Source organism: Cryobacterium luteum (genome assembly GCF_900110125.1).
Taxonomy (GTDB): Bacteria; Actinomycetota; Actinomycetes; order Actinomycetales; family Microbacteriaceae; genus Cryobacterium; species Cryobacterium luteum.
Window position 1 is genome coordinate 55,880 of sequence record NZ_FOCN01000005.1, and the last position, 115,343, is coordinate 171,222.

The 115,343-nt window shown below is 66.2% G+C and carries 104 protein-coding genes and 1 tRNA gene (2 of these 105 running past the window's edge); 33 read left to right on the forward strand and 72 right to left on the reverse strand.

The window, feature by feature from the left end:
- The 5 genes from gatA to BMW72_RS07270 all read right to left on the reverse strand — a co-directional run.
- Positions 1-1,128: the 5' portion of an Asp-tRNA(Asn)/Glu-tRNA(Gln) amidotransferase subunit GatA gene (gene gatA / locus BMW72_RS07250; protein WP_092108789.1), read on the reverse strand. The gene continues 420 nt to the left of window position 1, outside the view; the window shows 1,128 of its 1,548 coding nt (coding positions 1-1,128); its start codon is at positions 1,126-1,128; the stop codon falls past the left edge of the window.
- Between the two features lie 2 nt (positions 1,129-1,130).
- Positions 1,131-1,427: an Asp-tRNA(Asn)/Glu-tRNA(Gln) amidotransferase subunit GatC gene (gene gatC, locus BMW72_RS07255; protein WP_092108792.1), complete on the reverse strand. Its 297-nt coding sequence runs from the start codon at positions 1,425-1,427 to the stop codon at positions 1,131-1,133.
- A 295-nt stretch (positions 1,428-1,722) separates the two neighbouring features.
- Positions 1,723-4,011 (reverse strand): NAD-dependent DNA ligase LigA, encoded by a 2,289-nt coding sequence (gene ligA / locus BMW72_RS07260; RefSeq protein ID WP_092108795.1) that lies wholly within the window; start codon positions 4,009-4,011, stop codon positions 1,723-1,725.
- Positions 4,004-5,182, reverse strand: a complete 1,179-nt coding sequence (gene mnmA, locus BMW72_RS07265) for a tRNA 2-thiouridine(34) synthase MnmA (RefSeq protein WP_194088171.1) — start codon at positions 5,180-5,182, stop codon at positions 4,004-4,006. The genes ligA and mnmA overlap by 8 nt, the downstream gene beginning before the upstream one ends.
- 37 nt (positions 5,183-5,219) lie before the next feature.
- Entirely contained in the window at positions 5,220-6,416 is a 1,197-nt protein-coding gene (locus BMW72_RS07270) for a cysteine desulfurase family protein (protein ID WP_092108800.1), read from the reverse strand.
- 85 nt (positions 6,417-6,501) lie between these two features.
- Here BMW72_RS07270 and glgX point away from each other — a divergent pair, with 85 nt between their 5' ends.
- Entirely contained in the window at positions 6,502-8,580 is a 2,079-nt protein-coding gene (glgX, locus tag BMW72_RS07275) for a glycogen debranching protein GlgX (RefSeq protein ID WP_092108803.1), read from the forward strand.
- 22 nt (positions 8,581-8,602) lie between these two features.
- Here the strand turns inward: glgX and glgP are convergent, their stop codons facing one another.
- Positions 8,603-11,170 carry an alpha-glucan family phosphorylase gene (glgP, locus tag BMW72_RS07280; protein WP_092108805.1) on the reverse strand — a complete coding sequence of 856 codons (2,568 nt, stop codon included), beginning with the start codon at positions 11,168-11,170 and terminating at the stop codon, positions 8,603-8,605.
- 246 nt (positions 11,171-11,416) lie between these two features.
- Between glgP and BMW72_RS07285 the strand changes: the two genes are divergently transcribed.
- Both BMW72_RS07285 and glgB read left to right on the forward strand, forming a co-directional pair.
- Entirely contained in the window at positions 11,417-13,375 is a 1,959-nt protein-coding gene (locus BMW72_RS07285) for an alpha-1,4-glucan--maltose-1-phosphate maltosyltransferase (RefSeq protein WP_244151238.1), read from the forward strand.
- Positions 13,372-15,696, forward strand: coding sequence for a 1,4-alpha-glucan branching protein GlgB (gene glgB / locus BMW72_RS07290; protein ID WP_092108810.1), 2,325 nt, complete (start codon positions 13,372-13,374; stop codon positions 15,694-15,696). Before BMW72_RS07285 ends, glgB begins: the two co-directional genes overlap by 4 nt.
- 78 nt (positions 15,697-15,774) lie before the next feature.
- On the opposite strand, the gene BMW72_RS07295 is transcribed toward glgB, so the two are convergent.
- Together BMW72_RS07295 and BMW72_RS07300 are read right to left on the reverse strand one after the other, a co-directional pair.
- Complete coding sequence (locus BMW72_RS07295) at positions 15,775-16,779, reverse strand: tetratricopeptide repeat protein (RefSeq protein ID WP_092108813.1); 1,005 nt, start codon at positions 16,777-16,779, stop codon at positions 15,775-15,777.
- Complete coding sequence (locus BMW72_RS07300) at positions 16,776-18,620, reverse strand: DUF8094 domain-containing protein (RefSeq protein ID WP_092108815.1); 1,845 nt, start codon at positions 18,618-18,620, stop codon at positions 16,776-16,778. The genes BMW72_RS07295 and BMW72_RS07300 overlap by 4 nt, the downstream gene beginning before the upstream one ends.
- Before the next feature lie 254 nt (positions 18,621-18,874).
- Between BMW72_RS07300 and BMW72_RS07305 the strand changes: the two genes are divergently transcribed.
- Together BMW72_RS07305 and BMW72_RS07310 are read left to right on the forward strand one after the other, a co-directional pair.
- Entirely contained in the window at positions 18,875-20,482 is a 1,608-nt protein-coding gene (locus tag BMW72_RS07305) for a coiled-coil domain-containing protein (RefSeq protein ID WP_092108818.1), read from the forward strand.
- A 23-nt stretch (positions 20,483-20,505) separates the two neighbouring features.
- Positions 20,506-21,555 (forward strand): AI-2E family transporter, encoded by a 1,050-nt coding sequence (locus BMW72_RS07310; protein WP_092108821.1) that lies wholly within the window; start codon positions 20,506-20,508, stop codon positions 21,553-21,555.
- 16 nt (positions 21,556-21,571) lie between these two features.
- Here BMW72_RS07310 and BMW72_RS07315 read toward each other — a convergent pair whose 3' ends face one another.
- From BMW72_RS07315 to rpsB, 9 genes are all read right to left on the reverse strand, one after another.
- Positions 21,572-22,312, reverse strand: a complete 741-nt coding sequence (locus tag BMW72_RS07315; protein ID WP_092108823.1) for an alpha/beta hydrolase — start codon at positions 22,310-22,312, stop codon at positions 21,572-21,574.
- Between the two features lie 22 nt (positions 22,313-22,334).
- A complete protein-coding gene (locus BMW72_RS07320; RefSeq protein ID WP_174843179.1) occupies positions 22,335-22,640 on the reverse strand; it encodes a hypothetical protein in 306 nt (101 codons plus the stop codon).
- A 47-nt stretch (positions 22,641-22,687) separates the two neighbouring features.
- Positions 22,688-23,350 carry an aggregation-promoting factor C-terminal-like domain-containing protein gene (locus BMW72_RS19230; RefSeq protein ID WP_241984025.1) on the reverse strand — a complete coding sequence of 221 codons (663 nt, stop codon included), beginning with the start codon at positions 23,348-23,350 and terminating at the stop codon, positions 22,688-22,690.
- Positions 23,351-23,404: 54 nt separating this feature from the next.
- Positions 23,405-24,148: a DivIVA domain-containing protein gene (locus BMW72_RS07330; RefSeq protein WP_092108826.1), complete on the reverse strand. Its 744-nt coding sequence runs from the start codon at positions 24,146-24,148 to the stop codon at positions 23,405-23,407.
- A 47-nt stretch (positions 24,149-24,195) separates the two neighbouring features.
- Complete coding sequence (locus BMW72_RS07335) at positions 24,196-25,209, reverse strand: phosphatidate cytidylyltransferase (RefSeq protein WP_092108829.1); 1,014 nt, start codon at positions 25,207-25,209, stop codon at positions 24,196-24,198.
- Positions 25,210-25,217: 8 nt separating this feature from the next.
- Complete coding sequence (gene frr, locus BMW72_RS07340; protein ID WP_092108831.1) at positions 25,218-25,772, reverse strand: ribosome recycling factor; 555 nt, start codon at positions 25,770-25,772, stop codon at positions 25,218-25,220.
- A gap of 30 nt (positions 25,773-25,802) precedes the next feature.
- The gene (pyrH, locus tag BMW72_RS07345) at positions 25,803-26,543 is read right to left on the reverse strand and encodes a UMP kinase (protein ID WP_092109129.1); all 741 of its coding nucleotides are present in this window, start codon (positions 26,541-26,543) and stop codon (positions 25,803-25,805) included.
- 148 nt (positions 26,544-26,691) lie between these two features.
- Positions 26,692-27,519, reverse strand: a complete 828-nt coding sequence (tsf, locus tag BMW72_RS07350; RefSeq protein ID WP_092108835.1) for a translation elongation factor Ts — start codon at positions 27,517-27,519, stop codon at positions 26,692-26,694.
- 10 nt (positions 27,520-27,529) lie between these two features.
- A complete protein-coding gene (gene rpsB / locus BMW72_RS07355; protein ID WP_092108837.1) occupies positions 27,530-28,468 on the reverse strand; it encodes a 30S ribosomal protein S2 in 939 nt (312 codons plus the stop codon).
- Positions 28,469-28,811: 343 nt separating this feature from the next.
- Here rpsB and BMW72_RS07360 point away from each other — a divergent pair, with 343 nt between their 5' ends.
- Positions 28,812-29,348, forward strand: coding sequence for a murein hydrolase activator EnvC family protein (locus BMW72_RS07360; RefSeq protein WP_092108840.1), 537 nt, complete (start codon positions 28,812-28,814; stop codon positions 29,346-29,348).
- Positions 29,349-29,388: 40 nt separating this feature from the next.
- Here the strand turns inward: BMW72_RS07360 and BMW72_RS07365 are convergent, their stop codons facing one another.
- From BMW72_RS07365 to BMW72_RS07385, 5 genes are all read right to left on the reverse strand, one after another.
- Positions 29,389-30,408, reverse strand: coding sequence for a tyrosine recombinase XerC (locus BMW72_RS07365; protein WP_255576186.1), 1,020 nt, complete (start codon positions 30,406-30,408; stop codon positions 29,389-29,391).
- A gap of 22 nt (positions 30,409-30,430) precedes the next feature.
- A complete protein-coding gene (locus tag BMW72_RS07370) occupies positions 30,431-31,333 on the reverse strand; it encodes a phosphodiesterase (RefSeq protein ID WP_092108846.1) in 903 nt (300 codons plus the stop codon).
- A gap of 61 nt (positions 31,334-31,394) precedes the next feature.
- A complete protein-coding gene (locus BMW72_RS07375; RefSeq protein WP_166787796.1) occupies positions 31,395-33,533 on the reverse strand; it encodes an MMPL family transporter in 2,139 nt (712 codons plus the stop codon).
- A 134-nt stretch (positions 33,534-33,667) separates the two neighbouring features.
- Positions 33,668-34,264, reverse strand: a complete 597-nt coding sequence (locus BMW72_RS07380) for a TetR/AcrR family transcriptional regulator (RefSeq protein ID WP_092108852.1) — start codon at positions 34,262-34,264, stop codon at positions 33,668-33,670.
- 98 nt (positions 34,265-34,362) lie between these two features.
- On the reverse strand, positions 34,363-35,685 hold the full coding sequence (locus BMW72_RS07385; protein WP_092108855.1) for a YVTN family beta-propeller repeat protein: 1,323 nt from the start codon (positions 35,683-35,685) through the stop codon (positions 34,363-34,365).
- Between the two features lie 116 nt (positions 35,686-35,801).
- On the opposite strand from BMW72_RS07385, the gene BMW72_RS07390 reads away from it, so the two are divergent.
- On the forward strand, positions 35,802-37,292 hold the full coding sequence (locus tag BMW72_RS07390; protein WP_092108858.1) for a pyridoxal phosphate-dependent decarboxylase family protein: 1,491 nt from the start codon (positions 35,802-35,804) through the stop codon (positions 37,290-37,292).
- 27 nt (positions 37,293-37,319) lie between these two features.
- On the opposite strand, the gene dprA is transcribed toward BMW72_RS07390, so the two are convergent.
- The 4 genes from dprA to BMW72_RS07410 form a co-directional block, all read right to left on the reverse strand.
- Positions 37,320-38,642 carry a DNA-processing protein DprA gene (gene dprA, locus BMW72_RS07395; protein ID WP_092108861.1) on the reverse strand — a complete coding sequence of 441 codons (1,323 nt, stop codon included), beginning with the start codon at positions 38,640-38,642 and terminating at the stop codon, positions 37,320-37,322.
- Entirely contained in the window at positions 38,639-40,174 is a 1,536-nt protein-coding gene (locus tag BMW72_RS07400) for a YifB family Mg chelatase-like AAA ATPase (protein ID WP_092108864.1), read from the reverse strand. Before BMW72_RS07400 ends, dprA begins: the two co-directional genes overlap by 4 nt.
- Positions 40,174-40,530 (reverse strand): YraN family protein, encoded by a 357-nt coding sequence (locus tag BMW72_RS07405; RefSeq protein WP_092108867.1) that lies wholly within the window; start codon positions 40,528-40,530, stop codon positions 40,174-40,176. Before BMW72_RS07405 ends, BMW72_RS07400 begins: the two co-directional genes overlap by 1 nt.
- 179 nt (positions 40,531-40,709) lie before the next feature.
- Positions 40,710-41,849: an alcohol dehydrogenase catalytic domain-containing protein gene (locus tag BMW72_RS07410; protein WP_092108870.1), complete on the reverse strand. Its 1,140-nt coding sequence runs from the start codon at positions 41,847-41,849 to the stop codon at positions 40,710-40,712.
- Between the two features lie 39 nt (positions 41,850-41,888).
- Here BMW72_RS07410 and BMW72_RS07415 point away from each other — a divergent pair, with 39 nt between their 5' ends.
- The gene (locus tag BMW72_RS07415) at positions 41,889-42,332 is read left to right on the forward strand and encodes a nitroreductase/quinone reductase family protein (RefSeq protein ID WP_092108873.1); all 444 of its coding nucleotides are present in this window, start codon (positions 41,889-41,891) and stop codon (positions 42,330-42,332) included.
- Between the two features lie 89 nt (positions 42,333-42,421).
- Here BMW72_RS07415 and BMW72_RS07420 read toward each other — a convergent pair whose 3' ends face one another.
- From BMW72_RS07420 to nirD, 9 genes are all read right to left on the reverse strand, one after another.
- Positions 42,422-43,897, reverse strand: coding sequence for a glyceraldehyde-3-phosphate dehydrogenase (locus BMW72_RS07420; RefSeq protein ID WP_092108876.1), 1,476 nt, complete (start codon positions 43,895-43,897; stop codon positions 42,422-42,424).
- Positions 43,898-43,959: 62 nt separating this feature from the next.
- Entirely contained in the window at positions 43,960-44,283 is a 324-nt protein-coding gene (locus BMW72_RS07425; protein ID WP_022886464.1) for a DUF2469 family protein, read from the reverse strand.
- Between the two features lie 12 nt (positions 44,284-44,295).
- Entirely contained in the window at positions 44,296-44,940 is a 645-nt protein-coding gene (locus tag BMW72_RS07430; RefSeq protein ID WP_092108879.1) for a ribonuclease HII, read from the reverse strand.
- A complete protein-coding gene (gene lepB, locus BMW72_RS07435) occupies positions 44,940-45,737 on the reverse strand; it encodes a signal peptidase I (protein ID WP_092108882.1) in 798 nt (265 codons plus the stop codon). The genes BMW72_RS07430 and lepB overlap by 1 nt, the downstream gene beginning before the upstream one ends.
- 79 nt (positions 45,738-45,816) lie before the next feature.
- A complete protein-coding gene (rplS, locus tag BMW72_RS07440; protein WP_092108884.1) occupies positions 45,817-46,158 on the reverse strand; it encodes a 50S ribosomal protein L19 in 342 nt (113 codons plus the stop codon).
- A gap of 172 nt (positions 46,159-46,330) precedes the next feature.
- Complete coding sequence (locus BMW72_RS07445; protein ID WP_092108887.1) at positions 46,331-46,873, reverse strand: hypothetical protein; 543 nt, start codon at positions 46,871-46,873, stop codon at positions 46,331-46,333.
- Positions 46,874-46,930: 57 nt separating this feature from the next.
- Positions 46,931-47,701, reverse strand: coding sequence for a tRNA (guanosine(37)-N1)-methyltransferase TrmD (gene trmD / locus BMW72_RS07450; RefSeq protein ID WP_092108890.1), 771 nt, complete (start codon positions 47,699-47,701; stop codon positions 46,931-46,933).
- Positions 47,702-47,710: 9 nt separating this feature from the next.
- Positions 47,711-48,493: a sirohydrochlorin chelatase gene (locus tag BMW72_RS07455; protein ID WP_092108893.1), complete on the reverse strand. Its 783-nt coding sequence runs from the start codon at positions 48,491-48,493 to the stop codon at positions 47,711-47,713.
- The gene (nirD, locus tag BMW72_RS07460; protein WP_370448760.1) at positions 48,490-48,879 is read right to left on the reverse strand and encodes a nitrite reductase small subunit NirD; all 390 of its coding nucleotides are present in this window, start codon (positions 48,877-48,879) and stop codon (positions 48,490-48,492) included. The genes BMW72_RS07455 and nirD overlap by 4 nt, the downstream gene beginning before the upstream one ends.
- A gap of 215 nt (positions 48,880-49,094) precedes the next feature.
- On the opposite strand from nirD, the gene nirB reads away from it, so the two are divergent.
- Genes nirB through BMW72_RS07475 form a run of 3 tightly spaced genes read left to right on the forward strand, consistent with a single transcriptional unit; the run spans position 49,095 to position 53,873 of the window.
- Positions 49,095-51,794 (forward strand): nitrite reductase large subunit NirB, encoded by a 2,700-nt coding sequence (gene nirB, locus BMW72_RS07465; protein ID WP_092109135.1) that lies wholly within the window; start codon positions 49,095-49,097, stop codon positions 51,792-51,794.
- A gap of 4 nt (positions 51,795-51,798) precedes the next feature.
- On the forward strand, positions 51,799-52,608 hold the full coding sequence (gene cobA / locus BMW72_RS07470; RefSeq protein WP_092108895.1) for a uroporphyrinogen-III C-methyltransferase: 810 nt from the start codon (positions 51,799-51,801) through the stop codon (positions 52,606-52,608).
- Positions 52,608-53,873, forward strand: coding sequence for a uroporphyrinogen-III synthase (locus tag BMW72_RS07475; RefSeq protein WP_241984026.1), 1,266 nt, complete (start codon positions 52,608-52,610; stop codon positions 53,871-53,873). Before cobA ends, BMW72_RS07475 begins: the two co-directional genes overlap by 1 nt.
- 76 nt (positions 53,874-53,949) lie before the next feature.
- On the opposite strand, the gene rimM is transcribed toward BMW72_RS07475, so the two are convergent.
- From rimM to rpsP, 3 genes are read right to left on the reverse strand one after another with little or no spacing between them, the layout of a single operon-like run.
- Positions 53,950-54,597 carry a ribosome maturation factor RimM gene (rimM, locus tag BMW72_RS07480; protein ID WP_241984027.1) on the reverse strand — a complete coding sequence of 216 codons (648 nt, stop codon included), beginning with the start codon at positions 54,595-54,597 and terminating at the stop codon, positions 53,950-53,952.
- A gap of 4 nt (positions 54,598-54,601) precedes the next feature.
- Positions 54,602-54,838 (reverse strand): RNA-binding protein, encoded by a 237-nt coding sequence (locus tag BMW72_RS07485; protein WP_092108900.1) that lies wholly within the window; start codon positions 54,836-54,838, stop codon positions 54,602-54,604.
- 3 nt (positions 54,839-54,841) lie between these two features.
- Positions 54,842-55,246 (reverse strand): 30S ribosomal protein S16, encoded by a 405-nt coding sequence (gene rpsP, locus BMW72_RS07490; protein WP_092108903.1) that lies wholly within the window; start codon positions 55,244-55,246, stop codon positions 54,842-54,844.
- A gap of 202 nt (positions 55,247-55,448) precedes the next feature.
- On the opposite strand from rpsP, the gene BMW72_RS07495 reads away from it, so the two are divergent.
- Positions 55,449-56,585: a glutamate--cysteine ligase gene (locus BMW72_RS07495; protein ID WP_092108906.1), complete on the forward strand. Its 1,137-nt coding sequence runs from the start codon at positions 55,449-55,451 to the stop codon at positions 56,583-56,585.
- A 37-nt stretch (positions 56,586-56,622) separates the two neighbouring features.
- Here the strand turns inward: BMW72_RS07495 and BMW72_RS07500 are convergent, their stop codons facing one another.
- The 3 genes from BMW72_RS07500 to BMW72_RS07510 form a co-directional block, all read right to left on the reverse strand.
- On the reverse strand, positions 56,623-57,411 hold the full coding sequence (locus BMW72_RS07500; protein WP_092108908.1) for an LLM class F420-dependent oxidoreductase: 789 nt from the start codon (positions 57,409-57,411) through the stop codon (positions 56,623-56,625).
- Positions 57,412-57,587: 176 nt separating this feature from the next.
- On the reverse strand, positions 57,588-59,177 hold the full coding sequence (gene ffh / locus BMW72_RS07505) for a signal recognition particle protein (protein ID WP_092108911.1): 1,590 nt from the start codon (positions 59,175-59,177) through the stop codon (positions 57,588-57,590).
- Positions 59,178-59,206: 29 nt separating this feature from the next.
- A complete protein-coding gene (locus BMW72_RS07510) occupies positions 59,207-59,833 on the reverse strand; it encodes a TetR/AcrR family transcriptional regulator (protein WP_092108913.1) in 627 nt (208 codons plus the stop codon).
- Between the two features lie 70 nt (positions 59,834-59,903).
- Between BMW72_RS07510 and BMW72_RS07515 the strand changes: the two genes are divergently transcribed.
- Positions 59,904-61,466 (forward strand): MFS transporter, encoded by a 1,563-nt coding sequence (locus BMW72_RS07515; protein ID WP_092108916.1) that lies wholly within the window; start codon positions 59,904-59,906, stop codon positions 61,464-61,466.
- A gap of 90 nt (positions 61,467-61,556) precedes the next feature.
- Here the strand turns inward: BMW72_RS07515 and BMW72_RS07520 are convergent, their stop codons facing one another.
- Together BMW72_RS07520 and ftsY are read right to left on the reverse strand one after the other, a co-directional pair.
- A complete protein-coding gene (locus BMW72_RS07520) occupies positions 61,557-62,060 on the reverse strand; it encodes a DUF2004 domain-containing protein (protein WP_092108919.1) in 504 nt (167 codons plus the stop codon).
- A 22-nt stretch (positions 62,061-62,082) separates the two neighbouring features.
- Positions 62,083-62,958: a signal recognition particle-docking protein FtsY gene (gene ftsY / locus BMW72_RS07525; protein ID WP_092108923.1), complete on the reverse strand. Its 876-nt coding sequence runs from the start codon at positions 62,956-62,958 to the stop codon at positions 62,083-62,085.
- Positions 62,959-63,254: 296 nt separating this feature from the next.
- Between ftsY and BMW72_RS07530 the strand changes: the two genes are divergently transcribed.
- From BMW72_RS07530 to fdxA, 9 genes are read left to right on the forward strand one after another with little or no spacing between them, the layout of a single operon-like run.
- A complete protein-coding gene (locus BMW72_RS07530; protein WP_092109141.1) occupies positions 63,255-64,994 on the forward strand; it encodes a nitrite/sulfite reductase in 1,740 nt (579 codons plus the stop codon).
- On the forward strand, positions 64,991-65,761 hold the full coding sequence (locus tag BMW72_RS07535) for a phosphoadenylyl-sulfate reductase (protein WP_092108926.1): 771 nt from the start codon (positions 64,991-64,993) through the stop codon (positions 65,759-65,761). Before BMW72_RS07530 ends, BMW72_RS07535 begins: the two co-directional genes overlap by 4 nt.
- Positions 65,758-66,666 carry a sulfate adenylyltransferase subunit CysD gene (gene cysD / locus BMW72_RS07540; protein WP_174721736.1) on the forward strand — a complete coding sequence of 303 codons (909 nt, stop codon included), beginning with the start codon at positions 65,758-65,760 and terminating at the stop codon, positions 66,664-66,666. The genes BMW72_RS07535 and cysD overlap by 4 nt, the downstream gene beginning before the upstream one ends.
- A complete protein-coding gene (locus BMW72_RS07545; RefSeq protein WP_092108931.1) occupies positions 66,666-67,727 on the forward strand; it encodes an ABC transporter substrate-binding protein in 1,062 nt (353 codons plus the stop codon). Before cysD ends, BMW72_RS07545 begins: the two co-directional genes overlap by 1 nt.
- Before the next feature lie 3 nt (positions 67,728-67,730).
- A complete protein-coding gene (locus BMW72_RS07550) occupies positions 67,731-69,143 on the forward strand; it encodes a sulfate adenylyltransferase subunit 1 (protein ID WP_092108934.1) in 1,413 nt (470 codons plus the stop codon).
- Positions 69,140-69,922: an ABC transporter ATP-binding protein gene (locus BMW72_RS07555; RefSeq protein WP_092108936.1), complete on the forward strand. Its 783-nt coding sequence runs from the start codon at positions 69,140-69,142 to the stop codon at positions 69,920-69,922. Before BMW72_RS07550 ends, BMW72_RS07555 begins: the two co-directional genes overlap by 4 nt.
- Positions 69,912-70,817, forward strand: a complete 906-nt coding sequence (locus BMW72_RS07560; protein WP_092108939.1) for an ABC transporter permease — start codon at positions 69,912-69,914, stop codon at positions 70,815-70,817. Before BMW72_RS07555 ends, BMW72_RS07560 begins: the two co-directional genes overlap by 11 nt.
- A 49-nt stretch (positions 70,818-70,866) precedes the next feature.
- Complete coding sequence (locus BMW72_RS07565) at positions 70,867-72,267, forward strand: FAD-dependent oxidoreductase (RefSeq protein WP_092108942.1); 1,401 nt, start codon at positions 70,867-70,869, stop codon at positions 72,265-72,267.
- Positions 72,264-72,581 carry a ferredoxin gene (gene fdxA / locus BMW72_RS07570; protein WP_092108944.1) on the forward strand — a complete coding sequence of 106 codons (318 nt, stop codon included), beginning with the start codon at positions 72,264-72,266 and terminating at the stop codon, positions 72,579-72,581. The genes BMW72_RS07565 and fdxA overlap by 4 nt, the downstream gene beginning before the upstream one ends.
- A 167-nt stretch (positions 72,582-72,748) precedes the next feature.
- Here fdxA and BMW72_RS07575 read toward each other — a convergent pair whose 3' ends face one another.
- Positions 72,749-76,480 (reverse strand): AAA family ATPase, encoded by a 3,732-nt coding sequence (locus BMW72_RS07575; RefSeq protein ID WP_092108947.1) that lies wholly within the window; start codon positions 76,478-76,480, stop codon positions 72,749-72,751.
- A 216-nt stretch (positions 76,481-76,696) separates the two neighbouring features.
- Here BMW72_RS07575 and BMW72_RS18685 point away from each other — a divergent pair, with 216 nt between their 5' ends.
- Together BMW72_RS18685 and BMW72_RS07580 are read left to right on the forward strand one after the other, a co-directional pair.
- On the forward strand, positions 76,697-76,927 hold the full coding sequence (locus BMW72_RS18685) for a hypothetical protein (RefSeq protein ID WP_166787797.1): 231 nt from the start codon (positions 76,697-76,699) through the stop codon (positions 76,925-76,927).
- Entirely contained in the window at positions 76,878-77,768 is an 891-nt protein-coding gene (locus tag BMW72_RS07580) for a GNAT family N-acetyltransferase (RefSeq protein ID WP_166787798.1), read from the forward strand. Before BMW72_RS18685 ends, BMW72_RS07580 begins: the two co-directional genes overlap by 50 nt.
- A 10-nt stretch (positions 77,769-77,778) precedes the next feature.
- On the opposite strand, the gene mutM is transcribed toward BMW72_RS07580, so the two are convergent.
- The 9 genes from mutM to BMW72_RS07625 form a co-directional block, all read right to left on the reverse strand.
- Positions 77,779-78,690: a bifunctional DNA-formamidopyrimidine glycosylase/DNA-(apurinic or apyrimidinic site) lyase gene (gene mutM, locus BMW72_RS07585; RefSeq protein ID WP_092108953.1), complete on the reverse strand. Its 912-nt coding sequence runs from the start codon at positions 78,688-78,690 to the stop codon at positions 77,779-77,781.
- Between the two features lie 10 nt (positions 78,691-78,700).
- Positions 78,701-79,393, reverse strand: coding sequence for a ribonuclease III (gene rnc, locus BMW72_RS07590; RefSeq protein ID WP_092108956.1), 693 nt, complete (start codon positions 79,391-79,393; stop codon positions 78,701-78,703).
- Positions 79,394-79,465: 72 nt separating this feature from the next.
- Positions 79,466-79,669 (reverse strand): 50S ribosomal protein L32, encoded by a 204-nt coding sequence (rpmF, locus tag BMW72_RS07595; RefSeq protein WP_092108959.1) that lies wholly within the window; start codon positions 79,667-79,669, stop codon positions 79,466-79,468.
- Positions 79,670-79,671: 2 nt separating this feature from the next.
- Entirely contained in the window at positions 79,672-80,259 is a 588-nt protein-coding gene (locus BMW72_RS07600) for a YceD family protein (RefSeq protein ID WP_241984028.1), read from the reverse strand.
- Positions 80,260-80,296: 37 nt separating this feature from the next.
- Positions 80,297-82,699 (reverse strand): transglutaminase TgpA family protein, encoded by a 2,403-nt coding sequence (locus tag BMW72_RS07605; RefSeq protein WP_092108962.1) that lies wholly within the window; start codon positions 82,697-82,699, stop codon positions 80,297-80,299.
- Positions 82,692-84,077 carry a DUF58 domain-containing protein gene (locus tag BMW72_RS07610; RefSeq protein ID WP_092108965.1) on the reverse strand — a complete coding sequence of 462 codons (1,386 nt, stop codon included), beginning with the start codon at positions 84,075-84,077 and terminating at the stop codon, positions 82,692-82,694. Before BMW72_RS07610 ends, BMW72_RS07605 begins: the two co-directional genes overlap by 8 nt.
- Before the next feature lie 2 nt (positions 84,078-84,079).
- Entirely contained in the window at positions 84,080-85,075 is a 996-nt protein-coding gene (locus BMW72_RS07615) for an AAA family ATPase (protein ID WP_174721738.1), read from the reverse strand.
- A 134-nt stretch (positions 85,076-85,209) separates the two neighbouring features.
- A complete protein-coding gene (gene coaD / locus BMW72_RS07620; protein WP_174721735.1) occupies positions 85,210-85,698 on the reverse strand; it encodes a pantetheine-phosphate adenylyltransferase in 489 nt (162 codons plus the stop codon).
- A 64-nt stretch (positions 85,699-85,762) separates the two neighbouring features.
- On the reverse strand, positions 85,763-88,012 hold the full coding sequence (locus BMW72_RS07625) for an ATP-dependent DNA helicase RecG (RefSeq protein WP_092108971.1): 2,250 nt from the start codon (positions 88,010-88,012) through the stop codon (positions 85,763-85,765).
- A gap of 50 nt (positions 88,013-88,062) precedes the next feature.
- Here BMW72_RS07625 and rsmD point away from each other — a divergent pair, with 50 nt between their 5' ends.
- Positions 88,063-88,638, forward strand: coding sequence for a 16S rRNA (guanine(966)-N(2))-methyltransferase RsmD (gene rsmD / locus BMW72_RS07630; RefSeq protein ID WP_092108974.1), 576 nt, complete (start codon positions 88,063-88,065; stop codon positions 88,636-88,638).
- Here the strand turns inward: rsmD and thiL are convergent.
- Positions 88,635-89,675: a thiamine-phosphate kinase gene (thiL, locus tag BMW72_RS07635; protein WP_092108977.1), complete on the reverse strand. Its 1,041-nt coding sequence runs from the start codon at positions 89,673-89,675 to the stop codon at positions 88,635-88,637. The two genes, rsmD and thiL, sit on opposite strands and share 4 nt — an antisense overlap.
- 24 nt (positions 89,676-89,699) lie before the next feature.
- Here thiL and BMW72_RS07640 point away from each other — a divergent pair, with 24 nt between their 5' ends.
- The gene (locus BMW72_RS07640; protein WP_092109150.1) at positions 89,700-90,224 is read left to right on the forward strand and encodes a DUF3515 family protein; all 525 of its coding nucleotides are present in this window, start codon (positions 89,700-89,702) and stop codon (positions 90,222-90,224) included.
- Between the two features lie 108 nt (positions 90,225-90,332).
- Here the strand turns inward: BMW72_RS07640 and BMW72_RS07645 are convergent, their stop codons facing one another.
- The 8 genes from BMW72_RS07645 to BMW72_RS07680 all read right to left on the reverse strand — a co-directional run bounded on the left by BMW72_RS07645 (position 90,333) and on the right by BMW72_RS07680 (position 98,850).
- Positions 90,333-91,430: a D-alanine--D-alanine ligase family protein gene (locus BMW72_RS07645; RefSeq protein ID WP_092108979.1), complete on the reverse strand. Its 1,098-nt coding sequence runs from the start codon at positions 91,428-91,430 to the stop codon at positions 90,333-90,335.
- Complete coding sequence (locus BMW72_RS07650; RefSeq protein ID WP_277871564.1) at positions 91,330-92,451, reverse strand: NAD(P)H-dependent glycerol-3-phosphate dehydrogenase; 1,122 nt, start codon at positions 92,449-92,451, stop codon at positions 91,330-91,332. The genes BMW72_RS07645 and BMW72_RS07650 overlap by 101 nt, the downstream gene beginning before the upstream one ends.
- 19 nt (positions 92,452-92,470) lie before the next feature.
- Positions 92,471-93,211 carry a lysophospholipid acyltransferase family protein gene (locus BMW72_RS07655; protein ID WP_241984037.1) on the reverse strand — a complete coding sequence of 247 codons (741 nt, stop codon included), beginning with the start codon at positions 93,209-93,211 and terminating at the stop codon, positions 92,471-92,473.
- A gap of 55 nt (positions 93,212-93,266) precedes the next feature.
- Positions 93,267-94,574, reverse strand: coding sequence for a UDP-N-acetylglucosamine 1-carboxyvinyltransferase (murA, locus tag BMW72_RS07660; RefSeq protein WP_241984038.1), 1,308 nt, complete (start codon positions 94,572-94,574; stop codon positions 93,267-93,269).
- Between the two features lie 179 nt (positions 94,575-94,753).
- Positions 94,754-95,368, reverse strand: coding sequence for a 3-isopropylmalate dehydratase small subunit (leuD, locus tag BMW72_RS07665; RefSeq protein WP_092108987.1), 615 nt, complete (start codon positions 95,366-95,368; stop codon positions 94,754-94,756).
- Position 95,369: 1 nt separating this feature from the next.
- Positions 95,370-96,830 carry a 3-isopropylmalate dehydratase large subunit gene (gene leuC / locus BMW72_RS07670; protein ID WP_092108990.1) on the reverse strand — a complete coding sequence of 487 codons (1,461 nt, stop codon included), beginning with the start codon at positions 96,828-96,830 and terminating at the stop codon, positions 95,370-95,372.
- 165 nt (positions 96,831-96,995) lie between these two features.
- Positions 96,996-97,787 (reverse strand): PP2C family protein-serine/threonine phosphatase, encoded by a 792-nt coding sequence (locus BMW72_RS07675; protein WP_092108993.1) that lies wholly within the window; start codon positions 97,785-97,787, stop codon positions 96,996-96,998.
- Positions 97,788-97,824: 37 nt separating this feature from the next.
- Entirely contained in the window at positions 97,825-98,850 is a 1,026-nt protein-coding gene (locus BMW72_RS07680; RefSeq protein ID WP_092108995.1) for a TerC family protein, read from the reverse strand.
- Between the two features lie 280 nt (positions 98,851-99,130).
- On the opposite strand from BMW72_RS07680, the gene BMW72_RS07685 reads away from it, so the two are divergent.
- Complete coding sequence (locus BMW72_RS07685) at positions 99,131-100,276, forward strand: methyltransferase (RefSeq protein ID WP_092108998.1); 1,146 nt, start codon at positions 99,131-99,133, stop codon at positions 100,274-100,276.
- A 45-nt stretch (positions 100,277-100,321) separates the two neighbouring features.
- On the opposite strand, the gene BMW72_RS07690 is transcribed toward BMW72_RS07685, so the two are convergent.
- A tRNA-Glu gene (locus BMW72_RS07690) sits at positions 100,322-100,394 on the reverse strand.
- 165 nt (positions 100,395-100,559) lie between these two features.
- Here BMW72_RS07690 and BMW72_RS07695 point away from each other — a divergent pair.
- The 4 genes from BMW72_RS07695 (at position 100,560) to BMW72_RS07710 (ending at position 104,080) form a co-directional block, all read left to right on the forward strand.
- Positions 100,560-101,210: an MBL fold metallo-hydrolase gene (locus BMW72_RS07695; RefSeq protein ID WP_092109000.1), complete on the forward strand. Its 651-nt coding sequence runs from the start codon at positions 100,560-100,562 to the stop codon at positions 101,208-101,210.
- A 122-nt stretch (positions 101,211-101,332) separates the two neighbouring features.
- A complete protein-coding gene (locus BMW72_RS07700; protein WP_092109003.1) occupies positions 101,333-102,067 on the forward strand; it encodes an ABC transporter ATP-binding protein in 735 nt (244 codons plus the stop codon).
- Entirely contained in the window at positions 102,064-103,356 is a 1,293-nt protein-coding gene (locus BMW72_RS07705; RefSeq protein WP_092109006.1) for an ABC transporter permease, read from the forward strand. Before BMW72_RS07700 ends, BMW72_RS07705 begins: the two co-directional genes overlap by 4 nt.
- Before the next feature lie 4 nt (positions 103,357-103,360).
- On the forward strand, positions 103,361-104,080 hold the full coding sequence (locus tag BMW72_RS07710; RefSeq protein ID WP_092109009.1) for a TetR/AcrR family transcriptional regulator: 720 nt from the start codon (positions 103,361-103,363) through the stop codon (positions 104,078-104,080).
- Here the strand turns inward: BMW72_RS07710 and BMW72_RS18690 are convergent.
- The 8 genes from BMW72_RS18690 to BMW72_RS07745 all read right to left on the reverse strand — a co-directional run bounded on the left by BMW72_RS18690 (position 104,077) and on the right by BMW72_RS07745 (position 111,781).
- Positions 104,077-104,223: a hypothetical protein gene (locus tag BMW72_RS18690; RefSeq protein ID WP_166787799.1), complete on the reverse strand. Its 147-nt coding sequence runs from the start codon at positions 104,221-104,223 to the stop codon at positions 104,077-104,079. The genes BMW72_RS07710 and BMW72_RS18690 overlap by 4 nt on opposite strands.
- Positions 104,220-104,558 carry a response regulator gene (locus tag BMW72_RS07715; protein WP_092109012.1) on the reverse strand — a complete coding sequence of 113 codons (339 nt, stop codon included), beginning with the start codon at positions 104,556-104,558 and terminating at the stop codon, positions 104,220-104,222. The genes BMW72_RS18690 and BMW72_RS07715 overlap by 4 nt, the downstream gene beginning before the upstream one ends.
- Positions 104,559-104,564: 6 nt before the next feature.
- Positions 104,565-107,354 carry a response regulator gene (locus tag BMW72_RS07720; RefSeq protein WP_134450436.1) on the reverse strand — a complete coding sequence of 930 codons (2,790 nt, stop codon included), beginning with the start codon at positions 107,352-107,354 and terminating at the stop codon, positions 104,565-104,567.
- Between the two features lie 306 nt (positions 107,355-107,660).
- Positions 107,661-108,074, reverse strand: a complete 414-nt coding sequence (locus tag BMW72_RS07725) for a dienelactone hydrolase family protein (protein WP_241984030.1) — start codon at positions 108,072-108,074, stop codon at positions 107,661-107,663.
- 188 nt (positions 108,075-108,262) lie between these two features.
- Positions 108,263-109,147, reverse strand: coding sequence for a hypothetical protein (locus BMW72_RS07730; protein WP_092109021.1), 885 nt, complete (start codon positions 109,145-109,147; stop codon positions 108,263-108,265).
- On the reverse strand, positions 109,147-109,821 hold the full coding sequence (locus tag BMW72_RS07735; RefSeq protein ID WP_134450437.1) for a hypothetical protein: 675 nt from the start codon (positions 109,819-109,821) through the stop codon (positions 109,147-109,149). Before BMW72_RS07735 ends, BMW72_RS07730 begins: the two co-directional genes overlap by 1 nt.
- 399 nt (positions 109,822-110,220) lie before the next feature.
- Complete coding sequence (locus BMW72_RS07740) at positions 110,221-110,784, reverse strand: dihydrofolate reductase family protein (protein ID WP_092109026.1); 564 nt, start codon at positions 110,782-110,784, stop codon at positions 110,221-110,223.
- 70 nt (positions 110,785-110,854) lie between these two features.
- Complete coding sequence (locus BMW72_RS07745) at positions 110,855-111,781, reverse strand: Lrp/AsnC family transcriptional regulator (protein WP_134450438.1); 927 nt, start codon at positions 111,779-111,781, stop codon at positions 110,855-110,857.
- Positions 111,782-112,027: 246 nt separating this feature from the next.
- Here BMW72_RS07745 and BMW72_RS07750 point away from each other — a divergent pair, with 246 nt between their 5' ends.
- Together BMW72_RS07750 and BMW72_RS07755 are read left to right on the forward strand one after the other, a co-directional pair.
- Positions 112,028-113,269, forward strand: a complete 1,242-nt coding sequence (locus tag BMW72_RS07750; RefSeq protein WP_092109156.1) for a flavin monoamine oxidase family protein — start codon at positions 112,028-112,030, stop codon at positions 113,267-113,269.
- An 11-nt stretch (positions 113,270-113,280) separates the two neighbouring features.
- On the forward strand, positions 113,281-114,573 hold the full coding sequence (locus BMW72_RS07755; RefSeq protein ID WP_241984031.1) for a flavin monoamine oxidase family protein: 1,293 nt from the start codon (positions 113,281-113,283) through the stop codon (positions 114,571-114,573).
- Between the two features lie 59 nt (positions 114,574-114,632).
- On the opposite strand, the gene BMW72_RS07760 is transcribed toward BMW72_RS07755, so the two are convergent.
- Positions 114,633-115,343: the 3' portion of an ABC transporter ATP-binding protein gene (locus tag BMW72_RS07760; protein ID WP_092109034.1), read on the reverse strand. 477 nt of this gene lie beyond the right edge of the window; the window shows 711 of its 1,188 coding nt (coding positions 478-1,188); its start codon lies beyond the right edge, outside the window; its stop codon occupies positions 114,633-114,635.

A 115,343-nucleotide genomic window follows, 5' to 3' on the forward strand; every position in this document is an offset into this window, starting at 1 on the left:
GCTCAGGGCGTAGGTGCCGAGGATGATGCGTCGCTTGACCTCGGCGCCAAAACCGGCCTCACGGGTGGCGCTCATCACGTGCTCGCTCGTGAGCGAGCCGCTCTCCGGGTTGACCCGGATACCGAAACGCACGGAGTCGAAGCGGGCCAGGTTGCTCGACGCTTCGGCCGGCAGAATCAGGTAGTAGGCCGCGACGGCGTACTCGAAGTTCGGGGCGGAGACCTCGGTGATCTCAGCGCCGGCGGCAACGAGCAGCGCAAGCGTTTCGTTGAAGCGCTGCGTGACGCCGGCCTGGAATCCGTCGCCGGAGAGTTCCTTGATGACACCGACGCGCACACCCCTGAGGGCATCGTCCTGGAGCCCGGCCGCGGCGGCGGCGGCCATCGAGGGCCAGCGCTCGGTCAGCGAGGTCGAATCGAGCGGGTCGTGCCCGCCGATGACGTCGTGCAGCAGAGCAGCGTCGTAGACCGTGCGGGAAACCGGGCCGACCTGGTCGAGGCTCGACGCGAGGGCGATCGCGCCGTAGCGGGAGACCCCGCCGTACGTGGGCTTGACGCCGACCGATCCGGTCACGGCGGCGGGCTGGCGGATGGATCCGCCGGTGTCGCTACCGAGGGCGAGCGGCGCCTGGAAGGAGGCGACGGCCGCGGCCGAGCCGCCGCCGGAGCCGCCGGGGATACGGTCGCGGTCCCAGGGATTGCGCGTAATTCCGTAGGCGGAGTGTTCGGTCGAGGAGCCCATGGCGAATTCGTCCATGTTGGTCTTGCCGAGCGGCACGAGGCCGGCCGCACGAAGGCGAGCGACGACGGTCGCGTCGTACGGCGGGATCCAACCTTCCAGAATTTTCGACCCGGCGGTGGTGGGCATGTCCTGGGTCGCGAGCACGTCCTTGATCGCGATCGGAACTCCGGCGAGCGGGTTCAGTTCTTCGCCGGCGGCGCGTCGGGCGTCGATCTGTGCTGCCGTCGCGAGGGCGGCGTCGCCCGCGACGTGCAGGAACGCATGCAGGTCGGTGTCGACCGCCGTGATGTGCTCGAGGTGGGCGCGGGTCGCTTCGACAGCGCTGACCTCCCTGCTGATGAGCAGGTCACTGAGAGCGGCAGCGGAGAGCTTGGTGAGATAGGTCATGTTTAATCCTCATCCAAAATGGCGGGCACGCGGAACTTGTCACCGGCACGGTCGGGAGCGCCGGACAAGGCCTGCTCGACTGTCAGGGACGGCACAACGACGTCCTCGCGGAACACGTTGGTCAGCGGCATCGGGTGGCTCGTGGCCGGGGTGTCGGCGGTGGCGACCTCGGAGACCTTGGCGATCGAGTCGACAATCTGACCGAGGTCGTGGGTGAGATTGGTGATCTCGAGCGGGCTGAGGTCGATCCGGGCAAGGTAGGCCAGATGCTTGACCTGCTCGGCCGTGATTTCAGACATGGAACTCCAAACGCATTGTGATGATGACCCAATTCTATTGGACCGTCGCCGACACCCCTTTTCGCGGCGGCCGCACCCGATCAGGCGGTTGGAGATGGCCAGCTGCGCAGGACGAGCGAAAAAACGCGGGAGATGCGCCAATTCGCGGGACTTCGGTTCTGGCCATATCTCCCGCATTGCACGCCAAGCTGGAGCTGCGCCAGTGCGCGCGAGTTCCGCCTCCCGCGCAGCTGCGCAACTCCCGCTTAGCGAAAAATTGTCGGTCTCCACCGCCGAGCCGACCGCGATGTGGCCATCAGGCGGGCGGGGTGGGCTGGGGTTCAGTCGCGGGCTCGGCGTCGGACGCCGTTGGGAGCCCGGCCGGGCCCTCGGTCACCAGGATGCGAAATTCGTCGGCGTTGATGATGCGCAGGCCCAGTGCCTCGGCCTTGCCGAGCTTCGACCCGGCGCCCGGCCCCGCAGCGACGAAGTCGGTGTTCTTCGACACGCTCGACGCGCTCTTGCCGCCGGCGGCGATGATCGCCTCCTGGGCGCCCTCCCGGGTGAAGCCCTCGAGCGACCCGGTCGCCACGACGGTGAGCCCGGCGAGCACTCCCCCGGCGGCCTCGGCCGCGCCCGGACCGGGGTGGCCCGGCGTGGCGAACTGCACGCCGGCCGCGGCCCACTGGGTGACGATTTCGACGTGCCAGTCCACCAGGAACCAGTCGAGCACCGCGTCGGCGATGATGCCGCCGACGCCGTCGACCTCGGCGAGTTCCTCACGCGTGGCCGCCCGAATCGCCTCGAGCGAGCCGAAGTGGTTGGCCAGGGCGCGAGCGGCGACCGGACCGACGTGACGGATGTTGAGCGAGACCAGGATGCGCCAGAGCGGCTTGGTTTTGGCTTTCTCGATCTCGGCGAGTAATTTGAGGGCACTCGCCGAGGGCTGCAGACCGGTCAGCCCGGCTTTCTTCTCGGCGGGGTTCGGATTGCGGCTGAACGGCATGCGAATTTTCGCGACCCCGTCGTCGTCTTCCTTGGGCAGCCCGGTCTCGGCGTCGCGCACGATCACCTGAATGGGCAGCAGATCGGCCAGTTCGAGGTCGAACAGGCCGGCCTCGGTCGAAAGCGGTGGCACCTCGGGCACGGTCGGCTGGGTCAGCGCGGAGGCCGCGACCTCGCCGAGCACCTCAATGTCGAGGCCGCCGCGGCTGCCGATGTGTTCGACCCGGCCGCGCACCTGCGCGGGGCAACTGCGCGCGTTGGGGCAGCGCAGGTCGATGTCGCCCTCCTTGGCCGGAGCGAGCGGGGTGCCGCATTCCGGGCAGTTCAGGGGCATCACGAATTCCCGTTCGGTACCGTCGCGCAGTTCGACGACCGGGCCGAGCACCTCGGGAATGACGTCGCCGGCCTTGCGCAGCACGACCGTGTCGCCGATCAGCACACCCTTGGCCTTGACGACATCCTGGTTGTGCAGGGTGGCCTGGCGCACCTCGCTGCCGGCTACCAGCACCTTCTGCATGACGGCAAAGGGGGTGGCACGCCCGGTGCGGCCGACACTCACGACGATGTCGAGCAGTTTCGTATTGACCTGCTCCGGCGGGTACTTGTAGGCGATCGCCCAGCGCGGCGCCCGGTTGGTGGCGCCGAGTTCAGCGTGCAGGGCGAGCTCGTCGATCTTGATCACGATGCCGTCGAGTTCGTGCACGACACTGCCGCGGTGCGCTCCGTAGTACTCGATGAACTCCGCAGCCTCGGCGATCGAGGGGACCACTTTGAAGTAGCTGCTGGTCGGCAGGCCCCAGCCAGCCAGCAGGCCGTACACCTCGGACTGGGTCTGAACGGGCGGCTTCTCCCAAGCGCCGATGCCGTGCACGAGCATGCGCAGACGATTCAGGCGAGCCTTCATCAGACGCAGCTGGTCGGCGTTCTTGCCGGCGGCTTTCTGCCGCAGCGACCCGGCCGCCGCGTTGCGGGCGTTCGCGAAGACGCGCTCGCCGGCTGCGGATTGCGCGGCGTTCAGGTCGTCGAAGGCGGCCGTGGGAAAGAACACCTCACCGCGCACCTCCATCAGCGGCGGATGCCCGGTGCCGGCCAGACGCGACGGGATGCCGGGCACGAGGTCGATGTTCTCGGTGACGTCTTCGCCGACGACTCCGTCACCGCGGGTCGCCGCTGAGACCAGCACACCATTGGCGTAGCGCAGATTGATGGCGAGGCCGTCTATCTTGAGCTCGCACAGGAAATGCACCGCGCGGCCGGAGTTCTCGGCGGCTTTACCGGCCCAGGCCTCGAACTCGTCGAGCGAGAACACGTTGTCGAGGCTGAGCATCCGTTCGGCGTGGGTGACCGGGTCGAACAGGGTGACCTCGGCGCGCCCGCCGACGGTCTGGGTGGGGCTGTCCTGGCTTTGCAGTTCGGGGTAGAGCCGCTCGAGTTCGCCGAGGCGCTGCACCAGCAGGTCGTATTCGGCGTCGGAGATGACGACCGTATCCTGCCCGTAGTAGGCGTCCCGGGCGGCAAGCACACGCGTGGTGATGTCGGCCGCCTCGGCGGCGGCCACGCTCAGCGCGTCGGGGGTGGTCTCGGCGACGGACTCAGGCATTGACCGGGACGGGGCTGGCCGAAGCGATCATTTCAGGGGTGGAAACAGGAACGGCGCTGACCGTGCGGTCGATGGTGCACTGGCCGAGCACCCGGGTACCGACGTAGACGACGGCGGTCTGGCCGGGGGCGACGCCATTGAGCGGCTCGGCGGGGATGATGCGCAGTTCGACGGTGCCGTCGATGCCGGTGACCGCGGTCGTGGAGACGACCTGGGCCACGGCCGGCACCGGGTCGGCGTGGGCGCGAATCTGCACGTGGCAGGCGAATTCCACCTCGGGGTGCTCGGGGGCGAGCCCGGCCCAGGTGTATTTGTTGCCGGCGATCTCCTTGATGGCGAGCGCCTCCTTGGGGCCGACGACGACCGTATTGCTGATCGGGCGCACCTCGAGCACGAAGCGCGGCTTGCCGTCGGCGGCGGGGGTGCCGATCGACAGGCCCTTGCGCTGGCCCACGGTGAACGCGACGGCGCCGTCGTGTTGGCCGAGCGTGTTGCCCTCCCGGTCGAGGATGTCGCCGGTCACCGGGGCGACCCGTTCGCCGAGCCAGCCCTTGGTGTCGCCGTCGGGAATGAAGCAGATGTCGTAGGAGTCCGGCTTGTTCGCCACCGAGAAGCCGCGTTCGGCGGCTTCTTTCCGCACCTCGGCCTTGGTCGGCGTGGCACCGAGCGGAAACATGGAGTGGTTGATCTGGTCGGCGGTGAGCACGCCGAGCACGTAGGACTGGTCCTTCGCCCAGGCGGCTGCGCGGTGCAGCTGCTTGTTGCCGTCGACATCCGTCAGAATGCTCGCGTAGTGGCCGGTGCAGACGGCGTCGAAGCCGAGGGCCATGGCCTTTTCGAGCAAGGCGGCGAACTTGATCTTCTCGTTGCAGCGCATGCACGGGTTCGGGGTGCGGCCGGCCGCATATTCGGCGATGAAATCGTCGACGACGTCGAGCTTGAACCGTTCGGAGAAATCCCAGACATAGTAGGGAATGCCCATGATGTTGGCGGCGCGCTGGGCATCCATCGAGTCTTCGACGGTGCAGCAGCCGCGGCTGCCGGTGCGCAGTGTGCCCGGCATGCGGCTCAGTGCGAGATGAACGCCGACCACCTCGTGTCCAGCTTCGACCGCACGCGCGGCTGCGACGGCGGAATCAACACCGCCACTCATTGCTGCTAAAACCTTCACCCAACGAGTGTACGCGGAGTGCCTGTTTGAACAAACGTCAGTGCCCGGGCACCCGATCGGCCATGCCGGCGGCGAGCGCCTGCGCGTGCGCGGCGGGCAGAGCCGTGAGCAGCGCGTCGACGTCGGCGTCGGTCGACGAGTGGCCGAGCGTGATGCGCAGGGCGCCATGGGACTCAGCTTCGCTGCGTCCCATGGCCCGCAGCACGTGCGAGGGCTCCGGCACGCCGGCCTGGCAGGCCGACCCGGTCGACACCGACACCCCGGCGGCGTCGAGCAAAAACAGCAGCGAGTCCCCCTCGCAGCCGGCAAAGCTGAAGTGGGCGTTTCCGGGCAGCCGGTGCACAGGGTCGCCGTTGAGAACCGCACCGGGAGCCAGCCGGGCCACCCCGGCGATCACCCGGTCGCGCAGCGCGGCCAGGCGTGCGCTTTCGCCGCCACCTTGACCCGCCAGCTGTTCAACCGACAGAGCGGATGCCGCCACCGCGAACGAGACCGCCCCCGCGACGTCCTGGGTTCCGCTGCGCACCTTGCGCTGCTGCCCACCGCCGTGGATGAGCGGTTCGACCGTGGTAGCGCGGCCGAGTACGAGGGCGCCGATACCGACCGGGCCGCCGACCTTGTGCGCCGAGACGCTCAACGCCGACACTCCGGCCGCGGCAAGCGTGCGAAAGTCCACCGGAATGTAGCCGTACGCCGCGACGGCGTCGACGTGCACCGGAATTCCCTGGGCCGCGGCGAGCGCCGCCACCTCCGCGACCGGCTCGATGGTGCCGACCTCATTGTTGGCCATGATCAGGCTCACGAGCGCCACATCGAGGGGGTCACGCGCGATGGCAGCCGCGAGCGCGCCGAGGTCGATGTGCCCCTGCTCGTCGAGCGGGATCCATTCCACGGTCGCGCCGTCGTGCTCGGCGAGCCACTCGACGGTGTCGAGGGTCGCGTGGTGTTCGCCGCCCGGCACCAAAATGCGCCGGCGCGGGGCGCGCGCCCAGTACAGGCCCTTGATGCCGAGGTTGATGGCCTCGGTACCGCTTCCGGTGAAGATCACCTCGATCGGGTCGCAGGCAAGGCTCGCCGCCACGATTTCCCGTGACTCTTCGAGCATCCGTTTCGCATTTTGGCCCTGGCTGTGCACCGAGGCGGGGTTGCCGACGACGCCCATCGCTTCGGCATAGGCGGCAATAGCGGCGGGAAGCATGGGCGTGGTCGCCGCATGGTCCAAATAGACAACCATGGCCCTATTTTACGCCCCCCAAATTTGTCGTCGGGCGGATGCCGGTGGTCGTCAGCCTCCCTGCACACTGATTACTCTTGAACCCATGAGTTCCACCGACCCCCTGCGCAACCTCGGTGTGCGCTTGACCAGCGCCGGTGGCGAACTCCGTGTCTGGGCCGAGCACGCCGACGCCATGGAGTTGTGCTTGTTCGACGACACCGACCCGAACTGGATCATCAAGAGCGTGCCGATGACCATGGACGTGCACGGCGTTTGGTCCGGCAAATCGCGCACCCTGTCACCGGGGCGCCGCTACGGCATCCGGGTGTCGGGTCCGGCGAGCCCTAAGAACTCGTTCCACCCGGAGAAAACCCTGATCGAACCGTATTCTCGTGGTTTGGTTCGGGTGGGAGCCGGGCTGTGGCAATCCTCGGTCGTCGACGACTATTTCGACTGGAACGGTACCGCAAAACCGGCAACGGCCCTCGACCACACTGTGGTTTATGAGGCGCACGTGCGCGGCCTCAGCCGGCTGAATCCGCTGGTTCCGGCCGCGCTGCGTGGAACCTACGCCGGGCTCGCCCACGAATCGACCATCGCCTATCTGAAAGACCTCGGCGTGACCGCGGTCGAGCTGCTGCCGGTGCAGGCGTTCGTGTCGGAGCAGCGACTGATTAAACAGGGTCTGATCAACTACTGGGGGTACAACACCCTCAATTTCTTTTCCCCGCACGCCGACTACGCCACCCAGGCAGCCCAGTCTGCCGGGCCGGCAAGCGTGCTGCGTGAGTTCAAGGGCATGGTCAAACTGTTGCACGAGGCGGGGCTCGAGGTCATCCTCGATGTCGTCTACAACCACACCGCTGAAGAGGGTCGCAACGGTCCGGTCACCAGCCTGCGCGGCATCGACAACTCTGCCTACTATCGGCAGGACGAGTCCGGCGCGTACATCGATGTGACCGGCTGTGGCAATACGGTCAACTTCAGCCACGACGTGCCGAAACGTCTCGTGCTCGATTCGCTGCGCTACTGGGCCAACGACCTGCAGATCGACGGGTTCCGCTTCGATCTCGCCGCGACGCTCGGGCGGGACGCCGGCGTCGTCTACGACCCGGGGCATCCGCTGCTCACCGAGATTCGCGACGACCCGGAACTGGCCGGAGTGAAACTCATCGCTGAACCGTGGGACGTCGGCCAGGGCGGCTGGCAGACCGGCAATTTTCCGCCAGGCTGGACCGAGTGGAACGACCGCTACCGCGACCGCATGCGGGATTTCTGGCTGTCCGATATGAAGAGCCTGCGCCTGACCGGCTCGGCCGGCAGCGGCATCGGCCGGTTCGCGACCCGCGTCGCTGGGTCGTCGAACACCTTCTCCGAAGCTCGCGGACCGCTCGCCTCGCTCAACTTCATCACCGCCCACGACGGGTTCACCCTGGCCGACCTGACCGCCTACGACGTGAAGCACAACCTCGGCAACGGCGAGTCGAACCGGGACGGCACCGACAACAACAACTCCTACAACCACGGGGTCGAGGGTCCGACCCGCGACGTGGCTATTCTGGCGACGCGGCGCAAAGCCATGCGCAACATGCTCGGCACGCTGCTGCTCTCGGCCGGTATTCCCATGCTCACCGCCGGCGACGAGTTCGGGCGCAGCCAGCGCGGCAACAACAACGCCTACTGCCAGGACAGCGAGCTGACCTGGCTCAACTGGGACTTCGACGACTGGCAGCAGGACTTGCACCGGGTCACGCGCCGGCTGCTGCAGTTGCGGCGGGAGAACCCGGCTCTGCGCCCCGTGCACTTCGGTCGGTTCGGCGAGACCACGCCGAGCGCGAGCCAGCTGGACTGGTACAACATGGCCGGCGAGGTGCTCACCGGTGATGCCTGGAACTCGCCGACCGAGCGCACCCTGCAGTACATGGCGGCGTCCACCCCCGAACACGAAGCCTTCAACCGCATTCTGCTGGTGATCAACGCGAGGGAGCAGGACGAGACGGTCACCCTGCCCGCGCACGAGGGAGTGGATGCCTACACGCTGCTCTGGGATTCCGGTCACGACGATCTGCGCGATTCGGTCATCGAGCACGCGCCGGGTACCCCCCTGTTCGTGTCCGGCGCTTCGATGCAGCTGATGCGGGCGCACGGCGCCTTCGTGCCGCGCCGCACACCGCTGGCCTAGCCCGCCGGGCTGGGCCAGCGGGCTAGTTCGCGAGGGCGACCAGGCCCATTTCGGCCGGGCTGATCAGCAGATCATTCCGGGGAACGACGCGCACTGTGTACCCAAACGCTCCGGCCCGGTCGAGTTCGACCGTTCCGGTGAAGAGGGTGGCGCCACCCGGCGGGGCTTCGTCGGGCGATGCCGGTTCGAGCGCCGCAATGGCCACGTCGCGCAATTCATCGGTGCCCAGGCTCTTGCCGTAGACGACCTCGACCGTCACATCCTCGGGTGCCAGCCCGCCCAACTGCACGTGTGCGCGCAGGTGCAGGTCATCGCCAACTTCGGGTACCGACGAGACGCCGCCGGATTCAACGTGGGTCACCGCCACCTGCGGCCAGGCCGACACGATCCGGCCCTTCCACGCCGCCAGTTCGCGGGCGGCACGGTAATTGTTGGCCGACATGAGCGCTTCGTAGTGCCCGGCGGGGCGGTACAGGCGCTGCACATACTCGCTCACCATGCGGTCGGCGGACAGTTGCGGCGACAGGGTGGACAGGGTGTGACGGATATTGGATACCCAGCGTTCCGGAACGTCGTCGGCGTTGCGTTCGTAGAAGGTCGGCGCCACCTGGTGTTCGATCAGGTCGTAGAGCGCCTCGGCCTCGAGCCGGTCACGTTCGGCGGGGTCGCCGGCCGAATCGGCTGACGGAATGGCCCAGCCGTTTTTACCGTCGTAGTATTCCGGCCACCATCCGTCGAGGATCGACAGGTTCAGCGCGCCATTGAGAGCGGCTTTCATGCCGCTGGTACCGCAGGCTTCGAGTGGGCGGAGCGGATTATTGAGCCAGACATCCGTTCCCGGATACATTAGCTGCGCCATCGCGATGTTGTAGTCCGGCAGAAAAGCGATGCGCGTGCGCAGAGCCGGATCGGCGGCGAACTGAACGATTTTCTGGATCAGCCGTTTGCCCTCTTCGTCGGCGGGGTGGGACTTGCCGGCGATGACGATCTGAATCGGATGTTCCGGGTGCAGCAGAAGGGCGCGCAGTCGTTCCGGATCGTGCAGCATCAGGGTGAGGCGCTTGTAGGTGGGGACGCGGCGAGCGAATCCGATGGTCAGCACGTTCGGGTCGAAAACCCGGCCGATCCAGGCCGGCGGGATGCCGCCGGGGTTCTGGTCGCGCCAGGCGCCCAGCAGGCGGCGGCGGGCATCCTCGACGAACTGCAGGCGCATCTGACCGCGCACCGACCAGAGGTCCTGGTCGGAGACCTCGTGCGAGGCCCAATTGGCGATCGTCGTGTCGCTCGTGCCGAGCTTGGCCTGCGCGAGGCTCTTCAGTGCCGGGTCGGTCCAACTCTGAGCGTGCACACCATTCGTGATCGACGTGATCGGAACATCCGCTGAATCAAAACCAGGCCAGAGTCCGTTGAACATGCGGCGGCTGACCTCGCCGTGCAGGGTGGACACGCCGTTGGCGTGCTGGCCGAGCCGCAACCCCATGATGGCCATATTGAACACTTCGGAGGAGCCGCCGGCGTAACTTTCCGCCCCGAGCGCGAGCAGGTCGTCCACGTCGACGCCGGGCAGCAGATCGGTGCCGAAGTAGCGACGCACGAGCGAACGCTCGAACCGGTCGATGCCGGCGGCGACCGGGGTGTGGGTGGTGAAGACGGTCCCGGCCCGGGCCACCTGCAGGGCTTCCTGAAAGCTCAGGCCCTCACCGATCAGGCTGGAAATGCGCTCGAGACCGAGGAACCCGGCGTGGCCCTCGTTGGTGTGGAAGACCTCCGGCTCCGGCAGGCCGTGCAGCGAACTCCACAGTTTCACGGCGCGGGCGCCGCCGATGCCCAGCAGCAGTTCCTGCAGCAGTCGGTGTTCGCCGCCGCCGCCATAGAGACGGTCGGTGACCAGGCGCAGGTCGTCGGCATTTTCGGGGATGTCCGCGTCGAGCAGCAGCAGGCGCACCCGGCCCACCTTGGCCTGCCAAACCCGCGCGTGCAGCGTGCGCTCGTCGGGAAGCGCGAGCGAGACCTGCACGGCCGAGCCGTCGGCGTGGCGCAGCACGGCGAGCGGCAACCCGTCGGGGTCGAGCAGCGGGTAGCTTTCCATCTGCCAGCCGTCGGGCGAGATGGCCTGGCTGAAGTACCCAGCACGGTAGAACAGTCCAACGCCCACCAGCGGCAGGCCAAGGTCTGAAGCGCTCTTGAGGTGGTCACCGGCCAGGATACCGAGCCCGCCCGAATACTGCGGCAGGGCGGCGGCGATACCGAATTCCGGTGAGAAGTACGCGATTGCGGCGGGCTTTTCGCCCTCGAGTCCCTGGTACCAGCGAGGCTGGTCGAGATAGTCACGCAGCCCGTCGCGGGTGGCATTGACCTCGCCAACGTAGTCGTGGTCCTGCGCGAGCTCGTCGAGGCGACGTGGGTCGACAGCGCCGAGCAGAGCGACCGGATCGGTGCCGATCTCGCGCCACAGATCCGGGGCAATACGCTCGAACAGCTGTCTGGTGGGCTCATGCCACGACCAGCGGAGATTGCCGGCAAGCTCCTCGAGAGCCGCGAGCGGCTCGGGGAGAACGGCGCGGACGGTAAATTTGCGGATGGCCTTCACGAGGTCAACCTTAGAGGTGTCACGTGTCCAATACGTAACACCGAAATTCCTGCGTCCGGGCGAGCCGAGCACAAGACGGGAGCCATGGCCACGCTTTCACGCTACGGTCGTGGTGTGGCCAAGACAGCAACGAAAAAGACGACCCTGCCGACAGCATCGAGCAGCGCCCCCACGGCCGTGTCCACGGCTGCGAGCAGCGCCGGCGCATCCGTTGGTCGAATCCCGATTCTCGACCTCTCTCCTCAGCTGAACGACAATCTCTGGCCGGCCCGCGCCTTCGTCGGTGAAGTCGTGCCGTTCGCAGCGACCGCGTTTCGCGAGGGGCACGACCTCATCGGTGTCGAGCTGCAGCTCACCGCCCCCGGCACCAGCACCACGCGGCATCCCATGGCACTGCAAGCCGACGGCACCGATCGCTACGGTACCGAGGCTCAGCTTGGCGCTGCGGGCCGCTGGACCTATCGGGTGCGCGCCTACGCCGACGACTTCGCCACCTGGGAACACAACGCCGCGATCAAGATTCCGGCGGGCATCGACGTTGAACTCATGTTCGAGATCGGTGGTGCACTGCTCCGCCAGGCCAGTGCCGACACCGCCCGACCGCTCGCCGCACGCCGACTGTTCAAGGCCGCTGCGGCCACCCTCGCCGACACCACAAAGCCCGCCACCGAACGTCTGCTCGCCGTAGCGGATGCCGCGCTCCGGCAGGCCATCGCAGCCCACCCCCTCGCCGGGCTGGCCACTCTTTCAGCCGAACGCACCATCATCGTCGAACGCACCAGGGCCGGGGTCGGCTCCTGGTACGAATTCTTCCCCCGCTCGGAGGGTGCCGTGCGACGGCCCGACGGCAGCTGGCAGAGCGGAACTTTCCGCACCGCGGCCAAGCGACTGCCCGCCGTCGCGGCCATGGGCTTCGATGTGCTCTACCTGCCGCCGATCCACCCGATCGGGCAGTCCTGGCGCAAGGGCCCCAACAATTCGCTCGAGGTCGCACCGGGCGACCCCGGCTCGCCGTGGGCGATCGGCTCGAAAGACGGTGGCCATGACGCCATCCACCCCGACCTCGGCACCGTCGCCGACTTCACGTTCTTTCTGAAGACGGCAGCCTCGCACGGCATCGAGGTAGCCCTCGACTTCGCGCTGCAGGCCTCGCCGGACCACCCCTGGGTGCAGGAGCATCCGGAATGGTTCACGACCCTCCCCGACGGCACCATCGCCTACGCCGAGAACCCGCCGAAGAAATACCAGGACATCTACCCGATCAATTTCGACAACGATCCCGCCGGCATCCGGGCCGAGGCGTTGCGCCTCGTTCGGTACTGGATCAGCGTTGGGGTGCGCATCTTTCGGGTGGACAACCCCCACACCAAACCTCTCGATTTTTGGGAATGGCTCATCGGTGAGGTCAACGCCTCCGACCCCGACGTGGTCTTCCTCGCCGAAGCGTTCACCCGGCCGGCCCTCATGCAGGCGCTCGGCAAGGTCGGCTTCCAGCAGTCCTACACGTACTTCACCTGGCGCAACACGAAAATCGAACTCGAAGAGTTCTTCGACGGCCTCGCCACCGATACCCCTGATTTTCTGCGCCCGAACCTGTTCGTGAACACCCCCGACATCCTCACCGAATACCTGCAGTTCGGCGGGCCGGCGGCGTTCAAGATCCGGGCAGCCCTCGCCGCGACGGCCGCGCCGACCTGGGGGGTGTACGCCGGCTTCGACCTGTTCGAGAACGTCGCCCGGCCGGGTGCCGAAGAGAGCATCGACAACGAGAAATACGAGTACCGACCGCGCGACTGGAGCAAGGCGGAGGAGCTCGGAAAATCCCTTGCGCCGTACCTCACGCTTCTGAATCGCATTCGGGCGGACCACCCGGCGCTCGGGCAGCTTCGCAACCTCGATATCCACGCCAGTGACGACGACTCGATCCTCGTCTACAGCAAGTACCTCGACGCCGCCTACACGGGCACCGGCCAGGCGGATGCCCTCATCATCGTCGCCAACGTCGACCCGCACTCGGTGCGCCAGACGGTCGTGCACCTCGACGTGACCCGGTTCGGCATTGCCCGCGGTGACACTTTCGACGTGCACGACCTCGTGTCGGGCGCCACCTGGACCTGGTCAGCCGACAACTTCGTTCGCCTCGACGCCTTCAGCGAACCGGTGCACATCCTGCACGTCACCCCCCACGATCCGGGCCACGCATGAGCGGCGACAAGAAAAAAGACAAGAAGAAGCACTCGAGCAAGCACCAGAAAGGTCAGGGAAAGAACATCGACGGCAAGAAGGGTCAGTCCCCGAAGACACACTCCACAAAGGCCACGAAGCACGCGGCCCCCACCGAACCGGCACCGATTCCCGACCACATTCTCGAGGCCGTCGCCGCCGGCAGCTACTACAACCCGCACGAGATTCTCGGCCAGCACCTCGCCCACCAGGCCGGCGTCTCTGACCCACTCGTCACCATCCGCGCCCTTCGTCCGCTCGCCACCGAGGTGTTCGCCATTCTGGCCAGCGGCGCGCACGTGGAACTCGCCCACCTCGCGCACGGCATCTGGCAGGGTGAAAGCACCCTCGGACTCACCGACTACACGATCGAGGCCCGCTACCAGGATGCCCCGCCCTGGATTTGCGATGACCCCTACCGGTTCATTCCGACGCTCGGCGAGCTGGACCTGCACCTGATCGGGGAAGGCCGCCACGAGCGTCTCTGGGACGTTTTGGGGGCCCACCACCGAGAGCACGGAGGCGTCACGGCCGCCTCCACCGGTACCTCCTTCGCGGTCTGGGCGCCGCACGCCAGAGCCGCCCGCGTCATCGGCGATTTCAACGGCTGGAACGGCACCAACCACGCCATGCGCAACATGGGCAGCACCGGTGTCTGGGAGCTGTTCATTCCGGGCCTCGAACTCGGCACCAGGTACAAATTCCAGCTGCGCACGCAGTCCGGCGCCTGGGTCGAGAAAGCCGACCCGATCGCCCGGCTGGCCGAGGTTCCGCCGCTGACGGCGTCGGTCGTCACCGCATCGCACTACGAGTGGGCGGATGCCGCGTGGCTGGCCAACCGCGAAGCCAACGATCCGCACAATCAGGCAATGAGCGTATACGAGATGCACGTCGGCTCCTGGCGCCCCGGCCTCGGCTACCGCGACCTCGCCGATGAGCTCGTCGGCTATCTGCAGGAACTAAGCTTCACGCACGTGGAATTCATGCCCCTCGCGGAGCATCCGTTCGGTGGTTCCTGGGGCTACCAGGTGAGCGGCTACTACGCGCCGACCAGCCGATTCGGCTCCCCCGACGACCTGCGCTACCTGATCGATCGGCTGCACCAGGCCGGCATCGGCGTGATCATGGACTGGGTGCCCGGCCACTTTCCCAAGGACGACTTCGCCCTGGCCCGCTTCGACGGCCAGGCCCTCTACGAGCACCCCGACCCGCGGCGGGGTGAGCAGATGGACTGGGGCACGTACATCTTCGACTTCGGCCAGATGCAGGTGCGCAACTTCCTCGTCGCCAACGCGCTGTACTGGCTCGAAGAGTTCCACATCGACGCCCTGCGCGTCGATGCCGTCGCATCGATGCTCTACCTCGACTACTCGCGCGAAGACGGCCAGTGGGAGCCGAACAAGTACGGCGGCAACGAGAACCTCGAGGCGATCAGCCTGCTCCAGGAGATCACCGCGACGGCGTACAAGCGCAATCCCGGCACGATCATGATTGCCGAGGAATCCACCAACTGGGGCGGGGTGACAGCGCCGACCAGCGGCGGCGGACTCGGGTTCGGGTTCAAGTGGAACATGGGCTGGATGCACGACTCCCTCGAGTACATGCAGGTCGACCCCATGTACCGGTCGTACCACCACAATGACATCACGTTCTCGTTCATCTACGCCTTCAGCGAGAACTTTCTGCTGCCGATCAGCCACGACGAGGTCGTGCACGGCAAGGGCGCCCTCGTCTCGAAGATGCCGGGCGACTCCTGGCAGCAGCTCGCCAATGTGCGCGCCTACCTCGCCTTCATGTGGGCGCACCCCGGCAAGCAGCTTCTGTTCATGGGCAGTGAGTTCGGGCAGCGCTCGGAGTGGAGCGAGGAACGCGGCCTGGATTGGTGGATGCTCGACCAGCCCGCCCACCGCGGCCTGTTCAACCTCGTCGGCCAGCTCAACCGCGTGTACCGCGACAACGCGAGCCTGTGGAGCCGCGACAACGACCCGGGCGGCTTCGAACTGCTCGATGGCGGAGCAGCGAGCCAGAACGTCGTGTCATTTCTGCGCTGGGACAACCACGGCGTACCGGTGGCCTGCTTCTTCAACTTCGCCGGGCAGCCGCACACCGACTATCGGGTGGGTCTGCCGTTCGCCGGGCAGTGGGAGGAGATCCTCAACACGGATGCCAGCGATTTCGGTGGCTCCGGCGTGGGAAACCAGGGAGCCGCCCAGGCCTACAACGAGCCCTGGGCGGGCCGGCCGGCATCCGCTACCCTGACCCTGCCACCTCTGGCTGGTCTCTGGTTGCGCCTGCGCCGCTAAGTCATTCTGCGGCAGCGCAGGAAGTGCCCGTTTGACTGAGTTAAACGGGCACTTCCTGCGCTCCGGGGAACGACGAGATCAGTAGAGCAGGGCGGCCAGGCGGGACCGGGTGGGGGCGACCCGGGGGTCGTCGGTGCCGATGACCTCGAACAGTTCCAGGATGCGCTCGCGGATCGTGTTGCGACCCGGCGCCGGCTGGGCCGGGAACAGGGTCAGCAGCCGATCGAAAGCGTCCTCGATGTGACCGCCAGAGAGGTCAAGGTCGGCGACCAGCAGTTGCGCGTCGAGATCGTCGGGAGCGGATGCCGCCCCATTGCGGATCTGGTCGATGGTCTTGCCCTGCAGCCGGGCAAGCAGGCTGACCTGGGCCAGTCCGGCCACGGCCATGGAGTCGTTCGGGTTTTGGGCCAGGGCCGTGCGGTATTCGCTCTGGGCGGTGGCGTAGTCGCCGGCCTCGATGGCCGCGTAGGCCTCCAGGTGGTGCGGCGGCAGCGGCTCGTCGACCACGGCGGCCGGCTCGGCGTCGGCGGCCACTCCGGCGGCCTCGGCTGTACCGGTCACGCCCTGCTGGGCGGCGAGCTCGAGCACCCGACCGAGCACATCGGCGATCTGTTCCTCAGCGAGCGGGCCGGTGAAGAGCTGCACCGGCTGACCGGTGATGACGGCGGCGACCGTTGGTACGGACTGGGCCTGGAAGGCCTGCGCGAGCTGAGGGTTCGCGTCAATGTCAACGCGCGCCAACACGAACTGGCCGGCGAGGCCGGTGATGAGCTGCTCCAGCACCGCCATGAGCGTGGTGGAGGGCTCGCTCCACGATGCCCAGAGTCCGACGATGACGGGAACACGGGAGGAGAGTTCGAGCAGGTCGCCGAAGTTTGCGTCGGTGCCGTCCAGAACAAGGCTCGGAACTGTGACGGGCGCGGTGGGCGCTGCCGGCTCGCCGACGGGGGCGCCCGAGACGGGTGCGCCGACGGGCGCTCCGTTCCTGGCGGTCGGCGGGGTACCGGCCGGGGCGCGGTTCACGAGGGAGGAGAGGTCGACCGCTCCGCGCAGGTTCGATCCGGAAGGGGGCATGTTGGTCATGGAAGCTCCGCCGATGTGATGAGGCCCTGAGCGAAGCCCAGAAGCATGATTTTTTCGCTTGAACCGGCTGTGGGCACGTAGAACAGCAGCTGGTCGCGGTAGGTGTTTTGAAAGCCCTTGGTCGTTGTGGTAATGCCGGACAGCGCCTTGGCGGCGAGGGCATCGCCCGCCGGGCCCACCGTGGCACCTTCCTGAACGGGCTTGACCGTTTCGGTCTCCGTCATGCTGACGGCCACGATGCTGCCGGAGTCGTTGGTGGCCAGGGCCACGGCCTCGTCGCTGCCGGCGGCGGCGGCGAATTCGATCGACGCGGTCGACGGCAAAGCGGCGACCTTGGCGGCGTTGAGATCAGCAACCTGAATTCGGAAGTTGTCGCCGTCGCTCTCGAACAGGCCGTACGAGGGGCTAGCTTCACCCTGCAGCAGGATTTCGGCGTAGGCGGCTGCCAGCCCATCCGGCGGCAGCAGCAGCAGCTTGTTGTCCGGGGCGATGGCCGGGGCGCCGACAACGGCCGGGGCCACTTCCGGAACGTGTGCCGACTGCTCGAGGGCGAACAGGTAGTCCACCTGGTAGTTGCTGCGGGGCGATTCCTGCTTGAGCATGACCGCCATGGTCGGAATGCTGGGATCGTTTTCGTCCTGGATAACGGTCATGACCACCCGAGGCCAGGAATTGGTCTGCTGGGGCAGGGTGAAGGTGATGGGGGCACCGGGCAGGGCGACGAGCGGGGCGACCGCCGGATCGACGGCACGGATCTTGTAGTTGGCGAGGCGCTGTTCCAGGGCGGGCCCGGTGAATCGCGTGGCCAGGGTATCCGCGTTGAGGCTCGTATCGGCGTCCGCAGTGAGCAGTGAGATCTCGCTCATGATGGCCTCCAGCTGGGAGACAGTCACGGCGGGCGGCGGCAGCTCGGCGGCCGCTTCGACCGAATCGGTGGATTGGGGCGTCGGTGTGGGAGTGGCGGTAGCGGTGCCGGCCGGGCTGAAATCGGGCCACAGGTCCGCTGAACAGCCGCTCAGGGCCAGACCGGAAACCAGCACCATGGGAATAATGGCCACCCGACGGGTGATTCCCCGCCGTGACGCGGTGATCTGACTGGCCTTGATCGCCTTCGGACGGGGGGCACGGGGCAATCGTGGCATGCGCGGGCCGCGCGGAACGTTGCGACGCGGCCGACGCGAGCGACGCAGGTGCAGCAGGGCCAGCAGGTACAGCACGAGGCCGGCCAGCAACAGCAGGGCACCGCCGGCGAGAAGCGGGCCGGCCCACGGGGTGGAATTGTCCGAAGCCCACGACAGACGGATGTTCGCCGGCGCCGGTGCGACGCCGTCCGAGGCGATGATCACCGAGATGTCCTGCGGCAGGGTCAGCGTGGTCGTCAGGGTTCGAGTGCCGCTGTATTCCTCGAGCCAGAGGTCGGAGCCGGCCGGGTTCACGATCGCGGCGGTTTCCTCCGTTGGGACGGCATCCGCTGCCGCAGCATCGTCAGCCGGTGTGTCCTCATCATCGGGAACGACAGCCTCGGTGGTGGTGGAGGTCAGTTCACCGGTCTCGTCGTTGAAACCGACGGTGCTGTACGCATCCGTGCCGATCCAGGCGGCCACGTCGTCGGAACGCCCGTAGGCGAGGAAGATTGTGCCGTCACCGCGCACGTTGATGGTCTGACTGCCCGACGAGGCTGCGAGTGCGCTCGGATCGATCACGGTATAGGTCGTGTCGCCGGTCACGGTGGTACTCAGGGAGGTGAAGGCGGGCTCGAGCAGGATCGTTCGCTGAGCGATGCCGAGAACGATCATCACTGCTGCAAGAACGAAGGCCACGATGGCAAGAACAAAACGCACGTATCACCCTTCAGCATTTCCGCTGGTTGGTACTGTCTGGTCGGGACTGGTCTGTCACTCCGGCTGATTCACGCACCTGAAGCTCGTCAGACACGGACCTTCTACGTTACTGCGTTCTGCTGAGAGGTGCCTAATAGCGGGCGGGAGCGCCTCGAATGGCGGGCGCGTACGTGGCGGGACGGAACCCACTAAAATTGAGCTGTCCCGTCATGCATGATCCATCGAGGGCCGGGGCCCATTTGTAAGGAGCACACGTGTCTGACGACGAAGCTGAATTCACCCAGGTATTTCGCGGCTACGACAAGGATGAGGTCGCCAAGGCCATCCAGTCGCTGCGCCGCGAACTGATCCAGGCGAACACCCAGAACGCGGAAGCCGGCCGTGAGGTCAAACGCCTCGCCGGTCGTATCGACGATCTCAACGCCGAGATCGAAGAGGTCGGGAGCCCCACGTTCTCCGGTCTCGGTACCAAGCTGGAGAACACCCTGCGCGTCGCGGAGGAACAGTCCACCCGCGTGATCGCCCAGGCCGATATCGACGCTGAGAAGCTGCGCGCCGCGACCAACGACGAGGTGCACCTGCTGCGCCAGAACGCAGTGGAGCAGGCCGAACGCACCCTGTCCGATGCCGCCGTCAAAGCCCGTCGGGTGCTCGATGACGCACGCGTCGAAGCGGATGACATGCGCGCCCGCGCCCAGGACGAGCAGGCCCAGATCACTCAGGATGCCACTCGCGATGCCTCACTGATTCGCGGTGCTGTCGCCACCGAGGCGGCCGAAGCGCGGGCCACGGTGAAACGCGAGGTGGCGGCCGTCCGCTCTGAGGCAGATCGGGAAGCAGCTGAAGTGCGCGTCGTCGCCCAGCGGGAAGCCACCGAAGCCCGCGAAATCGCGGCCGGACTGACCCACGAGACCGAACTCACCCGCGCCGAAGTGGCTCTGGAACTCGATCAGCAACGCGCCGACCTGCAACGCGAAACCGACCAGGCCCGCGTCGATCTCGCGGCCGAAACGGAGCAAGCCCGGGTCGACCTGGCGCGGGAGACCGGCGAGGCCCGGATGGCCGGCGCCCACGAGGCCGACCAGGCCCGCACCCTGCTCGCCGCTGAGGTGGAGCAGGGTCGCATCGACTTGGCCCGCGAAGTCGAACAGGCCCACGCGGTGACCGAGGTGGAACGGGAACAGGCACAGACCGACCTCGTCCGGGAGCTCGATCGTAAGCGTGCCGGACTGGCCCGCGAGATCGAACAGGCCCGTGCCGCACTCGCCGCCGAGGTGGAGCAGGCCGGTGCCGACCTCGACCGCGAGAATCAGCAGGCTCGCATCGACGCCGAGGCCGAGGCCGAGCAGGCCCGCATCGACCTGGAGAACCAGCTCACCGCCACCCGCCGCAAGGGCGAGCACGAAGCCAGCCGCCTGGCCCGAGAAATCGACCAGACCCGCGCCGATTTTGATGTCGAGCTCAAGGCCCGCCGGGACGAGGCCGAGCAGGAGCACCTGTCCCGTCATCAGGAGGCCGTGGCCCAGACGCAGAAATTCCAAGCGGATGCCGCCAAACAGCTCACCGAGACCACCGACCGCACCCTTGAGCTGCGCGTTCTCAACGCACAGCTCGACGCCGGCGCCCGCGAGGAGGCCAAGGCCAACAAGGACCTCGCCGAGGAGAGTGCCGAGCGCATTCTCAGTGACGCTCACGCCACGGCCACCGCCCTCGTCACGGACGCCACGACACGTTCACGCACCCTCGTCGCCGACGCCGAAGATCGGTTGTCGCAGATTAGGATTGAGCGCGACGCCGTGGCCGGGTACTTTGAGAGCCTGCGCAGCGTTTTGACCCAGGCAGAACGGGTCGCAGCCGAGTAATTCCCTACTCCTGGAGACTCCACGTGAAAATTCAGAACGCCTTCCGGTTCGGACTCGTCGGGACCCTGGGGGTGGGGCTGGGGCTGCTGATCATCACCTCGGTGATCACCCTGCAGACGATCATCATCTATGTCGGGGCCGCGCTGTTCATCGCGCTCGGCCTCGACCCGGCGGTGTCCTGGCTGGAGAAGAAGAAGTTCCCTCGCTGGGCCGCCATTCTCACCGTGGTCGCCGCCGTGCTCGGGGTGCTGACGGCAGTGATCTTCGCGATCGTTCCGATCATCGTCGACCAGGTGTCCAAGCTGTCCAAGCTCATTCCGGAGCTGGTCAAGGCCGTGAACAGCTCAACCTTTCTGAGCGATCTGCAGAAGCAGTTCCCCGGCCTCAATATTGGCGAGATCTCCAAGACGATCACCGATTTTCTCGGCGGCAACCTGACCAACATCACCGCCACGGTTGTGCAGTCGGGGCTCGCCTTCGTCAACGGCCTGTTCGGCGGCCTCATCATCCTCATTCTCACGCTCTACTTCACGGCCTCGCTGAACAGCATGAAGCGGGCCACCTACCAGCTGGTTCCGGCGTCCAAGCGGGAACGCTTCACCGACATCAGTGAACAGATCACCACGGCCGTCGGTCGCTACATCGTGGGGCAGGCCGCCCTGGCCTCGGTCAACGGCGTGCTCAGCTTCATCTTCCTGTCGATCATCGGAGCGCCGTTTCCGGCGCTGCTCGCGTTCATCGCCTTCCTGCTGTCGCTGATCCCGCTCGTCGGTACCATTTCGGGTTCTGTCATCATCGTGCTGACCTGTTTGATTCCCGAGATCGGCAGTTCACCGCAGACGGCTCTGGCCGCGGGCATCTACTACCTCATCTACATGCAGGTCGAGGCGTACGTGCTCAGCCCGAACATCATGAACCGAGCCGTGTCGGTGCCGGGCGCGGTCGTCGTGATCGCAGCCCTGGCCGGCGGCAGCCTGCTCGGCATTCTCGGCGCGCTGATTGCCATCCCGGTGGCCGCCTCGGTCATCATGATTGTCAAACAGGTCGTCATCCCCCGCCAGAACGAACTCTAAGCTCCGGCGCGCTGGTCTAGCACGCGGCGGTTTCCGGTGCCGTCCACTCGGTCGGCAGCGGCAGCGCACCGGGGTTGACGGTGGCGACAATCTCGGTCAGCACCCGGCGGGTGAGGTTCTCCCCCACCCACAGGTGTTTGCCGCCCTCGACCGCGACCAGGCGCAGGTCGGGCACACTCGCAAACCGCAGGCGGGCAGCATCCGGTCGCAGGTAATCGTCGAACTCGGGAATGAGAGCCACCAGGGCGCGTTCGTTGCCGGCCCAGGCCGCCAGTTCCTCGTTGCTGGTGCGGTGCAGCGGAGGCGACAACAGGATGGCTCCGCGAATGGGATGTTCCAGTCCGTACTTGAGGGCGAGTTCGGTGCCGAACGACCAGCCGAGCAGCCAGGGGTTGGGCAGCTGGCGCTCGGCGACGAAGGCCATCGCCGCGGCGACATCGGCCCGTTCGGTCAGTCCATGGCCGAAGTCGCCGTCACTTGTGCCACGTGGCGAGGCGGTACCGCGGGTGTTGAACCGCAGCACGGCCAGGTCGGCCAGCGCGGGCAGCCGGTTGGCGGCCTTCCGCAGAATATGCGAGTCCATGAAACCGCCGGCGGTCGGCAGCGGATGCAGCGTCACGAGCGTTGCCACCGGAGCACGGCCGACCGGGGTTGCTAGTTCGCCGACCAGGGTCAGGCCGTCGCTCGTGTGCAGTTCGATGTGCTCGATGGTGGCGGGCAGTTCGATGCCGCCACGAATATCGACCGAGGCGGTCACCGGTCCTCCTGAATTCTCGGGTTCACTTGATTTTCCAACAGTGCGAGTGCCAGTGCCGCCGGTTGGCGAGGTCGGCGGCGTCGCCGAGCACCCCGTCGCCGCGCCAGGTGACGATGTGTGCCGTGCCCGGCACGATATCGAGGGTGCACCCCGGGCACAGGTAGGTTTTGACGGCCTGCTTGGCGGGAACCGGCTGCACGTGCCACAGACCATCGCGTCGTACTTCGCTGCGACGCCAGCCCGCGAGCAGGTGGTTCAGGTCGCCGGTTTCATCGTCGTCGGCGGGCTGCGGGGCTTTGCGGCCTCGGGGTCGATTGCTGCGCGCCATGATTCCAGTCTAAAGTGCGGGCCCGCAGGCCCGGCACCAGCCTGGTATCAATACCAGCCGGACGCCTGCGATTTCGCCCATGCGCCGCACGGAGTGCCGTACCGGTCGGTGATGTAGCCGAGGCCCCATTCAATTTGGGTTCCGGCGTTGGTGGCCCAGTCATCGCCCGCCGTGGCCATTTTCGAACCGGGAAGTGCCTGCGGAATTCCGTAGGCTCCGCTGGAACCATTCTGAGCGTTGACGCGCCAGCCGGACTCTTTCTGCCAGAGCGAAACAAGGCAGTTGTACTGGTCTTCGCCCCAGCCGCGACCGGCCACAGCGTCGTAGGCATATGCCTGGGCGGAGCCCGGATCGGGGACGGCGGCCGACGGCGCGGTGAAGCTCGCGGTCTTCTTCTCCACCGCGACGACAACCGGAACGGGCTTGGGCTTCTCGGTCACGGCGTAGCCGTCGCGAGTGATCGTATTGGCATAGCTGCCCGCTACGAGCACGGCCTGCGCCGGACCATCGTCGGCCGTGCTCCCGGCGATCTGAAAGTACGGTGACGCGGTGGCACCCGAGTAGGGATCAACGACGGTGACGAGCACAAACGCACAGGCTGCCGTGAACCCGAACAGAAAGTGGGCCGGCTTCACCCGCGGCCGAGTTCGACGAACGATCGGCTGTGCCGCGGCCGGAACAGTGTCGATTGCCTTCAGATGCCTACCCATTAGTAGACGACCTTAGTCGACAAATTTGATAACAACCAAGTAACAGTACCCAAATCAGCGAACCGCGAGCATCACGTCGACGACGCTGTCCAGCACGAGGTCGACCTGCGCTTCCCGGTATCCGCCCCGTTCAGGGCGAAAAACAGACGTTCGCACCTCATCGACGGTGAGCTCACGACCGTCCTGAAAATACTTGACCAGTTTGTTGGCGAGACGATCGACATCCACTCTTTTGTAACCGACGGCCAACACGCTCGCCCGGGTGAAGCGATGTCCCGGCGGGCGGCTGAGCCGGGCCACGAGCAGGTCGGCGGTCGTCTCGGCGTCGGCCATCCACGCCTGCTCGCCTCGGGCGCTGGTGGACTGAAAGCGCTCCCGCGCCGCGAAGGCATCTTCCAGTCGTTCCAAAGCGGCATCGACGTGTTCGGGCGAGAATCCGCCCTTGTGCATTGCAAAAGCGGTATGACGGATGCCCTCGGCCGTCAACGTCGCGCCGGCTACGGCAGCTTCCGCCTCGGCCTTCTCGGCAACGATGGCGTGAATGGCGTCGGTCCCGTCGGCACCCGCCGTCGGGTCGCCGGGCACAGCCTGGAGCGGGTGAACGTCGGGCTCGGCAGCGGCGGCGATCGCATCAACGGATTCCACCGTGCCGACAGCTGAGCCCGTATCGGCATCCAGGTCGTCATCGGCCGGTTCGGGCTGGTCATAGGCGCGGCGAGCAGCAGCCAGGAACGCTTCGACCTGGCCGACGTTGTAGCCGAGCGTCTTCTTGCCCACTCGGGGAAATATGGTGCTCATGGCCTCATTGTCTCGTACTTGCGTCGTGCCGGAAGAATCGGTCGCACTCACGCGAAGATCAAGTAGAGCGCGTAAGCGGCGGCGGCCGACGGCAGAATCGAGTCCAGCCGGTCGAGAAAACCGCCGTGCCCTGGCAGCCACGAACTCATGTCCTTGATTCCGAGGTCGCGTTTGATGAGCGATTCGGCCAGATCACCGAAGGTCGCGGTCAGCAGAATGACGCCTGCGAACACCAGGCCGAACCACCACGGCTGGTCGAGCATGAAGATCGCCAGCAGCACGCCCGCGACCATGCAGATCAGGCCGGCGCCGATGAAACCCTCCCAGGTTTTCTTGGGACTGATCGAGGGTGCCATCGGGTGCTTGCCGAAGTTGAGCCCGCTCACATACGCGCCGGTATCGGCGGAGATCACCAGGATCAGGAAGGCGAGCGTCCACCACTGGCCCTCGTCCTGCGCCACGAGCAAGACGGCGAAGCTCGCAAGAAAAACGACGTACACCTGAATCAGGATGCCGCCGCCCACGTCGCCGACGACGGAACGGGCCGAGGCACGATGGGACGGAATGACCAGCAGTGCCAGTCGCCAGAGGGCGATCAGCGCGATACCGCCGAGCATGACAAGCCATTGGCCGGTCGCCTCGCCGTAGAACGCCGCAGGAACGATCGCGACCGCCGAAATGATCACCGGGATGCGGGGAACGTTACGGCCTGCGTGCCGCAGGGCCTGCGCCAGTTCGAAGGCGCAGAACGCTACGATCACAACCGCGAAGATCATGAAGAGCTGTTTGATGATGATCAGGCTGACCAGCATGGAGCCGCCGAGGACGAGCCCGATCAGGATGGCCAGAATGAGGTTACGGCCGGTGCGTGCTTCGATGCGTTCGTTCGCCTGGTCGAGCTGGGCGCGAGTGGCTTGTACCTGGCGTTCGAAATCGGCTTTGGTGCTCTGCACCTGCCGTTCGAAGTCAGCGCGCGTCGTCTTCACCTGCGCCCGAAACTCGGCGCGGCTGACACCGTGCCCGCGTTTCTGCGGCTGGTCGTTCCCCGGTTTCTCGGTCATCGGATTCCCTAGATCTCGAGGAGTTCGGCTTCCTTGCGTTTGAAGGCGTCGTCAATGCCGTCCACGTGGCTCTTGGTGATCAGCTCGAGCTCTTTCTCGGCGCGACCGACCTCGTCATCGCCGACCTCGCTCTTGAGCGCGTCGAGCTCATCCTTGGCTTTGCGGCGAATGTTGCGCACGGAGATGCGGGCATCCTCTGCCTTGGCTTTGACGATCTTCACGAATTCCTTACGGCGTTCCGTGGTGAGTTCGGGAAGAGTAGCCCGAATGGTGGTGCCGTCGTTGCCGACGTTGGCGCCCAGGTTCGGGGTGTCACGGATGGCAATTTCAATGTCACGCAGCGCGGCCTTGTCGTACGGGCCGATCAGCATCGTGCGAGCTTCCTGGTTTTGCAGCGAGGCGAGCTGTTCCAGCGGGGTCAGCGTGCCGTAGTAGCTCACCAGAATTTTCGCGAACATCTGCGGGTTGGCGCGGCCCGTGCGCACGGTGCCAAAATCGTCTTTGGCAGCCTCGAGGGCCCGGTTCATGCGCGCTGTGGCGTCGGAAAGAACATCCGCGATCACGGTGACTCCTTTATTGGTGGTGGAACAATTCTAGTTGGAGACGCGAGTACCCAGATCGGTGCCGAGGATGGCGGCGGTGACGTTGCCCTCCGGAGCCATGCCGAACACCTGCATGGGCATGTGGTTATCCATGCACAGGCTGAAAGCGGTGGAGTCGACGACCTTGAGCCCGCGCTGCAGGGCCTCCAGGTAGGTGATGTGGTGGATCTTCTCGGCGTCGGGGTTGGTGCGGGGGTCGTCGGAGTAGACGCCGTCGACGCCGTTCTTGGCCACCAGCACGACGTCGGCGTCGATTTCGAGGGCGCGCTGCGCGGCGACCGTGTCGGTGGAGAAGTAGGGCAGTCCGGCGCCGGCGCCGAAGATGACGACGCGGCCCTTCTCGAGGTGTCGTTCGGCGCGCCGCGGAATGTACTGCTCGGCGACCTGGGTCATCGAGATGGCGGACTGCACGCGGGTCTCGGCGCCGGCCTGTTCAAGAAAGTCCTGCAGGGCCAGGGCGTTCATGACGGTGCCGAGCATGCCCATGTAGTCGGCGCGTCCGCGGTCCATTCCGCGCTGGGAGAGTTCGGCGCCGCGAAAGAAGTTTCCGCCGCCCACGACGATGGCCACTTCGACGTGCTTGGCGCCCTCGGCGATCTCGCGGGCCAGCGAGCTGACGACATCCGGATTCACACCGACGGCACCGCCGCCGAAGGCCTCACCAGACAGTTTGAGGAGCACCCGCCGCTTCTTCACAACCGCGGCGAAGTTCACCGGGCTGGTGTGGGTCATGGGCGTGTTGGCCGTGTCAGTCATTTCGTGCGGGGCCTTCCGAGAGGGGGTGTTACCAAACTATCAAGTGCGCGCGTCTGCCCCCGCCGGGGCACACACAAAAACGGAGGCCGGATCGCTTTCGCAATCCGACCTCCGTCATTTTTTGTTAGGCGCCGACCTTGAACCGGGCGAAGCCCGACACGGTCAGTTTTGCGTCGTCGAGAACCTTCGCGACGGACAGCTTGTTGTCCTTGGCGTAGTCCTGTTCGAGCAGTGCGACCTGCTTGAGGTACGCCTTGACGCGTCCCTCAACGATCTTGGGCAGTGCCGCTTCCGGCTTGCCCTCATTCTTCGAGATCTCGGTGACGATCTTGCGCTCGGTTTCCACGAGTTCAGCAGGAACGTCGCTCGCCGCGAGGTACTCGGGGTTGGCGAACGAAATGTGCTGGGCCACGCTGCGAGCGGTCTCCACGTCGGCTCCGGAGAATCCGAGAACAACGCCGACCTGCGGGGGCAGGTCCTTGCTGGTCTTGTGCAGGTAGATCGAGAACGATTCACCGGTGACGGCGGCAACCCGGCGAAGTTCGAACTTCTCGCCGATGATGGCGGCTTCGCCGTCGATGAGCTCGGCGACGGTCTGCGTTCCAGCGGATGCGGCCAGTCCGGCCTCGACCGTGGTCGCGCCAGCGGCAGCGATCGCGTCGAGAACCTTGTCGGCCAGAACGACGAACTTGTCACCCTTGGCTACGAAGTCGGTCTCGCAGGCGAGTTCGATCATGTACGCGGTCGTGCCGATTTCCTTGGCAGCGACGAGTCCCTCGGAGGTGGAACGGTCAGCGCGCTTGGCGTTGCCCTTGGCACCCTTGAGGCGCAGGATCTCGATGGCCTTGTCCATGTCACCGTCAGCTTCAACGAGGGCATTTTTGGTGTCGACCATTCCGGTGCCGAGGTTCTCGCGAAGAGCCTTGACGTTTTCGAGTGTGAAGTTTGCCATACCGGGTTCCTTACTTGGTCTCGTCGGCAACGACGGTCGCGTCATCGGAGACGGCGGCCAGAACGGCGGCAACCTCGGTGTCGGCGACGGCGTCGGCGATGGTGGGCTCGGCAACGACGGCCTCGTCGGCCGCGACGGTAGCGTCGGCAACCTTCTCGGTCTCGGCAGAGGACTGCGCGGGGGTGGTCTCGGTTTCGGAGGCCTGGAGCAGTTCAGCTTCCCACGCGGCGAGGGGCTCGACTTCGGCCTCCGGCTTGGCGTGACGCTGAATGAGTCCCTCGGCTGCGGCGTCCGCAATGATGCGGGTCAGCAGGCCAACGGAGCGGATGGCGTCGTCGTTGCCCGGGATCGGGTACTGCACGTCGTCGGGGTCGCAGTTGGTGTCGAGGATGGCGATGACGGGGATGCCGAGCTTGCGCGCCTCGTCGATGGCGAGGTGCTCCTTGTTGGTGTCAACAACCCACAGCGCGGACGGGGTCTTCGTGAGGTTGCGGATACCGCCGAGGCTCTTGTGCAGCTTGACGAGCTCGCGCTTCTTGATGAGCATTTCCTTCTTCGTGAAACCGCTCTTGGCGGTGTCTTCGAAGTCGAGCTCTTCGAGTTCTTTCATACGGGCCAGACGCTTGGAAACGGTCTGGAAGTTGGTGAGGAGCCCACCGAGCCAGCGCTGGTTGACGTAGGGCTGGCCTACGCGCTGCGCCTGCTCAGAGATGGATTCCTGGGCCTGCTTCTTGGTACCGACGAAGAGGATGGTGCCGCCGTGGGCAACCGTCTCCTTGACGAAGTCATAGGCCTTGTCAACGAACCCGAGCGACTGCTGCAGGTCGATGATGTAGATGCCGGAACGCTCGGTGAAGATGAAGCGCTTCATCTTCGGGTTCCAACGGCGGGTCTGGTGCCCGAAGTGCACGCCGCTGTCAAGCAGCTGACGAATGGTTACGACGGCCATGTGCCGTACTCCTGTTCTGGTGCGGGCTCGAAAAGCCACACCAATCGGTTTGTGTGATGATCGGTCGATCATCACTCCTGGTGCCCGGCACACGTCCGCCCTGCTTCACGCAAGAATCTCGTGAGACGGGACCGATTGGACATGGCGGCCAAATGGGCACGCGTAGTCAGCGCACAAAGCGCTGCTCGGAGTAGCGTATCACTGCTAGGGGTGCGGGCGCGACCGGGTAGGTCGCCAGCTGGTTCGCCGCCAGCCGCCCCCTCCACCGGCCCGGCCGGGCAGAGATGTCCACCGATCCGCTGGCTGCCCGCCCCGGTCCGCGCCGGCCGGGCAGGGTGGGGACATGCAGAATTTACGTGCGCTGGCGGCATCCGCTTTCATCACCGTGATTGTGGTTCTCGGGGCCGGGTCGGCAACCGGCGCTGCTTCCTCCCCACCACCGGTGGCGGCCGCGCCGACCGGAGCGGATGCCTGGCGCTGGCCACTCGCGGAACCACACCCCGTGACCCGGGCTTTTCTGGCGCCGGCGTCAGCCTATGCGGCCGGGCATCGCGGGATCGACCTCGCTGCCGCGCCGCAGCAGCCCGTGCTGGCACCGCACGACGGCGTCGTCTCGTTCGCGGGCCCAGTCGTTGATCGGCCCGTCCTGTCGATCACGCAGCCGGGTGACGTGATCGTGACGGTCGAGCCGGTGGACTCCGTCGTCGCCGTGGGCGACCGGGTACGAGCCGGGCAAATAATCGGCACCGTGGGCAGCGGCGGTCACTGCCCGCCGGGGTGCCTGCATCTGGGGGTGCGTCTGCACGGGTCCTACGTGTCGCCGCTGCTCTATCTCGGGAAGCTGCCCCGGGCCGTTCTGCTGCCGACGGTAACACCGTGATGCCCTGGCTGGGCCACTCCACCCAGTCAAGCGTGCCCGGTCAGGCACGCGGGTGGGCGAGTCCGTAACTGGCTTTGAGGCGCTCGGCTGAGACGTGGGTATAGATCTGGGTGGTGCCGAGGCTGACGTGTCCGAGCAGTTCCTGCACCGCGCGCAGGTCGGCTCCGCCGTCGAGAAGGTGGGTGGCTGCGGTGTGGCGCAGGGCGTGCGGTCCGGCCGGGCCGGTACCAGGAACCGCTTCGAGCAGGGCGGCGACAAGGCGGTAGACCCCGCGCACGCCGAGACGCTGGCCCTGACGGCCCAGAAAGACTGCGGCGACGTTCGGGAGCGCTAAGTTCAATCGGGCGGCCGTCGCGGGTTGCACTGCACCGGTTTGCCCCGCACTGGTCTGCGCTACGCCGGTTTTCGCCGGCGGCGCGGCACCGGCGGCGAGTGGCTGCCGCGCCTCGCGCAGGTAATCGACGAGGGCACGCTGCGCCGGAACCCCGAACGGAACCACGCGTTCCTTCGCGCCCTTGCCGGTCACCCGCACGGTCAATCGTTCGAGGTCGACGTCGGCGATATCGAGGCCGACCAGCTCGGAGACGCGCAGCGCCGAGGCGTAGAGCAGTTCGACGATGGCGAGGTCTCGCAGCGCGAGAGCCTCTCCCCCGGCGGCGCGGGCCGCCAGCAGGTCGAGCAGGTCGGTCATCTGGATATGGGTGATGACGCGCGGCAGGGTGTGACCCGGTTTCGGCGAGCGCAGGCGAGCCGCCGGGTCGAGGCCGTCGTCGTGGCTCTGCGCAAGCCAGGCAGTGAAGCTGCGGGCCGACGCCGAACGCCGGGCCAGAGTGGCGCGGGCCAGACCGGCCTGGGTGGCCACCCAGAGCCATTCCCGCAGCAGTTCCAGGCTCAGCTCAGCGGATGCCGTCACGCCCCGCTCGGCCGCAAACCCGGCCAGTTGGTGAAGGTCGGTGCGATAGGCCCGCACCGTGTGGATCGAGTAGCCGCGCTCCATGTTGAGGTAGCGCAGAAACTCGTCGATGTCGTCGCTCAGGTGCACGGGTTCAGTTTCTCTCACTTTGAGTGTCGCGCCGCGGAGGTCAGCGCTGCCGTGAGAAGGCCTGCCGGCGGTCCTCGGCCGAGAGGGGGGCCAGCTCATCGACGTAGTCGGCGCGAAACTGCGTGACAGCGGCATAGTCGCCGATCGGCAGCTGGGAGTGGGTGATCTGGTCGGCGTAGACGTGCACGAGGTTGAGAGTCTGGCCGCCGTTCACCCCGGTCAGTTCACGGTCGGGCGCGCTGAGGTCCATCGTGTAACAGGTGGCCGCCGCGACCGACACGGGGATGCCGGCGAAGAGGCCCTGTGTGGAGTAGTGCAGGTGCCCACCGAGAATGGCGCGCACGTCGCTGCCGGCCAGAACGGCGGCCAGCTTCGGCTGATCCTGCAGCTCGAGCACGCTCATCAGCGGCAGCGGTGTGGGAATCGGTGGGTGGTGCAGCGCCAGAATCGACCCGCGCGGGGCCGGCTGCTTGAGCACATCGGCCAGCCAGCGCAGTTGATCGTCGGTGACCTCACCGTGGTGATATCCGGGAACGCTCGTGTCGACGGCGATGATGCGCAGGCCGTCAAGATCATGTGTTTGATCTACGGGGTATTGGTCGGCGGGCACCTCGCCAAGCAGCTCGGTGCGAAAGGCGTCGCGCTGGTCGTGGTTGCCCATCACCCAGATGATCCTGGCGTTCCACCGGGCGGCAGCGGACTCGACGATGCCGCGAATGCGACGGTAGGCATCGGCTTCGCCGCGGTCGGCCACGTCGCCGGTGAGAATGATCGCGTCGGGGCGAATGCCCGAGCGGTGCAGCTGCTCGAAGGCGCGGTGCACGGTGTGGTCGGTGTCGACGGCGCCGTAGAGGGCCGCGCCATCCGCTAGAAAATGGGTGTCACTCAAATGCACCAGAATCTTCTCGGCGGGCGCGTACTGGCCCAGCTGCACGGCTGCCATGGATCACCTCTCGTCGGGACTTCAGACTACGGGCACCCACCGACATTCCGTCGACACCAGATCAGGACGTCACGAGGACACCTTCACGGTCGGGCGAGGGCTCGGGCCTGAACTCGGGTCCACTCGTGCGCCCCCACGCTGCGCGGCCGGCAATCGCGAGGAGTGCGGGCACGAGTACGAGCATCACCACGAGCGCATACACGGCCACGGCCACGGCCAGCCCGAAGCCGAACATTGTGACGGTGCGTTGGTCGTTGAGAATGAAACTTCCGAACACGACGACCATGACGGATGCCGCGGCCAGGATGACTCGGGCCGTTGCAGCCAGGCCGTCGCGGACGGCTCGGTCGGGATTGCCCGTGCGGACGAGCTCCTCTTTGACGCGGCTCAGCAGGAATACGGTGTAATCGGTGGACAGACCGAACAGAACCGCGAAGAGCATGACCGGAACGAACGATTCCACCGGTCCGGGGGCCACCCCCAGCAAACCGGCAGGCCACCACCCCCATTGGAAGACGGCGACAACCGGCCCATAGGCGGCCCCGACCGCGAACAAGTTCATAATGACCGCCATGGCCGCGATGAACGGGGCCCGGAACTCGATCAAGAGGACGATGAAAGCCAGCATAACGACGATCAGGATGAACCAGCCAATCTGTGCCAGAAGGGTGTCGGCCAGGTCGATGCTCGTCGCCGTTGCCCCGCCGACGTGGGCCGTCGCGTTCGGGGCCGCCGCCGGCAGTACGGTATCGCGCAAGGCGTGCACCAGGCTTTCCGTGGCCGTATCATCCGGTGAACTACTGGGAATCACCGTGAACAGCGCGGTCGTTCCGTTTTCCGACAGCCGCGGTGGCGTGACGGCGCTGATGCCATCCGTTGCTGCCAATTCGGCACGCACCGCGAGGCTCGCGGCCTGATTCTCGGTGGGAGGCGAGTCCGCACCGAAGTCGACCGTGACCAGGAGCGGGCCCGACCACCCGGCACCGAAGCCGTCGACGATGAGATCGTAGGCTTTTCGCTGGGTGGTCTCGGCGGCCTGCGATCCGCCGTCGGCGGTGCCGAGACGGAGCGATAGCAGGGGGAGGGCCAAAATTACCAAAACAAGTACGGCGGCGAGCGCCGAGACCCAGCGACGACGCTGGATGCCTCCGGACCAGCCGCGCCAGCCCGACGCGGGCGCTGAGTGGGAGGTTCCCGCGGCATCCGCTGTACCGGGGGTCGTTCTGCGGAGTTTACGCACGCGAACGCGATCCAGACTGCGGCCGAAAATCGCCAGTAGCGCCGGCAGCAGAGTGACAGCGGCCAGCATCGTGGCGCTGACTACGATGGCGCTGGCCAGGCCAAGCGAGGAGACGAAGGGGATGCCGATGGCATACAGACTGAGGATGGCGATGATCACCGTGGCCCCCGCGACCAGGACGGAACGTCCCGCGGTCGTCATGGCCACTTCGATGGACGCGTTCGGGGCCAAGCCCTGGGCCATCCCTTCTCGGTGCCGCGTAACGATCAGCAGTGCGTAGTCGATTCCCACGCCCAGGCCAATCATGGCGGCCACGATGGGTCCGGACGTGCCGATCGTCACCGACGATGCGATCATGGTGATCGAGGCGAGCCCAATTCCGAGGGCCATGAGGGCACTGGCCAGCGTGACAAGCATTGCGAACAGCGATCCGAAAACGAGAAGTAAGACCAGGGCTGCGGCGAGCAACCCATAGACCTCACTTCCCGACGGCCCGGACTCGGCCTGCGAGGCAGGGCCTCCGAATTCGACCTCAGCGCCGGTCTCTTGCACGCCCGCAAAGGCTGCCTGCGCGGCGGCAAGCGTCTGGGCAGGGATGTCTTTAGCCCGTTCCGTGAACTGAATAGTCACCATGGCCGTCATTCCGTCTTCGGAAACCATCGGCTGGGGCGGATCGTATGGCGACCGCGCGGCAGCGACGCCGTCGAGGGCGGCGACCTCCGCCACGGCCTCCTCCACTGCGGTGCGGGTGGCAGCAGAGGTGACGGGGTTCGCGGCATCCGTGCAATGCACGATGGCCTGCATCCCGTCGCCGGACAGCTCAGGAAACTGCTGCCGCAGGGTGTCGTAGGCGGCCTGCGAATCGGTGCCGGCGAGAGTCAGGTCGTTGCTGAAGGTGCCGCCGAATGCCCGGCTTCCCAACACAGCCCCGAGTAGCAGCATCAGCCACAGTGCGACCACTATCCAGCGGTATCGGGTTGATATGCGAGCAAGTGCAGAAAGCACGGCGAGTCCCATCACGGTTCATCGAGTCCAGCAGCACGATTCGAGCTGCTGAACCGAGATTAGACGAAATGTGACAGTGATGTCTAGTTTTACGAATCACCCTTTGAGGCCTTTGCCGCTATGCCGCCGACCAGGGTGCGAAAAATGAGGTCGGACACGTCGGTATCCGTCTGCTTCGTTGCTGACGCGGCGCGTACGGCCGCGATGAGTAGGGCGGCCATTGCCGTGACAATCCACTCCGGCGCAAGGTCATCACGGATGTCTCCCTCACGCTGCCCCCGTTTGACGACATCCACCACGGGGGCCAGCACCTGATCACGCTGGCGTAAAAATCGTGGGCTGGCATCCGCTGCCTTCATCAAAATGATGCGAAAGCGCATCCCGTGCTTGCCCAGCGCAGTGACGACCCGCCGGAGCACTTCGAGCGCATCCCCATCATCGAGGCGGCACGCGATCAGGGTCTCTGACGCACGGGTGAGGGCCTCCGCCTGGATTGCCTTGAGCAGGGTCTGCCGGTTGTTGAAATGGCGATAGAGAGTGGCCCGGGTTAAATTCGCCGCCTGCGCCACATCCGCCATAGTGGAGTCGGGGTCGCGAGCCAGTACATCGGCCGCTGCCGTTAGGAGTGCCCGCTGGTGGCGTTCCACATCGATTCGAGGAACCGCTGGCGGTTTGGAGGGTGGCATGGTGCCTTTCCAGGAAGTGCGTCGACCTCGACGATATGCCAATTTCGTCGCACAGTATTACCGAGGCCGGGGAGACACTTCGGTTTTCGAGATCCGACTCAGAACACCGGCAGCACCGAGACCGTCCTCTCGCCAAAATTGGTGATGCCCACCCTGCTGCCATCGGGTGTGACGGCCAGACTCGAGGGGGCACGCCCCACCGGGATACGACTCAGTACCCGGTTGGTTGCGGTGCTGACCGTGACGATGAGGTTGTTCTCGGTCGACAGAACGTAGAGTTTCGACCCGTCGGGGCTCACGGCCAGGGCGCCGGGAGCCGTGATGGCGATGCTGGCGCGCACGCGGTTGGTCGCCGTGTCGATGACCTCGACGGCGTTGGACGGACCGGTGAACAGATCACGCCCGAGGCTCGCGTAGACCGTCTTTCCGTCGGGCGACGGTGCCGATGCCACCGGCGGGTGCGAAGTGTTGAACTCCTTGAGGGGCCTCTGAGGCGCGGCCGTGTCGATGATGATCACGCCGTAGTCGTCGCCGTTGCTGAGGTAGACCTTCGTACGGTCAGCGCTCGGAGTGAGTTCACCCACCGGAGCGCCGGTGAAGATGGGCTCGGCGACGGAACGGGTGGCGATGGTGGCCACCGTGATATCGAACAACGAGGGTGACCCGCCGATGTAGAGGGACTTGCCGTCAGGCGTGGCGACGAGGTCACCGCACGCACCGACCCGAAACGAGTAGGCGACCGAGTTTGTGGCGATATTCAGCGCATAGATCTTTTCATCGCTGCAGGTGCTCACGAACACCTGCTTCTGGTTGGTCGACACGGCCAGCGCTCGGGGGGTGCCGCCGAGCGGGATGGTCGCCACGACTGTGCCGGTTGTCGTGTCGATCACAGAGACGGTCTGCGCACCACCATTGGCGACGTAGGCCCAGCGACCGTCAGCCGTCACAACGATCTCGCGGGGATTGGCGCCGACCGCGATGGTCGCCGGTGCGACCACCCGGGTCGCGGGGCTCGTCTTCGAGACGGTCTGATACCCCGCCTTCGTGCCGGCGACGGTCACCGTGACTCTCTTTCCCACGTGGCTGTTCGCGGGCGTGAAAACGGATGCCGTGGCGCCGGGTACCGACACACCGTTCACCTTCCAGCGGTACGACAGGGTCACCGGGGCCGGTTTCCAGGTACCCGGCGCGGAGGTGAGGCGCCGGCCGGCCTGCGGGGTGCCGGTGATCGCCGGCACCGGGGTGGCGGTTAACTGGTTGGCGGCGGGCTGGATCTCGGTTGGCTGGTTGACGGTGCGCGGCACGCTCGTCGCAGGAGCGGCGAGCGCCGTCGGCGCGGAAGCCAGCAGGAATGCTCCCAAGGTGACGATGGTGAGTGCGAAGCCCAGGCTTCGGCGACGGGCGGTTACGGGTGCGCTCATGACATCCACTTCTCTGAAATTATGCGAAAGGGGCGGGGCGACTGGCGATGCTGCGGGTCACAGTAACCCCCTGACGAACCGGAGACAAGGGCAGACCGGCGGGCTATCATGGCGCCATGTCTGCCCAGCCGGACGCCTACACCGCGGCTCTGGACCGTGCACTGCTGCACGCCCTCGCCTGGCTAGCGTCGTTACCCACCCGCCCGGTCGGCCCTCGGGTCGACGCCGATACCCTGGCCGCGCTGTCGGCCGGCCCGCTGCCCCCAGCCCCGACGCCGGCGGCCGCTGTCATCGATGAATTGGCTTCCTTCGCGGAACCCGGGCTGATGGCGATGCCATCCGGCCGGTTCTTCGGGTGGGTGATCGGGGGAACACTGCCCGCCGCGCTCGCCGCCGACTGGCTGGTGAGTGCGTGGGACCAGAACGCCGGAATGCGCTTCGCCACACCCGCGACCGCCGTGCTCGAAGAGACCGCAGCCGGTTGGCTGCTCGACCTGCTCGGGCTGCCCCCGAAAGCGGATGTGGGATTCACCACCGGTGCGACGATGGCGAATTTTGTCGGTCTCGCCGCCGGTCGGCAGTGGGTTCTGGAGCGGGCCGGCTGGAACCCGGACAGGGACGGCCTGGCCGGTTCGCCGCGCGTGCGGGTGTTCGTGGGGGCGGAGCGTCACGACGTCATCGATCTCGCGCTGCGCTACCTCGGCCTCGGAGCGCCCATCGTGGTCGAAGTCGACCGGGAAGGACGATTGCGGCCAGACGCACTGGCCGAGCTGCTGGATACCGGGTCCGGCCCGGCCATCGTCTGTCTGCAGGCCGGCAACCTGCATTCCGGAGCAGCAGACCCGATGGACGCCGCGATCGACGTGTCCCACCGACACAACGCGTGGGTGCACATCGACGGAGCGTTCGGCCTGTGGGCCGCCGCCAGCCCGAGCTATCGTGACCAGCTCGCCGGCCTGGACCGGGCCGACTCCTGGGCGACGGACGCTCACAAAACCCTCAACGTTCCCTACGACTGCGGGGTGGCGATCGTGTCCCGGCCCGAAGTCGTGCGCCAGGTGTTCGGCGTGCACACGAGCTATCTGGTGGCGGCCGATGGCACTCCCGCCAACCCGGGACCCGGCAATCCGTTCGAGAAGGTGCCCGAGCTGTCCCGCCGGGCTCGGGGTGTTCCGGTGTGGGCGGCGCTCCGCGCGCTCGGCCGGGCCGGCACGATCGCACTGGTGGACGGCCTCGCGGCGAATGCGCGGGCCCTGGCCGAGGGACTCAGCTCGCTGCCCGGCGTCGAGATTCTCAACGAGGTGGTGTTCACGCAGGTGTGCGTGAGCTTCGGCAGTGATGACCGCACCCGGCGGGTGACGCAGCAGCTCCTCGCCGACGGTTCGGCGTGGATGTCGGGGTCGCGCTGGCACGACCGGGACATTCTGCGCATCTCGGTGAGCAACTGGTCGACGGATGCCGCGGACGTCGCCCTCTCCCTCGCCGCGGTGGCGCGGGCCTGCGCGGCCACTGACGCTGAGGGGGCGTCAACGGATACGTCGGCAGCAGATGCGACGACCGCAGCTCGGCCGACCGACCCGCGCCCACCTTCGGACGATCGAGACTGACCGCTCGCTTAGGCCCGGCAGCCCGCACTACAACCGCCGTACCCAGCCTGCCTCCCGCTCCTGGGCAGCCCCGTCGAGATCGAGGCCGCCGAGGGCGCCGCGCACTGCCGCACTGGACAGGCCGGCTCGGCGCGCCAGATCGGCGACCGTACGCGGCGAGCGACCGCTCAACGCATCGAACACACGCACCTGATCGCTCGTGCGCGGTATCGGCCCGGAGCCGGCGTCACTGTCGGGAAAATCCAGCGGAACCTGGATCGACCGCTCACCGACCAGCTCGGCCATCTCGGTCGGGTTGGTGACACAGACCGCGGCGAATTCGCGAATGAGACGGTGGCAGCCGGCCGAGGTGGGGCTCGTGATCGGCCCCGGCACAGCGCCGAGCGGTCGACCCAGTGCCGAAGCGTGGCCGGCGGTGTTGAGCGAACCCGACCGCCAGCCGGCTTCGAGCACGACCGTCGCCGCGCTCGCTGCGGCGATCAGCCGGTTTCTTTGCAGAAAGCGCCACTTGGTGGGGGCCGCCCCGCAGGGCAGCTCCGACACGACGGCTCCGGTCGCCACGATGCGCGTCAGCAGGGAATCGTGCCCGCTCGGGTAGAACCGGTCGACTCCCCCGGCGAGGAACGCCACGGTGATGCCGTCACTGGCGAGCGCGGCTCGGTGGGCCATCCCGTCGATGCCATACGCGGCACCGGAGACGATGGCGAAACCGCGGTCGACGAGCCCGGCCGACGCTTCCATGGCGATGTGTTCGCCGTACCCGGTCGCTGCCCGGGCCCCGACCAGCGCGATTGAATTGGTCAGGGCGGCGAGGGCGCCCGGCACACCCCGCCACCACAGCGCGAGCGGAGCATGCTGCTCGAGGTCGTCGAGCGCGGACGGCCAGAGGGCGTCCGTGGCCAGCAGCAGCTGGGTCTGCATGCGGGCCGCCTGCTGTAGCGAGCGGATGACCTCGTTCGAGTTGAGCCGCGGCCGCCAGCGTTGCAGTCCCAGGTCGAGGGCCTGTTCCAGCTCAGCGCTGGTGTCGGCATCCGCTTCGGTGGGGTCGGCGCTGGGGCTGGCGGCGAAGACGATGTCGGGTTTGCCCGGCTCATCGCCCAAGGCGTCGCGCACGAGTGCGCCGATGCGCACGGGGCTCCACGACTCGAGAACGGCGGTCAGGGCCACGCTCGCACCGACGCTGGCCACAAGCAGTCCGGCGGTACCATCCCCGGGTTCGGCCAGGCCCGACCAGGCGGCGCGAGCAAACACCTCGCCGGCGGTGGCGGGGTCGTCGCCCTGCGCCTGGGCACCGCGCACACCCGCGACGAGTTCGCCCACTCGGGTCTCATCCAGACCGAACAGCGTCATGACGTCATTCCTTTGCGTAGGTAGAGGGCCTGGCCCACCTGGTCGGGGCCGGGGATGCTCAGACCGTCATAGTCGGCGAGGGTCCAGGCGATGCGCAGCACTCGGTCATAGCCGCGCATGGTGATGCCACCGCGCTCGAGCGCTCGATCAAGCCCCGCCGTGGCGCTCGGGGCCAGACGCACCGGCGCGCCGCGCAGCCACGGGCCGGGCACCTGGGAGTTCAGCGTCCACGGTGTGCTGCCGAGCCGTTCGGCCGCTGCGGCCCGCGCGGCCACCACTCGGTGCCTGGCGGTGACGCTCGTCATGCGCTGCGTACCGGCGGCGACGCGCAGCTGGGCGGCGGTGATGCGCTTCACGTTGAGCTGGATGTCGATGCGGTCCAGCAGCGGTCCGGAGATGCGGGCGAGGTAGCGGCGGCGCGCGTTCGGTGGGCAGGTGCAGCTGAGGTCGCCAGCGCCGTATTTCCCGCACGGGCATGGGTTCGCCGCCATCACCAGCTGAAACCGGGCCGGAAAATGGGCCACGGCGTTGGCCCGGTGGATGCTGATCCAGCCGGATTCGAGCGGCTGGCGCAGGGCATCGAGCACGGGCGAAGCGAATTCGGGCGCCTCGTCGAGGAACAGAACGCCGTGCGAGGCCTGCGAGGCGGCCCCCGGCCGAATCTGCCCGCCGCCGCCGCCGACCATGGCGGCCGCTGTCGCGGTGTGGTGAGGCGCCTCCCACGGCGGCCGCGTGATCAGGGCACCGCCGAGTCCGAGGCCGCTGAGCGAACGCAGTGAGCTCACTTCGAGCGAGCTGACCGGGTCGAGGTCGGGCAGCAGACCGGGCAGGCGGGCGGCGAGCATGGTCTTACCGGCGCCGGGCGGGCCGAGCAGAAACACGTGGTGCCCGCCGGCCGCCGCGATCTGCAGGGCCAGGATGGCGTCGTCGTTGCCGATCACGTCGGCGAGGTCGGGTTCGGCGGTGAGGCTGTCGGGTGTGACCGCTGCCAGAATGGGCTCGACCGGTTTCGGCGTGAGTTTGGCGCCGTGGAAGATCGCCGCCTCCCGCAGCGAGGCGACGCCGATCACCCGCATGTCGGGAACAAGCCCGGCCTCGGCTTCGTTGCCGATGGGCACCATGACCGTGGTGTGCCCGAGGCGGGCGGCGGTCATCACCCCCGGCAGGATACCCGGCGTCGGCCGCAGCCGGCCGTCGAGGGCGAGCTCGCCGAAGTGCACGACCTTTCCGACCGATTCGCCGGACACCGTGCTGTCGGCGGCGAGGCAGGCCAGCGCGATCGCGAGGTCGAACCCGGCGCCGTGCTTGGGCAACGCGGCTGGCGACAGATTGATGGTGAGGCGGTGAATGGTGAGGGGGCATCCGCTGTTAGCAGCCGCGGCGCGCACCCGCTGGGTGGCCTGGGAGAGGGCTGCATCGGGTAGCCCGATCAAAATCATGCCGGGCAGTTGCGCCGAGATGTCGGCCTCGACCTCAACGAGCGCGCCGGTAAGCCCGAGCAGCGCCACCGCGTGGGTGCGGGCGATTCCCATCAGAACACGCCCTCAAGGTGTTCGATGATGGGTTCCCGGCCCGCCGGGGCAATCACCGCCACGACGTCGAGCCGGATCTGGCGTGGCCACCGCTCGGCCGCCGCGCACCAGGCGGCGGCGAGGCGGCGCATCCGCGCGAGCTTTTTCACGGTGATGGCTTCAAACGGATGCCCGAAACTCAGGCTGCTGCGCGTCTTTACCTCGACGAAGACGACCGCGGCGCCCTGCTGCACGACGAGGTCGATCTCGCCCTCTGTACACCGCCAGTTGCGAGTCAGGATGGTGTAGCCGGCGCCCTGCAGAAAGCGCGCGGCCTGTTCTTCACCGAGTTTGCCGAGTTCGTCTTTGCGCGCCACGAGTGCCTCCGAGAACAGAGTGCGCTCTCTCACCCGGCCGAAGCCTCGCCGCTGCCAGGTTGGTGGACAGCGCCGCCGGTGGGGCAACTGTGCAGGAGGCGGCGGGCAGGAGCGGCGCTCTTCGCTCACGGCGCCGACCGGCCTGCTGTCTCGCGGAATGTTCCCGTTCGCGCGGCAGGCTACTCGGCGTGCAGCACGAACAGGCGGCGCACGACGTCGCCGGCTACAAGGGCGTCGAGGCTTTCATTGAGGTCGCGCAGCGGGCGGGTGTCGGTGTGCAGCAGCTCGACCGGCAGCCCGCCGTCCCGCCAGAGCTGCAGGTAAGCCGGAATGTCCCGGCTCGGCACGGAGTCCCCCATGTAGGAGCCAAGGAGGCGACGGCCTAGGCCGGCGAACTGCAGCGCCGGCGTCGTAATGGTCTGCTCTGGATGCGGCAGACCCACCGAGACGAGGGCGCCGCCGCGGGTGAGCAGAGCCAGGCTTGCCTCCATCACGCGGGCGCTGCCGACGGCCTCGATGGCCAGGTCGACACCGTCGCCGGCGTGCTCACGCACCAGGTCGGCTGCTTGCTCTGGCGATCCGGCGTGGTGCGCGCCGCAGCGCAGGGCCAACGCCTGCTTCGCGGGCAGCGGATCGATCGCGATCACGGTCGTGCCGGCCACCTGGGCTGCGGCCATGACGGCCATCAGGCCGACCGCCCCGAGACCGAACACGATCACGGACTGGCCGGGCGCGAGGGCGCCGGTGTTGAGCACGGCGCCGATGCCGGTGAGGGCCGCGCAGCCGAACATGGCGGCCACATCGAAGGGAACATCCTGATCGATGGCGACGACCGATTCGCGGGCGACGACCGCGTACTGCGAGAACGCCGAGACACCGAGATGGTGGTTGATGCGCTCCCCCGCGCTGCTGGCCAGCACGGCCGGGCCGTGCAGGAGATCACCGGTGCCGTTGGCCTCGGCGCCGCGGTGGCAGAGTGCGGGGCGCCCGGCCAGGCAGGCCCGGCAGTCGCCGCAACTCGGCACGAAGACCAGCACAACTCTGTCGCCGACGGCCAGGTCGTCGACGCCGTCGCCGAGCGCGGTGACGGTGCCGGCCGCCTCATGCCCCAGGGCCATCGGCAGCGGGCGAATCCGTGAGCCGTCGATGACGGACAGGTCGGAGTGGCAGAGGCTGGCCCGTTCGATGCGCACGAGCACCTCGCCGGCGCGCGGCGCCGGCACCGGAATCTGCTCAAACGTCAGCGGGCGGCTCTTGGCATACGGCCGGGCGGCGCCGGCGTCGCGAAGAATGGTACTGAGCATCGTTGCTGGAGTCATTCCTCCAACCTAACGCCAGATGCGACGTACGCTGGGCCTATGACTCTGCGCGACCGGCTGACCGATCTGGGCATGCTCGCCATGAACGGCGTGCACCGGATGCTGCTGGTTACGACCCGCGGACGCCTCGGCTGGACCATCGGCACCATGGCGGCCGTCGAACTGCACACGATCGGCCGCAGCAGCGGGCAGCGTCGGTCGACGATGCTCACGGCGCCGATTCACGAGGGCGGCCGGTACGTGCTGGTGGCGTCCAAGGGCGGCGACGACCGGCATCCGTTCTGGTATGCCAACCTCGTGGCCCAACCCGAGGTGGAGCTGACCATTCGCGGGGTGACGCGGCCGTTTCGGGCGCGCACCGCGTCATCCGCTGAGAAAGCCGAGCTGTGGCCGCGTGTCATCGCCGCATACCCCGGCTATCGGAAGTACCAGACGAAGACCGACCGTGACATCCCCGTGGTCATCTGCGACCCCCGCCCCTGAATTGAGGACGGGGCCTGGGCCCGGAACGCGGGCCCAGTTTATAGACTGGGCCCAAGGACGGGGCCCGGGCCCCGTCCAGATCACACGGGTCAGGCGACGGGCTCGAGGGCCGCGGCGGGAACGATGGCCGGGAAGATGGGCGCGTGCGCGCCTGACATCTCTTCAAGCACCCGAATCACCTGGCAGCTGTAGCCGTATTCGTTGTCGTACCAGACGTAGAGAACGGCCTTCTGGTCGGTGACGATGGTGGCCAGTCCGTCGACGATGCCGGCGCGACGCGAGCCGAGGAAGTCGCTCGAGACCACTTCGGGCGAGTCGATGAAGTCGATCTGGCGGTGCAAGGAGGAATGCAGCGACATGGTGCGCAGGTAGGTGTTGAGCTCGTCCTTGTCGGTCGCGCTGGCAAGGTTGAGGTTGAGGATGGCCATCGACACGTCGGGGGTGGGCACCCGGATGGCGTTGCCGGTGAGCTTGCCGGCCAGTTCGGGCAGCGCCTTGGCGACGGCCTTGGCAGCACCGGTCTCGGTAATCACCATGTTGAGCGCGGCGGAACGGCCGCGACGATCGCCGGAGTGGAAGTTGTCGATGAGGTTCTGGTCGTTGGTGAACGAGTGCACCGTTTCCACGTGGCCGTCGATGATGCCGTACCGGTCGTTGATGGCCTTGAGCACCGGGGTGATCGCGTTCGTGGTGCAGGATGCCGCGGTGATGATGCGGTCGCTCGGCAGGATGTCGGTGTGGTTGATGCCGTGCACGATGTTCTTGAGCGTGCCCTTGCCGGGCGCGGTCAACAACACCCGGGCGACGCCGGGGCACTTGAGGTGCTGCGACAGGCCCTCTTCGTCACGCCACTTACCGGTGTTGTCAATAACGATGGCGTCGTGGATGCCGAACTGCGTGTAGTCGACGCTGGCCGGGTCGCCGGAGTAGATCACCTGAATGAGCGTGCCGTTGGCGAGGATGGTGTTGTTCTCCTCGTCGATGGTGATCGTGCCCTCGAAGGGGCCGTGCACCGAGTCGCGACGCAGCAGGCTGGCCCGCTTGACGAGGTCGTTGGCCGAGCCGCGACGCACGACGATCGCGCGCAGGCGCAGGCCCTGGCCGCCGCCGGCATGTTCGATCAGGATGCGCGCAAGCAGCCGGCCGATGCGACCGAACCCGTAGAGCACGACGTCGGTGCTGGTGCGGCCGTCGAGTCCGTGCTGGCCGACGACGTCGGCGAGTTCGGCGCGCAGGTATTCGTCGAGGGTGACCCGGTCGTTCTGCTCACGAAACCCGAGAGCCAGGCGTGCGAGGTCGATCGACGCGGCACCAAGATTGAGACCGTCGACAGCTTGCAGAATCGGGAGGGTCTCGTCGAGCGGAAGCTCGACATCCGCTATGTGGCGGGCGAAGCGATGCGCCTTCAACAGACCGACGACCGACTTGTTGACGAGGCCGCGCCCGTAGACGCTCGTCACGACGGTGTTGTCGCGGTAGAGGCGCCCGATCAGGGGAATCATCGCCTCGGCGAGAGCCTCGCGGTTGCTCCACGTTGCACGGGCACGATCAGCGTCCTGGATCACAGGGTTGCCTTCCTAAACCTTCGTCGGTCTTGTCCGGCCACCCGAGGCCCCGGAGTCATTCCTTATTCGTCGAGCGCAAGTTCCTTGGGAAGTTCGAAGTCTTTCGACGCGAGTTCTTCCACGTTGACGTCCTTGAAGGTCAGCACGCGCACCGATTTCACGAATCGATCGGAACGGTAGACGTCCCAGACCCAGACATCCTTCATGGTCAGTTCGAAGTAGAAGTCGTGTTCCGTGTCGCGACGCACCAATTCGACCTCGTTCGCGAGGTAGAAGCGTCGTTCGGTTTCGACGACGTACTGGAACTGACCAACCACGTCTCGATATTCCCGGTACAGGGCCAACTCGACCTCGCGGTCGTAGTCCTCGAATTCGTCTTCTTCCATGGTGACTTTATCTTACGCTGAGATTTTGAGCCACGATTTTCGGTGTAAGGGGCTCGGCCCGAGCAGGTCGATGGCGCTCAGGTGTGCCGCACTGCCGTAGCCCTTGTTCGACGCCCAGCCGTAGCCGGGGGTGTCGTCGTGCGCGGCGATCATGAGACGATCGCGGTGCACCTTGGCAATAACGGATGCCGCCGCCACCGACCCGCAGTCCCGGTCGGCCTTGATGCGGGTCACGACGTTCAGCGGGGTGGCCAGTGCCTTGTTCAGCCAGTCGTCGCTGCCGTCGAGCAGTACGATGCTGCCGGCCACGTCGACGCCCTGCGCGTACAGCTCGGCCAGGGCTCGCTTACCGGCCAGCCCGAGGCAGGCGATGATGCCGAGCTGGTCGACCTCGGCGGCCGAGGCGAGCCCGACGGCCGAGTAAGTTGCCCAGGCAACGGCGAGCGGCGCGAGCAGTTCGCGGCGCGGTTCGCTGAGCATCTTCGAATCGCGCAAGCCCACTGGCATGGTCAGAACGGATGCGTTCACCGCGGCGAATCCCACGGCCACCGGCCCGGCGAGGGCGCCGCGACCCACCTCGTCGCAGCCGATCACGAATCGGGCGCCGGTGCGGAGCAGGTCGAGCTCCACGTCGAGGGTGGGGTCGGACACCGCCACTAGTCGGTGCCCGTGTCCGCTTGTTCCACCTCGCGAAACACGTCGGGATAGTCGTCGAGCCAGGCCCAGCGCGCGAGGGGCCAGCTCACGACGAGCGCTCGACCGACGACATTCTCGACCGGAACGTACCCCTTGCCGGCTGTCTCGCCGTTGTAGCGGGAGTCCTTGGAGTTGTAACGGTTGTCGCCCATCATCCAGAGTGAGTCAGCCGGGATGGTGACGTCGAAGTCGTCCTGGGAGACCTTGGTCTCACCGGCCGGCAGCAACACGTAGGCCGACTCGTCGAGCGGCACGTCGTTGACGCTCATCTGGCCGAGGGCGTTGCAGCAGACAACGTGGTCGCCGGGCAGCCCGATGACCCGTTTGATGAGGTGGTCGTTGCTGTCGGGTGCCGACAAGCCGACGACCGAGAGCAGCCAGTCGGCTCCGGCCACGATCGGGTTCTGCACGATCTCGGGCTGGGGCAGCAGCCATCCGCCCGGGTCTTTGAACACGATGACGTCGCCGCGGGTGAGCGGGATTAGTTCGGGTTCGAGCTGGTTCACGATGATGCGGTCGTTGATCTGCAGGGTGTTCTCCATCGATCCGGAGGGGATGTAGAAGGACCGGATCAGGAACGTTTTGATCAGAAATGAGATGAGCAGTGCAACCACGAAGATGATGAGCAGGTCGCGGATGAACAGCAAGACGCCGCGCTTCTTGCTGGGCGCCTGCGTGCTGCGGGCCGTCTTGCGGGGAAACCTCTTCGACTCTGACACCCGACGATCGGACCTGGAGGCGAGCACTTCATCTGTCATTTAACCGCCTGAGCTCCCCATCAGTTTAGGTGATGGGGAGCTCAGGGAAGAATCCGGTTACAGCGGTTTAGCGCGAAAGTTAGCGCTTTTCCTTGATCTTGGCCTTCTTGCCGCGCAGGTCGCGCAGGTAGTACAGCTTCGCGCGACGAACGTCGCCGCGGGTCACGATCTCGATGTGGTCGATGACCGGGGAGTGCACCGGGAAGGTACGCTCGACACCGATCTGAAAGCTGACCTTGCGAACGCAGAACGTTTCGCGCACGCCTTCGCCGGAGCGGCCGATGACGACTCCCTGGAAGACCTGGATACGAGAGCGGGTTCCCTCAATGATGTTGACGTGAACCTTGACGGTGTCGCCGGCACGGAAGTCAGGAAGATCCTTCTTCAGTGATGGGGCGTCTACCGCGTCGAGAATATGCATGTTGTTTCGCTCTCTGTACCCGCCACAGGTCGACTACGCTAGGTGCTTCATTCGAAGCAATCAGTATGAGGATGTGCGCCGCAACATGCAGGTTCCCCTGTGGCAGAGTCCTGCAGCGGCACAATCGCCTATTCTGCCATGAACTCGCGCCGGCTGCAAAGTCGGGCGCGGCTCAGGGCCGGTCGCGTTTTTCTTCGATGACGATGGTTTCGGGGGTGGCCCGTCGGCCAGACGGTGGAGTCGCAGTCGTGCGGTTAGGCAGCGGATGCCGCGGCCCGGCCGAATCGGACTGTACGGGCATCTGCCCGCGCGCCGTCTGTTCCACCAGGTCGACCATGGCGCGCATGCGACGCTTGGCGGAGTCAACCAGCTCCCAGACGGCGAACCAGAACACGGCGAGGCCGCCCAGGATGACGAGCACGCTGAGCCAGCCCGCGGCATCCGTGGAAAAGGGGATGGCGATGATGAGGGCATGCCAGAGGGCGAGCACGCCGACGTCGGCGTAGGAGACGGCCCGGGTTTCGCGTACTTCTTTGCGCGCGAAGATGACGAGGGCGACGAGCAGCATGCCGAGGCCGATGAGCACGGCTCCGAAGAAGATGCCCAGCACCGCCCAGGCACCCGATCCGAAGATCGATGACCCGACGAGGAGCCAGAGCGGCAGGGCTCCGGCGGCGATGAATTGCCAGTGGTAGAAGGTGCGGCGGATGATCACGGCGTAAGTTTATCGACGGGGACTGACACTAACCTTGGCGTTCGCTGGTGGCTGAAGCTAGGAAACCCTGCGGGGCATCAGGTCGGGCCGCACACGTTCGGTGCGTTCGATCTGCTGCTGACGCCGCCAGGTGCTGATGGCCCCGTGGTCGCCGCTGCGCAGCACCGGCGGCACGTCGAGGCCGCGCCAGCTGGCCGGCTTGGTGTAACTGGGATATTCGAGCAGGCCGTCTTCGTGGGATTCCTCGACCAGGCTCGCCGGATTGCCGACCACGCCGGGAATGAGCCGGCCGATCGCTTCGATCATGGCCATCACGGCGACCTCTCCCCCGTTGAGCACGTAATCGCCCAGGCTGACCAGCCGCACCCGTCCGCGCTGCGAATAGTGGTCGACGACGCGCTGATCGATGCCTTCGTAGCGGCCGCAACCGAAGACAAGGTGCTGCTCGAGCGAGAGTTCCCTGGCCATGGCCTGGGTGAACTGGTCGCCGGCCGGCGAGGGAAAGATGAGGATGGGGCCGGTATCGGTCGGTGCGTCGGCCGCGTTGCCGGTGATCGGTGTTTTGGTCGTGGCTGAGTCGGCCGGATCAGATTCAGGCTGAGCACCCAGGATGGCGTCGAGGGCGTTACCCCACGGCTCGGGCTTCATCACCATGCCGGCGCCGCCGCCGTAGGGGGTGTCGTCGACCGTGTGGTGTCGGTCGTGGGTGGAGTCGCGCAGGTTGTGCACGCCCAGGTCGATCAATCCGCTCTGGCGGGCTTTGCCGAGCAGCGACAGGTCGAGCACATCGAAGAATTCGGGAAAAATGGTGACAATATCGATGCGCATGGTCAAATTCTAGAAGAGTTGGGCGTGCTCTTTCGCCTCGAGGTAGCGGTCGATGACCAGATCGACCAGCGCGGCGGGGGCTTCTTCCCCCGGCAGCAGTAGCGGGGCGGTGACCCGGTCGGCGCCTTCGCCCTGGGTGCGGGTGAGGTCGAAGAAGAATCCGGGTGCCATCAGATAGGTACTCACGGTGACGCTGGCGCCGCGCAATCGGGCCGCGGTGACGGCGCAGGCCAGGCGAGGCGACGCGGCGGAGAGAAACCCCACGGTGACGCGCACCCCGAGCCGCTGCTGCAGCATCGCGCCGACCCGGCGGCAGTCCTCGACGGCGCGCCCGTCGCTCGAGCCGGCCGCGGCGAGCACGATCTCCTGGCCCGGTACCAGCGGGTCGAGTCCGGCGGCGTGCAGGCGCTGTTCGAGCACGTCGATGAGCCGGTCATCGGGGCCGAGCGCCCGCGACAGGGCGGTCACGCGCTCGTGAGCGCTGGTCTCCCGTTGCAGGTCGACGTGCACGTGGTACCCGGCCGAGAGCAGCAGCGGCACGACGACCGCGGCGTTGTCGCAGCGCACCGCACTGAGGCTCGCCGCGACATCCGGCTGCTGCACATCAACGAAACCGCCGAGCACGGCGAGATCGGGGCGGGCGCGGGCGACGCCGTCGACGAGGCCCTTGATGGCGGCCTGCCCGTCGGCCGAGTTGGTGCCGTGCGAAATGGCCACGAGCGCGGCGGGTACGACTGTGGACCGACCATCAGGCGGTCGTTGCGCGGTCTGCCGTTCCCCGAGCAGGGTCATGCCGCCGCTAGCTCGCCCGGGTCAACAGCCACCTCGATGTACCCACCCACGATGCGGGTTTCGTAGGTGTTCAGCACGAGCGTCGGGTTGGTGAAGCATTCTCCGGTGCCGAGGTCGTAGACCTCTTTGTGCAACGGTGAGGCGATGGTGGGGCGGTCGCCCTTGGATCCGACGATGCCGCGAGCCATGACGTTGGCCTCGGTGTGCGGGTCGCGGTGGTCGACGGCGTAGATCTCGGTCGGCGAGAGCAGAAACAGGGCGATCTGTTTCATGCGAATGAGGGCTGCCTCGCCCCAGCTGGGTTCCAGATCGGTCACGGCGCAGGCGCGCTCCCAGACCAGGGTTGGGGTGTTGCTCGGACGGGTCTCGGCCAGTGTCATCGTCATGGTGCGCTCCCAGGGGGTGTTCGGTGTTGCGTTGGTCCCACGGTAGGCGAGCCATATTTCGGCTGGTCGCCCGCCATGTTTCCCCTTCGTGAAACCCGCCTCACAGTGGGGGTGGCCCGCTGTGGGGCTTTCGACCAGCACGGGACACACAAGCGACACGAGGGGGAAACTGCCCCGAACTACGCTCACAATTGCCCCGCTCTGAAAGGATGCTGATGCCAGCTTCTCGTGAAACCGCTTCCGCGTATTCTGCCCCAGCCACCGCAGCATCCGCTGTGGAAGCGACACACGCCGTCACATCGGCCAGCCCAGCGGATGCCGCCACTTCGGCTTCGGGAACACCGCGCCGCGTCATCGTGATCGGCGGCGGCCCCGCCGCGCACCGCCTCACCGACGCCCTGCACTCCCGGGACACCGAACACACCCTCTCGATCATTGTGCTGGCCGAGGAGAACCACCGGCCCTACGACCGGGTCGCGCTGAGCCAGCGCCTCGCCGGCCTGATCGACCTCACCCTCGAACCCACGGCGCCGTGGGACAGCGAGCGCATCGCGCTGCGCATCAACGAGCGGGCCACGAGCATCGATCGGGTCGCCCAGACCGTCACCACCGAGGCCGGAGTCGTGCTCGAGTATGACGAGCTCGTGCTCGCCACCGGGTCGAGCGCCCCGATACCGGAGCTGCCGGGTCGCGAGCACATCCGGGTCTACCGCACCGTCGACGACGTCGATGCCCTCGTCGACGAGCTCGCCTCCCTCACCGTCTCCCTCGGCCGCACCCCGAAGGTGGTCGTGGCCGGCGGCGGCCTGCTCGGCCTCGAAGCGGCCGGCGGACTGCACAAGCTCGGCGCCGAGTCGGCGATCGTGCACTCCGGCGGCTGGCTGATGTCGGCGCAGCTCGACGAGGGCGGCGGGCAGGCCCTCGGCCGCCTGATCGTGGCCCAGGGCATCGAATTGCACCTCGGCACCCGGGCCCGCACCATTCTCACCAACGATGACAACTCCGCGATGACCGGTCTGCAGCTCGGCAACGGCCGGGAGATCGGCGCCGACATGGTCGTTTACGCAATCGGCATCTCGCCGCGCGACGAACTGGCACGAGATGCCGGCCTCACCGTGGGCAGCCACGGCGGCGTCACGATCGGCAACGACTGTCGCACGAGCGACACGAATATCTGGGCGATCGGCGAGGTCGCCAGCTGGAATGATCGCTGCGTCGGCCTGGTCGCTCCGGCCAACGCCATGGCCGAAGTGGTCGCCGACCGACTGCTCGGCGGCACCGCCGAGTTCACCACCGTCGACGACGCCACCAAGCTCAAACTTTCGGGAGTGGACGTCGCGAGCTTTGGCGACGCCCTCGCGACCACGCCGGGCTCGCTCGAAATCGTCTACGCTGACCCGGCCCGCGGGCTGTACCAGAAACTCGTCATGACCGACGACGCCAAAACCCTGCTCGGCGGCATCTTCGTCGGCGACGCCACCCCCTACTCGGCCCTGCGCCCGATGGTGGGCCGCGAGCTCAGCAGCGAACCAGCCGCCTATCTCTCGGCGGCCGGCGCCGAGGCTCCGGCCGGCGATGAACTGCCCGACGACGCTCTGGTCTGCTCCTGCAACATGGTCTCGGTCGGCGAGGTGCGCAGCGCCGTACGCGGCGACGAGCACTCGGAAGCCTGTACCGAACTCGGCGCTCTCAAGGTCTGCACCCGCGCCGGAACCCAGTGCGGGTCGTGCGTGCCGCTGGTCAAGAAGATTCTCGAGGCCGAGCTGACGGCATCCGGTCAAACGGTCTCGCACGCCCTGTGTGAGCACTTCGAACTGAGCCGGCAGGAACTGTTCGAGTCGGTGCGGGTGCTCGGGCTCACGTCGAGCGACGAGATCTTCTCCCGCTTCGGCACCGGTCGCGGCTGCGACGTCTGTAAGCCGGCCGTCGGATCGATTCTGGCCAGCCAGAACACCGCCTACATTCTCGACGCCGGCCGCGGCACCCTGCAGGACACCAACGACCGCGCCATGGCCAACATGCAGAAGGACGGCACCTATTCGGTCGTGCCGCGCATTCCCGGCGGTGAGATCACACCGACCAAACTCGCCGTGATCGCAAAGGTCGCCCTCGACTTCGACCTCTACACCAAGATCACCGGCGGCCAGCGCATCGATCTGTTCGGCGCCCGCCTGGAGCAGCTGCCTGATATCTGGCGCATCCTCGTCGATGCCGGCTTCGAGTCGGGTCAGGCCTACGGCAAGGCGCTGCGCAACGTGAAATCCTGCGTCGGCTCGACCTGGTGCCGCTTCGGCGTGCAGGATGCCGTTGGTCTCGCCATTCGGCTCGAGCTGCGCTATCGCGGACTGCGCGCGCCGCACAAGTTCAAGTTCGGCGTCTCGGGCTGCGCACGGGAATGCGCCGAAGCCCGGGCCAAAGACGTGGGCATCATCGCGAGCGACAACGGCTGGAACATGTACGTCGGCGGCAACGGCGGGTTCCAGCCGGCGCACGGGCAGCTGCTGGCGACCGACCTCGACGAAGAAACCCTGATCAAATACATCGACCGCTACATGATGTATTACATTCGCACGGCCGATCGGATGCAGCGCACCGCCCGCTGGATGGAAGACCTGGAGGGCGCCCTCGATCACGTGCGCGACGTCGTCGTCAACGACTCGCTCGGCCTCGCCGCGGAGCTCGAACAAGCCATGCTCGCCCACGTTGACAACTATGAAGACGAGTGGGCCGCGACGCTCGCTGACCCGGAACGCCTGCGCCGGTTTCGCTCCTTCGTGAACGCGCCGACCGAACCAGACCCGAGCATCGCGCTCGTTACGGAGCGTGACCAAATCAGGCCGGCCACCCCGGCCGAACGGGCCTCGTCGAGTACTGTTCTACTAAGTGGAAACCGCATTCCCGTTCGAAAAGAGTAAGCAGATGACAGCCCAGAGTTCCCCTAGGCCTGGGTCAGTCGGCACCGGGTCGGTCATCCTGGTCGGTGGCGGCCCCGGCGCCGTCGAACTGCTGACCATGGCCGCCGTCACAGCGCTGGAACAAGCGGATGTCGTGCTGTTCGACCGCCTCGCCCCCAACGACGACCTCGCCTCCCTCGCGCCCCGGGCCATCCTGATCGACGTCGGCAAACGCGCCGGCAACCACCCGGTCTCGCAGACCGGGATCGAAGGACTCATGGTCGAGCATGCCCTCGCCGGCCAGCGCGTGGTGCGGCTCAAGGGCGGCGACCCCTACGTGTTCGGTCGCGGCAGCGAAGAAGTGCTCGCCTGCCACCGCAACGGCATCCCGGTCACCGTGATCTCGGGCGTCACGAGTGCAATCGCGGTGCCGGCCGCGGCCGGGATTCCACTGACCCACCGCGGCATCAGCCACGCCTTCACCGTGATCAGCGGGCACGCGCCACTCACCGACAACGAACTCGAAGGCCTCACCCTGCTCGGCAGCACCATCGTCGTGTTGATGGGCGTTGGCACGCTACCGACCTTCAGCCAGGGCCTGCTGCGCCACGGCATGTCCGCCGGCATGCCGGTGGCCATCATCGAGCGCGGGTTCAGCGCCACCCAGCGCACCACCGTGAGCACCCTGTCGACGGTCCTGGCGGATGCTGCAGCAGCCGGCGTGCGCAGCCCCGCCGTTCTGGTCGTCGGCGAGGTCGTGCGCCTCGCCTTCAGCGGCGACACCTCTGCCGAAGAGCTGGTGGCCAGAGCGGCCGCATTCGAGGAGACTGACTGATGGCCGGCGCCAACGACGAGGGCGGGATGGTCTCGGGAACGGGCGGTGTGTCGGGGGGCGAGGCTCTGGCATCCGCTTCACCCGACCTGCCCGCGCCGGATCTGCACGCGCACCATGTGCGCATGCCGGGAGCGACCGAACCGATCGAGGTCGCGGCGCCGTTTCTGCAGCCGAACCAGCTCGAAGGGTTTCGCATCGGGGTCACGAGCGATCGGCGTTCAAGCGACCTGATCGACGCCTTCGAGCGGCGCGGCGCCCGCGTGGTGCACGCGCCGACGCTGCGCATCGCGCACTCCCAGCAGGACGGCCCGCTACTCGAAGACACCCGCCTGATGATCGCGGCGCGGCCCGATGTTTTGCTCGCGACGACCGGCTACGGGGTGCGCCGCTGGTTCGAGGTGGCCGAGGCCGACGGCATCGGCTCCGCGCTGACCGACGCGTTGGCCGAGACAACCATTCTCGTGCGCGGGCCGAAAGCGCGCGGCGGCATTCGTGCGACCGGGCTGAACGATTCGGGAATGAGCGATTCCGAGACGACGGCCTCGCTCGTCGATAAGGTTCTGGCGGAGTACCCGCCGGGACTCGTGATCGGCATCCAGGTGCACGGCGCCACCGACGAGGTGCAGCTGGACCGGTTGCGGGCCGTGCACGAGCGTGTGCTCGTCGTCGCGCCCTACCGCTGGATCGCCATGGACGACACCGACGAGCGCGTTTACAAGCTGGTCGAGGCCATCTGCGCCCGCCAGCTGGACTGCGTCACGTTCACGAGCGCGCCGGCCGTGCACGCCCTGTTCACCGCGGCCGAGGGCATGGAAATGTACCCCGAGCTGATAGCGGCGCTGCGCTCCGAGGTGTGCGCGGCCGCCGTCGGCCCGGTAACCAGCGCACCGCTGATGGCGGCCGGGATAGCCCCAATTCAGCCGACTCGGTTTCGCATGGGCGCGCTCATTCGGCTGGTCTGCGAACACCTCGAGCAGAACATGATCGAGCGGGTCGAGACCCAGAACGGGCTCGTGCAGCTGCGCGGCTCCATCGTGCAGGTCGGCGAGGAGCGGGTGCAGCTGCCGCCGACGGCGCTCGCCATCATGCGGGCGCTCATGCGGGCCCGCGGCGCGGTCGTCTCCCGCGAGGACCTCACGCTCGCGCTGGCCGGCGACTCCGACGATCACGCCATGGAGGTTTCGCTCAGCCGGCTGCGGCAGACGCTCGGCGTGCCCGGGCTGGTCGCGACGGTGGTCAAGCGCGGCTACCGCCTGAACGTCTAGCTCTCGCGGCGCACAAATGCCGGGCGGTTCCGCTGTGAAACACAACGAGACAGCCCGGCACGGGACGGTCGAAGTCTTAGTCGGCCGTAAGAGCGGATGCCGCGGCATCCGTTGCAGAGGCCGCGTCGGCATCCGTTTCAGGAGCTTCAGCCGGGTCTTCGGGGAGCTCTTCGAGCAGCCCGGGCGGCGGCGTGATCGTGACCAGGCCGTTCTTCACGTCGACGCTCGGCACGATAGCCTTTACGAACGGGATCATGACGTCGCCGGTAGGCGTCTTCACGATCAGCAAATCTTGGGCGGGCATGTGCTCGAGGCGACCAATGGTGCCGATGCGCACGCCGTCACGCATGACGGCGAGGCCGACCAGCTGGTGGTCGTACCAGGCGTCTTCTTCATCCGACTGCTCGGCGACATCCGCGTCGATCCAGAGGATCGCCTTCGCGAGCGCTTCGGCCGCACTGCGGTCGACGACATCCTTGAAAAATCCGACCGCGTGCTGGTTGTACCAGCGCAGCTCGACGAGTTCGATCGTCTTGCCGTGCCAGGCCGAACCGGTCGGAACCTGCAGCGTGAACACGGCGCCCGGGACGAAACGTCGTCCCGGGTCATCCGTGAACAGTTCAAGCTTGATTGCTCCCTTGAGGCCGTGAGCCTTGGTCAGGCGCCCCACCCGTAACTGCTGGGTGCGGTCCTTCTCGCTGTCGTCCACCGTCGTGTCGTTCACTGAACTAGAAATCGGTGTCGACGACGTCGACGCGAACGCGTCGACCATCGGCCAGAGCTGCAACGAGGGTACGCAGGGCCTTGGCGGTGCGACCCGCACGACCAATGACCCGGCCGAGATCCTCGGGGTTCACACGAACCTCGAGCACCTCGCCTCTTGCAGAATTCTTTTCTGCAACGTGCACATCGTCCGGGTGATCAACGATCCCCTTGACGAGGTGTTCGAGCGCGGGAGCAAGCAACAGTTACGCCTCTTCGGTTGCTTCGGCAGCAACCTCTTCTACCTTGGCGACCGGCTTCTCGGCCTTGGGCTTGAGAACCGGCTTCTTCTTCTCGTCGGCGACGAAAGCAGCCTTCGGTTCCTTCACCTTGACGGTGCTCTTGGCGTTCTTGTCGCCCTTGAAGATGCCCCAGTCACCCGTGAGCTTGAGGAGTGCAGCAACCTGCTCGGTCGGCTGAGCGCCGACGCTGAGCCAGTACTGCGCACGCTCGGACTTGACCTCGATGACCGAGGGCTCCTCCGTGGGGTGGTAGATGCCGATTTCTTCGATGACACGACCGTCGCGCTTGGTGCGCGCGTCGGCAACGACGATGCGGTAGTACGGTGCACGGATCTTACCCATGCGCTTCAGACGGATTTTGACAGCCACAATTCTCCAGTGTTGATTCGGTGTTTGGCGAACCTTGGGCCGTGAGCGTGGGGGCACACTCGGCATAAGCTCTATAGGATCACGTTGCACCGAGATAGAGGGTCGGGCACAACGGATCGCGACTAATCATACTGTCAGAGATTACCTACATTGTGATAATCGGCCGTCTACGGCTTTCACCGGCCCACCCAAGGAGTACCCTGTGTCACTGGAATTCGCCCGATCCGCCCGCTCCACCGTGGGCATCGAGTGGGAGGTCGCCCTCGTCGACCGCGCGACCGGCGACCTGGTCAACATCGCCGACGAGGTGCTCGACGCCCTGCGCGGCCCCGACGGCTCCGCGCACCCCACGATCACCGGCGAGCTGCTGCTCAACACGGTCGAACTGGTCTCCGGTGTGCACGACACCGTCGGCCACGCCGTAGCGGATGTCGCCGGCCAGCTCGGCGAGGTGCGCCGCGCCCTGGCGGAACGCGAGGTCGACGTGATCTGCAGCGGCTCGCATCCGTTCGCGCAGTGGTTCGACCAGATCGTCACCGACAAGGCCCGCTACCACAAGCTCATCGACCGCACCCGGTGGTGGGGACGCAACATGATGATCTGGGGAATCCACGTGCACGTCGGCATCGAGGACAAAGCCAAGGTCATTCCGATCATGAACGGCCTGCTCACCTACGTGCCGCACCTGCAGGCGCTCAGCGCGTCGAGCCCGTTCTGGGCCGGCGTCGACACCGGCTATGCCAGCAACCGCTCACTGATGTTCCAGCAGTTGCCGACCGCCGGCCTGCCCTGGGATCTGCCCGACTGGGAAGCCTGGGAGCGCTACGTCGACGACCTGGCGGCGACCGGCATCATCGAGGACGTCACCGAGGTGCGCTGGGACATTCGCCCGTCACCGCGCTGGGGCACGATCGAGATTCGCGTCTGCGACGGCGTCTCGACCACCGTGGAGCTCGGCGCGATCGCCGCGTTCATCCAGTGCCTCGTCGAGTGGATGTCCACTCGCCTCGACGCGGGCGAAGACGTGCCGCGCATGCAGCCGTGGTTCGTGCGCGAAAACAAGTGGCGCGCGGCGCGCTACGGTCTGGGCGCAGAGATCATCCTCGATGCTGCCGGCGCCGAATGCCTGGTGACGGATGATGTGCGTCGCCTGATCGAGACCCTCTCCCCCACAGCCGAGCGGCTCGGCTGCCTGCCGGAGCTGCTCGGCCTCCACCGCATCATCGACGACGGCGCCAGCTACCAGCGGCAGCTGGCCATCGCCGCTTTGGCTGACGGGAGCCTGCCCGCGGTCGTCGCGGCGCTCAGCCACGAACTCGCGCAGGGGCTCGGGAGTTAGACGGGCTGGCTGCTGCGAGGCATCCGCTTTCGTTTGGTCAGGCGTTCTTGCTGTCTCGCCAGGCGAGCCAGTCGATGGCTTTGCCCAGGTCGTAGTCGGGGCCGGAGATGCCAACCGTGAACAGGCGGGTTCCGAGGTCGTAGAGTGCGTCGGCGTCGTGCACCGTGCGCCCGCGCAGTTCGGTGGAGATCTCGATCTCGCTCAGGTCGCGGCCGACCTCGTCGCACCAGGCACTGAGCACGCCGAGCTTATGCTCAAGCACTTCGGGGTTGGAGAAGGAGTGCCAGATGTCGGCGTGCTGGGCGACGATGCGCAGGGTCTTCTTTTCGCCGCCACCGCCGATGAGTACGGGGATCTCGCGGGTGGGCGGCGGGTTGATCTTTACCCAGCGCGCTGCGATGCGGTTGAGGCTGTCGTCGAGGGCGTTCAGCCGGGTGCCCGGCGTGCCGAATTCGTAGCCGTATTCCTGGTAGTCGCGTTCGAACCAGCCGGCGCCGGTGCCGAAGATGAAGCGTCCGCCGCTGATGTGGTCGATCGTGCGGGCCATGTCGGCCTGCAGGTCGGCGTTGCGGTAGCTGTTGCAGTTGACCAGGGCGCCGAATTCGATTGTTGTGGTCTGCTCGGCCCAGGCGGCGAGGATGGTCCAGGATTCAAAGTGCAGTCCGTCGGGCTCACCGCTGAGCGGAAAAAAGTGGTCCCAGTTGAAGGCCACGTCAAAGCCGCGCGACTCGACCTCGGTGAGGGTATCGCGAATCTTCGTGTACTCAGCGTGCTGCGGCGCGATCTGCACGCCGATGCGCACGTTCTGATTCCTCGTTGAAGTCATGTGTCCAGCCTAGAGCCGCGCCCGGGCTGAGCCGCGACCGGGAACTGGCCGTATTCAGATCGTGGGTTCGCAGCACGCGCGCCGGGCCCACCTTATGAACACGGGCCCAGTTTATAAACTGGGCCCAGGGACGGGGCCCGGGCCCCGTCCAGAGATGGCCCGGCACGGGGGGCGAACTACCGGCCGAGCATTTTCTGCAGCGCCGCCATTTCCTCTTCGGTGGGACCGCCGGCCTTGCCCTTGCCGGGCTGGGCGCCGGAGCCGAGGCCGAAACCCGAGCCGGCGGCATCCGCTGACGCGGTTTCGCCAGCGGGCTTGACGCCCGCGGCCAGAGCGGCGTTCTCGGCGGCGCGCTTGGCCGGGTTGCCCGACTTGGAGCCCTTCTTCTTCTGCTGAACCTTGGGCTTGCCGCCGTAACCGGCGCCGGGGATCGGACCCATGCCGGGAATGTTGGGCATTCCGCCCTTGGCGACGGTCTTCATCATCTTGGCGGCCTGCTCGAAGCGCTGCACGAGCTGGTTGACCTCGGTGACGCTCGACCCTGAGCCCTTGGCGATGCGCAGGCGGCGAGATCCGTTGAGCAGCTTCGGAGTGGTGCGTTCCAGCTTGGTCATCGACTGGATGATGGCCTCCGTGCGCACGATCTCGCGCTCGTCGAAGTTCTCGAGCTGCGCCTTCATGGCGCCGGCGCCGGGCAGCATGCTCATCATTTTCTTGATGGAGCCCATGTTGCGCAGCTGCTGCATCTGGCCGAGAAAGTCGTCGAGGGTGAACGTATCGGTCGCGAACTTTTCGGCGACCTTGCGGGCTTCGTCCTCGTCGAATGCGCCCTGCGCCTGCTCGATCAGGGTGAGGATGTCACCGAGGTCGAGGATGCGGCCGGCCATGCGGTCGGGGTGGAACGGTTCGAAGTCGTCGAGGCCTTCACCGGTGGAGGCGAACATGATCGGGCGGCCGGTGAGCGAGGCCACCGAGAGGGCCGCGCCACCGCGGGCATCGCCGTCGAGCTTGGTGAGCACGACGCCGGTGAAGTCGACGCCGTCCTGAAAGGCCTTGGCCGTGGCGACGGCGTCCTGGCCGATCATGGCGTCGATGACGAAGAGCACCTCGTCCGGATCGATCGCCTTGCGAATGTTCGCGGCCTGCTTCATGAGTTCCGCGTCGACGCCGAGGCGGCCGGCGGTGTCGACGATGACGACGTCGTGCACTTTCTGCAGGGCGTACTTCACGCCGTCGCGGGCCACCTTGACCGGGTCGCCGACGCCGTTGCCGGGCTCGGGCGCGTAGACGGCGACGCCGGCCTGCCTGGCGACGACCTCAAGCTGGGTGACCGCGTTCGGTCGCTGCAGGTCGGCTGCGACGAGCAGCGGGGTGTGACCGTCCTTGGCGAGCCACTTGGCGAGCTTACCGGCGAGGGTGGTCTTACCGGCACCCTGCAGGCCCGCGAGCATGATGATGGTCGGCGGCTTTTTGGCGAATTCCAGCCGACGCTGTTGGCCACCGAGGATGGTGATGAGCTCGTCGTTGACGATCTGCACGACCTGCTGGGCCGGGTTCAGGGCCTTACTGACCTCGTCGCCGAGGGCGCGCTCGCGCACCTTGCCGGTGAAGTCCTTGACGACCTCGAGGGCCACGTCGGCGTCGAGCAGCGCGCGGCGGATCTCACGAACGGTGCCGTCGACATCCGCTGCGCTGAGCTTGCCCTTGGTGCGGAGGTTTTTGAACGTCTCGGCAAGACGATCTGAGAGGTTTCCAAAAGTAGCCATGATGCGTTTAGTTTAACCGGTGGCCGCAGCTAGTTCGAAACGGATGCCGCGGCGCGCGTTGCATCCACTGCGAGCGCTGCCGGCGCGACCAGGCGCTCGACCGCGCGGATGACGTTGGCTCGCCTCACCGGGATCGCCGCCGGGTCGGGCGTACCGCCGTAGGCGAGCACCGCTCCGGGCTCATGCATCCACGCGGTGGCGACGCCGAAGATAAGGGTCATGAGCTGCGCTGGATCCCACGCGGCGTCGACTCGACCGGCCGCCTGCGCCAAACGGATGCGCCGCACCTGTTCGTCCCGATAGCCGAGCATGACCTCGAGGGCCGGCAGCCAGGTGCCGTCGGTCTCCAGGCGCGCCCAGTCGATCATGCGCAGGTGGTCGCCGTGCTGCACCGCGTGGTCGAACAGGGCTCCGGCGAAGGCCGGCATGTCGTGGTCAGTGAGCACGGCGTCGCTCGCGAACTCGCGCAGGTTCAGCTCCAGCACCTCGAGGAAGAGCTGCTCCTTGTCGGAGTAGTACGCGTAGAGGCGTTCCTTGCTCGCGGACGCACTTTTAGCGATGCGGTCGATGCGAGCCCCGGCGAGACCGTAGGCCGCGAACTCCGTGCGCGCCGCGTTGAGAATACGAGTCTGGGGGTCTGCTCCGTCGCGTGCCATATCTCGACTATAGCCAACAATTCATCTAAAACGAACTAGTTCGTTCGGTTTGCACGATAAGGTGGCGGACATGTCGACTCCACCACCCACCACCGTTTCGCCCCAAACCGTTTCGCCCGAATCGGCCAACACGATTGGTCCCACGACCGCGCCGCCCGCGTCGGCGGGGGCGACATCCGCTTCGCTGAAACAGAGCGAACCCAACCCGCGCCGCTGGTGGCTGCTCACCATTGTGGCCCTCGCCCAGCTCACCGTCGTGCTCGACGGCACCATTGTGAACATCGCGCTCCCCCAGGCGCAGGAAGCGCTCGGTATGAGCGACGGCGACCGCACCTGGGTCGTCACCCTGTACTCACTCGTGTTCGGGGCGCTGCTGCTGCTCGGCGGGCGCATCGCGGATTTCTGGGGGCGTAAGCGCTCCTTCATTGTGGGGATGGCCGGGTTCGCCATTGCGTCCGCCCTCGGTGGTGCGGCGCAGAGCACCTGGGAGCTACTCGCCGCCCGCGGGCTGCAGGGCCTGTTCGCCGCGCTGCTCGCGCCTGCCTCGCTCGCCCTGCTCACGGTCAACTTTCCCGGCGGCAAGGACCGCATCAAGGCCTTCGCCGTCTATGGCGCGATCGCCGGCGGCGGCGCGGCGGTCGGTCTCATTCTCGGCGGGGTGCTCACGGAGTATGCGAGCTGGCGCTGGTGCCTCTACGTGAACGTCCCGATCGCGATCCTGGCGATTGCGGCCGCTGTTCCGGTGATTCGGGAGAGCAAGGCGCACGGCAATACCCGGTATGACGTACCGGGGGCTATTCTTGTGGCGCTCGGACTGGGATCCCTGGTGTTCGGCTTCGCACAAGCAGAGAACGGCTGGGGAACGTGGCCCGTGCTGGTCTGCCTCCCCCTCGGACTGGTGCTGCTGCTGCTGTTCGTGTTGGTGGAAAGCCGGTCGAATCATCCGCTGCTGCCGCTGCGCATCATGGCGAACAAGGTGCGCGGCGGGGCCTTTCTCACCGCGCTGCTTTCGGGCGCCGCGCTGCTCGGCGGGCTGCTGTTTCTCACGCTGTACTTTCAGATCGTGCTGGGCTACACGCCGATTCAGTCCGGTCTGGCTTCACTCCCGATGACCGTGACGATCATGATCGGTGCCGGCCTGCTGTCGAAGTTTCTGGCCAGCACCGGCGTGCGCATTCCGATGACTGTCGGGCCGATCGTCGGCGCGGCCGGGCTGCTCTGGCTGACGCAGATCACGGTGGGCGGCAACTACGCGCTCGAGGTGCTGCCGGGGCTCATTCTGCTCGGCGCCGGCCTCGCGATGATCTTCGTTCCGCTGCAGAACGTGGCCCTGTCGGGGATCGCCGAGCACGACGCCGGCGCCGCGAGCGCCGCGGTGACGGCCATGCAGCAGATCGGTGGATCGCTCGGGGCGGCCCTGTTCACCGCGCTATACACCGCTGCCGTGAGTTCGTACCTGGTTGGTAAGGTGCCGTCGCAGGCGGTGCAGCTCGGTGCCCTCGTGAGCGGGTACCAGTCCGCCTTCCTGTGGGCGGCCGTCATTATCTTCGCGGCGGCGCCGATCGCGTTCTTCCTGGTGCGCCCGCGCCGGGAGGATCTGCTCGGCGCGGGGACCGCAGTGCACCTGGGGTAGGTCGAGTGTGGCCTCCGGGCCCACCTAATGGCCAGAGGCCCAGTTTATAAACTGGGCCCCTGGACGGGGCCCGGGCCCCGTCCAAGAAAATTAGCTGTCCAGGGCCACCTGCACGGTGTCGCCGTGCACGTCGATCGTCACGACCAGCAGGCCGTCGGTGTCGTCGGGGCTGATGGCATACTCGAGCACGGCGAAGTGCGCCTCGCTGCCGTTGTGGTGCGGGTGAAAGCCAATGCGCTGCAGGCGCAGGGAGCGCAGAAAGTCGATCTGCTGGTCGCCGGAATCCCAGATGATGGCGTTTTCAATCGCCTCCTGGTCCATCTCCTCGAGCTGCTCACTGATGTACTGGCTCGTCACCGAGACCTCGGCCGACAGATCGGCCACGAGGGACTCCCGCACCTGAGAGTCCAGGTCTTCCATCGAACTGATCATGGCCGCGGCAATGTCGAGCGCTTCGGCGGTGACCGAATCTTCATCGGGTGAGCTGAGGTCGATCTCTACGCTCTGGTCGCCGAGCTCGGCGGAATCCGACCAGTAGACCTCACCCTCGTCTTCGTCGCCGAGAATTCCGAAGAAATCGTGTTCGATGCTCATAGTGCTCCTCTAAAATTCTTCATCAGCCGACCAGTTTCTGTGCAAACACGTGCGGGGTGAATCCGGTGAGATCGTTGATGCCCTCACCCTGCCCGACCAGTTTGATGGGAATACCGGTCTTCTCCTGCACGGCCAGCACGAAGCCGCCGCGCGCCGAACCGTCGAGCTTGGTCAGTACCAGGCCGGTCACCCCGGCGTGCTCGATGAAGGCCTCGGCCTGGGCGAGCCCGTTCTGGCCGGTCGTGGCGTCGAGCACGAGCAGCACCTCGGCGATCGGACCCTGCTTCTCGACCACCCGGCGAATCTTGGTGAGCTCGTCCATCAAGCCGCCCTTGGTCTGCAGCCGCCCGGCGGTATCGATGAGCACGATCTCAATGCCCTCGTTCCTGGCCTTCTCGACCGTTTGAAAGGCGACGGATGCCGGATCCTGGCCGGTCATCTGCGGTTTCACGATTTGCGCGCCGGCGCGTTCCGCCCAGGTCGACAGTTGTTCGACCGCACCGGCCCGGAACGTGTCGGCCGCGCCGATCACGACGCTGCGGCCGTACGTGTGCAGAAACTTGGCGAATTTTCCAATCGTCGTGGTCTTGCCGACCCCGTTGACCCCGACGACGAGCACGACTGCAGGGCGCTCAGACAGTGTGAGAGTGGAGTCAAGGGCCGAGAGGCGCTCTTCGATGCTTTCGCGCAGCATCCGTTGTAAATCGGTCGGGTCGGTCGTGTTGTACCGGGCGACCTTGGCGCGCAGGTCGGCGATGACCGCGTCGGTGACGGTGGGGCCGAAGTCGGCCTGCAGCAGGGCGTCCTCCAGGTCGTCCCAGGTGTCGGCGTCGATGGTCTTCTTCGCGAACATTCCGCGCAGTGCGCCGGAGAGGGACCAGGGGGTGCGTTCAGCCATGTCCCTAGCCTACGGGGGTGCCGACGGCTTCGCCGCGGTGAGGCGCGCGAGCGCGGGATGCTGCGGCGCAGCGCCAGAGAAGCGGATGCTCCCAGCCACGCCCGTCTGTCGCTGACCGCACAGCATTCACAACCCCCGCAAACTATGTGACGCCGCGTGACAGTGTGTGACAGCACATGACCGCGCCCGACTCCCCCGTTCGTGTGGCGCAGTAGCGTGAAGTCGTTGCTTCGGTTCGAAACCACCGGGCAGTGCCGCAAACCGAGGGAGCCGACGTGCCGAACGAAACCGAAACGGTGCAGACCGATGCGACGGAGCTCGCCACCACGCCGGCAGCGTCCAAGCTGCCCGCCGCCCGCCCGCCGCGGCCGTCGACCCGCCCGAACGGCCAGTGGAAGATCGACGGCACCGAACCGCTCAACGGTAATGAGGAGTGGAAGCGGGTCGACAACGGCCTCGCCGTGCGCGGCCGCATTGAACAGATCTACTCCAAGCAGGGTTTCGACTCGATCGACGGCACCGACCTGCACGGTCGCTTTCGCTGGTGGGGCCTCTATACGCAGCGCAAGCCCGGCATCGACGGCGGCAAGACCGCCACGCTCGAACCCGAAGAGCTCGAAGACCGCTACTTCATGCTGCGCGTGCGCATCGACGGCGGCCAGCTCAGCACCGAACAGACCAGGGTGATCGGCGCGGTGTCCCGCGACTTCGGCCGCGACACCGCCGACATCACCGACCGTCAGAACATCCAGCTTCACTGGATTCAGATCGAGGACATGCCCGAAATCTGGCGCCGCCTCGAGGCCGTCGGGCTTGAAACCACCCAGGCCTGCGGCGATGTGCCGCGCGTGTTCCTCGGCTCCCCCGTGGCCGGCATCGCCGCCGACGAACTCATCGACCCCACCGAGTCCATCAACGAACTCGCCCGCAAATTTCTCGGCACCGACGAATTCGCCAACCTGCCCCGCAAGTTCAAAACCGCCATCACCGGCCACCCCAGCCAGGACGTCGTGCACGAGATCAACGACATCGGCCTCGTCGCGCTCGACCACCCCGAGCTGGGCATCGGCTACGACCTCTGGGTCGGCGGAGCGCTCAGCACTACCCCACGGCTGGCCGAACGCCTCGGCGCGTTCGTCGCCGAAGACCGAGTGTCTGAAGTCTGGCGCGGCGTCGCCTCCATCTTTCGAGATTACGGCTACCGCCGACTGCGCGGCAAGGCACGCCTGAAGTTTCTGCTCGCCGAGTGGGGACCGGAGAAGTTCCGTCGTATTCTCGAAGACGAATATCTCGGCTACACCCTGCCCGACGGCCCCGCCGCTCCCCGCCCGAAGACGCAGGGCGACCACGTGGGCGTGCACAAGCAGAAGGACGGCCGTTTCTACATCGGCGTCGCCCCCTTTGTCGGCCGCGTCTCGGGACAGACCCTGATCAGGCTCGCCGACCTGCTCGAAGCCCACGGCTCGACCCGCCTGCGCACGACCCCACACCAGAAGATCGTGGTGCTTGACGTGGCCGAAGAGCACGTGGAACCGCTCATCACGGCCCTCGACGAGATCGGACTCTCGGCCCGCCCGAGCCTGTTCCGCCGGTCGACCGTGGCCTGCACCGGTATCGAATTCTGCAAGCTCGCCATCGTTGAGACCAAGCAGTCCGCAACGGATGCCATCCTCGAGCTCGAGAAGCGCCTCGCCGATATCGCCGCCCCGCACCCCATCACCCTGCACGTGAACGGATGCCCCAACTCCTGCGCCCGCATCCAGACCGCGGACATCGGGCTCAAGGGCCAGCTTTTGCCGGACGGCAACGGCGGCTCCACCCCCGGCTTCCAGGTGCACCTCGGCGGCGGCCTCGCCTCCGTCGACCGGGACGAGGCCGGCCTCGGCCGTACCGTGCGCGGCCTCAAGGTGACCGCCGACGACCTCGCCGACTACGTCGAACGCCTCGTACGCCGCTTCCTGGCCGCCCGCAGCGCCGACACCGACGAAACCTTTGCCCAGTGGGCGCACCGCGCCGACGAGGAGGACCTCAAATGAGCGCCATCAACCTGAACGCGGCATCCGCTGCCCGCGCCCTGCCGCCGCGTCGACCGGCCGCCGAACTGCAGGCCCTCGCCGAAGCCGGTTCGGCCGAACTCGCCTCGGCCGCCGCAGCGAACGGCCGTGAGGCCACCGCCGCCGAGGTCGTCGCCTGGGTCGCCCGCAATTTCAGCGCCGACACAGTGGCGGTCGCCTGCTCCATGGCCGACGCGGTGCTGCCCGAGATCGTGTCACAACAGCTGCCCGGCGTCGACGTGCTCTTCCTCGACACCGGCTACCACTTCACCGAGACCTATGAGACCCGCGACGCGGTCGCCGCCGCCCTGCCGGTCACCGTCGTTGATGTGCTGCCACTCGCCACCGTGTCGGAGCAAGACGCCCTACACGGCGCCGAACTGTTCGCCCGCGACCCGAACGCTTGCTGCGCGATGCGTAAGGTCGAACCGTTGCAGCGGTCGCTGGGCGGCTACGAACTGTGGTTCACCGGGGTACGCCGTGACGAAGCGCCCACCCGCGCCAACACACCGCTGGTCACCTGGGACGACCGCAACGGCCTGGTCAAGGTGAACCCGGTCGCCGCCTGGAGCTACGACGAACTGATGGACTACGCCGTCAAGCATCACGTTCCGGTGAACGTGCTGCTCTCCCAGGGCTACCCCTCCATCGGCTGTGCCCCGTGCACGCAGCCCGTCGCGGCGGGCGCTGACCCCCGTTCCGGCCGCTGGGCCACCCTCGAGAAGACAGAATGCGGGCTCCACCTATGACCATCGCAACCCACCGCCTCTCCGAACTCGACGTGCTCGAGAGCGAAGCGATCCACGTCATTCGCGAGGTCGTCGCCGAATTCGAACGCCCCGTGCTGCTGTTCAGCGGCGGCAAGGATTCGGTCGTGGTGCTGCACCTCGCCGCGAAGGCGTTCTGGCCGGGCACGATCCCGTTCTCGTTGCTGCACGTGGACACCGGCCACAACTTTCCCGAGGTGCTCGAGTTTCGCGACAGAACCGTCGCCGCTCACGGCGTGCGGCTCGTCGTCGCTCAGGTGCAGGACTACATCGATGACGGTCGCCTGGCCGAACGGGCCGACGGCACCCGCAACCCGCTGCAGACCATGCCGCTGCTCGACGCGATCGCGGCCGGCCGGCACGACGCCGTCTTCGGCGGCGCCCGCCGCGACGAAGACAAGGCCCGTGCTAAGGAGCGCATCCTCTCGCTGCGCGACGAATTCGGCCAGTGGGACCCGCGGAACCAGCGCCCCGAGCTGTGGAACCTCTACAACGGCCGCCACACCGTTGGCCAGCACGTGCGTGCCTTCCCGATCAGTAACTGGACCGAACTCAACGTCTGGCGCTACATCGAACGCGAGAACATCGAACTGCCCCCGCTGTACTACGCCCACGAGCGCGAGGTCTACCGCCGCGACAACATGTGGCGCGCCATCAGCCCGGTCAGCCCGCCTCGCGACGACGAAACGGTCGAAACCCGCACGGTGCGGTACCGCACGGTGGGCGACATGAGCTGCACCGGCGCGGTCGACTCGCACGCGGCATCCGTCGCCGACGTCGTGCGCGAGGTCGGCGTTTCCACCATCACCGAACGAGGCGCAACCCGCGCCGACGACCGCATCTCCGAAGCCGCCATGGAAGACCGCAAGAAGGAAGGATATTTCTAATGAGAAATTCGCTACGTTTGGGCGCTCTCATGCTGGGAACGGTCCTTCTTCTGAGCGGATGCGCTGCCACGGCCAGCACCGAGCCCGCCACCGACCAGGGTGCAGCCGACGAACTGCGTCTGGGCTACTTCGACAACGTCACCCACGCGGCCGCACTGGTCGGGCTGGAGAACGGCTTCATCGAGGAGGCCCTCGGCGACACGACGCTGAGCACCCAGATCTTCAATGCCGGCCCGGCCGCCATTGAAGCCCTCAGCGCCGGCGCCATCGACGCCGCCTATATCGGCCCGAGCCCTGCCGTGAACACGTTCATCCAGAGCGGCGGCCAGTCGGCCGTCATCGTGGCGGGAGCGGCGAGCGGCGGCGCGGCGCTCGTCGTGCGCGACGGTATCGACAGCCCGGCCGACCTGGCCGGCACCATCCTCGCCACGCCGCAGCTCGGCAACACCCAGGATGTCGCCCTGCGCGCCTGGCTCGGCGATGAAGGCTACACGACCAGCACCACCGGCGGCGGCGACGTGAATGTGTCCCCGACCGAGAACGCGCAGACCCTGACCTTGTTCCAGAGCGGCCAGATCGACGGCGCCTGGCTGCCGGAGCCGTGGGTGTCCCGGCTGGTGCTCGAAGCCGGCGCACACGTTCTCGTGAACGAAGCCTCCCGGTGGAAGAACGGCGATTTTCCCACCACCGTGCTGCTCGTGCGCAAGGCCTTTCTCGAGGAGCACCCCGACACCGTTCAGGCGCTGCTGGAGGGCCATGTCACGGCCGTCGACTGGCTCACCGCGAACCCGGCCGACGCCGCCACGGTCATCAACGCGAAGCTCACGGCCGATACCGGCAAGGCTCTCGCCGACGATGTGCTGGCCCGCGCCCTGACCGAAGTGACGTTCAACGTCGACCCGCTGGCGTCGACCTTTCCGGTCTCGCTCGCCGAGGCGGTCAAGGCCGGCATCGGTAAGGACGGCGACTTGAACGGCCTGTTCAACGTGGCACTGCTCAACGCGGTACTGGCCAAGCACGCAGAAGAACCGGTCTCGGCCGGCGGATTGGGAACGGAATAGCAGATGACCCTCACCATTGACACCCAGGCCAGCACCGAGAACGACATCGTCGCCGCCCCCGAAGGCACCCTGTTTCGTTTCGCGACGGCCGGCTCGGTCGACGACGGCAAGTCCACCCTCGTGGGTCGGCTGCTGCACGATTCCAAGGCCATCCTCGCCGACCAGCTCGAAGCGGTCACCCGTACCTCCACCGAGCGCGGCTTCGGCGGCGAGAGCGGCGGAATCGACTTCGCCCTGCTGACCGACGGCCTGCGCGCCGAACGCGAACAGGGCATCACCATCGACGTGGCCTACCGCTATTTCGCGACGCCCGCCCGCTCGTTCATTCTCGCCGACTGCCCCGGCCACGTGCAGTACACCCGCAACATGGTCACCGGCGCCACCACAGCGGATGCCGTCATCATGCTCATCGACGCCCGCAAGGGTGTGCTCGAGCAGACCCGCCGGCACCTCAGCGTCGTCGCCCTGCTGCGGGTGCCGCACGTGATCGTCGCGGTCAACAAGATCGACCTGTTGGACTACGACGAGGCCGCCTACCGGGAGGTGGAGGCATCCGTTCGCCTGGTCACCGCCGAACTCGGCATCGCTGAGGTGCTCGTCATTCCGGTGTCGGCCCTGGTCGGCGACAACGTCGTCGACCGTTCCGAGCGCACCCCGTGGTATGCCGGACCGAGCCTGCTCGAACTGCTCGAAACCCTCACCGTGATCGACGACCTCGACGAGCGCGGGCAGGCCACCGAGGCGTTCCGCCTGCCGGTGCAGCTCGTGCTGCGACCGCAGGGCGCGGTCGTCGTGGCCCCGGAACTGGCCGATTCCTACCGCGATTACCGGGCCTACGCCGGGCAGGTCGCCAGCGGCAGCATCAGGGTGGGCGACCCGGTGAGCGTCGAGCCCGGCGGCGGCACCAGCACCGTCACCGGTATCGACTTCGCGGGCGTCGCGCTCGAGGAGGCCTTCGCACCGCAGTCAGTTGCGCTGCGCCTGGCCGATGACCTCGACATTGCCCGCGGCGCCGTGATCGCCGCCGCCGGCACCCTGCCGCCGATCACGCGCACCCTGACGGCCGACCTGTTCTGGCTCGACCCGCGCCCGCTCGCCCCGGGCGCCCGCGTGCTCCTGAAATTCGGCACGACCGTCGTGCAGGCCCTGATCAGCGCCGTCACCGGGCGCCTCGACCTCAGCACGCTCGCCGTTGAACCGGCCACAGCCCTGGCCGTGAACGATATCGGGCAGGCCAGCATCCGCTTGTCCCGCGATTTGCCCGTGGAGCGCTACACGCAGAACCGCCGCTCCGGCGCTTTCCTGGTGATCCACCCGCAGGACGGCGCGACCCTCGCCGCCGGCATCGTCACCGCGCCCGGCGAGCCCACCCGCGCCGGCGACGGCTCGGGCGCCGGCTCGGAGGTGTCACCGTGACCACCGTGTCTGTAGCCCCGGCCCCGACCCGTGCCGCGCTCGAGCCGGCCGCGATCTCGATCGATGCCCTCGGCAAGCGCTACGGCACCGGGCCGCTCGTGCTCGACGACATCAACCTGTCGGTCCCGGCCGGCCAGTTCGTCTGCCTGCTCGGGGCGAGCGGATGCGGCAAGTCCACGCTGCTGAACATCATCGCCGGCCTGGAGAAACCGACCGTGGGCGCCGTCACCGTGGCGAGCGGCAAAGCCGCCGTCATGTTCCAGGACGCAGCCCTGTTCCCCTGGCTGACCGCCGGCCGCAACGTGGAACTCGCCCTGAAACTTCGTGGTGTGCCGCGCAAAGAACGCCGGGCCGAGGCCCTCGAATTGCTCGACCTGGTCAACCTCGCCGACGCCGCCGACAAACGTCCCCATGAACTGTCCGGCGGCATGCGGCAGCGTGTGGCGCTCGCCCGCTCGCTCGCGCAGGACCGCAAGGTGCTGCTCATGGACGAACCGTTCGCCGCACTCGACGCCATCACCCGCGACCTGCTGCACGAAGAACTGGAACGGGTCTGGCGCCAAACCGGCCGCACCATCGTCTTCGTCACCCACAACGTGCGGGAGGCCGCGCGACTGGGCGAACGTATTCTGTTGATGTCGTCGCGCCCCGGGCGCATCGTCAACGAGTGGACCATCACCGACACCGGCTCCCGCCGCATCGAATCCCCCGAAGTCGCCCGCCTGGGCGACGAGATCACCGACCAGCTGCGAGAGGAGATCCGCCGCAATGCCGCTTGAGCCTGCCACCATCAAGGCGCACGACCCCGGCCACGACGAACTCCGCCGCCTCGAAGCCGGCCTGGATTCACTGCAGGCCGTTCCCGAAACACCCCGCGGCGCCTTTCGCCGCACCCTCGACGGTGTCGTGCCGCCGATTCTGCTGCTGATCGCGCTCGTCGCGGCCTGGCAGGTCTACATTCTCGTCGCCAAGCCCCGGCCCGACCTGATTCCCGGCCCCCTCGACGTCTTCGCCGCGCTGGCCAGCGCGTGGAACAGCGACCGACTCCAGCTCGCTGTCACGACGAGCCTCGAACGAGGCGGGCTGGGTTTTCTTCTGGCCGTCGCCATCGGCACGCCGATCGGGCTGTTGCTCGCCGAATGCCGCCCGGTGCGACGCGCCGTCGGCCCGCTGCTCTCCGGCCTGCAGGTGCTCCCCTCGGTTGCCTGGGTGCCCGCCGCCATCATCTGGTTCGGTCTCACCGACGCCACCGTCTACTTCGTCATCCTGATGGGCGCGGTGCCGTCGATCGCCAACGGCCTCGTCTCCGGGGTCGACCAGATTCCGCCGCAGCTGCGCCGCGTCGGGACCGTGCTCGGCGCCTCACGCTTCGAGATGGCCACCCTCGTGGTGCTGCCGGCCGCCCTGCCGGGCTATTTCTCCGGCCTCAAACAGGGGTGGGCCTTCGCCTGGCGTTCCCTGATGGCCGCCGAGATCATCACTCAGGGCGGCACGATCGGCTTCGGCCTCGGTTCCATGCTCGACCAGAGCCGCGTCCTGGCCGACCTGTCCGGCGTGCTGGCGACGATCCTGGTGATTCTGTTTGTCGGTATTCTGGTCGAACTCGTCGTCTTCGCTCCGATCGAGCGACGTCTGCTGCGCCGCCGCGGACTCATGGCCGCCGGCCTGCGCTGACCGCGCGCATCCACTTTTCTGCTTCTTCTCGCTGTTTGAAAGGCCTGTCATGACCCCCGCTCTCTCTGCCCTGCGCGTTGCCATCATCGGTGCCGGCCCGGCCGGTATCTACGCCGGAAATATTCTGAACCGGCTGGGGCAGGAGGCCGGGCAGGAGGTGGCCATCGACCTGTTCGACTCGCTGCCCACGCCGTACGGACTCATCCGCTACGGTGTCGCCCCCGACCACCCCCGCATCAAGGGCATCGTCAAGTCGTTGCAGGAGATGCTCGACGCAGGCAGCATTCGTTTCATTGGCAACGTCACCTACGGCACCGACCTGACCCTGGCCGACCTGCGCGAGCACTACCACGCGGTCATCTTCGCGACCGGAGCCATTCTCGACGCGCCGCTCGTCATTCCCGGCATCGACCTGCCCGGCTCGTTCGGCGCCGCCGACTTCGTCTCCTGGTACGACGGCCACCCCGACGTGCCGCTCACGTGGCCGCTCGACGCGACCGATGTGGCCGTGATCGGCAACGGCAATGTGGCCCTCGACGTGGCCCGCATCCTGGCCAAGCACGCCGACGACCTGCTCACCACCGACATCCCCGCCTCGGTCTACGCTGGCCTCGCCGGATCCCCGGTCACCGACGTGCACGTATTCGGCCGTCGCGGACCGTCGCAGGTGAAATTCACGCCGATCGAGCTGCGGGAGCTCGCCGATATTCCCGACGTCGACCTCGTCGTCTACGCCGAGGACTTCACGCCCGATTCGCACAGCGAACAGCTCGTGGCGAGCAACAACCAGGTGAAGATCATGACCCGCACGCTGAACGGATGGCTGACCAGGGTTCCGCAGGGTGCCTCGCGCCGCCTGCACCTGCACTTTCTGCACGCGCCGCTCGAGGTGTATGGCGACGGGCGGGTGGAAGGCATCCGCTTTGAACGCACCGAACACACCGGCGACGGCGGCGTGCGGGGTACCGGGCAGATCGTCGACTACCCGGTGCAGGCCGTCTACCGCGCGGTCGGCTACCGCGGCAGCGCCCTGACCGAGGTGCCGTTCGACGCCGTACGCGGTGTCATTCCCAACGACGGCGGGCGAGTGCTCGATGCGGCCGGCGAGCCTCTGCCGGGTCTTTACGCCACCGGCTGGATCAAGCGGGGCCCGGTGGGTCTCATCGGCCACACCAAGGGCGACGCCCTCGAGACCATCACCCGGCTCGTCGAAGACCTGCCCGCGCTCGTCGCCGGCGACCGAGCGTTCAGCACGGCGGATACGATTCTGGCCCTGCTGGACGAACGCGGGGTGGAATTCACCACCTGGGCCGGCTGGCAGACGCTCGACGCCCACGAACGGCTGCTGGGCACCCAGGATCTGGTCACGCCCGGCCGGGAGCGCGTCAAGGTGATCTCCCGAGCCGAACAGGTGTCCATTTCGCGCACGGAAGCGTTGCTGACCCTGTGACCTATGTGATCGCTCTGCCCTGCGTTGATGTGAAAGATCGTGCCTGCATCGACGAATGCCCGGTGGACTGCATTTACGAGGGCGAACGCTCCCTCTATATCCACCCGGACGAGTGCGTCGACTGCGGAGCCTGCGAACCGGTTTGCCCGGTCGAGGCCATCTACTACGAAGATGACCTGCCCGAACAGTGGGCCGACTACTACAAAGCCAACGTCGAATTCTTCGACGACCTCGGCTCCCCGGGCGGCGCAGCCAAGATCGGCGTACTCGCCAAAGACCACCCCGTCATCTCCGCACTGCCGCCGCAGGCTTAAGTCAGGGTCGGGCGCCGCGGTGGTCGGGGCCGGGCCGCGGTTGCGGAGTCGCGGCGTCGGTCGCGGCCTCGGTCGTCATGACCGCGCCCGAAATCGATGGCCGCTACGGTAATCGCCGTACGGCCACCCGTATTGGGCGCGGCCACGGCCCACGCCCGGCGGGAGGATCAGCCCAGCGCCGCGGCCGGCCGCTGATCTGCGCGGGCGCCGACGCGCTGGCCGACCACGGCGCTGACCCCGTCGTGCCGCATGCTGACGCCGTAGAGGGCATCGGCTATTTCCATGGTGCGTTTTTGGTGGGTGATCACAATGAGCTGGCTGCTCTCGCGCAGGTCTTCGAAGATGGTCAGCAGGCGGCCGAGGTTGGCGTCGTCGAGGGCCGCTTCGACTTCGTCCATGATGTAGAACGGGCTCGGGCGGGCCTTGAAGATGGCGATCAACAGCGCCACGGCCGCGAGCGAGCGTTCGCCGCCGGAGAGCAGGGAGAGACGCTCGATCTTCTTGCCGGCCGGTTTGACCGACACCTCGATGCCGGTGGTCAGCAGATCGTCGGGGTCGGTGAGCCAGATGCTGCCGCTGCCGCCGGGAAACAGCACCGGGAATACCTCGGCGAACGCCGCCTGGGTGTCGTCGAAGGCGGCCCCGAAGATGGTCTGCATCTTCGCGTCGATGTCGGTGATGATGGTGAGCAGGTCGCTGCGGGTTTCGGTCAGGTCGGTGAGCTGCTCGGTGAGAAATTTGTGCCGCTGTTCGAGGGCAGCGAATTCTTCGAGCGCAAGCGGGTTGACCCGGCCCAGCTGACCGAGCTTGCGTTCGGCGACAGCGAACCGTTTCTGCTGCTCGGCCCGGTCGAAGCGGATGCCGGCGGTCGCGCTGCGGGCGTCGGCGTCACTGTCACCGATGTCGGTGACGGTGTCGGTGTTGCTGTCGTGGTCGCCTGCGCTGCCGGGCGTGCCATCGGCTCGGATGAGCTGGTCCGGCCCGTATTCACCGACCAGCACAGCTTCGGTCAGGCCGAGCTCGCTGCCGGCCCGTTCCAGCAGGGCTGACAGATGCAGTTTCTTCTCGTAGATTTCCAGTTCGAGGCCGTGCACGTTCTCGGTGATGGAGGCAAGCCGCTCTCGCAGGGCGTTCTGCTCGCGCCGCAGCTGCTGCAGCTCGGTGTTCTGGCTTGCTCGGTCAGCCTCGGCGCTGGCCAGCTGGAGTTGCGCGGCCGCGACCGAGCGGTCAGCCGCGGCGAGCACGGCGGGGAGCGCTTCGGCGACCCGGGAGGCGGCATCCACTTGGCGGCGACGGATGACGGCGCGGCGCGCGGCAGCGGCGGCTTTGATTCGATCGGCCTCGAGCTGCTCGGTGAGGGTCGCCACCTGCAGCTCTCCGGCGCGCACTCGTTCGCGGGCGGTTTCCACCTGCAACCGGGTCTCAACCTCGGTTTCGCGAGCCGCCTCGAGCTCGGTGTAGAGCGCGTCGCGGACAGTCGCGTCGAGGATGGGTCGTGGCTGCGACCGGGCGTTCGCCAGGGCGGCAGCGGCGCGTGCGGCGTCGGCCTCGGCCTCGGTGACGGCTGAGCTGGCAAGCTCGAGGGCGGTACCGACCCGGTCGACGTCGGCGGCGGCCGCATCGGCCTGCACCACGAGTCGGCCTCGACGCTCCGTGAGGGCGGCGAGCTGGGTCTCGCCGGCGCGCAGCGCAGCTCGGGCACGCACCGACTGCTCTTTGTGTGCCTGCAACAGGGTGCGCTGTTCGGCGAAATCAAACCGCGCCCGCTCGATCAGCACCGTGACCGTTGCGAGCCTCTCGGCGGCGATATCACGTTCGGCGACGAGTTCGAGCTTGCTCTGCCGGGCACCGGACCCACCACGCACGACCCACGGGCTGACAACCTCGCCGGCGAGGGTGATGACGGTGAGGCTGTCGGGCAGCGAGGCGGAGCAGGCCAGCGCGAGATCGTCGACGATGACGGTCTGGGCGAGAAGGCCGCGCACACCCGCCGGACCGTCGATAATCGAGGTCGCCCATCGGACGCCGGCCAGCGCACCGAGATCCCATGGTGCATCGCCGGTCAGACCGGCGGGAGCCCTGGTCGGTGCATTCCCGGTCGGATCGACGCTCGCCCTATCGGCACTCGAACCAGCACCAGCACCAGCACCAGCACCAGCACCAACATCGGCATCGGCATCGGCATCGGCATCGGCATCGGCATCGGCCACGATCAGCTCGACCCGCCCGAAATCGTTGCGGGCGGCCAGCCCGATCGCGCCGAGGGCGGCGTCGCGGTTCTCGGCGAGCACGGCATCGGCGAGGGAGCCCAGCGCGGCGGCGATCGCCGCTTCGAATCCCGGCTGCACCCGCACGTGGTCGGCCACGAGACCGCGAATGCCGGTCAGCTGCGCGGCGAGCAGCGCGGAGGAGCCGTCTTTCTGGTCGAGGGCGAGGGAGAAAGCACCCTGCCGGGCCGCCTGGGCGTCGCGTTCCCGTTCGTGCTGGTGCAGCTCATCGCGCAGGCGCTCCACCTCCACCTCAACGCGCTGCACCGCGGCCTGCGCCCGTTCGAAGGTTTCGGCCAGCTCGCCCGAATCGGGCTCGCCAGCGGGAACTGAAGCCGGCAGCTCGTCGAGCTGCAGCTGGGCCTTATGGCTGCGGTCTGTCGCGGCGTCCCGGGCGTTCTGCTGCCGCAGGTGTTCACCGCGCACGGCCGCAAGTCGCGAAGATGCCGTCTCGGATTGCCCGGTCAGGTGGGAAATCTCCAGGTCGTGCCCGGAGACGAGCGCTGCCTGCGCCGCCAGGTCTTCGTCGACGGCATCGAGCCGCGACCGCGCGGCCGCGCTCTGCTGCCTGGCATCGTCGCAGGCACTCTGAGCCGCCCCAATGCCGGCGCGCAACTGCTCTACCTGAGCTGCCGACTCGGCCAGCATGGTTGGGGTGACATTGGACACCGGCGCGGTCGACTCTGCCTGCGCACCCAGCAGGGCCAGACGTTGGTTGGCCAGGGTGAACAGGCCGCGCAGACGCTGCTGTACGGATTCGAGCTCGTAACTGGTACGCCGGGCGAGGTCGACGGCATCGCCGACCTGAGCGAGTTCGAGCCGCTCGACGCGCCCGTGTTTCTGCGCGAGCTGTTCCTGCAGCACCACCCGTTCGGTATGGCGTTCACTCTCGATGCGATTGTGGGCATCGAGCGCGGTACGCAGCGTCACGACGTCATCGGCGAGCAACCGTGCTCGAGCGTCCCTGACGACAGCGGCGATGGTCTGCGCCTCGCGGGCGATTTCGGCCTGGTGGCCGAGGGGCTTGAGCTGGCGCCGGATCTCCCCGGCGAGGTCACTGAGCCGGGTGAGGTTGGTCTGCATCGCCTCGAGCTTGCGGAGGGTCTTCTCTTTGCGGCGTCGATGCTTGAGGATTCCGGCGGCTTCTTCTATGAAGCCGCGCCGTTCTTCGGGGCTCGCGCGCAGTACGGCGTCGAGCTGTCCCTGCCCCACGATGACGTGCATTTCACGGCCGAGGCCGGAGTCGCTGAGCAGCTCCTGCACATCGAGCAGCCGACAGGTGCGCCCGTTGATGGCATATTCACTCGCACCGTTGCGAAACAGCGTGCGCGAGATCGTGACTTCGGAGTAGTCGATCGGCAGGGCACCATCGGCGTTGTCGATGGTGAGAATGACCTCGGCCCGGCCGAGCGGCCCCCGGGTCGACGTACCGGCGAAGATGACGTCTTCCATCTTGCCGCCGCGCAGCGTTTTCACACCCTGCTCGCCCATCACCCAGGCGAGGGCGTCGACCACGTTGGACTTACCCGACCCGTTCGGACCGACCACACAGGTGACGCCGGGCTCGAACGCGAACGTCGTCGGCTGGGCGAACGATTTGAACCCCTTGAGGGTGAGGCTCTTCAGATACACCGGGCACCCTTTCGGTCGGTCGCGAGTGTGAGTCTTGGGCTAATTCAACGGTACCGTGCCCCACCGACACTGGCCGGGACATCCGCGCGGCGCGGAGTGTGGCGGGCGGAACTGCGGAGACATGCGTCATTCGGGCCTCCCCCAAACTGCGGTCGGCCGGCATAATTCTCCGCAGTTGGGCACGCACTGTTGCAGCACGGACTACTCTGGCGCACCATGAGCGACTTCTCGATCGACGAACTCGTCATTCCGGTGTCTGTCACCGCGCCCGGCTGGCCCGACTTCGAGGCCGTCGCCGAGCTGCGCAATGTCGTCGAAACGGAAGGCTTCGGCACAGCCGAGCTCAACGATTCGCCCGTCGAACTGCTTCCGGTCTGGCTCAACACATCCGAAGCGGATGTTCGTCGCCCGCGTCGGCGGCACCGTCGTGGCGCGGGCCACCTATGAAACCCTGCTCGACCAAAACGACGGCCACGCCTGGCTCGGCGTGCAGGTACTGCCGGCGTGGCGTCGTCGCGGCGTCGGCACCGCGCTCGCTGACCGGGTCGAGCGGGTCGCTGCCGCCGAGAACCGGCACGAGCTCATCGTCTACACGGCGTCAGCTGATGCTCCGGGCGAACGCCTGCCCGCTCCGACCGGCTTCGGGTCTGTTCCGCTGGGCAACCCCGAGGTGCGATTTCTGCTCTCCCGCGGCTACCGGCTGGAGCAGGTCGAACGCGGCAGCCGTCTCCCCCTGCCCGCCGACCCCGGCCTGATCCGACGCTTCCGAGCGGATGCCGCGGCGCACGCCGGCCGCGATTACACCGTGCACTCTTGGAGCGAGGGCACGCCCCCGCGCTGGCGTGACGACCTCGCCCTGCTCTACACGCGGATGAGCACCGATGCCCCGACTGCCGGACTCGAGGAGCCCGAAGATGTCTGGACGGCCGAGCGCCTGGTCGACGAAGAGGCGTCCCGCGCCGCCAGCCCGCGGCGCATCCTCACCGCCGCCGCGCTGCACCGGCCGAGCGGGCACCTCGTGGCGTTCACCCAGCTGTCGGTACCGGCCGAACCGGGCCGGTCGGTCAGTCAGGAGGACACCCTCGTGCTGCGCGAGCACCGCGGGCACCGGTTGGGCATGCTGTTGAAGACGGCGAATCTGGAATACCTGGCGCAGGAGAGCCCCGGGCATCCGTCGGTGACGACCTTCAACGCCGAGGAGAATCGGCACATGCTCGCGGTCAACGAAGCGCTCGGTTTCGTGCCGATGGGCTACGAGGGCGCCTGGAAACGTGTCGTGTCCGACTGACCTACCCGCACTAGCGCAGGCGCTGGCAGCGCGGACAGAAGTGCGAACCGCGATTCATGAACTGTTCGCGCACGATCAGGGTGCCGCAGCGGGAGCAGGGCGCACCCTGCCGCCCGTAGGCTTCGAGGCTGTGCGCAAAATAGCCGGACTGCCCATTCACGTTCACGTATTGGGCGTCGAAGCTCGTGCCGCCCTCGGCCAGGGCGCGGTGCAGAATGGCGCGCACGGCCGCGAGTAGTGCCGTGGCCTTCGCCCGCGACAGCGACGCGGCGGGCTGCTCGTAGTGGATGCGCGCGGCGAACAGCGCCTCGTCCGCATAGATATTGCCGATGCCGCTGATCACATTCTGGTCGAGCAGCGCCCGCTTGATGCCGGTGTTCTTACGGGCAAGAACCGCCAAGAACGTGCTCGACGAGAACGACGCATCAATCGGGTCGCGAGCAATGTGCGCGACCTGTGAGGGCAGGCGGCGCTGCCAGGCGGCATCCGTCTCCCCCGTTCCCCAATAGCCGCCCGGCAACCCGTCGGTGGTAGCCACCAGGCTGTCGACGGCCATGCTGCCGAAGATGCGCTGGTCGACGAAATTGACCCACAACTCGCCGTGGGTCGGGTGGTCAAGCGTCAAGCGGATGCGCAACATGCGATCCGCGGCGGCGCCCGGTGTGCGCAGCAGCACCTGGCCGCTCATGCCGAGGTGAATGACCAGGGCGCGGCCGCTGTCGAGCGGCAGCCACAGAAACTTGCCGCGGCGCACGGCGGCGAGAATTCGGCGTCCGCTGAGCTGCGCGGTGAAGGACTCGGCCGCCGGAACGTGCCGGCGCAGGGAGCGTTCGTCGAAGATTTCGACACCGGTGACGACGGCATCGGTGACGGCCGGTTGCAGTCCGGCGCGCACGACCTCGACTTCGGGGAGTTCGGGCATGACGAAAAAGTTACAGCGCGTTGAGCCCGTCGATGGCCTCGCGGGCTGCGGCCATCTCGGCGAACTTCTTGCTCGGCCCGACACCCTGGGCGGTGACCACGGTTCCGATCGCGACGGTTGCCACGAACACCTTGGAGTGATCCGGTCCGCTGGCTTCGAGCGTGTAGACGGGAACGCCGACGCCGGCACTGGCGGCGAGCTCCTGCAGAGCCGTTTTCGGGTCCATCGAGACACCGAAGTGGCCTGGTTCGGCCAGAAGCGGCGCGATCAGCCGCAGCACGAAGGCGGTGGCAACCTCGCCACCGGCGTCGAGAAAGGTCGCGCCGATGAGCGCTTCGACGGTGTCGGCCAGGATGGACGCCTTATCGCGACCGCCGGTGAGAATCTCACCACGACCGAGCCGGATGTATTCCCCCAGCCCCAGTCCGCGGGCGATCCGGGCGAGCGCCGCCGTCGACACCAGGCTGGCCCGGCGCTTGGCCAGGTGTCCCTCGTCGAGGTCGGGGTAGGTGCGATAGAGCATCACCGTGACGGCCTGACCCAGAATCGAGTCGCCGAGAAATTCCAGGCGCTCGTTGGTGGGGATGCCGCCATTTTCGTACGCAAACGACCGGTGGGTCAGAGCAAGCTCCAAAATCACCGGTTCAATCTGCACGCCGAGGGTCGCCAACAGGGGCGACCGCTCGGTCTTCACACTCTCCATCGATACATCTTCATTCACTTTCACCGACCGAGTTGCGGCCTGCTGGCGCTTTTGACAAGCGCAGAAGGTGTCTTAGATGTCGGCGACTTTACGGCCCTTGTATTCCATGAACAACGGGGTGCCGGTGGAGTCGGTGACAACCTTGGCGCGGTGCGGCAGGCTGTAAACGACCTTGCCGCCCTCCATGGTCTTCACGAGGGTGGGAGGCGTGGCCTTCCACTGCGCGCGACGCGAGTGGGTGTTGGAACGCGACATCTTGCGCTTCGGTACTGCCATGACTACTTCTCTTCTCTGTCTGAAACATGGGTGTCCGCACCCATGCCTGTGTTTGTGTCTATGCCCGTGTCTGTGGAAGCCGTAAACCCCGCAAGCGCTGACCACCGGGGATCGAGCGCGTCGTCGGAAACGAGTTCAGGTAGTTCGGCAAGCGGCTGCCCGGTCTCACTGTCAAGACCAGGGCAATCCCGCCGACATACTGGCTGGAACGGAAGTGCTAACACTACCGCGTCCCGGATCAAAGATTCCAAATCGACATGGTCGTCCAAAATCTCAAACTCGAAGGCTTCCTCCTGAGGATAACCGAAAAGCTCGGCAAACTGAACTCGAACGGGCAGGTCGATGTCTTTGAGGCACCGGCCGCACTCCCCGAGTGCCCGCGCGTAGACCTCGATACTCACCAGGATGCCCTCGTGCATCGCCTCGAGGCGCAGCTCGGTCGACAGGGTCGAGCCGGCTTTCACAGCCACGAGGCCGGCGCCGAGGTCATCGGGTACAACGATATCGAGGTGGCGTTCGTGCATGGTGCCCGGGCGGTTGATGAGGTCACGCACGTCGACCGTGTACGGCGTCTTCTTGAACTTAGTCACGGTCGTAAATTCTACGCTTTCTGCGTGGGTGCTCCGTTCAGGGGGCGAGCGCTCCGGTATGCCGTTCCCCGCGCAGCACCGCACCGAGGCTGGCGAACAATGAGGTCGGCGCAAACGTCGCCCGCAAACGGATGCAGACACTCGCGCCGGCGTGCAGCGCCCGCAGCACCAGGGTCAGGTCGGCGGCGAGGGTGTCCCCCCGTGCCGGTGTTCGGTCGAACCGTGATCGTTCCACCGCCAGCAGTACCCGTTCGAGCGCTTCCGTCGACGCGGGGTCGAGCGTTCCCAGCCGTTCCAGGCGGCCGGCGAAGGCTCGCGGCGTTTCGGTGACCGGTACCACGAGGCCGTGATCGAGACTGGTGTGCTGCAGTTCGGTCCAGGCGAGGCCCGCGCCGCCGCCGGCACTGCGGATGCGGCGCAAGCGGGAGCGGCGCAGCATCCGTCTGGCCGCTGCCGGCAGGAGAAGCACGAGCAGTCCCAGCACGCTCAAGCCGATGATGCCGAGCAAGTTGCTGGTATCGGCGCCCTGCGCTGACGCACCGCGTTCGAGTGCCGAATCATCGGCCAGCCGGTCGGCGCCGAGGCCGGGAGCGCTCGTGGAGGCGGCTCCGCCCGGCAAGGCTGTCGGGGTGTCAGCATCCACCGTCTGCTCGTAGTTGGGAACGGTACCGCGACCGGGTGTCGGCTCGAATTTCACCCAGCCGATGCCCACGAAGTACAGTTCCGGCCAGGCGTGCAGGTCGTGTGAATCCACGTCGTATCGCCCGCGGCCCTGCTCGAGGTCCTGCGACTTGACGCCGGGCAGGTAGCCGAGCGAAACCCGCGACGGAATGCCGAGGCTGCGCGCCATCGCTGCCATGGTCGCGGCGAAGTGCACGCAATAGCCGCGTTTTTCCTGCAGGAACACCCCGATGACATCTAATCCACCGCCGTCGTAGCCGTCTTCAACCGGAGCTTGTGTGTCGTAGGTGAAGGCGCTGCTGCGCAGGTAGGTCTGGAGTGCGATGGCGGCGTCGTAGCTCGTGGCGGTGTCGGCCGTCACCTGCCGGGCCGTTTCGTCGACGATCGGCGGCCGATTGACCGGGAGCTGCAGGTTTCCCAGAACGCTCGCCGGGTAGTCGGTGCTCGACTCTCTCAGCTGGTCGGCCGTTGGTTTGATCTCCAGTGACGACACCGTGTAATTCTGGCCGAGAGTGTTCGCGGTCGTGCTGGCGATCGCCCGGGTTCGACTGTCCCAATACCAGCGGCCGGTGAGCCCCTCGATGCTCGTTGCGCGGGCCGGCGCAGGCAGCCAGTGGCTGTTGACGCCGTCGATGACGATGGACGTCGACGCGTCCACCGTCTCGACGGTGGTGTCGAGCCCGAACGGCCGCTGAATATCATCGACGGTATTGCGGGTGTTCGCCCCGTCGATGCGCGCCGTCCAGTTCAAACCGATGACCTCGTCGAGCGTGAGCAGGGTGAAGTAGGGCTGCTCCGTGCCGGTCGAGGTGTAGTGAAAGGCTGGTCCGGCCTTGGGCCGGCGCAGGTCCTGCCCGAGATTGATCATGGGGCTCACCCCTCTGCCGAACAAGAGGCCGCCCGGCCGAGCCGTGACCAGCCCGCCGGCCGTGAACGCCGGGGCAACCGTGCTCAGAATCAGCGCGCCCACGATGGCGAGCGATCCCACGACGAGTGCGCCGCCGATCGGCCCCGGCCCGCGGCGCCGCGGCGCCCGAGAGGCTCGCGGTCCGGTCGCCGAAGTCGTTTGCTCCTGCGCGCGACGCACATACACGTCGACCCGCAACAGCAGCAGAAAAGCGATCGCGGCCACCACGAGCGCGGCCAGCTCGGCCCCGTCGTCGATGATGAATCCCGGCGCGAGCAGCGGCACGAGTGCGCCCGCCGCGCCGAGGGCAGGCCAGCGCAGGGTCACGGCGAGCAGGTCCATGAGCACGGCGATCAGTCCGGTGCCACCGGCCAACAAAAAGAGGATGCCGACGGTCACCTCAGCCGGCGTGCTCTGCTGCGCGATCGACGCCCCACCGGCGGCGACCAGTTCGGTGAACGTGCCGATGGTTTGCGGCGTCGGAATTAGCCAGAACAGTCCGGTGCCGCCGCTGAACAGCAGCGTCATCGTGCCAACGAGCACCACCGCGTTGGCCACCGGAACAATCGGGCGTGGCAACCCGAGCCGTCGAAACAGCGCGGACCCCAGCAGCACGGCAGCCCCCACCAGGGCAGAGACCCACCACCAGGCGCTGCCCCGCAGCAGTGGCCCGAGAGCCGCGCAGCAGATGAGCAGCAGCAGCAGCAGGCTGATGGCGAGCGGCCAGAGAGCGGCGTCACGGCCGCCGCGCCGAACGCGCGGCACCCGGGGCGAGGGCGCCGGGCGGCTCACGGGGAGAGGCACCGGGAGCGGCACCGGGAGCGGCACCGGTTTCGTGGCCAGGCTAGTCACGGCTGGCGCCTCGCTCCCCGCTCACGTCGTTCCATGCCTCTTCCAGGTCGTCGGTGCTGGCGAGCTCGATGCAGCGCCAGCCGGCCTCCTGCAGGCGTTGGCGGGCCGGAGCTGCGACGGTGCGCTGCACGAAGGCAACGGCGGGCTCACCGTGACGGGCGAGGGCGACCAGGCCGTCGACATCCGTTTCGGACACGCTCACGAGCAGCGCGAAGGTGGGCACCACGGGCTGCGCGCCCCGCAGCGCGGCGCGCACCGTGACCCGGCGCGCGGCGGCAAGGCGAGCGGTGCGACTCGGCCACGGCACCGGAACCACGCTCGAGAGGGCCTCGAGCAGGGCGCGATCACCGCCGGGAGCACGAAAAGTGGCTGGCGCGTCGCCGTGCAGCCCGCCCAGGGTCTGTTGGTCGCTCGGCAGCAACTGGCTGGCGCCGAGCTCGATCACTTCGAGGCGGTATCCGGCGTCGAGCAGGTGCACACCAACGGATGCCGCCAGCTCGATCTCGAGTTCGAAGGCGGCCGTAAGATGCGGTGGAACATGCCCGGCGCCCAGGCCGGCCGCTCCGGCCAGGGTCGTATCGAGCACAAGGCGGGCCTCCGGGTTGCTGCGCTGTTCCTCCTGGCGCACCATGATTTCACCGTGCCGGGCCGTGGCCGGCCAGTTCACCCGGCGCAGCGCATCGCCGGGACGGTACTCGCGGGCGATCAGTTCGTCGGAGGTGGGGGTGGCCTGACGAACCAGTTCCCGAATGGAGCCGTCGTTGCTGGACTGGGCCAGGCCGCTGCCGGGCAGGGGCGTCACCCGGGGTGTCACGATCAGGTCGTGGGGGGAACCGGCGTTTCGGTCACTGTGCGCCAAGCCGAACGGGTCCTCGCGAAACACGCGCAGGGGGCCGACCTCGTAGACGCCCCGATGGCGCGGCACGACGGTGTATTCGAGGTGCACGCTGTCGCCGGCCACACCGTTCCGGCTCACCAGCGCAAGGCTGACTGCCGGCGGAGTCTCGATGCCGGGTGACGGGGTATCGCACCACGAGGCACCCCCGAGCGGCGCTGCCGACAGATTGTGCAGGTGCAGAGTCACCATGCTCTCGCCGCCGACCGGCACGATCGGCGGCCGAAAGATGCGGGTCACCTCGACTCGTGCCGGGCGAAGCGATACATACGCGGCCGCGACCAGGGGCGCCACGACCAAGAGGCTGGCGACGAACAACAGGTCACGGCTGTTCACCAGCACCGCGTTGATGAACAGCACGACCCCGACGGCGAGAAAGAGCACGCCGCGCAGGGTGAGCCGCGTGGCGAATCGGGCGGCCAACCGCGTGAACCACTCGGCGTTGGCCGCCGACCCAAACTCTCGCACCCCGCGTGCCGCCATGACTACGACGTTCCGGTGGGACCCACGGGCCGAGGCGGAACGGCCCGTACCGCCGGCACTGATCGAGCGGATGCCCCACCCCCGACCGGTACGGGCGTATCGGCCAGGATCCGGCGCACGATGTCGTCGATCACCGGGCCGCTGTCCTGGTGGTGGTGGCCCAACGCGCGGCTGGTGGGCACCAGCCGATGGCCGAGGACGGCCACCGCGAGCGAGTCGATGTCGTCGGGCAACACGTAATCCCGACCGCTCAACGCGGCCTGAGCCTTCGCCGCACGAATCAGCTGCAGGGTCGCGCGCGGGCTGGCCCCGAGGCGCAGGTCGCGATCGTCGCGGGTGGCTCGAACCAGATTGACCGCATATTCCTTGACGGCAGCGGAGGCGTAGACCGCTCGCGCCGTGAGCATCATGTCCCGCAGGGTCTCCCCCGACACGACAGCCGAGATCAAGGCGAGCGGGCTGCCGGTGTCGCGCGAGTCGAGCATCGCAAGTTCGGAATCAGAGTCGGGATAGCCCATGGAAATGCGCGCCATGAACCGGTCGCGCTGGGCCTCCGGCAGGGCGTAGGTGCCTTCCATCTCGATCGGGTTCTGGGTGGCGATGACGGTGAAGGGCAGGGCGAGCGGGTAGGTGATGCCGTCGACGGTGACCTGGCGTTCCTCCATCGACTCCAGCAGTGCCGACTGGGTCTTCGGGCTCGCCCGGTTGATTTCGTCACCGATGACGATATTGGCGAAGACCGGGCCGGGTTTGAACTCGAACCGACGCTCGGCCTGGTTGAACACCGATACCCCGGTCACGTCGGAGGGCAGCAGGTCGGGGGTGAACTGGATTCGCCCGACGGTGCAGTCGACCGATCGGGCGAGGGCCTTCGCGAGCATGGTCTTGCCGACGCCGGGTACGTCCTCGATGAGCAGGTGGCCCTCGGCCAAAAGTACGGTCAAAGCGATCTGCACGGCCTCATGCTTGCCGTCGATGACCGTCTCGACATTGCGCATGATGGCAAGCCCGGCGGCCTGCAGCTCGTTGAGATCGGCGGCCGCATCACTGTCAAAGGGCACAGTGGCAGCCAATGGAACCGACGCCAGTTCCGCCCTGCTTGAATCGATGGAGGACCGAGTCGGTTTGCGGTTCATACCCGTGACCGCTCCAGGTATTCTGCAACGGCATGCGGAACATAGGGCGAGACGTCGCCGCCGAGGCTGGCCACCTGTCGCACCAGCGAGCTGGAGACGTGGGCGTTGGCGGGATCAGGCAGCAGAAACACCGTTTCAACAGCGGCGAGGTTGCGATTGACGATCGCCATCGGCGTCTCGTAGGCCACATCGACCTGCGAGCGGATGCCCTTCACCAGCACGCTCGCCCCGACGTCCATGCAGTAGTCCACGAGTAGTCCCATGCTCCAGCTGGCCACAACGATGTTGGTCGGCAGCCCGGCCTCTTTGATGGCCTGTTCCAGCAGCGAAACGCGCTGACTGATCGGTAACAGGGCCGACTTGTCGGGGTTGTGCACCACGAGCACATGGAGCTCGTCGAACAGGCCGGCCGCGCGATCGATCACGTCCAAGTGGCCCAGCGTGACGGGGTCAAATGATCCAGGGACAACGGCGATCCTGCGCATGATCACACCCTACTGCCACAGGCTGAACAGCGCTGCTCGCTGCATCCGCTGGAGATCGTCATCATCAGCCCTTATTGAGCCAGGAGCGTTCGGATTCGTTCAGCCGGCGGGTGATTGCGTCGCGCAGCGCCGCGTTGGTGCGGATGCCCGGATCGCCCGTCACGAGATGGTAGGCGGCCCGTCGCACGTCGGCGATCATGTCGCCGTCCACCGCCACCCGCAGAAAGCGCAGCTTCGAGCCGTCGCCGGACTGAAGATCGCCGAGCACGTTGCCCTCACGGCGTAGGGCGAGGTCGAGTTCGGCGAGCACGAAACCATCCAGTGTCGCGGCGACGTCACCGATGCGTTGGCGGGACGGCGACCCCGGCCGCGAATTGGTGACCAGCAGGCACAATCCCGGCACGCCGCCACGACCGACGCGGCCGCGCAACTGGTGCAGTTGGGAGACACCGAATCGGTCGGCGTCGAGCACGACCATGGCCGAAGCATTGGGCACGTCGACCCCGACCTCGATCACGGTCGTCGCCACGAGAACATCGATCTCACCGGCGGCGAACGAACGCATGATGCGATCTTTCTCGTCGCTCGTCATGCGGCCGTGCAAAGCGTCAAGGCGGTATCCGGCCAGCGGGGCGAACCCGCGCAGCCGCTCGAGCACCGTCTCCACATTGGCGAGCGGAATCTTGGGATCGTCGTCGCTCGGCGGCGGCGCCTCGGCGTCGGCTCCGTCTTCGATCTCGGCCGGGGAGATCGCCGGGCAGACCACGAAGGCCTGACGCCCAAGCGCGAGCTCCTCAGCGAGTTTGGTCCAGATGCGTTGAAACCAGGTCGGATGATCGGCGAGCGGCACGACGATGCTCGTGATGCCCCGGCGCCCGGCCGGCAGCATGCGGATGGTACTCACGTCGAGGTCACCGAACACGGTCATGGCGATGGTGCGCGGTATCGGCGTGGCCGTCATGACGAGAACGTGCGGTGGTTCAGCCCCCTTCAGCCGCAGGGTTTCGCGCTGGTCGACGCCGAACCGGTGCTGCTCGTCGATAACGATCAGCCCGAGGTCGAAGAAGGTCACGGTGTCACTGAGCAGGGCGTGGGTGCCGATGACGATGCGGGACTGGCCCGATACGGTGCGCAGCAGCGCCTTGCGTTTCTGCGCGACGGGAAGTTTTCCGGTGAGCAGGGCCGGCATGAGTTCGGCTGCGAGATCGGGCCCGAGCAGCGTCGTGATCGATCGCAGGTGTTGCGCGGCGAGCACCTCGGTCGGGGCCAGCAGGGCGGTCTGGCCGCCGCTGTCGGCCACGGCGAGCATGGCCCGCAGCGCGACGACGGTCTTGCCCGAGCCGACCTCGCCCTGCAGCAGTCGGTTCATTGGGCCGGACCTGGCCATGTCGGTGGCGATTTCAACCGCGCAGATCTCCTGGTCGACCGTGAGCACGAAGGGCAGGGCTGCGTCGAAGCGTTCGAGATACCCGCCGGGTGTGGGCACGCGCGGCCGGGTGCGGCGCTCCCGCGCAATACTGTGCCGCTGCATCAGGGCGCACTGCAGCACCCAGGCCTCGGTGAAGCGCAGTGTCTCCTGCGCGGCCATCCACTGTTCTTTCTTGTCGGGGCTGTGAATCCAGCGGATGGCCTGGGTGTGGTCAAGCAGACCGTGTTCGACCCGGAGGTCCTGCGGAACAGGATCGGGCAGGGTGCCCACGCGCTGGAGCACCTGATCGATCAGCGTCTGCAGGTTCCAGCTGGTCTCCGAGGCCGTCGCCGCGTAAATGGGGATGAGCGGCTTGTGGCGCAAGCGTACGGCCGGGTCGTCGCGAGCCTCTTCTTCTTCGCTTTCAAAGGTCTTATATGACGGGTTCGCGAGCTGACTTTGGCCCTGATAGGCCGACACCTTGCCGGAAAAGCTGCCGCGCAGGCCGGGCCGCAGCTTGTCGAGGCGCCACTGCTGGCTGCTCTTGCCGAAGAACGTGAGGATGAACTCGCCGCCACCGTCGGAAATCACCACCTCGACGATCGTGCCCGGTCGCGATGACATGCGCTTTTCCCGGGCGGACACGATATCGGCGATGACGGTGATATTGGCGCCGGGAGTCAGCTGCGCGAGCGGTCGAAGCACGTCACGGTCGGCGTAGTCACGCGGGTAGTGGCTGAGCAGGTCGCTGACGGTCTGAAAACCGAAGGCTTTGCCGAGTGCTGACGCTTTCGCCGCGCCGAGTGCTTTCTTCAGCGGGGTGTCAAGGGTGATCGGTTGAAGTTCGGGCGCTGGCAGGGCGAGACCGTCGAATTCGGGGCCATGGGCAGCGCTCGAACCGGTCATGGTTCCATCGTAAACCGACCCTCTGACAGGGCAGCTAGGCTCGGAGGGTTATGACGCGAATTATTTCCGGGTTTGCCGGCTCCTTGACTTTGACGGTCCCCCAGTCCGGTACCCGGCCGACCAGCGACCGGGTGCGGGAGGCGATCTTCTCGGCCCTCGACTCGCGCGACGCGCTGCACAGTATGCGCGTGCTGGACCTGTACGCGGGATCGGGCGCGCTGGGGCTCGAGGCAGCAAGCCGCGGGGCGCGCGTGGTGACTCTGGTCGAAAACAGTTACGGCGCAGCAGCGATGTGCCGCAAGAACGGCGAGGCCGTGCAGCGGTCAGCGCCGAAGGGCACCGAGCTAAAGATCGCGGTGTCATCACAGGCGGTGCAGTCGTTTCTGGCAGCGACCAAAGACGGCTTCGACGTTGTGTTCATCGATCCGCCCTACGATCTGACGGAGGTGGAGTTGGGCCACAATCTGAGGGCGCTGGCTCCGCTGCTGGCCGACGACGCGCTCGTGGTGCTGGAGCGCAGCTCGCGCTCGCCCGAACCGGACTGGGGCGACGGCCTGGTGCTGGAGCGCCGCAAGGATTACGGCGACACGACCGTCTGGTACGCCGCGCCTCCCGAACAGAACTAGCCCGCCGCGCCGTCCCAGCCGCGATACGGGTCCCAGCCGCCCTGGTCGTGCGCAGCACCGTCCACGGTGATCGTACCGACGGTTGAAGCGGATGCCGCCGCGACCGTTCCGAGGCGGCGAAAGCCGGGCGGCAGAACGACGTCCGGCGGGAAGGTCGCCAGCAGTCCATGGTCTTCGCCGCCGCCGAGGGCGACCTCGAGGCGTTCGCCCAGGCACCCGGAGTCGAAGTCGATGCACACTCCGCTCGCGCGGGCGATCCGGCCGGCGTCGATCGCGAGTCCATCGGACACGTCGAGCATCGCGGTGGCACCGGCGAGGGCGGCAAGCGGACCGCTGGCAATCGGCGGTACCGGGGTGAGCTGGGCGGCCACCTCGGTCGGATGCGTGAGCTTGAGGGCGTTCGCCCGGTCACGGTCGGGCACTCCGAGGGCGTCAACGCCCCGATGAAACAGTAGTTCAAGGCCGATCCCGGCAGCTCCGAGCCGACCGGAGAGCGCCACGGTGTCGCCGGGGCGGGCGCCGGAGCGCAGAACGGGTGCCCGGCCCTCGAGGTCGCCGAAGGCCGTCACGGCGAGGGTGAGGGCGTCGGAGGCCGACAGGTCACCGCCGACCACGCCGCAGCCGGGCGCGAGGGCTTCGCAGCAGTCGCGCAGCCCGTCGGCGATGCCCTCGAGCACCGACACGGGAGTCGACGGCGGAGCGGCGATCGCAACGACGAGGGCGGTCGGGCGGGCGCCCATCGCGGCCACATCAGAGAGGTTGGTGGCGGCGGCTTTCCAGCCGAGATCGTGCGGCGTCGACCAGGCGAGGCGAAAATCCGGGCCCTGAATCATCATGTCGGTCGTCACCACGAAGCGGCCGTCGGGTGCGGAGATCACGGCCGCATCGTCACCCGGTCCGAGAAGCTGCGCCGATGCGGTCGGCAAGCGGGGAAAAATCCGCCCGAGTACGGCGGTCTCGCTCAGGTCGGCGAGGGTTTTTTCGGCTGCGGGCGGCAGCGGGGCGGGCGAGCGCGGGGCATCCGCTGCGGGGGTCATGTAAGAAACGGTAGCCTGAATATGATGTCTCACCGATTCCTGCTCCTGCGCTCCGCTCCCCTTCGATCCGTCGCCGTCGTCACGGTGCTCGCGAGTTCGCTGCTGCTCGCCGGCTGCGCCACCGCAGTGCCGCTGACCCCGGCCGCCGATGCCACCAGTGTGGCCTGCGCCGATGTGGTCGTGCACCTGCCGTCCACCGTCGCCGACCAGCCGGCGCGTGAAACGAACGCGCAGGCCACGGGCGCCTGGGGCGACCCCGCTGCCGTTCTGCTGCACTGCGGCGTGACGGTACCGGCGCCCACAACACTGCCGTGTCTGAACATCAACGGTATCGACTGGATCGAAGACGACTCAGCCGCGCCGACCTACCGTTACACGACCTATGGGCGCGACCCGGCCATCGAGATCGTGATCGATTCCGAAGCGGTGAGCGGTTCGACCGCCCTGATCGACGTCGCCAATGCGGTCGGCTACGTGCCGGCGACCGGTGCCTGCGTCGGCGCCGAAGACGTGCAGCTGCCCACCGACGGAGCCTCGACATCCCCCTAGGGCCGTCGCGCGAGACCGCCCCGGGCTCGCGGCACGAGTTGAGGAGGTTGGCACTCGTTCAAACCAGTGCCAGGCACACCAACACGTGCCGCGAGCTTCTGTCGCGGCTCAGGAACCGTGGCGAGCGTGGGCCATGGCCACCGCAATGAGCTCGTCGATCAGCTCGGGGTAGGTATAGCCGCTCGCCAGCCAGCAGCTCGGGAACATGGAGATGCTCGTGAAGCCGGGCATGGTGTTGATCTCGTTGATCACCCAGCCGGCCTGAGTGAGAAAGAAGTCGACTCTGGCCAGTCCGGCGCCGCCGATCGCCTCGAACGCGGCGATGGCGAGCCGCTGCGCCTCAGCCAGTTCAGCCGCCGTCAGGGGTGCCGGGCAGACCAAGTCAACGCCAGGTGCGTCAAGGTACTTCGCCGCGAAATCGTAGAAGTCGCGGCCGGTCACGACGACTTCGCCGGCCACGGAAGCGCGGGTCGGCTCTCCCGGACGGCCCTGCAGCACGGCGATCTCGAGTTCCCGACCGACCAGCCCTGATTCGATAAGTACCTTGGAGTCTTCGGCGAGGCCGACCGTCATGGCCTCGCTGAGCTGTTCCGGCGCCCCGACCTTGCTGACGCCCACGCTCGACCCGGCGCGCGCCGGCTTCACGAAGGCGGGCAGGCCGAGCTGTTCCAGGGCGGCGTAGCCCATTCCAGGAGTCTCCGCCCAGTCATCCGCGGTGAGAGTGCGCCACGGTGCCACGGGCAGGGCCGCCTGCTGAAAGACGATCTTGGCGAAGTGTTTGTCCATTCCTAAAGCGGATGCAAGCACCCCCGATCCTACGTACGGCAGGCCGAGCAGGTCGAGCATTCCCTGGATGGTACCGTCCTCACCGAACGGTCCATGCAAAATGGGGAATATAAGGTCGACAGTGCCCAGCGAGCGCTCGCCCGACGCATCGACGACGGTCAGTTCCCGGCTCGACGCGCTCTGCGGCCAGCGCACCCGCGTACCGTTGTCGGCGACGACGGGCAGTGACTGCGCATCGAGAATGAATTTACCCGGGTCGTTGTCTTCGAGCACGAACGAACCGTCGCGGGTGATTCCGACCGGGATGATCGTGTACCGCTCAGGGTCGAGGGCTGCCAGCACTCCGCCCGCCGTGGCGCAGCTGATCGAGTGTTCGCTGGAACGCCCCCCAAAGAGAAGCACCACCGTGAGCTTGTGCATCGTCAAGTGTCCTTTCGCCCTGCGGTTCGCCGGAGTCTGTTGTGAGGTGCGGCGCAATGTCGCGGGGGTTGAGGGTGCCGTCGAGCACCTGGCGCACCTGTTCGACGATCGGCATCTCCACGCCCTTGGCGCGGGCCAGTTCGAGAACGGGCTTCACCGAGGCGAGGCCTTCGGTGGTCTGCTGCATCTGCTTGACGACATCGTTGATGCTGTAGCCCTGGCCGAGCAGCCGCCCGGCCGTGTTGTTCCGCGACAGCGGCGACTGGCAGGTGGCGATGAGGTCGCCGAGACCGGCCAAGCCGGCCAGGGTTTCGGCCTGGGCACCGTAGGCGACCGCGAAGTCGGTCATTTCAACCAGGCCGCGGGTGATGATCGAGGCCTTGGTGTTTTCGCCGTAGCCAACCCCATCGACGATGCCGATCGCGACGGCGATGAGGTTTTTCAGCACACCGCCGAACTCGGTGCCGATGACGTCGGTGTTGATGTATGACCGAAAGTAGCGGTTGGTGGCCAGTTTGGCCACCGCCTGCGCGGTTTCGAGGCTCGATGACGAGACGACGGCGCCGGTCGGCTGCTCCTTGGCGATTTCCAGCGCCAGGTTGGGGCCGCTGATTGCGGCGATCCGGGCGGGGTCGATGCGGAGCACCTCTTCGATGACGCTGCTCATGCGCATGCCGGTCGAGCGTTCGACGCCCTTCATGAGCGAGATGAGGATCGCGTTCTCGGCCAGGTACGGTTCGACATGCTTGAGGTTCTCGCGGAGCGACTGGCTGGGCACCGACACGAACACCATTTCGGCGCCAGCCAGGGCCAGATCGAGCCGGCTCGTGGCGCGCAGTCCGATGGGCAGGTTCACGCCGGGCAGGTAGTCGCTGTTGCGGCGTGCTTCGGAGATTTCGCGCGCCAATTCGGGGCGGCGAGCCCACAGAACAACGTCGGCACCGCCATCCGTCAAAATTTTTGCGAAGGTCGTTCCCCAACTTCCCGCCCCTAGGACGGCCACCCGAGTGCCTGGTTGAATCTTGGGCTGCTGCGGGTTTCTAGGCTTCAAAACGGCCGGTCTCTTTCTGGTTGTGCTCCGACGGGTTCCAACGTTTGGTCGGGGCTTTCTCACCGCGCAGGTCTTCGAGCAGTGCCGTGATGGCCACCATCACGACGGCGGTGGCCTCGTTGAGCGTGGCGGTGTCGAGGCTTCGGCCCCGAAACTGGGCGAGGTCGAGGGGGTCGCCGATTTTGACCCTGATCGTCTTGCGGGGGAACAGGCTGATCTTCTTGGAATACCGTGGCATCAGCTGCTGGGTGCCCCAGTGGGCGGCCGGCACGATCGGAATCCCCTGCTCGAGCGCGATGCGCACCGCGCCGGTTTTGCCGCGCATCGGCCACAGGTCAGGATCGCGGGTGAGTGAGCCCTCCGGGTAGACGACCACGATCTGGCCCTTCTCGACCAGTCGTTGGGCGGCCTTGACCGGTTCGCTGCCACGCACGGAACCACCGCGCTGCACCGGAATCTGGCCCGAACGGCTCAGCACCCAGCCGATGACGGGAATCTTGAAAACGGATGCCTTCGCCAGAAATCGAGGAAGCCGCCCCAGCTTCCACGCCACGACGCCCATCACGACGGGGTCGATCTCGCTGTAGTGGTTCGGTGAGAACACGAACGCTCCACTGCGCGGAAACTTGTGGGCGTCGACGATCTCGTAGCGCGCGGCGAGGTTCATCACCGGCAGGATCAGCCCGGCAAGAATCCAGAACGCGCTCGGTCGGCTCTTCTCGGAACGGATTCGGTTCGGTGACTCGGGAGCTGCGGGCACGTCAATATTTTCAGGCACGCGCCTATTATCCTTCGAGATCGAAGTCCGCCCCCAAAAGCCGCAGCTTGCCGATGAAGTTCTCGTATCCGCGGCTGATGATTCCCACGTTGCTGACCGTCGAGGTGCCCTCGGCCGAGAGCGCGGCGATCAGGTGGCTAAAGCCGCCGCGCAGGTCGGGCACGACGATGTCGGCGCCGTGCAGCTTGGTCGGACCGGTGATGACGGCCGAGTGGTTGAAGTTGCGCTGCCCGAAGCGGCACGGGTGCCCGCCGAGGCACTCCTTGTGAATCTGAATGGTGGCGCCCATTTCGACGAGCGCGTCGACGAAACCGAACCGCTGTTCGTACACCGTCTCGTGCACGATCGAGGTGCCGTGCGCCTTCGTGAGGGCAATGACGAGCGGCTGCTGCCAGTCCGTCATGAACCCGGGGTGAACATCCGTTTCGATGATCACCGGCTTCAAATCGCCGCCGGGGTGATAGAACCGGATGCCGTCGTCACAGATGTCGAAAGCACCGCCGACTTTGCGGAACACGTTGAGGAAGGTGATCATCTCGGCCTGGCGGGCGCCGCCGACGAAGATGTCGCCGTCCGTCGCGAGGGCAGCGGCAGCCCAGCTCGCGGCCTCGTTGCGGTCGAACAATGCGCGGTGGTTGTAGCCGACCAGGCGTTCGACACCCTCGATTCGGATCACTCGGTCGGTATCGACCGTGATGATCGCGCCCATCTTCTGCAGGATGTTGATGAGATCCATGATCTCGGGCTCGATCGCCGCGCCCTTGAGTTCGGTGAGGCCGTCGGCCCGCACCGCGGTGAGCAGCACCTGCTCGGTCGCTCCCACGCTCGGGTAGGGCAGCTCGAGCTTGGCGCCCTTGAGACCGTTCGGCGCCGACATGCGGATGCCGTTGGGCTGCTTCTCGACGACGGCGCCGAATTTGCGCAGCACCTCGAGATGAAAGTCGATCGGGCGGTCGCCGATGCGGCAACCGCCCAGGTCGGGGATGAAGGCTTCGCCGAGCCGGTGCAGCAGCGGTCCGCAGAACAGGATCGGAATGCGGGACGAACCGGCGTGGGCGTCGATCGCGGCGAAGTGCGCGCTCTCCACGTCAACCGGGTCGAGAATGAGGTCGCCGGGTTCGGCGCCCTCGGTCACCTTGACGCCGTGCACCTCGAGCAGCCCCCGAACGATCCGAACATCGCTGATGTTCGGAACGTCCTTGAGCACGCTCGGGGTTTCTCCGAGCAGGGCGGCGACCATGGCTTTGGTGACGAGGTTCTTCGCCCCCTTCACCTCGATGCGGCCGACCAGCGGAATGCCGCCACGGATGGTGATTTTGTCGGCGGTGAGGCCAACGGATGCCCCGTGGTTCTGGGCACTCCCCCGCTCGTTCGCGTCGTCGTTGAGCCTGGCTTCGTTCAAAGTTTTTGCCTCTTGATCACGCCGGGCTTCGCTGAGAGTACTCACAAATTACCTGTCCTGGTGCAAATTGATGCAATACAAATTAGTGCAAATTAGTACATTGATTCCGGGGATCGCGCGGGAAGGGTCTGGGGCAACCACGACTCTCGCGTCGCTTCGAATTCGTTGATGCGCGCTTCGTCACGCAACGTCAGCCCGATGTCATCCAGACCTTCGAGCAGCCGCCATCTAGTGTAATCATCGATCTCGAAATTCACGGTTAGATCGCCGACACGCACGGTTTTACCCACCAGATCCACGGTCAGCTCGATGCCGGGGTCGGCTTCTACGAGGTTCCACAGGGTTTCGGCATCCGCTTCGCTGATCTGCCCGGCGAGCAGCCCCTGCTTGCCGGAGTTGCCGCGAAAGATGTCGCCAAAACGAGGGCTGAGTACCACGTCGAACCCGTAGTCGCGCAGGGCCCAGACCGCGTGTTCGCGCGAGGAACCGATGCCGAAGTCGGCCCCGGCGATGAGCACGCGAGCGCCCTGGTATTCCTTCTTATTGATGACGAAATCGGGGTCCTGACGCCAGGCCGCGAAGAGGGCGTCTTCGAAGCCCGTGCGCGTGACACGCTTGAGGTACACGGCGGGGATGATCTGGTCGGTGTCGACGTTGGAACGGCGCAGCGGTACCGCGACTCCGGTGACGGTCGTGAACTTCTGCATGCTACTGGTCTCCATCCTGAACGAGGTCCCACGGACTCGAAAGCGTGCCGCGAATGGCCGTGGCGGCCGCGACGAGCGGCGACACCAGGTGGGTGCGCCCACCCTTGCCCTGGCGTCCCTCGAAGTTGCGGTTGCTGGTGGACGCGCAGCGTTCGCCGGGTTCGAGCTGGTCGGGATTCATGCCGAGGCACATGGAACAGCCGGCAAAACGCCATTCGGCTCCGAAATCGAGGAAGATCTGGTCGAGGCCCTCGGCTTCGGCCTCGATGCGCACCCGGGCGGAGCCGGGAACGACCATCATGCGCAGTCCCGCGGCGATGGTCTTTCCCTTGATGATTTCGGCGGCCGCGCGCAGGTCCTCGACCCGGCTGTTGGTACAGGAACCAAGAAAAACGGTGTCGACCCGAATCTCCTTCATCGGGGTGCCAGCCTCAAGGTCCATGTATTCCAGCGCCCGTTCGGCCGCCGAGCGCTCGTTGGCATCGACGATATCGGCGGGGTTCGGCACGGATCCGCTGAGCGAGACGCCCTGCCCGGGATTGGTCCCCCAGGTGACGAACGGCTCGAGCTTGTTGGCGTCGATGATGACCTCGGCGTCGTAGCTGGCACCCTCATCGGTGGCCAGGGTCTGCCAGTACGCGACGGCGGCGTCCCAGTCGGCACCGCGCGGTGCGTGGGCGCGACCCTCGAGGTAGTCGTAAGTGGTCTGGTCCGGCGCGACCATACCGGCGCGGGCACCAGCCTCGATCGACATGTTGCAGATGGTCATGCGCCCCTCCATGGAGAGGGCACGGATGGCCTCACCACGGTATTCGAGCACGTAACCCGCTCCCCCGCCGGTGCCGATCCTGGCGATCACGGCGAGGATGATGTCCTTCGCGGTGACCCCGGTACGCAGCGTGCCGTTGACCGTGATGGCCATGGTCTTGAACGGGTTCAGCGGCAGCGTCTGCGTGGCCATCACGTGCTCGACCTCGCTCGTGCCGATGCCGAGCGCCATCGCCCCGAACGCGCCGTGCGTGGAGGTGTGCGAGTCACCGCAGACCACGGTGATGCCGGGCTGGGTCAGGCCGAGCTGCGGGCCGACCACGTGAACGATGCCCTGCTCGATGTCGCCGAGCGAGTGCAGCCGCACGCCGTACTCGGCGCAGTTGCGTCGCAGAGTCTCGATCTGGGTGCGGCTGGTCAGATCGGCGATCGGCTTGTCGATGTCCAGCGTCGGCGTGTTGTGGTCTTCGGTCGCAATGGTCAGATCGGGCCGGCGCAGCGTGCGTTCGGCCAGACGCAGCCCATCGAACGCCTGCGGGCTGGTGACCTCGTGCAGCAGATGGAGGTCGATGTAGATCAGGTCGGGCGTGCCGTCTTCACCTTTGGTGACGAGGTGCTTGTCCCAAACTTTCTCGGCGAGCGTGCGCAGGCCGGTGCCGGAACTCCGTTGCGAAGTGGGTATTACGTTGGTCATTTTGAGCGTCTTCCTCACGAATCGATGGCAGCCACGCCGAACGCCGCGACGAGGGAGGCCTCAGGACAGGGACTCGTCGCGGCACAGAAGAAGTCGGTTGAGCACCACGAATTCAGGGTAACACCTCGCCTCGCACCCTGCCTCGCACACGGTCCGGCGAACAGATCAGCCGAACGCCGACTCCACGTAGATGACGCTCACGTTGTCGCGCCCGCCGTGTTCGATGGCTTCATCGACGAGTTGGTCAGCGATACTGCGTTCGTCGCCCTCCGAACGGATGTCCGTGGCCAGAACGCGCGCAATCGCCGCGTCGTCGAGTTCCTTGGTCAGCCCGTCGGAGCAGATCAGAAATGACTGCTCATTGTGGGCGGGCAGCAGCCAGACGTCGGCGTCAACGAACTCGTCGGCGCCGATGGCCCGGGTGATGACGTTACGCTCCGGGTGTTTTTCGGCATCTTCCATTGAGATCAGGCCGGCGTCCACCATCTCCTGCACCGCGGAATGGTCGACCGAGAGCTGCGTCAGAACGCCGTCGGTCCAGGTATAGACGCGGGAATCACCCACGTTGAAAACCATCCAGTGGTACCCGACATCATCGCCCGCGTCGACGAAGGCGATACCAGCCAGGGTCGTTCCCGACACGGCGGTGCCGAAGTCGTCGGCAGCGCTGAGATCGCGCACGGCATCGTTCGACGAATGGATGGCGTCGAGGATGCGTTCCGGCGTCGACGGCAGGTCGCGCGCGATGTGTTCGTCGAACACGCGCAGCACCGTCTGGCTGGCGACGTCCCCCTGAGCGTGACCGCCCATGCCGTCGGCCACGAGAAACACCGGGGATTGCGCGAGAATGCTGTCTTCGTTGACCTTGCGCACGCTGCCCACATCGCTGCGGGCACTGAAACAGAGGCGGGCGGTAGCGGCGGAGAGTTCAATCGTGCTCTGCTGGTTCAGAGTCATGAGAACCCCCCGTTCGCCGGCGCCCGGCCTCGATCAGTCATTCCTTGGCGTCAACCGAAATCTTCTCGGCCAGAGTGACCCCGCTCTTCTTGGCATCATGACGGGCTTTGATCAGGCTCGCCACGGTGGCCACGGCCATGCTACCGATGATTACGCCGAGCGAGGTCCAGGTGCCGATCTCCGGCGCCCATTCCACGCCGTTGCCGCCGTTGATGAACGGCAGTTCGTTTTCGTGCATCGCGTGCAGCACGAGCTTCACGCCGATGAAGCCGAGAATGACGGCAATGCCGTACTTGAGGTATTCGAGGCGTTCCAGCAGGCCACCGAGCAGAAAGTACAGCTGACGCAGGCCCATGAGGGCGAAGATATTGGCGGTGAACACGATGAACGGGCTCTGCGTGATGCCGAAGATCGCGGGGATCGAGTCGAGCGCGAAAATGAGGTCGGTGGTGCCGATCGCGATGAACACGATAAGCATCGGGGTGAAGACTTTCTTGCCGTCGATCTGGGTTCGCACCTTGGAACCGTCGAATTCCGAGGAGATCCGAATGCGGCGGCGCAGCAGACGAATAACCGCGTTCTCCTTGTCTTCGGTTTCTTCCTCCGACGAAAAGGCCTGTTTGACGGCGGTGTAGAACAGGAACGCGCCGAAGATGTAGAAGATCCAGCTGTAGCTTTCGATCAGCTGAGCGCCGAGCAGGATGAAGATTCCGCGCAGCAGGAGGGCGATGATGATGCCCACCATCAGTACCTCTTGCTGGTATTTTCGCGGCACCGAGAACCGGGCCATGATGATCACGAAGACGAACAGGTTGTCGATCGAGAGGCTGTACTCGGTGAGCCAGCCGGCCAGGAATTGCCCGGCATGTTCGGCGTCGCCGAGCACGAGCATCAGCAGAGCGAAGATCAAGGCGAGGCCCACATAGAAGGCCACCCAGAGTCCGGCTTCGCGCATGCTCGGAACGTGCGGCCGCTTGTAGACGATGAGCAGGTCGGCGACCAGAATCAGGGTCAGAACGACGAGGGATCCAACTTCGAACCAGAGGGGGAGAGCGAGTTCCACGGGGGCCTTTCAAGTGATGACGGGAGTCGGGTGGTACAGAACCCGAAAGTCTCTCCCGCACCAAAATGGCCCTATTGGAACCAATCGATACCACCGCGACCGGGGCCCCGTCAGTGCGGCCCGTATTGACGATCGCGATATAGAACCCGATCGGGCCCAGAGGGATACTCCCCTTCGCTTGCAGAATTCTACCAGTGTGACGGACCCGCGCGTGCCCGCGCGAAGGCGCCAGGCTCGGCCGCCGCCTATAGTTGAGGGCTATGACTACGCACCGGTTTCGATGACGGCCGCCGACAACCCGCAGGAATACATCGACTGGTCGAACGAGGGGCAGCCGGCCACCGCGCCCTGGCGATCTGCGAACGGAGCACCAGCCCCCAAGCGGGTCGTGCCGGTTGACGACACCATCACAGCGGATGCCGCCTACCGGCTGGCCTCGCAGGGTATCGCGATGCTCTGGCACGGCGACTTTCAGAATGCCCGCCAAATTCTGACCGCACTCGAGCACCGCACGCGGCCCAAACCGGATCGGACCGAGCGAACGACCGCCGAGCTGTTCTACCGGTATCGGCAGAACCGTTCGCACCGTGCGCGCATCCTCGGTCATCTGCTCATTCCGCTTGAGGGGGGCAATATCATCGGGCTGCGGCGGGCGCCCGACGTGGTCTCTGCCACGGTCGACGCCTATGGGAGCATCACCGAGGCATCCGTTGTGTCGCTGCACGAGGTGCTCGGTACGATCGGCGCCCACCAGTGGCGCACTAAGGGCATTCCTGTTGCAGCGTTGAACGCCAGCGTCTATCCGCATTACGGCACGTTCTTTCCGGTGCGCAGCGAGTACGTCGGCCTGGTGGCGAGCGCTCCGCTGGCAGCTCCGAAGGTGGCCTTCGACATCGGCACCGGCACCGGGGTGCTCGCGGCGGTGCTGGCGACTCGGGGCGTACCGAGGGTGGTCGCGACGGATATCGAGCCGCGCGCGGTGGCATCCGCTCGAGAAACAGTGTCGCGCCTGAAGCTCACCGAGCGGGTAGAGGTGCACCTGACCAGCCTGTTTCCCGACGGTCGCGCCGATCTGATCGTGTGCAACCCGCCGTGGATCCCGGCGACGGCGCATTCCCTGCTCGACGCGGCCGTCTACGACCCCGGCTCCCGCATGCTCAAGGGTTTTCTGGCCGGGGTGCTCGGCCATCTGGAGCCCCGGGGCGAGGTGTGGCTCGTGCTCTCCGATTTTGCCGAGCTGGTCGGGCTGCGTTCCCGCGACGACCTGCTGAAGGAGATCGATGCGGCGGGGCTGCGGGTGATCGGCGCGCTCGAAGCGCCCGCCGTACACGCCCGCGCGACGGACACGAGCGACCCTCTTCACGCGATACGCCGGAACGAGGTCACCTCATTGTGGCGTCTGACCGCGCGTGAGCCGACGACTTAAACAAAGAAGCCCGGCGCTTTCGACCTGAAAGCAACCGGGCAATTGTGACCCCAGCGGGATTCGAACCCGCGTTACCGCCGTGAGAGGGCGATGTCCTAGGCCGCTAAACGATGGGGCCGTTTTTGCAACTTACCGAGTATGCCACACACCGGAGCGCACTTCCAAACTGAGCGTTTGCGGCGCGTCGCACCGGGTGGGTGCGTCCCCGTTCGGTGCCGACCCAAACCCCGAGTAGAAAGCGGACGCTGTTGCGCCACGGCTCGAATCGGGGTTAGCTCAGGGCATGAAACTGACCAAGCTGGAGCATGCCGCGCTGATTCTGGAGCTTTCGGGCAAGAAGCTCTACATCGATCCCGGCTCGTTCACCACCGCGCTTACCGGCACCGCGGGCGCCGTCGCCGTGGTCATCACCCACGAGCACGCCGACCATTGGACTCCCGAACAGCTGGGGCGCATCGTTGAAATGAACTCGGACCTGCGCATCTTCGCACCGGCCGGTGTCGCTCGGGCGATAGCCGCGACCGACGCCGCGCTTGACGTCACGACGGTGCAGGCCGGCGATGTTATCGACGTCGACCCGTTCACCCTGCGTTTCTTCGGGGCGACCCACGCCGTCATCCACGAATCGATCCCGATCATCGACAACGTCGGGGTGCTTGTCAACGACGAGCTGTACTACGCCGGTGACGCCTTCACCGTTCCCGAGGGGATGCAGGTGGGGACGCTCGCCGTGCCGGCCGCCGCGCCCTGGATGAAAATCAGTGAGGCCATGGATTTCATTCTGGCCCTCAAACCGAAGCGCAGCTTTCCCACCCACGAGATGCTGCTCTCCCGGGCGGGAAAAGAGCTGTCCAACGCGCGATTCCAGAGCGTCACCGAACGGGGCGGCGGCGAGTTCTTCGCGCTCGAGCCCGGTGACAGTCTCGACCTGTAGGCCGTGCGGCGCGGCATCCGTTCGGAACACGGCTCTTCCTCAGGCAATTTGCAGCAACTGCAACTTAGAGTGCAGTTACTGCAAATGTGGCCCGTGCGGGTCGCCAGAACCGAGGGAAACCGATGGACTCCGAGTGGGTAATTGATGCGCAAGGCTTGGAGAAATCCTACGGTTCGGGGGCGAGCCGTTTCGACGCGCTGAAGGGTGTGTCCGTTCAAATAGCGCCCGGTGAAACGGTGGCGATCATCGGCAAGAGCGGGTCGGGCAAGTCGACCCTCATGCACCTGCTCGCCCTGCTCGACGAACCCGATCGGGGAACACTTCAGGTCGCCGGCAAGAACGCCAAGTCGCTGTCAAAGCGCGCGATCAACGAACTGCGCAACAAGGAGTTCGGCTTCGTCTTTCAGCAGTTCTTTCTCACCCCCAACGTGAGCGTGCTCGACAACGTCATCCTGCCGCTGAAGATCGCCGGCATGGGCGGCAAGGAACGACGCCGCCGCGGCATGGAGGTTCTCGAACAGCTCGAGCTGGCCGACAAGGCCGGCAGCAAGGCCACGACCCTCTCGGGCGGGCAGAAGCAGCGCGTCGTCATCGGTCGCGCCCTGGTCAATGCGCCGCGCGTGATCTTCGCCGACGAACCCACCGGCAACCTCGACACCGCCACCGGAGCCGTGGTCGAAGACATCCTGTTCGACCTCAACCGCAGTCAGGGCATCACGCTCGTTATCGTCACCCACGACGAGGAACTCGCCGCCCGCTGCGATCGCCAGATCTACATTCGCGACGGACTTGTCGTGTCCCACACCACGTCGACCCACACGGGTGCCCACGCACTGATCATCGGAGGCGCAGCATGAGAACCAAAGACCTCGTCGTCACCGCGATCTCCAACACCTTTCGCAGCAAGCTGCGCACGACCCTGACCGTGCTGGCCATTTTCGTGGGCGCGTTCACCCTCACCCTGACCAACGCGGTCGGCGCCGGCGTCAGCCAGTACGTCGATGCCCAGGTGGGCGCCCTCGGCTCCCCCGACGTGTTCATCATCACGCAGGCGAGCGATGCCACCGCCGCCGGCGACGGCCCGGTCGAGTACGACGCGGCCAGTTCGGCATCCGTGTCGAGCCAGCAAGGCCCGCCCGGGACCACGACCAAGGCGCTGACGGATGCCGACCTCCAGGCGATCGGCGACACCGCCGGCATCGAGTCGGTCGATCCGATCCGATCCGTGCAGCCCGACTACATCGAATACGAGTCCGGCACTCCCTACGAGTTCAGCATCAACGCCACCTCGGCCGTGACCACGGCCGACCTCACGGCGGGCGCGCAGCTCGACGGCGGCGCCACTGAGGCTCAGCTCGTGCTGCCGGACGCCTTCGTGACCCCGCTCGGGTTCGCCTCCGCGGACGACGCGGTGGGGGCATCCGTTTCTATCGGCATCACCGACATTCTCGGCGCGAAGCACGTGGTTAATGCGACCGTCGTCGGCGTCTCGCTCGAGAGCCTGCTCGCTGCGGGCGCCGGGGCCAACGACGCGCTGATTGCCGAGTTGGCCGATGCTCAGTCCGGTGGCATCGACACCGCCGTCACGAGCTACGGTGTGGCCGTGGCGCACTTCGACACCGCGTTGTCGACGGATGCCGTGACCGCCCTCAAGGCGGATCTCGCCACCGCGGGCTACACCGCGAGCACGATCGAAGACCAGCTCGGCGCCGTGCAGACGGTGATCAACGGCATCGTCGGCGTGCTCAACGCCTTCGCGGTGATTGCCCTGATCGCCGCCGCATTCGGTATCATCAACACCCTGCTGATGAGCGTGCAGGAACGTACCCGCGAGATCGGCCTGATGAAGGCGATGGGGATGAGCGGCGGCAAGGTGTACACCCTGTTCAGCCTCGAAGCCATCGTCATCGGCTTCCTCGGCAGCGCCATCGGAGCCGGTGTGGCCATCGGGCTCGGCTCGGCGTTGAGTGCTGTGTTGTCGCAGGGCCTGCTGTCCGGGCTGCCGGGGTTGAACATCCTTCTGTTCGAGCCGCTGTCGGTGGCCTTCGTGATCGGGCTGGTGATGCTGATCGCGTTCCTCTCCGGCACGCTGCCGGCCCAGCGGGCGGCCAGGCAGAACCCGATCGAGTCGCTGCGGTACGAGTAGCGTCATGAACCAGGATGAGGCCTTGGCCGACACCCCGCCGCCCGGCGCGACCGTGCGCGCGCAGACTCGTCACGACAAGCATCACGCGACGAGCCTGCGCGTGGAGCGGAGTGCGGTCAGCCTCGTTCTGGAACACGGTTTCGACAGCGTCACCGTGGATATGATCTGCAGCCAGAGCGGCATCTCGCAGCGCACCTTCTTCAACTATTTCAAGACCAAGAAGGCCGCCATCATCGGCGCCGAGCCGCCCACGATCGATGAGGGGCGAGCGCGAGAGTTCATCGCAGCCCCCGGCGACGACCTGCTGCCCGACGTGCTCACCCTGATGAGCGCGATCGGTCCGCGCGAGGGCATGGACGAGCAGCTGTTCACCGACCGACTGCGCATTTTCGGATTGCACCCCGAGCTCATGCAGGAGCAGATGGAGCGGATGACCAGGGTCACCTCCGAAATCACCGAACTGGTCTACCTGCGCCTCGGTCGCGGTGCCACCGTTGACGGCGAGAACGACCCCGAGCTGGCTTTTCGGCACGGGCAGGCCGAACTGCTCACGCACGCGATGCTGGGAGTCGTGCGTTTCATGGCCCTACAGTGGATTCCCGATTTCGAGCGCCCGGCCGGCGCCGCTGGCAGGACCGACCGGGCGGCGGCGCCGACCCTGGCCGAGTCGCTGAGCCGAACGGTCGAGCTGTTGCGTCGCACACTGAGCATTCCCGGACTTTAGCCGCTCTCGATATCCGCGTCATGCGGCAACCATTTTTGAAGGGCAGCCCGCAATTTGCCGAGGTACAGCGGACGCATGAGGCACTCGTTCATGCCGACCATGCGGGTGTGGTCGGCATCACCACGCACCGCGCTGGCCGTCATGGCCAGAATCGGGATGTGCGCGGCTTGGTGATGTAGGCATCGCACCCGGCTTGGCGCGCTCGCTCCTGATCGCGAGTCATGGCCATCGCGGTCAGGGCGATCACCGGGATCTCCCGGGTGATTGGGTCGTTCCTCAACTGCGCGGTCGCGGCGAAACCGTCCATCCCCGGCAGTTGGATATCCATCAGAATCAGATCCGGCAGTTCGACCTGCGCGAGCAACAATCCGCTTTCGGCATCAACGGCTTGCAGTGTGGAATGCCCGGCCCGGCGCACGAGCAGGGTGGCGAGTTTCATGTTGACGGGGTTGTCTTCAATAATCAGAATTCTGGCCACGATGCATCACCCGCCCAGATCCGGCCCCGAGTTCAGTGCGCGGTTGACCTCGTCGATGAACGCTCTTCGATTGAAATTCTTCGTGCCGAGCACGCGCACGGGCTGGGTGGGATCACTGTCGACGGCCGCCAGTTCCTGCCGGGTGAGTTGCTTGCCAGTAACCACGAGCACGGGAATGTGTTCGGTTTCCGGGTCACTCTGCAACGCCAGCACAACCTGGTACCCGCTGAACCCTTCCATCATGAGATTGAGCAGCACGAGGTCAGGGTGCAGCCGCTGTGCCATCTCGATCGCGTCGTTCTTGGTGAAGGCACGTTCTACCGCATACTCCGGCCGGGTTAGAAAACGTGCGATCACATCAACCGTCTCGGGGTCGTCGTCGGCGACCAACACTCGTCGGGTGCGTCGGGCGTCTGGACTGAGACCGAGCACATCCAGCGACTGTTGCAGGGCTGCCCGGCTGATCGGCTTTTCCAGCACGGCCGCCGCACCGTGGGTCAATGCCAGGCTCACATCGGTGTCCCCCGCGATGATAACGATCGGGACCGCCGCGAGATCCGAGAACTCGTGCAACCGAAGCAGAAATCCCCAACCGTCCATCCCCGGCAAGCGGATGTCCAGGGTGATGAGACTGAGATGTTGGTGCGGGGCGAGGGCGAGACCCTCTTCTCCGCTGGGCGCGACGATGACGCGAAACCCCTCGGCTTCGAGCAGGAGCCGCAGAACTTCAGCGCTCTTGGCGTCGTCTTCGATGACGAGTGCCACGTGTTTCTCCGAGCGTGCCTCATATCCCTGCTGCGGCTGGGACTTCACCGCGGTGGCGAGCGACTCGGTGACCGGCTGGCCGGCCCCGAGCGAAAATACCTCGGCGCCGGGCGCGGTCGAATTTGGTTCCGTTTTTTTCTGAGCTACCGGCGCCGCTGCCGTGGCGGACGGGTGAAACGGATGCGGCTTCGGCCGGTTGGCAGCGGACGCCTGCGTCTCGATCGCGGCGGCCGCATCGCGATTCGTCTCCGACTTCTCCGAGCCCGGTGCTGACCAGACCGGTGCGCTCTGGTCGGTGCCGCCGAGTGGGAGCCACACAGCAAAACTTGCGCCCTCGCCCTCAGCACTGGCGACGGCAACCGTTCCTCCCTGGATTCCCACCATTTCCTTTACGGTTGCCAGACCCAGGCCGGTACCCTCGAAGCGGCGAGCCAGCGTGCTGTCGATCTGACTGAAGGCGAGGAACAGTTTCGACATGTTCTCGGACGAGATGCCCATCCCGGTGTCGTCGACACGAATTTCGAGAAAGTCTGCGATGGTACTGGCCGGCAGTGGAAAATCGTGTACCGGCCAGACACCGGCAATTTTTCCCACTGCGCTGCGCGGCACACGCTTGGCGATCAGGGTGACCTGTCCCTGGTCGGGAGTGAACTTGACCGCGTTGGACAACAGGTTGTAGATGATCTGTTTGGTTTTTCGCCGGTCGAGCAGCGGCACCCCGAGGTCGTCGGCACCCTCGAAACGAAGCTGAATTCCATGGGCCGCAGCACCATCGCGCACGATCGAGAGGCTCTGCTCGAGCAGCGAGCGCACATCTACGGCCTCCAACTCGATGTCCATCATTCCCGCCTCAACCTTGGACAAGTCGAGAATGTCGTTGATCAGTGCCAGCAGATGGTGCCCGCTGGTGAAGATGTCACCGATGTATTCGCGCTGGGAGTCGCTCATGTCACCCATGAGCCCGTCCTTGAGCGCCTCGGAGAACCCGATGATCGCGTTCAGGGGCGTGCGCAATTCGTGAGACATCGTCGCCAGAAACTCGGTCTTCATGCGGCTGGCGTGCTCCAGCTCGATGTTGCTCTCTTTGAGCGCACGCTCGAACCGTTTGCGTTCCGTGACGTCTCGCGCTGACGCGAATACTCCCTGAACGACGCGGTCGCGATCGTAGAACGTGGCGGCGTTGTAGGAGACGTCGGTCTCCTCGCCGTTGAGAGCGCGCACCGTGAGCTCGTAGTCGTTGACTCTGCTCTCGGTGAGTGCCCGTCGAATGGCCGCGTCGGCGCGGACCGGGTCGGTGAAGAAGTTGCGGCAGGGCGCGCCGATGAGTTCGTCCCGGGTTCGACCGGTGAGTTCGATCATCTGCTGGTTGACGTCGGAGATGATGCCCATGGTGTCGGTGGTCATCAGCGCATCGATATTCGACTCGATCAGCGAGCGAGTGTAGAACTGCTGATCACGCAACCGTTGGTCGAGAACCGACTGGGCTACCTCCACCTGTTTGCGCGACGTGTTGTCGGTGCCGATCAGCAGGTAGCCGATGATCGCCTCGTTCTGGTCCCGCAGGGCGGTGACCGAGACGATGGCCGGAAACCGACTACCGTCCTTGCGAATCTTGGTGAGTTCGTAGATATCCTCGATGCCGCGACTGGCCTTGAAAACGAGGGCTTCAAAACCGGGCTTGATCATGGTCCCGAACTCCAGACTCAGCTGGGCAGCCCGCAGCACGATCTCTTCCGAATCGTGGATCTCGGCCGGCGTGATCTTGTTCACCACCTCCTCCGCTGTGTAGCCGAGCATCCGCTGCGCGCCCACATTGAAAATCTGGATGACACCCTGGGCGTCGGTGGCAATACTCGAGAAATTCGCGCTGTTGAAGATCGCGTCCTGCAAACTCACCGTCTGCTGCAGCAGGTTTTGGGCCCGAATCGCCTCCTCCTCGATCTCGCTGTCTGTACCGGACGGGCTCTCGACCGTCACACTTCCTTCAGCGGTGTCGGGCGGCCGGGCAGGACTTCTTGGGATGTCGGTCATGGTCATCACGCCTTTCGTGATCTATCGAGTGCGTTGTGAGCGTGAGGTACAGAGAACGCGTCACGATAAGGCAGAAGAGGCACGCGGTCGGCAACTTCGCCTCGCTGGATTGCCGCGAGTCGACCGGGGGGAATTTCCCTCACTTAAATCTATATCACGAATGCGGTCGAATCACCCCTATTTGGGGGTCGTCAAGATCGAAGCTCCGGGGGCGTTTCCTTCCACGATGGTGACATCCGAAACGGCGGTGTCGACGAGGCTGTCGGTTGCCACCAAATGTCGTTCTGTGCGCTGAGAAGGTAAGCGTCACCCAGGGTGGATCGCAAGAAACGCCAGCGTTCGGTGCCGGAGCAGTGCGGCCGCAGCAGCGTCGTACGACGGCAGCGAGCTGTCGGCGAAATAGTGTGGGTCACCGGGATAGAGAAAAAGTTCAGCCGTCGTCGTCGATTCGACGAGCGCGCGGGCGGCATCGAGGTCACCCTCACCGGCAAAGATTGGGTCGGCGTCCATGCCGTGCACCTGCATGGGAACACCATCCGGCCAGGCAGAGCCGAACTCGGAGACCGGGACGCAGGAGTAAAACAGTCGGGCACCTTGTGCGCCGGCTCGGGCCTGCGCGAGCTTTTGTGCGGGGAGTACACCGAGGGAGAAACCCGCGTAGACCAGTTCCGCCCTAGGGAAAGGTCGAAGGTCGAAGGTCGAACTAGTGTGAAAGGTCACACCGGGAGGTATTCATGGCCGAGCTCCAGCCCATCCAGCCGTGCCTATGGTTCGACGCCTCCGCTCGCGAGGCGATGCAGGTTCAGACCGCTGCGAGACCGTTCGGGCCCGAGCACCCCGAGCCGTGCGGGCCCCGGCACCGGGCGTCATTGCGTGCTCGCAGTGCTCTGCACAGCCCGCCCCACGGTTTAGGGCTCCAGATTACGGAATTGGAATTGCAGTCGAACCGAGCCGTCGAGCGGCAGCACGAGAGTCGTATTGTGGTTATCCCAGGCGTTGGGGATGAGAAACATACGATCATCACCGACGATGAGCAGTCGCAGCCCCCAATAGCGGAAGCGAAAGGTCTCGTCGGCCAATGCGGGCAGCGCGGTTTCGCTCACCCGCGCCTCGTCCGGGAGGAAGAGCCGCTGCTCGGTGTCGACAATGACGCTGGGAAGGTTGTCGGGGGCCCGCGCCTGCTGCTGGGCGAGACCCAGGCCCGACCACTGTGCGACGGTGGCTGTCGCCCAGAACACGCAGGCGGCGACCGCAGCCCAGAGCAGCACGACGACGCCCGTCGGCGGGCGGTGACCCACACCGGTTTCGCGGGCCAGGAATCGCACCGTCCCCACGCAGTATGCGGCGATCGCACCGCCCAGGGCCACGATGAGCGGGGTGACGAGCGGGTAGTAGTCCCATTCAGCCAGGAGCGGATAGGCGAAGAGCAAGATGAGACCCACTGCCAGGATGCCCAGGCCGACGACAACCCCGCGTCTCCCCGCAACCGCGAAGCCGGATCGGCTCGAGCGGCGACGAATCTGAGCGTGCCAGGCGATCAGGGCTGCACCGACGAGCGCGAACACGAGGAGCGGAACCAGGAGAGGCTGCGGACTGCGCATCACGTAGTCCTGGGTGTTCAGGCCGATGACGTCGACATCGATGCCGAAGTAGTCGTACTGGGCCCGGGATGAGACATAACCGAAATAGAAGAGCAGGGCGCCGAGAAGTGTCGCCGGAGCGATGATGCTGCCGAGCACGTTCAGCCCGCGTTCGAACCGTGCAGCGTTCTCTCTCTCCCCCGGTTCGGACATCAGGCCGGTCCGCTCGTCGTCACTCCCAAGCCCTCATCCGCGGGCGGTGTATCGGAGGGGGTGTTCGCGGGAGGCGTGTCGAGGGGGATGCTGAGATTGCTTTCAGTGAATACTGCAGACAGGAATTTTGCGCAGTCCAGTGACTCACCGTCGCTGCAGGTGACCTCACCGGTGAGGCTCACGTTCAGCGGCGCATCGGGTGGACTGGGCTGATTGCCGGTCGGCACGATCGCCAGATCACAGGTCTGGTCGGCGATGTCGAAGACGAACTCGATGCACGGCGGTTTCTCGCCGCTGCAGCCCGAATCGGCGAGCGCGTAGACGTCGTCCGTGAACCTGGCACCGCTGATCCAGATCTGCACATTCTCCGGTATTTTGGCATTGTCTTGTTCGACGATCCAGTTCACCGTCACGCAGTTGTCGGCGAGGGTATTTTCGTCGAAACTCACGTTGCCGCCGATCGGGAGCTGCGGGAGACCGACCGATATTGCGCCTCCGCCGGTGTCGGGAGGCGGCGCAGGCAGCGACGTGCTCGGCCCCGAGGAGCTGGGGGCGTTCGGGGGCGTCTCAGGCTGCGGGGGCTCTGCGACGGCACAACCCGCCAGGGCAGCCCCCACGAGAGTGATCTCGACGAGAACAACGCCGATGACTGCAAGTCCTCGCCGTGCGTGCATGACAACCTCCCGGTGGAGGGTGACGACGAAGCGATGCGAATGTCGGTCGCGTTCGCTCCGGAACGCCACTGATGCCTTGAGTATCCCGCGAGTCGGGCGTGCCGGCAATACTCTGACACTATTTGGCAGACCGCAGCGTTGGTCGATAACGAGCGCCGAGTTTGCCCCGCGGAGTTCGCGCACCCCGGGTGGTCATCGCCGGCGCGAGTGCACAGCATGATGCCACAGGGTTCGATATCGCGAACCGGAATGAACTCGACATCCGCTCCCGCGTAGTACGACGCAATTGAAGTGACTGCAGTCTTCACTTTTAGCGGATCGAGGTGCCCCGTCTCTGCCCTGGACCGCGCCACGGCGGATCCGATCGGCAGGAGCGAGGCTTGCGCCTCGCAGCACGGGCTAACGAGCCACGCGGTGCCGGAGGTAGACGATTCCCGACTTGAAGGCACGGGTTTCGATGAGTTCGAGATCGACTCGGCGCTCGTGCCGGGGGAAGAACGGGATGCCGCCGCCGACCAGTACCGGGTAAACCATCACCTGGTATTCATCGATGAGACCCAGAGCGGATGCCTCGGCGGCGAGAGTCGCGCCGCCAATGGCGATGTTGCCTTCCCCCGGCTCGGCGCGCAACCGTTCGATCTCATCCGCGACGCCGCCGGTGGCCAGGCGGGCGTTGCCCTGCACAGCCGAGAGCGTGGTGGAGAACACCACCTTGGGGAGCGGATTCCAGAGCTCGGTCCACTCGAGGTCGGCAGCGTCGAGCGAGCTTTCCTGGTCAGCGCTCTCCCAGTACAGCATCGTCTCGTACAGCCGTCGACCCAACAGGTGAACGCCGACGGTTCGAATATCGTCGATCCAGAAACGAAAAACCTCGTCGTCGGGTGCCGTCCAGTCGAACGTGCCATCCGGCCCGACGATGTATCCGTCCAGGGACATGCCCATGGAATACGTCACCTTGCGCATGAGAAACCCTCCGTGGTATCGCGTTCGAGAATACGCCGGACGCCGCGGACTTTGGTGGAACTTGCAGCGGTCAGCGTTGCCGTGTGTCGCGATACTCGGCGACGCTGTAATCCTCCTTGAGGATCTGCAAGTGAATCCACGTCGAGATGCCAACGACCGTTGGCTCGCGTCGAAGTACCTCCACAAAGTCATTAGCGTCGCGTAAAGTAACGAAAACTGCCGTTGCGATGATGCCGAAATCACCCGTCGTCGTGGCAATGAATTCCACACCGAGTTTGCTCAATACTTCTACGCAGGGGCCGCTTACGCCCTTGTGTCGTACGCCCAGACCGAGTGCGATCGTGTGCGCACGGCCAAAATTCCGGTTCGGCACTGCAACCACTCGGATGATTTCGCCATCAATCAGCCGCGTCATTCGGTGACGTGCGGAGCTTTCAGGCAGACGCAGGGCCTCAGCGAGCACCCGAACGGGAGCTCGACCATCTCGTTCGAGCGCTTCGATCAGGCGCATATCAGTCTCGTCGAGAGAGAACTCATCCTCGGCCTGAAGTGTCGGTGCATAGATATTATGGACGATGCTGTCGTACCGATGCACCTGGATTGAAAGCACCTCATCGTGTTCTCGGATCGCAGCAAGCAACTCGACCAATTCCGCCTCGAAGCGACAGCGCATCTGAACGCACAGGCCCGCATCGCCTGTCGTTGTGGAAACATAGGTCGTCAACGACGACCCGACCATTTCTTCGTAGAGAGCACTAGCGTCACCACGAAGGACCACGTGCAGGTGGCCCTCGACGTGGAAACCGAACATGCGCGGATTTGCACTGGCCGTGAATCGTAGTTGACCGCTGTCAACCACAGATTTCACGATTTCAGAAACGTGATTTCGAGTGAGATCGAGTGCTTCTGCGATGGATGAGTATGAAGCGCGCCCATCCCGTCGCAGGTAGTCAATGACGTGATCTTCGTCAATTGAAAATCCGGATTTGTCCGACACTCGTCACCTCGTCTCAAGTTTACGTAAAGGGATTCACGCCAGACGCACTAACAAATCCGTCTTAAGGTATGCCTATTATGGGGAAATTGTACGTATTGGTTCCGATTTTGGCTATGCTTCATCATATTATCGGCCATATAAGTCCAATACTGACTATCTGGCATTCAGGTCCAGGAAACACCAACGATGGGGTTGGTCGTCGCTCAGTTCACTCGCTGCGCCTCGTGCCGCTCACTGAGGAGAACCGTGAAGGTCATTATTGTCGGCGCAGGCCTCGCGGGTTTGACGGCTGCTTGGAAGCTGCGTCAACTGGGTCATGAGCCCGTCGTTCTTGAGGCTCGCAGCAGAGTCGGTGGGCGTACGTGGTCAGAGAAACTCGGCAACGGTCAAGTCACTGAGCGCGGGGGTGAGTATATCTTTCCAACGGAGTTCGCCATTCGTGGATTGTCCGCAGAAGTCAAAGTCCCGATACTCACGCACAATGTCCGGTACGCACGACGAACGGTGAGTGGTTCGCATTTGAGCCCCAGCGAGCTGACCGAAGTTACTCTGCGCCTCACCAACACGCTCAAACAGATGCTTGCAGACGGCATGCATCGAGTCTCCGTGGACGCAGTTTTCCGGGCCACAATGGGGTCCAATTTTCATACCCACGCGGCGTATCGGCGAATGGCAACGTCGCTGGCCGGTGATCCTGACCTGATCAGCGCGGAAGCTGCCCTACTGCATGAGTCCTCCGCCGACGGCGGTTACGTCGAGGACGCTGGCAGATTCCTGTGGGGCAACCAGTCGCTTGCCAACGAGCTCGCCCGCATGCTTGGTGCGGCCATACGGCTGGAGTCCCCCATCACGGCGATCGAACAATCCCCAACGGGCGTTCAGGTGACCCTGCACGATGGAAGTTCGGTCGATGGGGACTCCGCAGTGCTTGCAGTGCCGCTACCAATTTTGCGTACTTTGCATCTTGGGTTCGAGCTCCCGGCCTCACAACGCGCTGCACTTGACCACCGCTCCATGGGCACGGCTGCAAAGCTCGGCGTTCCCCTGTCTCATGTTGATAGTGACGTTGCGCTCCAGAGCGCCCACCATGCCTGGTGGTCGTGGCGTTCTATGTCGATAGACGGCGAAAATCGTGTGCCGGCGCTCTCGTGCTTTGCGGGAGGAGGCGGTACCCTCGCCGCACTTGATACGGCGAACGGCCCCCAGCGCTGGGTCGCAGAACTGAAAAAAATGCGTCCCGAATTAGTCATTGACGGGGATGTCCTGCTCACTGACTGGACAAACGACGAGTGGACTCTGGGGTCATACTCGGCTCCGTCTCTCGATTGGACAGAAGAAGACACCTCCGCGTTCGACTCGGCGGCGGGGCTCGTCGCAATCGCGGGTGAGCATACTGGCCTGCAGCAGTCCCTGAATGGTGCCGTCGTGTCCGGCTATCGAGCAGCCAAAGCGATTTCCGATCGAGCTCACGAACGTCAAACTCAATAATGGGCCAGAGAGTGGAATCAACAGACGTAGTTGTCATCGGCGCCGGATTCGCCGGACTTGTTGCCGCACGAGAACTCGGCCGCGCCGGTCACCGAGTGATCGTGCTCGAGGCGCGCGATCGGGTCGGTGGGCGTACATGGACTCAGCATGCCCTCGGACATGAACTCGAATTTGGCGGCACGTGGGTGCACTGGGTGCAACCCCACGTGTGGGCGGAAATGACTCGATATGGCCGGAGAATCGTTCGCAGTCCGGTCGCAGAAAACGCATACTGGCTCGGTGCCGATGCCGCGTTGCGAAAGGGCACTCTTGAAGAGTTTATGGCTCTCATCCGCGACGGGCAGCAACAGATAGTTGCAGATGCGCTCACAGCGATTCCGCGTGCGGTGGACCCCACCGCTGGAGCAATCACCGAATGCGACGAACAATCATTGCAGCAGCGCCTGGACGAAATCGTCCTCGACGATGAGGCCCGCGCCGCGAACGAATCCGTGTGGGTAGGGCACGTAAATGCCCCACTGCGCGAGGTGGGTCTGGCCAGCGCTCTGCGCTGGGCGAGTGCGGCCGGTGGCCATTGGCCCCTCATGCATGACGCTTCAGCGACGTACCGCGTCGAGGGAGGCATGTCGTCCTTCACTGCGGCTATCGCCGCGGACGTCGCCGGAGAAATACGGCTCAACTCGACCGTCACGCACATCGAGCACGATGAGCATGGGGGTACCGTCACCCTCTCCGACGGTCGCCAGCTACGTGCGCAGCGCGTCATCCTGACCCTGCCCATCAATGCAATCGACGCGATTGCAGTAACACCCCCACTTCCGGCGGTGTGGAGGCGAGCCAACGACGAGCGCGTGGCATCTCAAGGAGTGAAGGTGTGGATGAGGGTGCGCGGTCGCGTGCCACGGTTTTTTGCTTACGCTTCGCAGCACCACCCGATCTCGGTGCTGAAAAGCGAATTTATCGAGGATGATCATTCGATACTGGTCGGCTTCGGCCCGGATCACACTGCCATAGACGTGAGCAGTATCGAACAGGTCCAGGCTGCTATTCGAGTATGGGGCGATGGCTTGGAAGTGACCGACGTTGCCGCGCATGACTGGATGAAGGATCCGTTGTCGCAAAATACCTGGATGATTCACCGTCCAGGACAACTGACGCGTGATCTATCACAGTTGCAAGTACCGGACGGCGTGCTCCACTTCGCCGGGTGTGACACAGCGGATCTTTGGGGCGGGTTCATTGATGGCGCAATCGAGAGCGGTCTTCGGGAGGCCCGGCTCGTTACGGCCCTGCTCACGCAGTGAAGCTGCCGGGCCTCATTCGCTGGGCCCGGCAGCCTCATGCTTATCAACACGGTCCGAAACTAAGTCAGTGACACGCCGGCCTCACCGGTGTCGACAAGAAGCACCCCCGAATCGACGTTCCATCTCATCACGGCACGCGTACCGGGCTCGCGCACGATGGTCGAGTGCGCCTCACGAACGGTGCCGACGCTCCCATCCGGAAGCTGCACCTCACAGCGCCAAGCTGAACCCAGATAGCTCGAGTCCAACACGATTACTGGCAGCGAATTGATCCGAGTGGAGTCTGTAACGGTGCCTTCATCGTGCAGAGTTATGTTTTCGGGGCGGATGAGAATTGCCAGGGATGTCGAATCCTGTTCACCGGGAACACGAATATCGTGCCCAGAAATATTCAACGTTGTCGTACCGTGAAGGGAATCGACCCTTGAGCCGGAAAGTACGGTGGATTCACCGAGAAAGCGCCCGACAAAAAGAGTTGCAGGCCTTTGGTAAAGCTCAGCGGGGCTGCCGACCTGCTCGATCCGCCCATTGTTGAAGACCGCAATCCGGTCAGAAAGGGAAAGCGCCTCCTCCTGGTCGTGCGTAACGTACACAAAAGTTGATCCCACCTCACGGTGAATTCGCTTGATCTCTTTCTGAAGCCATTCGCGCAATTTCTTGTCGAGGGCACCGAGCGGCTCATCCATGAGCAATACGCGGGGCTGATAAACGAGTGCACGCGCGAGGGCCACGCGCTGTTGTTGCCCCCCTGAGAGCTCCGTCGGGTATCG

Excerpts from the sequence above, each read along its gene's own strand:
- gatC (WP_092108792.1), bottom strand. The coding sequence starts at position 1,427 with ATGTCTGAAATCACGGCCGAGCAGGTCAAGCATCTGGCCTACCTTGCC.
- ligA (WP_092108795.1), bottom strand. The coding sequence starts at position 4,011 with ATGCCTGAGTCCGTCGCCGAGACCACCCCCGACGCGCTGAGCGTGGCC.
- BMW72_RS07270 (WP_092108800.1), bottom strand. The coding sequence starts at position 6,416 with ATGGTTGTCTATTTGGACCATGCGGCGACCACGCCCATGCTTCCCGCC.
- glgX (WP_092108803.1), top strand. The coding sequence starts at position 6,502 with ATGAGTTCCACCGACCCCCTGCGCAACCTCGGTGTGCGCTTGACCAGC.
- glgB (WP_092108810.1), top strand. The coding sequence starts at position 13,372 with ATGAGCGGCGACAAGAAAAAAGACAAGAAGAAGCACTCGAGCAAGCAC.
- BMW72_RS07295 (WP_092108813.1), bottom strand. The coding sequence starts at position 16,779 with ATGACCAACATGCCCCCTTCCGGATCGAACCTGCGCGGAGCGGTCGAC.
- BMW72_RS07320 (WP_174843179.1), bottom strand. The coding sequence starts at position 22,640 with ATGGCGCGCAGCAATCGACCCCGAGGCCGCAAAGCCCCGCAGCCCGCC.
- BMW72_RS19230 (WP_241984025.1), bottom strand. The coding sequence starts at position 23,350 with ATGGGTAGGCATCTGAAGGCAATCGACACTGTTCCGGCCGCGGCACAG.
- BMW72_RS07330 (WP_092108826.1), bottom strand. The coding sequence starts at position 24,148 with ATGAGCACCATATTTCCCCGAGTGGGCAAGAAGACGCTCGGCTACAAC.
- BMW72_RS07335 (WP_092108829.1), bottom strand. The coding sequence starts at position 25,209 with ATGACCGAGAAACCGGGGAACGACCAGCCGCAGAAACGCGGGCACGGT.
- pyrH (WP_092109129.1), bottom strand. The coding sequence starts at position 26,543 with ATGACCCACACCAGCCCGGTGAACTTCGCCGCGGTTGTGAAGAAGCGG.
- tsf (WP_092108835.1), bottom strand. The coding sequence starts at position 27,519 with ATGGCAAACTTCACACTCGAAAACGTCAAGGCTCTTCGCGAGAACCTC.
- rpsB (WP_092108837.1), bottom strand. The coding sequence starts at position 28,468 with ATGGCCGTCGTAACCATTCGTCAGCTGCTTGACAGCGGCGTGCACTTC.
- BMW72_RS07360 (WP_092108840.1), top strand. The coding sequence starts at position 28,812 with ATGCAGAATTTACGTGCGCTGGCGGCATCCGCTTTCATCACCGTGATT.
- BMW72_RS07370 (WP_092108846.1), bottom strand. The coding sequence starts at position 31,333 with ATGGCAGCCGTGCAGCTGGGCCAGTACGCGCCCGCCGAGAAGATTCTG.
- BMW72_RS07380 (WP_092108852.1), bottom strand. The coding sequence starts at position 34,264 with ATGCCACCCTCCAAACCGCCAGCGGTTCCTCGAATCGATGTGGAACGC.
- BMW72_RS07385 (WP_092108855.1), bottom strand. The coding sequence starts at position 35,685 with ATGAGCGCACCCGTAACCGCCCGTCGCCGAAGCCTGGGCTTCGCACTC.
- BMW72_RS07390 (WP_092108858.1), top strand. The coding sequence starts at position 35,802 with ATGTCTGCCCAGCCGGACGCCTACACCGCGGCTCTGGACCGTGCACTG.
- dprA (WP_092108861.1), bottom strand. The coding sequence starts at position 38,642 with ATGACGCTGTTCGGTCTGGATGAGACCCGAGTGGGCGAACTCGTCGCG.
- BMW72_RS07400 (WP_092108864.1), bottom strand. The coding sequence starts at position 40,174 with ATGGGAATCGCCCGCACCCACGCGGTGGCGCTGCTCGGGCTTACCGGC.
- BMW72_RS07410 (WP_092108870.1), bottom strand. The coding sequence starts at position 41,849 with ATGACTCCAGCAACGATGCTCAGTACCATTCTTCGCGACGCCGGCGCC.
- BMW72_RS07415 (WP_092108873.1), top strand. The coding sequence starts at position 41,889 with ATGACTCTGCGCGACCGGCTGACCGATCTGGGCATGCTCGCCATGAAC.
- BMW72_RS07425 (WP_022886464.1), bottom strand. The coding sequence starts at position 44,283 with ATGGAAGAAGACGAATTCGAGGACTACGACCGCGAGGTCGAGTTGGCC.
- lepB (WP_092108882.1), bottom strand. The coding sequence starts at position 45,737 with ATGACAGATGAAGTGCTCGCCTCCAGGTCCGATCGTCGGGTGTCAGAG.
- rplS (WP_092108884.1), bottom strand. The coding sequence starts at position 46,158 with ATGCATATTCTCGACGCGGTAGACGCCCCATCACTGAAGAAGGATCTT.
- trmD (WP_092108890.1), bottom strand. The coding sequence starts at position 47,701 with ATGCGCATCGATATTGTCACCATTTTTCCCGAATTCTTCGATGTGCTC.
- BMW72_RS07455 (WP_092108893.1), bottom strand. The coding sequence starts at position 48,493 with ATGACCCTGCTCGGGGAACGGCAGACCGCGCAACGACCGCCTGATGGT.
- nirD (WP_370448760.1), bottom strand. The coding sequence starts at position 48,879 with ATGACGATGACACTGGCCGAGACCCGTCCGAGCAACACCCCAACCCTG.
- nirB (WP_092109135.1), top strand. The coding sequence starts at position 49,095 with ATGCCAGCTTCTCGTGAAACCGCTTCCGCGTATTCTGCCCCAGCCACC.
- cobA (WP_092108895.1), top strand. The coding sequence starts at position 51,799 with ATGACAGCCCAGAGTTCCCCTAGGCCTGGGTCAGTCGGCACCGGGTCG.
- BMW72_RS07475 (WP_241984026.1), top strand. The coding sequence starts at position 52,608 with ATGGCCGGCGCCAACGACGAGGGCGGGATGGTCTCGGGAACGGGCGGT.
- BMW72_RS07500 (WP_092108908.1), bottom strand. The coding sequence starts at position 57,411 with ATGACTTCAACGAGGAATCAGAACGTGCGCATCGGCGTGCAGATCGCG.
- ffh (WP_092108911.1), bottom strand. The coding sequence starts at position 59,177 with ATGGCTACTTTTGGAAACCTCTCAGATCGTCTTGCCGAGACGTTCAAA.
- BMW72_RS07510 (WP_092108913.1), bottom strand. The coding sequence starts at position 59,833 with ATGGCACGCGACGGAGCAGACCCCCAGACTCGTATTCTCAACGCGGCG.
- BMW72_RS07515 (WP_092108916.1), top strand. The coding sequence starts at position 59,904 with ATGTCGACTCCACCACCCACCACCGTTTCGCCCCAAACCGTTTCGCCC.
- BMW72_RS07520 (WP_092108919.1), bottom strand. The coding sequence starts at position 62,060 with ATGAGCATCGAACACGATTTCTTCGGAATTCTCGGCGACGAAGACGAG.
- ftsY (WP_092108923.1), bottom strand. The coding sequence starts at position 62,958 with ATGGCTGAACGCACCCCCTGGTCCCTCTCCGGCGCACTGCGCGGAATG.
- BMW72_RS07535 (WP_092108926.1), top strand. The coding sequence starts at position 64,991 with ATGAGCGCCATCAACCTGAACGCGGCATCCGCTGCCCGCGCCCTGCCG.
- cysD (WP_174721736.1), top strand. The coding sequence starts at position 65,758 with ATGACCATCGCAACCCACCGCCTCTCCGAACTCGACGTGCTCGAGAGC.
- BMW72_RS07545 (WP_092108931.1), top strand. The coding sequence starts at position 66,666 with ATGAGAAATTCGCTACGTTTGGGCGCTCTCATGCTGGGAACGGTCCTT.
- BMW72_RS07550 (WP_092108934.1), top strand. The coding sequence starts at position 67,731 with ATGACCCTCACCATTGACACCCAGGCCAGCACCGAGAACGACATCGTC.
- BMW72_RS07560 (WP_092108939.1), top strand. The coding sequence starts at position 69,912 with ATGCCGCTTGAGCCTGCCACCATCAAGGCGCACGACCCCGGCCACGAC.
- BMW72_RS07565 (WP_092108942.1), top strand. The coding sequence starts at position 70,867 with ATGACCCCCGCTCTCTCTGCCCTGCGCGTTGCCATCATCGGTGCCGGC.
- BMW72_RS18685 (WP_166787797.1), top strand. The coding sequence starts at position 76,697 with ATGAGCGACTTCTCGATCGACGAACTCGTCATTCCGGTGTCTGTCACC.
- BMW72_RS07580 (WP_166787798.1), top strand. The coding sequence starts at position 76,878 with ATGTTCGTCGCCCGCGTCGGCGGCACCGTCGTGGCGCGGGCCACCTAT.
- mutM (WP_092108953.1), bottom strand. The coding sequence starts at position 78,690 with ATGCCCGAACTCCCCGAAGTCGAGGTCGTGCGCGCCGGACTGCAACCG.
- rnc (WP_092108956.1), bottom strand. The coding sequence starts at position 79,393 with ATGGAGAGTGTGAAGACCGAGCGGTCGCCCCTGTTGGCGACCCTCGGC.
- rpmF (WP_092108959.1), bottom strand. The coding sequence starts at position 79,669 with ATGGCAGTACCGAAGCGCAAGATGTCGCGTTCCAACACCCACTCGCGT.
- BMW72_RS07610 (WP_092108965.1), bottom strand. The coding sequence starts at position 84,077 with ATGGCGGCACGCGGGGTGCGAGAGTTTGGGTCGGCGGCCAACGCCGAG.
- BMW72_RS07615 (WP_174721738.1), bottom strand. The coding sequence starts at position 85,075 with ATGCGCAATGTCGAGACGGTCATCGACGGCAAGCATGAGGCCGTGCAG.
- coaD (WP_174721735.1), bottom strand. The coding sequence starts at position 85,698 with ATGCGCAGGATCGCCGTTGTCCCTGGATCATTTGACCCCGTCACGCTG.
- BMW72_RS07625 (WP_092108971.1), bottom strand. The coding sequence starts at position 88,012 with ATGACCGGTTCGAGCGCTGCCCATGGCCCCGAATTCGACGGTCTCGCC.
- rsmD (WP_092108974.1), top strand. The coding sequence starts at position 88,063 with ATGACGCGAATTATTTCCGGGTTTGCCGGCTCCTTGACTTTGACGGTC.
- thiL (WP_092108977.1), bottom strand. The coding sequence starts at position 89,675 with ATGACCCCCGCAGCGGATGCCCCGCGCTCGCCCGCCCCGCTGCCGCCC.
- BMW72_RS07640 (WP_092109150.1), top strand. The coding sequence starts at position 89,700 with ATGTCTCACCGATTCCTGCTCCTGCGCTCCGCTCCCCTTCGATCCGTC.
- BMW72_RS07645 (WP_092108979.1), bottom strand. The coding sequence starts at position 91,430 with ATGCACAAGCTCACGGTGGTGCTTCTCTTTGGGGGGCGTTCCAGCGAA.
- leuD (WP_092108987.1), bottom strand. The coding sequence starts at position 95,368 with ATGCAGAAGTTCACGACCGTCACCGGAGTCGCGGTACCGCTGCGCCGT.
- leuC (WP_092108990.1), bottom strand. The coding sequence starts at position 96,830 with ATGACCAACGTAATACCCACTTCGCAACGGAGTTCCGGCACCGGCCTG.
- BMW72_RS07675 (WP_092108993.1), bottom strand. The coding sequence starts at position 97,787 with ATGACTCTGAACCAGCAGAGCACGATTGAACTCTCCGCCGCTACCGCC.
- BMW72_RS07685 (WP_092108998.1), top strand. The coding sequence starts at position 99,131 with ATGACGGCCGCCGACAACCCGCAGGAATACATCGACTGGTCGAACGAG.
- BMW72_RS07695 (WP_092109000.1), top strand. The coding sequence starts at position 100,560 with ATGAAACTGACCAAGCTGGAGCATGCCGCGCTGATTCTGGAGCTTTCG.
- BMW72_RS07700 (WP_092109003.1), top strand. The coding sequence starts at position 101,333 with ATGGACTCCGAGTGGGTAATTGATGCGCAAGGCTTGGAGAAATCCTAC.
- BMW72_RS07705 (WP_092109006.1), top strand. The coding sequence starts at position 102,064 with ATGAGAACCAAAGACCTCGTCGTCACCGCGATCTCCAACACCTTTCGC.
- BMW72_RS07710 (WP_092109009.1), top strand. The coding sequence starts at position 103,361 with ATGAACCAGGATGAGGCCTTGGCCGACACCCCGCCGCCCGGCGCGACC.
- BMW72_RS18690 (WP_166787799.1), bottom strand. The coding sequence starts at position 104,223 with ATGACGGCCAGCGCGGTGCGTGGTGATGCCGACCACACCCGCATGGTC.
- BMW72_RS07720 (WP_134450436.1), bottom strand. The coding sequence starts at position 107,354 with ATGACCGACATCCCAAGAAGTCCTGCCCGGCCGCCCGACACCGCTGAA.
- BMW72_RS07730 (WP_092109021.1), bottom strand. The coding sequence starts at position 109,147 with ATGTCCGAACCGGGGGAGAGAGAGAACGCTGCACGGTTCGAACGCGGG.
- BMW72_RS07735 (WP_134450437.1), bottom strand. The coding sequence starts at position 109,821 with ATGCACGCACGGCGAGGACTTGCAGTCATCGGCGTTGTTCTCGTCGAG.
- BMW72_RS07740 (WP_092109026.1), bottom strand. The coding sequence starts at position 110,784 with ATGCGCAAGGTGACGTATTCCATGGGCATGTCCCTGGACGGATACATC.